This window comes from Streptomyces sp. NPDC050433 (genome assembly GCF_044458565.1).
Lineage (GTDB): Bacteria > Actinomycetota > Actinomycetes > Streptomycetales > Streptomycetaceae > Streptomyces.
In genome coordinates this window covers 1-115,343 of the sequence record NZ_JBITIB010000009.1, presented here as the reverse complement: position 1 = coordinate 115,343, position 115,343 = coordinate 1, and the positions used below count along the sequence as shown (strand labels likewise).

Below are 115,343 nucleotides of genomic sequence, written 5' to 3'. Positions count from 1 at the left end.
AGCGGCTGCAACGTGGCGAACTGCGAATCCAGCAGGGCCGTGGGCATGAAGTGCCCCTTGCGTTCCGCCATCCGCCGCTCGACCAGGGCGCGTTCGCCGGTGAGATGCAGGAAGACGGCGTCGGGCGCCGCAGCCCGCAGCCGGTCCCGGTAGACGCGCTTGAGCGCCGAGCTGCTGACCACACCGCCGAGACCGGCCCGGCCGTGCGCCCAGCGCCCGATCGCGTCGAGCCAGGGCCAGCGGTCGTCGTCGTCCAGCGGGGTGCCGGCGGACATCTTGGCGATGTTCTCCGGGGGGTGGAAGTCGTCGCCCTCGGCGTACGGGACGCCCAGGGCGGCGGCCAGCAGGGGACCGACGGTGGTCTTGCCGGTACCTGCCACGCCCATCACCACGACGACGTGGGGGGTGCTCATGTCATGCCTCGCTGTCTTCATGTGCTCCGCTGCCTCCGCGCTACTGAAACCCATATGTACGACGTATTCAAGGTGTCGTAACCCACACGTCATATTTTTTCTTCGGCGAGCCCGCCCCGTAGGCTTCCGCCATGACCACAGAAGGCCGGGGCCTGCATACCCATGTGCTCGACACCCTCGGTCTCGCCATCACGGGGGGCGAGTACCCCGAGGGCGGCGTCGTGCGCACCGACGAGGTCGCGCAGCGCTTCGACGTCTCGCGGACCGTCGTACGGGAAGTGGTCCGCGTCCTCGAATCGATGCACCTCGTGCAGTCGCGGCGCCGCGTCGGGGTGACCGTGCGGCCCGCCCGCGAGTGGAACGTCTACGATCCGCGGGTCATCCGCTGGCGCCTCGCGGGCAGCGACCGGCCGCGCCAACTGCGCTCGCTGACCGTGCTGCGCTCCGCGATCGAACCCGTCGCCGCCGGTCTCGCCGCCATCCATGCCACGCCCGAGCAGTGCGCCGCCCTCACCGAGCAGGCGCTCGGGATGGTCGCCACCTCGCGCGGCCATCAACTGGAGGGCTATCTGCGCCACGACATCGCCTTCCACCGGGTGGTTCTCGACGCGTCGGGCAACGAGATGTTCGCGCGGCTCGGCGATGTGGTCGCGGAGGTTCTGACAGGCCGTACGCGGCACGAGGTGATGTTCCACGACCCGGATCCGGCGGCCGTGACGCTGCATGTGCAGGTCGCCGAGGCCGTACGGGAGCGGGACGCGGCCCGCGCGGAGGAGCTGACGCGGGAGATCGCCGTCGGCGCGCTCCAGGAACTCGACGTACTGGCGCCCTGACCGGCGCCGCGCCCGGCCACGGCGGTGTCAGACTTACCTTTTCAGGCTCGATGGAGAGGCAGGTCCTGGCATGTCGCAGCAGGTGCAAGGCGTCGTGGCGCCCGGCAAGAACGAGCCGGTGCGGGTCGAGACGATCGTGATCCCCGATCCCGGCCCCGGCGAGGCCGTGGTGAAGATCCAGGCATGCGGGGTCTGCCACACCGATCTGCACTACAAGCAGGGCGGGATCAATGACGACTACCCCTTCCTTCTCGGCCACGAGGCGTCGGGCGTGGTGGAGTCGGTCGGCGCCGGTGTCACCGATGTCGCGCCCGGTGACTTCGTGATCCTCAACTGGCGGGCCGTCTGCGGCAGTTGCCGGGCCTGTCGGCGGGGCAGGCCCTGGTACTGCTTCAACACCCACAACGCCACGCAGAAGATGACGCTGCTCGGGGGTACCTCCCTGGCCGGCGGCTCAGGGGGAGGCACGGAGCTGTCGCCGGCGCTGGGCATCGGCGCCTTCGCCGAGAAGACCCTGGTCGCCGCCGGACAGTGCACCAAGGTCGACCCCTCGGTCGCCCCCGCCGTCGCCGGACTGCTCGGCTGCGGTGTCATGGCGGGCATCGGCGCGGCGATCAACACCGGCAACGTGGGCCGGGGCGACTCCGTCGCCGTCATCGGCTGCGGCGGGGTCGGCGACGCGGCGATCGTCGGATCCCGGCTCGCGGGCGCGGCGCGGATCATCGCCGTCGACATCGACGACCGCAAGCTGGCCACGGCGAAGACGATGGGCGCCACCCACACCGTCAACTCCCGCTCCACCGACGCCGTCGAGGCGATCCGTGAACTGACCGATGGCTTCGGGGCCGATGTCGTCATCGAGGCGGTCGGCCGTCCGGAGACGTACAACCAGGCTTTCTACGCACGTGACTTGGCCGGCACGGTCGTCCTGGTCGGGGTGCCCACCCCGGAGATGAAGCTCGAACTGCCGCTGCTCGACGTCTTCGGACGCGGCGGCGCGCTCAAGTCGTCCTGGTACGGCGACTGTCTGCCGTCCCGCGACTTCCCGATGCTGATCGACCTGCACCAGCAGGGCCGTATCGACCTGGCCGCGTTCGTCACGGAGACCATCGGACTCGGCGACATCGAGCAGGCTTTCGCCCGTATGCACGAGGGCGACGTCCTGCGCTCGGTGGTGACGCTCTGATGGCCGCCACACCCGCTGCCCGTATCGAACACCTCGTCACCTCCGGCACCTTCTCGCTCGACGGCGGCACCTGGGACGTCGACAACAACGTCTGGATCGTCGGCGACGACACCGAGGCGATCGTCATCGACGCGGCCCACGACGCCACGGCCATCGAGAGGGCGCTCGGCGGCCGGACGCTGCGCGCCGTCGTCTGCACCCACGCGCACAACGATCACATCGACGCGGCCCCGGCGCTGGCCGCCGCCACCGGCGCGCCGATCCTGCTGCACCCGGACGATCTGCCGCTGTGGAAGCAGACCCACCCGGACTGGCTGCCGGACGGTGAACTGGCCGACGGCCAGGGCCTGTCCGTCGCCGGCACCACCCTCACGGTGCTGCACACACCCGGCCACGCGCCCGGCGCGGTCTGTCTGTACGCCCCCGAGCTGGCCACCGTCTTCACCGGCGACACGCTGTTCCAGGGCGGGCCCGGCGCCACCGGGCGGTCCTTCTCGCACTTCCCGACGATCATCGAGTCGATCCGTGAGCGCCTGCTGACGCTGCCGCCCGAGACGGTCGTCCGTACCGGACACGGCGACTCGACCAGGATCGGCGACGAGGCGCCGCAGCTGGAGGAGTGGATCCGCGCGGGCGGCTGAGCGGACAGGGGCCCCGGACACGTCGTTCATATGTCCGGGGCCCCTGGTCCGTATCGCTCGGTACGGCCGGAATTCGCACTTTCTTCCTGTCGGATCCGTCGGATCCGGGTTTTTCTTTCAGTCCGGGATTGACTGGCTGGTACAAATGTGAGCTTGCTCCCACCGCTCCCGCACCGATCGTTTCCGGCCGGTCAACTGGCTTGAACCTTCAGTCCGAGACGGAACTCCTGTTCCTCGCCGTGCACCGCCGGGTGGCGCTGTCGGAGTTCGTCGGCCAGCGCCCGGCGCCCCCTTATCCCCAGTTTGCGGTAGGCTCGCGTCAGATGCTGTTCGACCGTACTCACGGTAACGAACAGTCGGCTGCTGATTTCACGGTTGGTGAAACCCCGCACGGCGAGTTGGGCGACCCGCAGTTCCGCTTCGCTGAGAACGGAGGCGTCGCCCGAATCCGGCTGATCCCGGCGCGCCACCGAATTACCCGCCGGTACAACGGTGTCGGCCGTACGGGTGTGGTCGAGGGCTTTCGTGGACGCGGGCGACTGTCGCGCCGGCAGGCTCTTCTGTTCCGGGATATGCGCGGGCCTGACGACGGTCGGTCTTTTGTCCTGCCCCAGTGCCTGGAATCGGGCGATCGCCTTGAGCGTGCGGTTCAATTCGAGCTGGTTACCAGAATCCTGGAATGCCTTCGCCGCCCGGCCGAGAAGCCGGGAGTCCTCGGTGGGCCCGCTCGCGAACGCGAGTACGCGCAGCGCGAGCCCGCAGGCATGCGGGTCCGAATCCATCGAGAGCTTTATCTGCTGCTTCGCGAGATCACGCGCCACCTCGATGTTGCCGAGTTGGAGATTCGCCTCCGCGAGATCACTGCGCCACGGCACGGGAGTTGTGGCCACCGAGTCCCATCGGCGCATCATCTGCTGGCACCGCTGGAAGTCACTCACGGCGGCCAGCGGCCGATTCGTCGCCAGATGGAAATGGCCGCGCGCGCGGAGATAACGGAGCCCGCCGATGGTCTCGAACGCCGCGTCGGGCACCGGGATCCGCAGGGTCCTCGCCGCGTCGTCGAAGGCGCCGGCCGCGACGTCCGCGTACAGCATCGTCGCCAGCGGGTGGGTGACCGACACCCCCCAGTTGTGCTCACCGAGCAGCGCGAGGGAGGACCTGGCGCGCTCCGCCGAGGCCGTCACCTCGCCGCGCTGGAGCAGGATCCCGGCACGCAGCGCCTCGAACACCGCCTGCCAGGTCACCGCGGAGCGCTGGCGCGCCTCCAGACCGAACCTCGCGCACCACCGCTCGGCGCTGTCGCTCTTGCCGCCCAGCGTCAGCGCGGTGATGGCCGTGGCCAGCGCCTCCAGTGAGGTGTCGCCGAGGCGGCAGTTCTGCAGGATGCGCTCGGCGCTCGCGTTCGTCGCGTCGTTCCCGCCCCTGCGCCACGCCTGCTTGAGCGTGCCCGCCGTCTGGTTCCAGGGCGCTGACCTCGGCTGGATGGCCGGCTCGTCGAGGTCGGGACGGTTCGTGATCGGGCCGAAGTGCCACTCGTACGCCAGGTTCAGCTCCGCCTCCGTCTGGGGGTCCACCGGCTCCGGTGAGCTGGTCAGGACCTTGTGCGCCCGGACGAAGGTCTCCTTGTCCCCCTGCCACAGCGCGTGCCGCATCAGCGCGAAGCACCCGTCCTGGTCGAGGGTCCCGGCTTCGGCGGCCTCGCGCAGCGACGGTACGTACGACGCCGCCGCGGAGGGGTTGACCCGCCAGGTGCTCCCGATGATGGACTGCTGGATGGAGAGCTGTTCACGTACGTCGTCCGAGGCGGACAGCGCCAGATCGAGAGCCTGCGCGGCGAACTCGACATCGTTGGCACCGACGGCGTGGTCGGCCGCCTTGCGCAGCACGGGGACCGACCAGCCGGACGGCGTCTCGCCGGCCGCGACCAAGTGCTTCGCCACATCCGTCGCGGATGACGCGTGTAGATGTTTGAGCTGGGCCGCCGACGCGTGCAAACACGTACGAGAGGCGGGCGAGAGGCTTTCGAGCACCGCCGCCCTGGCGCGTGGATGCCGGAAGCCCCCGTCGACGAGCAGCCCGGCGTGGGCGAGCGCGTCCAGCAGGGTGGTCACGGCCTGCGGATGGACATCGGTGAGCTTGGCGATCTGCTCCGAGCCACTGCGCCCGCCGAGGACCGCCAGTGCCGCCGTGACTTCCAGCAGCTTGGTGTCGGGGCGGTCCAGGAAGGCGTGGACGGCGCGGGCGTAGGCGCTGCCCACCACCGCGTGTCCGCCGCGGCCGCCCTCGCGGTAGTCGTCGACGAGGGCGTTCGCCAGCATCGGATTTCCGGCGCTCAGCGTGTGGATCTGCAGGGGCAGTTCGTCGTCGAAGCCGCCGTCGAGCGAGCCTTCGAGCAGGACGCGGATGGCCTGTTCGGACATCGGCGTCAGCTGCACCGAGAAATACCGGGGCTGCCGCGCGAAATAGGTGCTCAGCCGGGTGAACGGGCTCTGTTGCCAATCCGACTGATTGAGCAGGATCAACAGTTTCGCCGAGCGGATACGGCGCTGGAGTTGAAGGAGCAGTTTGAGCGAGGTTTCGTCGGCGAAATGGAGATCGTCCACTCCGATGACAATGGGCTGTGAACGTGCCAGATCGAGGATTGTGTCGCAGACGTTCCGTACGTACCGGGCTTCGGCTTGGTCATCGCTGAGCCTTGTCGAGCGGTCGTCCTTCTTTCCGGAAGCGGTCCCCGGAATTGCGTTTTGGCGACTGGGCACCTCGATCGGACAAGAAGAGTTTGCCAGCAGTTGGTCTATGACTGCTGCCCCGATTTCTTGTTCGTCGGGAGCGCCGGTAGCACTCAGGGTAAGAGCACCCGAACTCACTGCGTAGTCAAGCAGTTCGTTCTGCAGGGCGGTCTTTCCGCTGGCGATCCCTCCGCTTACCATTACCAGGCGGCCAATTCCTGACGAACTCTGGTCGTACTGATCGCGCAAGAAGATCCTGGCCGAGTCCGGTGCTATGCGCGATTGATTACTACAGGCGATTGTCATGACTAATCTATCCCCCCAGATAGACTGACCTGTGAGTAGTGAATTGTCCATTGTCACGGTATCAGAATTTCTGCAGTGGTGGACGTTTGTGATCGAGTTCGCGGTGCGTTCGGGGCGCTTTGGGGGAGCGCCCTGATGGCTCACTGTGACGTTGGGTGGAGATTTCGCCCAATGTCCCTGCGTACAGACCTGCGGAACGGCTCACATGCTTAGTGCGGGTGTGCTGTGAATTTTTCCAGTTTTTACATAGGAGCCCCCGGCGCACGAGGTGTGCCGGGGGCTCCTGGGTGGGTCTGCGACAACCGTGCGGACAAGACCTAGTCCACGCGGCTGGCGGTGATCATGTGCAGGCTTGTGCTTTCGTACAACTCCTCCCCCGCGTTGTGCAGACGGAAACCCTTGTCCTTGAGTAGCGTCGCGGTGGCTTCGAGCCGGCCGTCGATGTTGTGGACCTCGGCGGCGACGGTGCGGATGGACGGCCAGTACTTGTCGTCGATACCGCGCAGCACTTCCAGTTCCGCGCGCTCGACATCGACCTTGAGCAGGCCGACGTCCCCCACTCCGTACTCGGCGAACAGATCCGTCAGCGTGACCATCCGGACCGGGAACTCGACGGCGTCGGAACGGCAGAGCGAGATGAAACCGTCCCGCTCGGCCTGGCTCTCGATACCGGCGCTCGTGAGCCCCGCCTCCAGCGTCCGTCGGTCGTCGTCCTCGTCGACGAAGACCGTGGACATCACTTCGCTGTTCGGGTAGTACGTGAGGGTCGCGTCGCGGGACTCGGAGCCGACCGCCACGTTGACCGCGGTGCCGCGCGGGATGTGCCTGGCGAAGTTGTTCGTCAGACACTCGAAGCTCGGCGGGGCGGGCTCGCACGCGATGACGCGCAGATCGCTGACCTCTTTCGCCAGCATCAGCGAGATCAGACCGACGTGCGCGCCGACGTCGATCACGGTGTCGCCGGGTCGGAGACGTGAGACGCAGTCCGCGTAGGACCCATCGGTGAACTCCTGGCACACCACCGAAGCGGTCAGCCTGTTGGTGCAGTTGATCATTCGCCCATCGGGCAGGGAGTATTCGACAAGACTGCTCTGACCAGTTGTCATGAGTGGCGAGAACCTTTCAGCGAGCCCACAACCGACAGTCGTCAGACTGCCCGTTGCGGGCTCGCTGTTCCTACCCTTGCCCAACCCCTATTCTTTGCCCGCTATTTGCGACCCCTCGTTACGTTGTTGGGCAATTACGGACTCAATGATGTCGTCGAGTGTCCGGCTCGGCCGGAATCCGATCCGGTCGCGGGCCTTGTCGCAGTTGGGGATGCGGCGCTGCATGTCCTCGAAGCCGGGACCGTACGCCTGTTCGTAGGGGATCTTCACCACGGTGCTGGTGGAGTTGGTCGCCGCGATCACCTTCGCCGCCAGCTCCGCCATGCTGACCTGCTCGGAGCTGCCGAGGTTGTACACGGTGCCGTGCGCCCCCTCGTCCTCCAGCAGTGCGACGAGCGAGGGGATCACGTCGAGGACGTGACAGAAGCAGCGGATCTGCTGCCCGTCGCCGAACAGGGTGACGGGTTCACCGGCGAGCGCCTGCTCCACGAAACGGGGAATGACCATGCCGTAGCGCCCGCTCTGGCGCGGTCCCACTGTGTTGAACAGCCGGACGATCACGGTCCTCACGCCGTACTCGACGCCGTACAGATACGCCATCGTCTCGTCCAGGGCCTTCGCCTCGGCGTACGACCAGCGGTTCTTCAGCGGCGAGCCGACTATCCGGTCCGCGTCCTCGGTCAGCCCGTTCGCGGTGTTCTTGCCGTACACCTCGCTGGTGGAGGCGACCAGGATCGGGACGTCGTGCCTGCGGGCCGCCTCCAGCACGGTCTCGGTGCCGCCCAGATTGGTGCGCAGGCTCTCCAGCGTCTTGCCCATGATGGTGAACACACCGACGGCGGCGGCCAGATGGTAGATACGGTCCACCCCGGCCATACAGCTCTCCACCGTCTCGGTGTCGCACACCGAGCCCTGGACGAAACGCAGCCGCGGTTCGTCCGACCAGGCGGCGAGATTGGCCGCGCTGCCGGTGCTGACGTCATCGAGGATCACCACCTCGTGCCCGAGGCTGAGCAGGTGTTCGGTGAGGTGCGAGCCGATGAAGCCCGCGCCCCCCGTGATCAGGCAGCGCACGATCTGGTCCTTTCCGGGAGACGGCCGGCCGGGTTCACACCGGTCGGCCTTCGGCGGGGGAGGTGCCGGCGGGGGTGCCGGCGGAGGTCGGGTCGAAGCGGTAGGTCGCGTCCAGTACGAGCGGGCAGTCCGCGATCCAGGAGTAGTCGTGGCCCGGCTGCACCGTGTGGATCAGCACGAGGTCCCAGTCCTGCGCGGCAGGCTCCACGGTGCTGTCCATGCCGGCGCCGCTGGGCAGGGTCATCCGGGTGACCAGCGGGTCGTAGTACTCGACCTTCGCGCCACGCCCGGCGAGGTAGTCGATGATCTCCAGCGCCGACGAGGAACGAACGTCGAGCACACCCGGCTTGTAACTGACGCCGACGATCAGGATGTTGCTGCCGCCGAAGCCCTTTCCGGCATCGGAGAGCACACTCTGCATCCGGTCGACGACCCCCCTGGGCCGCTCGGCGATCGCGTTCATCGCCTGGTGGACCAGGGGAGCGGTGGTGCGGGTCTCCCGCAACTGCCAGAGCAGATAGTGCGGATCGCACGGTATGCAGTGGCCGCCGACACCCGGACCGGGGTGGAACGCCATGAAGCCGTACGGCTTGGTCCTGGCCGCGTCGATCACCTCGATCGGGTCCAGCGAGAAACCGGCGCAGATGTCGGCGAACTCGTTGGCCAGCGCGATGTTGACGGCGCGGAAGGTGTTCTCGTACAGCTTGGTCATCTCGGCGACCTCGGGCGAGCCCACCTGATGCGTCACCGACGCGAGCAGCTCGATCACACGGGTCGCCTTGGCGGCGCACTCCGGTGTGACGCCGCCGATCACGCGCGGCGTGTCGCGCTGGGTGTGCGTGACATTGCCGGGGTCGATCCGCTCCGGGCTGGACGCGACGTAGATGTCCGTACCGATGGTGAAACCCCGGTCGATCAGCGGCTCGACGAGCATCCGGGTCGTGGTCCCGACGAAGCTGGTGGAGGTGAGGATCAGGGTCTGGCCCCGCCGCGCGTGGCTGACGACCTCGTCGCACGCGCCCTGCAACGGACCGAGATCCGGGAGCAGATGACGGTCCACGGGGGTCGGTACGCAGACGATGACGACATCGGCGTCGGCCATCCGGGCGGCGTCGGTGGTGAGTTCGAAGCCCTCTTGGCCCAGCGAGTTCGCGAGCTGCCGGTGATCGGAGTCGATCAGATCGACGGCCTGTGTCTCGATGGCCTTCAGACGGCCCGCGTCGCGGTCGATCCCCACGACACGGACCCCGCCCGCGTGCAGTCCCAGCGCGGTCGGCAGTCCGACGTAACCCATGCCGATGACCGCGACGGAGCAGGCCTGTCCCGGGCTGGGCGAAGCCTTATCGATGGTAAGAGATTCCGGCATTATCCACTCGACCTCACGTTGTCTGGCCTGGGCTGCTCCGTGCGGGAACAGCAGGCGCGGGTCCGGTGCTCGTCCTCGACCGCCGGACGGGGTGGGAGCACGCCCAGAGGGCGTCCTAGAGCACGGCCCTCACCAGTTCGAAGGCCTCCGCGTAGTCCGTCGTGACCTGCGAGCCGCGGTACTCGGCGAGCGCGCGTACACCGCGCTCGCTACGGGGGTTGGGCCACGCCTCCACCTCGTTGCCGTACGCGCGCAGCGCTTCGAGCTTGCGCTCGATGTGCGAGGCGTCCAGCGGCTGCCAGCAGTTGGGCCGGAACGTCTGGAGTCCCGACGCCTCCCCGCAGTCGGTCGCCGAGCGGACCTCGAAGCTGCGGATCTCCCGCACGCTTCCCTTGCCGGGCCGGCCGGCCACCCGCGCCGCCCGGCTCACGATCTGGTGATCGAGGCTCAGGTCGCTCATGCTCGTGGTGAAGATCGTGTCCGGCTCGAACTCGCGGACCTCCCGCTCGAACACCCGGTTGAGCTCCAGATGGCCGACGGTGTCCAGTCGGTTGTCGCCGTATCCATGGATGTTGAGGCGCTCGATTCCGAGGATCTTCGCGGCCCGCTCGATCGCGGCACCGCGAGGGGTCACATTCCGCCCGGTCTCGGACCGGGAGCCGTCGTCGTTCGTGAGTACGCACAGACTGATCCGCACGCCGTCGTCGGCGAGTTTCGCGATCGTGCCGCCGGCGCCGAGGGTCTCGTCGTCGCCGTGCGCGACAGCGATCAGCAACCTCCGCATCATTCCCCGCATCGGTTTCCTTCTCGTGTGTGGCGGCCGGTCGGCCGACAGGGACCGCCGGGCCCGGCCTGAATTGAAATGAATACCGCCGGCCTCTATTAGGCGATCGAATGTGTCAGTGGCGGAGACCGCCGTCAACCCCTAGCCGGGCCACGGGAAACACGTCCGCGACCACCTCAAATGAAGCTCAAATCAATCCGCGTACCGTCTGCTCCGGGGCGACTCGGCGGCTACTTCTATTCGGGGTCGAACGTGCCATCTCAGGTCAGTCACGGGCAACCCCTAATGTCCGGCGAACAGCCTGTCAAGAGCGTGATGGCCTGCGGCGGTCACCGAAATGCCGACGCGTTCCGCGCCGGTCACGAGGGTCCGGCAGGCCCCTCGGAGACCGGTGCGGACGCCCGGCGCCGGGCCCCTCGCGACGTACTGAGGGGTGCCGGGGAACCAGCTAGGGGTACGGGCGAGGTGCCCGCGCTCGTAAAGTGTCGCCCATTGGAACTATCCAACTCACGGGCCGGCGGGTAAAGAACTCACCCGCCGGACGTAAAGAGAGCGGCCGGTTGAGCCCTGCGGTTCGCTGGAATTCATGAAATCGGGCCGGGACGAAGGGCATTTCTGCCCCATCCATAAATTCGGCGGGCACTGTGAGCGGGCCCGCGACGGCTAAAGACGTAGGGGTTACGTGAGCATGTCTGAAGAGCGACTGGTCGGCGCTTTGCGTGCGTCGTTGAAAGAGACCGAACGACTCCGCGAGCAGAACAAGCGGCTCACGGAGGCGGGCAGCGAACCGATCGCGATCATCTCCATGGCCTGCCGCTTCCCCGGCGGAGTGAAGACTCCGGAGGACCTGTGGCAGGTACTCGCCGACGGCACCGACGTCATCAGCGAGTTCCCCACCGACCGCGGCTGGGACCTGGAACGGCTCTACGACCCCACCGGTGAACGGCCCGGCTCCACCTATGTCCGCGAGGGCGGCTTCCTCTACGACGCCGCCGACTTCGACGCCGACTTCTTCGGTGTCGCCCCGCGCGACGCCCTGCTCATGGACCCCCAGCAGCGCCTGCTGCTGGAGACGTCCTGGGAGGCCTTCGAGCGCTCCGGCATCCCGCCCCGCTCCGTCAAGGGCAGCCCCGTCGGCGTGTTCACCGGCGTGATGTACCACAACTACCCCGGCAGCTACGGCTCGTCGGGACCCGTCTCCGGCAGGCTCTCGTACACCTTCGGCCTCGAAGGACCCGCCGTGACGGTGGACACCGCCTGCTCGTCTTCCCTCGTGACGCTCCATCTCGCCGCCCAGGCACTGCGTCAGGGCGAGTGCACCCTCGCGCTGGCCGGCGGCGTGTCCGTGATGGCCAGCCCCCGGACCTTCGTCGAGTTCAGCATCGACGGCAACCTCTCGCGCGACGGCCGCTGCCGCCCCTTCGCCGAGTCCGCCGACGGCACCTCCTGGTCCGAGGGCGCCGGCGTCCTGCTCCTGGAGCGGCTGTCCGACGCCCGACGCAACGGCCACCAGGTGCTCGCCGTCGTCCGCGGCAGCGCCGTCAACCAGGACGGTGCCACCAACGGCATCGCCGCCCCCAACGGCCCCGCCCAGCAGCGCGTCATCCGCCAGGCGCTCGCCGCCGCGCGCCTCACCCCCGACCAGGTCGACGTCGTCGAGGCCCACGGCTCGTCCACCGAACTGGGCGACCCCATCGAGGCCGACGCGCTGCTCGCCACGTACGGCAAGGAGCGCCCCGCCGACCGGCCGCAGTGGCTCGGCTCCGTCAAGTCCAACCTCGGCCACACCCAGGGCGCGGCGGGCGTCGCCGGGATCATGAAGATGGTCCTGGCGATGCGCAACCGCCTGCTGCCCAAGACGCTGAACGTGGACAGCCCCAGCAAGCACGTCGACTGGTCCCAGGGCGCCGTCAAGCTCCTCACCGAGAACGTCGACTGGACGACCCTCGACGGCGCGCCCCGCCGGGCCGGTGTCTCCTCCTTCGGACTCAGCGGCACCAACGCGCACGTCATCCTCGAAGAGGCCCCCGAGCCCGGGACGGACGAGCAGACCCCGGAGCCCGCGCCCCGGCGCGCCGGACAGATCCCCTGGGTGCTCTCCGGCCGCAGCCGTGACTCCCTGCGCGCACAGGCCGCCCGGCTGCTCACGTATCTGACCGAGCGGCCCGACGCCCACCCCCTCGACATCGGCCACGCGCTGGCCACCACCCGCTCACCCCTGGAGTTCCGGGCCGCGATCCTCGGCGCCGACCGCGACGAGCTGATGCGCGGACTCGGCGGACTGGCCGAGGGCGAACCCACCGGTGTCGAGCAGGGCGTGGTACGCGGCGAGACGTCCTCCGTCGCGTTCCTCTTCCCCGGCGGCGGCGCCCAGCGCGTCGGCATGGGACGTGAACTCAGCGCCGCCTACCCGGTGTTCGCCGCCGCCCTCGACGAGGTGTGCGCCGAACTGGACAAGCACCTCGACCGGCCGCTGCGACCGATGATCGACAGCGACGCCGAAGCGCTCGATCAGGTCGGCAACGCACAAGTGGCGCTGTTCGCCGTCGAGGTGGCGCTGTTCCGGCTGATGGAGTCGCTGGGTATCCACCCCGACCTCCTCGCCGGCCACTCCACCGGCGAGCTGACCATCGCGCATGTCTCCGGGATCCTCTCCCTCCCCGACGCCGCCGAACTCGTCGCCGCCCGTGGCCGGCTGATGCAGGCGCTGCCCACCGGCGGCGCCATGGTCGCCATCAACGCCACCGAGGAGACCGTACGGCCGCTGCTCACCGAGGGAGTCGGCATCGCGGGCGTCAACAGCCCCGACTCCGTTGTCGTCTCGGGCGACGCCGAACAGGCCCACGCCGTCGCGAAGATCTGCGCCGACCAGGGCCACCGCACCAAGCAGCTGCGCGTCAGCCACGCCGCCCACTCGCCGCTGATGAAGCCCATGGTCGACGAGTACCGCGCCGTCGCCGAGCGCATGATCTTCCGCCCCGCCGAGATCGCTATCGTCTCCACCGTCACCGGACAGCTCGCCGGCGACGACGACCTGCGCACCCCCGACTACTGGGTACGCCACCTCCTGCAGACCGTGCGCTTCCGCGACGCCGTCGACGGCCTGCGCGCCCAAGGTGCCAACCGCTTCGTGGAGCTGGGGCCCGACGGCGTGCTCGCCGGGATGACCCAGGGCTGTCTGACCGGCGCCAAGGACAACCCCGTCGTGGTGTCCCTGCTGCGCAAGGACCGGCCCGAAGAGGTCGCCTTCGCCGGGGCCCTGGCCCAACTGCACGTACGCGGTGTGACGTTGGACTGGGCGACGCTGTTCACCGACCGGGGCGCCCGCCCGGCGGAACTGCCCACGTACGCCTTCCAGGGCAAGCGGTTCTGGCTTCAGGCGTCGACGGACGGCGACGCCACGTCGCTCGGTCTCGACCCGGTCGCCCACCCGCTGCTCGGCGCCGCCACCGTCCTCGCCGGCTCCGACGGCCTGGTGCTCTCCGGCCGGCTCTCCGCCGCGACGCACCCGTGGCTGGCCGACCACACCATCGGCGGCTCGATCATGCTGCCCGGCACCGCCTTCGTGGAGCTGGCGATGAGCGCCGGCGAACGGGTCGGCTCCCCGCGCGTACGCGAACTGTCGCTGCACGCACCGCTCGTACTGCCCCGCGAGGGCGCCGTACGGATCCAGCTGACCGTCGGCGCGGCCGACGCCAGCGGCACCCACACCATCGACGTCCACTCGCGGACGGAGGACGAGTCCGGCCGGCTGCCGTGGGTCCACCACGCGAGCGGCCAACTGGCTTCCGCACGCGGCGGCGCCCCCGCCGAGCCGGTCACCACCTGGCCGCCGACCGGCGCCGAAGTCCTCGACGTCGACGGGATGTACGAGGAACTGGCCGCCCGCGGCTCGGAGTACGGCCCGATGTTCCAGGGGCTGCGCGCCGCCTGGCGGCGCGGCGACGAGATCTTCGCCGAGGTGAGCCTCCCGGAGAACGCGCGGGCCGTCGCCGAGGACTTCGGCCTCCACCCCGCCGTGTTCGACGCCGCTCTGCACGCCATCGGCCTCGCCGACGCGGACGCCGAGACGGACGACGGCACCGTCACCCTGCCGTACGCCTGGACCGACGTGGAGCTGTACGCCTCCGGGGCCGCCTCCGTACGCGTACGGGTCAGCCCCGCCGAGACCGGCACCGCCGCCTCCCGCAGCATGGCACTGGACATCTCCGACGTGGCGGGCCGGCCTGTCGCCTCCGTCGGAGCCCTGATGCTGCGCGCCATTTCCGAGGAGCAGCTGGCCGCGGCCGGCCGCACCGGCGGGACCGTCGCGGGCGACGCGCTCCTCGGCGTCGAGTGGACGCCCGCCGCCCTCGCGGACCGCGTCGCGCCGCTGCGCGTCGCGGACTTCAACACACTCGCCACCCTGGGCGACGACGCGCCCGCGCCGGACCTCGTCGTCCTGCCCCTCACCGGCGGCCAGGACGCCACGTCCGCCCGCAGCGCCACCCACCGGGCGCTGGAGGCCGTGCAGATGTGGATGCGCGAGGCGCGCTTCCGCTCCGCCCGACTGGTCGTGCTCACCAAGGGCGCGCTCGCGCTGCCCGGCGAGGACGTCACCGACCTCGGCGCCGCCGCCGTGCACGGCCTGATCCGGTCCGCCCAGACCGAGGACCCCGGACGGTTCGTCCTCGTCGACACCGACGTCGTACAGGACGCGCTCGACCGGCTGCCGAGCCTTGTGGCGCTGGGCGAGCCGTCCGTCGCGCTACGCGCCGGCGCCGCCTCCGTACCGCGCCTGGCCCGCGCCCCGTTCGGCCGGGAAACCGACTCGGCCGCGCCCGTCCGGGACGCCGAATCGACGGTCCTGATCACCGGCGGCACCGGTGCGCTCGGTCGGCTCGTCGCCCGCCATCTCGCCGGGGAACACGGCGTGCGGCGGCTGCTGCTCGTCAGCCGAAGCGGCCCCGAGGCGGCCGGTGCGGCCGAGCTGGTGGCCGAACTCGCCGAACTCGGCGCCGAGGCCGAGATCGTGGCCTGCGACCTCGCCGACCGGCGGGCCGCCAAGAAGCTGCTCGTCAAGAGGTCCCTCACCGCCGTCATCCACTCCGCCGGTGTCCTGGACGACGGCATGCTCGGCTCCCTGACCCCGGAGCGCCTGGACACCGTGCTGCGGCCCAAGGTGGACGCGGCGTGGAACCTGCACGAGCTGACGAAGGACTCCGGGCTCACCGCGTTCGTCCTGTTCTCCTCCGCCGCCGGAGTGCTCGGCGCGCCCGGACAGGCCAACTACGCGGCGGCCAACGCCTTCCTCGACGCCCTCGCCCAGCACCGCCGCGCACAGGGCCTGCCGGCCCAGTCGCTGGCCTGGGGCCAGTGGGCGCAGGACTCCGGCATGGCGGGCGTCCTCGCCGACCCCGGCCGCACGGGTCCGAGCCGGGGCGGGATGCCCGCGCTGACGGAGGCCGAGGGCCTGGCCCTGCTGGACGCCGCGCCCACATCGCCGAACGCCGTGCTCGTCCCGCTGAAGCTGGACATCGCCGAACTGCGCAAGGCACCCGGCGGGGTCGCGGACATGCTGCGCGGTCTCGTCAGCACCGTACGCAAGGCGGCGAGCGCGCCGGAGTCCGCGACGGACCCCCGGCTGGCCGGCTATCTGCGGATGCCGGAGGCCGAGCGGCGGTCCGCGCTGCTGGACCTCGTCGTCGGCAACGTCGTGGAGGTGCTGGGTCATGGTTCGAAGGAACTGGTCGACGCGGACCGGGCGTTCAAGGATCTCGGGTTCGATTCGCTGACGGCTGTCGAGCTGCGTAACCGGTTGAGTGCGGCGACGGGGGCGCAGTTGGCGAGCACGCTCGTCTTCGACTACCCGACGGCCAACGAACTGACGGCCCATCTGTACGAGACGCTGTTCGCCGCTCTCGCGGAGAAGACGTCGCCGACGCTCTCGCACGGCGCGCTGCTGGACCTCGTCGTCGGCAACGTCGCCGAGGTGCTGGGTCATGGTTCGAAGGAACTGATCGACGCGGACCGGGCGTTCAAGGATCTCGGGTTCGATTCGCTGACGGCTGTCGAGCTGCGCAACCGGTTGAGTGCGGCGACGGGGGCGCAGTTGGCGAGCACGCTCGTCTTCGACTACCCGACCGCCAACGAACTCACCGCCCATCTGCACGAGACGCTGTACGGCGCGCTCACCGACGCCGCCGTGACCGGCTCCGCCACCGCCGGCCCCACGGGCTCCGGTACGTCCGCCGACGACGACCCGATCGTCATCGTCGGCATGGCCTGCCGCTACCCCGGCGACGTCAACACCCCCGAAGACCTCTGGCAGTTGGTCTGGGAGGGCCGCGACGCCGCCACCCCGTTCCCGACCGACCGGTCCTGGGACATGGACTACTGGCTGGGGCTGCTCGCCGAGGCGAACACCACACCGCAGGGCGGATTCGTCTCCTCCGCCACCGACTTCGACGCCGCGTTCTTCGGGATCAGCCCCAACGAGGCGATCATGATGGACCCGCAGCAGCGCATGCTGATGGAGACCACCTGGGAGGCACTGGAGCGGGCCGGCATCGACCCGCTGTCCCTCAAGGGCAGCGCGACCGGCGTCTTCGCCGGCAGCATGCAGGGCAGTTACGACTCGGGCCCGCTCAGCACGCTGGAGCAGTACAGCCAGTACATCGGCACCGGCGGACTCGGCAGCATGGTGTCCGGCCGGATCGCGTACACCTTCGGTTTCGAGGGCCCCGCCGTCTCCGTCGACACCGCGTGCTCGTCCTCGCTCGTCGCCCTCCATCTGGCGGGCCAGGCACTGCGCAACGGGGACTGCTCGCTCGCCCTCGCGGGCGGCGTCACCGCCCTCGTATCGGCCGAACCCTTCGCCCAGTACGCCGACGGCACCGCCGCCGACGGCCGCTGCAAGGCGTACTCCGCCTCCGCCGACGGTGTCGGCTGGGGCGAGGGCGTCGGCCTCGTCGTCCTCGAACGGCTCTCCGACGCGACCCGTAACGGCCACCAGATCCTGGCCGTCGTGCGCGGCACCGCCGTCAACTCCGACGGCGCGTCCAACGGGCCCACCGCGCCCAACGGCCCCTCCCAGGAGCGGGTCATCCGCAAGGCGCTCAGCCAAGCGGGCCTCCAGCCGCACGAGGTGGACGTCGTCGAGGGACACGGCACCGGTACGACACTGGGTGACCCGATCGAGGCCAACGCCCTGCTGGCCACCTACGGGCAGGACCGCCCCGAGGACAGGCCGCTGTGGCTCGGCTCCGTCAAGTCGAACTTCGGGCACACGCAGGCCGCCGCCGGTGTCGCGGGCGTCATCAAGATGGTGCTCGCGATGCGGCACGGCGGGCTCCCGATGAGCCGGTTCGCGGGCGAACCGACCCCGCAGGTCGACTGGACGACGGGCAACGTCAAACTGCTCGCCGAGAGCATCCCGTGGCCCGACCACGACCGGCCGCGCCGCGCCGGGGTCTCGTCCTTCGGCCTCAGCGGGACCAACTCGCACGTCATCCTGGAGCAGGCGCCCGAACCGGCGGCAGTCACCCCGGCCGCCGCCACCCCGGCCGCCTCCGCCCCGAAGGCCACCGAGGAGCGCGCGCTCGACGGGCACGCCGTACCGTGGCTGCTCACCGCCCGTACCGCCGAGGCGCTGCCCGCGCAGGCCGAACGGCTGCGCGCCCACCTCGCCGAGAACCCCGGCGCCGACCCGCGCGACATCGCCTACTCGCTCGCCCTGCGCCAGCCGCAGTTCGCGCACCGCGCGGCCGTCGTCGGCGCCGACGCCGAGGAACTGCTGAGCGCGCTCACCGCGCTCGCCGACGGACAGGAGTCGCCCGGCGTCGTCACCGGCACCGCCGGAACCGGCGGCCCCGTCGCGTTCGTCTTCCCCGGCAACGGCAGCCAGCGGCCCGGCATGGGACGCGAACTGTACGCGGCCTTCCCCGCGTTCGCCGCGGCCTTCGACGAGGTCAGCGCCCACTTCGACACCTACCTGGACCGGCCGCTGCGCGACGTGATGTTCGCCGAACCCGGCTCCGTCGCCGCGCAGTTGCTCGGCCAGGTCGCCTTCGGGCAGGCCGCCCAGTTCACCATGGGCGTCGCGCTCGTACGGCTCCTCGAATCCTGGAAGGTGCGGCCGGACCACCTCCTCGGCCACTCCGGCGGCGAGGTCATCGCCGCCTACACGGCCGGGGTGTTCTCGCTCGCCGACGCGGTCAAGTTCACCTCCCACCGCAGCGAACTCCTCCAGGAGATCCCGAGCGGCGGCGCGATGATCGTCGTCGAGGCCGACGAGGACGAGGTCCGGCCCCTGCTCACCGACCGCACCGGCATCGCCGCCGTCAACGGTCCGCGCTCCGTGGTGGTCTCCGGCGAGGCAGGCCAGGTCGAGGCGATCGCCGAGCACTGGAGCGCCCAGGGCCGTCGCACCAAGCGGCTGCCGATCCCGCGCGCCGGGCACTCCCCGATGATCGACCCGCTCCTGGACGATCTGCGCGAGGTGGCCGCCGAACTCAGCTGCGAGCCGCCCCGGATCAAGGTCGTCTCCACCGTCACCGGCGCCCCGGTCACCGGCGACGAACTCGCCGACCCGGAGCACTGGGTCGCCAACTGCCGCGGCACGGTGCGCTTCCTGGACGGGGTGCGCGCCCTGGAGGCCGCGGGCGTGGTGCGCTACATCGACCTCAGCTCCGACGGCGCGCTCGCCGGAGCGCTGTCGACCTGCCTCACCGGCACCGTCGAGGACGCCGCCGCCCTGCCCGTCCTGCGCAAGGACGTCCGGGAGGACACCTCGGCCGGTCTCACGGCCGGACAGCTGTACGCCGACGGCTTCGCCATCGACACCACGAAGCTGTTCATCGGACGCGGCGCCGAACAGGTCGAGCTGCCGCCCTACGCGTTCCGCCGCAGGCGCTACTGGCCCGATGTCGACATGGCGGCGGTCAAGCAGACCGGTGGCATGGCCTCGACCGGCATCGAGTCGACCGAGCACCCGCTCCTCGGCTCCGCGATCGAACTCGCCGGCTCCGGCGAGGTCGTCCTCAGCGGTCGGCTGTCGATCGGCACCCAGCGCTGGCTCGCCGACCACGCCCTCGGTGACACGGTCCTGTTCCCCGGCGCCGGATTCGTCGAACTCGCCGTCCGCGCGGGCGACGAGGTCGGCTTCCGCCGCCTGGAGGACCTGACCATCGAGTCCCCGCTGCTGCTCCCCGAGCACGGCAAGACCCAGGTGCAGGTCGTCGTCGGCGCCCCGGACGGATCCGGTGCCCGGCCGGTCACTGTCCACTCCCGCCCCGACGCCGCATCGGCCGCCGACGGACCCGAGCCCTGGACCCGGCATGCGAACGGCCTGCTCATGTCCGACAGCGCCCCCGAGCCCGCCGGTCTCACCCAGTGGCCGCCGACCGGCGCCGAGACCATCGACGTGGCCGACCTGTACGACGGCTTCGCCGAGGCCGGGTTCCGCTACGGGCCGGCCTTCCGGGGGCTGCGCGCCGCCTGGCGCCTCGGTGACGAGGTGTTCGCCGAGATCCGGCTCGGGTCGGAGGCCAGCCAACTGGCCGAACGCTTCGGTCTGCACCCGGCGGCACTGGACGCCGCCATCCAGGCCGTCGGCCTGGCCGAGACGATCGACGTCGAGTCCGGCATGCCCTTCTCGTGGTCCGGCGTCGACCTGTACGCCACCGGGGCCACCAAGCTCCGGGTACGGGTCACCCCGACCCGCGGCGACGCCGTGACGGTGCTCATCGCCGACCAGGCGGGCGACCCCGTCGCCTCCGTCGAGTCCCTGGTGCTGCGCCCGGCGGGCATCCTGAACGCCGCGTCCGCCGCCGCGACCCGGCACGACTCCCTGTTCGGCTGGGACTGGCAGCGGGTCCGCGCCACCTCCGACTCCGCCCAGGCACCCGCGACATGGGCCCTCGTCGCGGGCGCGCCGACCGGACTCACCAAGGCGCTCGCCGCCTCCGGTCTCCAACTGGCCGCCGAGGACGACCTGACGGCGCTCGCCGCACGCGTACCCGGCGCCGACGTGGTCGTCGTGGACGGCACCGCGCTCGCCGAGGGCGCGCCGGCCGGGCCGGAGGCCGTACACACGGCGGTCGGCAACGCGCTGACCCTGGTCAAGGAGTGGCTGGACTCACCGGTCTTCGCCTCGGCGAAGCTGCTGGTGCTGACCTCCGGCGCCGTCGCGGTCGGCGACGAGGACATCACCGACCTGGCCGGCGCGGCCGTCTGGGGCCTGCTGCGCTCCGCGCAGTCGGAGAACCCGGACCGGTTCGTCCTCGTGGACACCGACGGCGCCGCCGACTCCCTGCGGGCCCTGCACACCGTGCCCGTCGGCGGCGAGCCGCAGATCGCGCTGCGCGCCGGTGCGGCGTACGCGGGCAGGCTCGTCCGTACGACCGCCGGGACGGGCCGGACCGGCGGACCGAGCGGCACCTTCGGCGGCGACGGCACGACACTCGTCACCGGCGCATCCGGCTCGGTCGGCCGGCTCCTCACCCGGCATCTGGTGACCGAACTCGGCGTGCGGAACCTGCTGTTGCTCGGCCGGAGCGGCGCCGCCCCCGACCTGGTGGCCGAACTCACCGAGCTGGGCGCCGCCGTCACCGTCGCCGCCTGCGACGCGGCGGACCGTACCGCGCTGGCGGCGGCGATCGACGCGATCGGGTCCGAGCACCCGCTGACCTCGGTCGTGCACCTCGCGGCCGTGGTGGACGACGGCACGATCGCCTCGCTCACCGAGCCCAAGCTGACCTCGGTGCTGCGTCCGAAGGTGGACGCGGCATGGCACCTGCACGAGCTGACCCGGAAGAAGGAGCTGAGCGCGTTCGTGCTCTTCTCCTCGATCGCGGGCGTCCTCGGCAACCCCGGCCAGGGCAACTACGCGGCGGCGAACAGCTTCGTCGACGCGCTGGCCGCCCACCGCCGCGCACAGGGCCTGCCCGGCCAGTCGCTGGCCTGGGGCCTGTGGGCGGCGAGCGGGGCGGGCTCCGACGCGGCGACCGACGTGGACGAGGCGTCGCTGACCCGCAAGGGGATGGCGGGGCTGACCGACGCCGAAGGGCTGAAGCTGTTCGACGTCGCCGTCGCCCGGCACGAGTCGCTGCTCATCCCGATGGATGTCGCACCGGCGGCGAACGACGGCGGACCGGTGCCGCACGCCTTCCGCGCCCTGGTGGCGCCGGCCCGGCGGACCGCGTCCCGTACGGCCACCTCCGACGTCGCCACGCTGCGCAGGCGACTGGCCGGCCAGACCCGCGAACAGCTCGACAAGACGCTCCTGGCGCTGGTGCTCGACCACGCGGGAGCCCTGCTCGGCTACGGCGACAACGAGACCATCGAGCCGGACCGGCACTTCCTGGAATCCGGATTCGACTCGCTGACCGCCGTGGAGCTGCGCAACCGCCTCAACACGGCGACCGGGCTGCGGCTGCCGGCCACCATCGCGTTCGACCACCAGACCCCCGGCGGGCTCGCCGCACATCTGGCGGACGAACTCGGCACCGGCCAGGGCGCGGAGGCCGCGCCCGCCAAGGGAGCGGAGCAGCCGGAGAGCGAGACCGGGGCCGAGACCGCGACGGCGACGGCGGCCGAGTCCGGCGAGACCGTGCCCGAACTCTTCAGGGAGATGGTGCGCGCCGGTCAGGTCCAGGAAGGCCTCGGCCTGCTCCAGTGGGTGGCCAAGGTCCGGCCGACCTTCTCCTCGCGGGCCGACATCGACCGACTGCCCACCTCCGTACGGCTGTCGGACGGTGAGAAGGCCCCGCACCTGGTGTGCCTGTGCACACCGGCCGCGATGGGCGGTGTCTACCAGTACGCCCGGATCGCCTCGTTCTTCCAGGGCGAGCGGAAGGTCTCCGTGATACCGATGCCCGGCTTCGACACCGACGAGCAACTGCCCGAGTCGGCGGGCGCCGTGGTCGACGTACTCGCCGAGACCGTCCAACAGATCGTCGGCGACGAGGAGTTCGCGCTCGTCGGGCACTCCGGCGGCGGGCTGTTCGCCTACGCGACCGCCGAACTGCTCGGCAGGGCCGGCCGGGCGCCCGTGGGAGTCGCGCTGCTGGACACGTACCCCATCTCCAAGTCCGAGGAGTTCGAGAACTTCGCCGCCGAGGTGGCGATCGGGGCGCTCGCCCGAGAGGTCTGGTCGAACCAGCTGGGCAACAAGACCTCGCTGAGCGCGATGGCCAGGTACGTGACCCTGATGCCCGACGTCGAGCTGACCGAGATCCCGACTCCGACGCTGCTGCTGCACGCGACGGAGCGGTTCAGCGTCGCGGACGGCGAGTCCACGCAGCCGGCGGCGACGGCCGCCACCGGGGCCGGCGCGGGCACGGCCGAGAGCTGGAAGTCCACCTGGACCCTGGCCACTTCGGTCGACACCGTCCCCGGCGACCACTTCAGCATCGTCGAGGGCCACGCCGACACCACGGCCGCCGCCATCAAGACCTGGATCGACTCGCTGAGCTGAGCCGAGCCGGGACGACCCTGACCCACCGCGTGGCCGAGGACGCTCCGTTCTCGGCCACGCAGTGGTCGTCACGCCACCCGAGAAGCCGGGGCCCGACGGCCCCGGCGCGTACCCAGAGGAAAGAAGGGTTTCGTATGGACGCGTTGGCCGAGGCGCTGATCGCCGAGGCGGCAGCCGACGAGCTCGAAAAGCTGCCGGTCCCCACGGAATATCTCGCCGCCCACACCCGCGTCGAGGACATCGGTATGTTCGGCGACGCCGAGGACAAGGACGTCCGCAAGTCGCTGCGCGTCGGCCCCGTGCCGATGCCCGAACTCGCCCCGGACGAAGTGCTCGTGGCCGTGATGGCCAGCTCCGTCAACTACAACACCGTATGGTCGGCCACCTTCGAGCCGGTGCCCACCTTCACCTTCCTCAAGTCGCTGGGCAGGACGGGTCCTTGGGAGCGGCGGCACGACCAGCCGTACCACGTGCTGGGCTCCGACGCGGCCGGCGTCATCGTGCGCACCGGCGTCGGCGTGCGGCGCTGGAAGGTCGGCGACCATGTGCTGTCCAGCCCCATCCAGGTGGACGACCAGGAAGCCGTCACACACGCCGACGGCATGCTCGGCGAGGGCCAGAAGGCGTGGGGTTACGAGACCAACTTCGGCGGCCTCGCCCACTACGCGATCGTGCGCGCCAGCCAGCTCATACCCAAGCCGGCTCATCTGACCTGGGAAGAGGCCGCGAGCACCCCCGCCTGCGCCGGTACCGCCTACCGGATGCTGGTCAGCGACCGGGGCGCCCGGATGAAGCAGGGCGACATCGTGCTGATCTGGGGCGCGGCGGGCGGACTCGGCGTGCACGCCGTCCAGTTGGTCAAGCACGGCGGCGGCATCGCCGTCGGAGTCGTCGGCTCCGAGGAGAAGGCGAAGGTCCTGCGGGACCTGGGCTGCGACCTGGTGATCAACCGCAGCGAACTGGGCATCGGCGAGGCCGACGGCCATGACCCCGCGCAGGTCATCGAGGCAGGCAAGAAGATCGGCAAGATCATCCGCCGGGAGTTCGGCGAGGACCCGCACATCGTCTTCGAGTACACCGGCCAGGCCACTTTCGGTATCTCCATGTTCGTCGTACGCCGCGGCGGAACAGTCGTCACCTGCGGTTCGAGCACCGGCTACCAGCACCAGTACGACAACCGCTACCTCTGGATGAAGCTGAAGCGCGTCGTCGGCAGCCACGCCGCGAACCTCGCCGAGCAGTGGGAGAGCAACCGGCTGATCGACATGGGCCGGATCATGCCGGTGCTGTCCGCCGTCTACCCGCTCGAATCGATCGGCGAGGCCGCCAGGGAAGTCCAGAACAACACCCACATCGGCAAGATCGGTGTGCTGTGCCTCGCGCCGAAGACCGGTCTGGGCGTCACCGACCAGGCCAAGCGCGATCTGATCGGTGAGGACAGGATCAACCTGATGGGCGTGAGCAACCATGTCTAGGCACTCCGTGGGCATCCTGGCCACCGGCTCGTGCGTGCCCGAGACCGTCGTCGGCAACGACGACCTCGCCCCCGCCCTCGACGTGACCGCCGAGTGGATCGAGCGCAAGACCGCGATCAAGTCCCGCCGGTACGCGGCGCCTTCGCAGGCCACGTCCGACCTGGCCGTCGCGGCGGCCACGAGCGCGCTCGACCAGATCGGCCTGCCCGCCGACCGGCTCGACTACATCATCGTCCCGACCACCACCCCCGACGCCCCGCTGCCGCCGGTCTCCTGTCTGGTGCAGTCGGCCATCGGCGCCCACCGGGCGGCGTGCTTCGACATCAACATCGGCTGCAGCGGCTTCGTCGTCGGACTCGACGTCGCGGCCAAGCTGGTCGCGGACCGGCCCGGCTCGCACGCCCTGGTGGTGGCCGCCGAGATCTGGTCCCGCTTCACCGACCCCGAGGAGCGCGGCACCCGCGTGCTGCTCGCCGACGCGGCGGGCGCCGCCGTCATCGGCCCGGTCCCGGAGACGTACGGGATCGTCGGTACGGATCTGCTCGGCCACGGCGACCAGTCCGAACTCCTCGTGATCGAGGCGGGCGGCAGCCGGAACCCGGCGTCCCACCGGACCGTGGACGAGGGCGGCCACTATCTGCGGATGCGCGGGCGTGACGTGACCGACTACGTACGCGGGAAGGTGCCGCAGGCCATCAAGGAACTGCTGGCCAGAACGGGCGTCGGGCAGACGGACGTTGAGCACTTCGTACCGCACCAGGCCAACGGTGTCCTGCTGCGCGACCTCGCCGACGAGGCGGGTCTGGAGAACGCCCGGACGCATCTGACCATCGAGGAGTTCGGCAACTCGGGGGCCGCCTCGCTGCCGGTCACGCTCGACCACGCCAACCGGGCGGGTGAGCTGCGTGACGGCGATACCGTCCTGCTCGCGGCGTTCGGCGGCGGTATGGCACTGGGCACCAGCGTGCTGCGCTGGAAGGCGACGGGAGGACCGTCGTGAGTGCCGCCGGCACCGACTCCGAGATCGTCCGCGTCGGTGTGGTGGGCTGCGGTCTGATGGGCTCGGGGATCGCCGAGATGTGCGCGAAGTCCGGCGTGGACGTGCTCGTCGCCGTCTCCTCCGACCGCTCGGCGGCGGCGGGCCTGCGCCGGATCGAGAAGTCGCTGGACCGGGCCCTGGCCAAGGGCCGGATCGCCGAGGCCGAACGGGCCTCGATCCTGGGGCAGATCACCCTCACCACGGACCTCGGCGACCTCGCCGACCGCCAACTCGTCCTGGAGGCCATCACGGAGGACGAGCCGGCCAAGCTCGCCCTATTCGCCCGCCTCGACGCGATCGTCGAGGACCCGCGGGCCGTCTTCACCACCAACACCTCCTCGCTGCCCGTCATGCGCGTCGCGGGCGCCACCGCGCGGCCCCAACAGGTCATCGGGACGCACTTCTTCAACCCGGTGACCGTCATGCCGCTGGTCGAGCTGACCGGCTGTCTGCTCACCTCGGCGCAGACGTACGACCGGGTCGAGACGTTCGTCACGAAGATGCTGGGCAAGGAGGTCGTACGGTCCCCGGACCGGTCCGGCTTCGTCGTCAACGCGCTCCTCGTCCCCTACCTGTTCTCGGCGATGCGGATGGCGGAGTCGGGGTTCGCCACGCCCGAGGACATCGACCGGGGGATGACCCTGGGCTGTGCGCATCCGATGGGGCCGCTGAGGCTGGCCGACATGATCGGTCTCGACACCCTGGCAGCGGTCGCCGACGGGCTGTACGCGGAGTTCAAGGACCCCCTCTGCGCGGCGCCGCCCCTGCTGTCGCGCATGGTCGAGGGCGGACTGCTGGGCAAGAAGTCCGGCCGTGGCTTCTACAGCTACGTCTGATGCCGGGCCCGCGTCCCATGCCGGCCCCGCGACCGCTGCCGGGGTCCCGGCCGGCCGGTCAACCCCTATCCGGGCGGTACGTTCCGGGGCGGCCGGCCCCGTCCGACGGCGGTCTCGGGGGCCGGCCGGGGCGGGTGTCCGCGGAGTCACCGGGGACCGGCCGACCACCCCCTACGGCCGCCCGCTTAGGGGTCCGCGCGGCGACGCGCGGGCGCTATCGTCCGTGACGTCCCGTCGCGTGCTCAGCGCCGACTTGCCGGGTTCCGTGGAGGGGTCCATGCGCGTTCTACTCGTCACGCCGTCTTCGCACGCACGACTGCACCATCTGGTGCCGCTGGGCTGGGCACTGCGCACCGCGGGGCACGCGGTGCAGATCGCCGCCCGTCCCGCCTTCACCGAGGCCGTCACGGCGACCGGCTTCGTCGCCGTCGCCGTCGGTACGGACGCCCCCGACGGGTCCGACCGGCCCGAGGCGTCCGACGGCGGGTCCGAGGGCGCGCGGCTGGCCGAACAGACCGACGTGGACGGCCTGGTGGCCCACGGCGAGCTGTGGCGGCCCGACCTGGTCCTCTGGGACGCCCACGCGCCCGCCGGGGCCACCGCCGCCGGACTGCTGGGCGCGGCGCGCGTCCGGGTCGCCGGACCGTTCGACAGCCGCCCCGGCGCGGACGGCGACCCGGTGGCCGGTCACGGCACCCTGGACTGTCTCCCGCCGTCCCTGCGCCGGTCCGAGGACGCCGACAACCTGTCCGTCCGCCCTGTGCCGTACACCGGCCCCGACGTGATCCCCGCCTGGCTCCAGCGCACCCCGCGCACCCGCAGGATCTACGTGGCCGCCGACGTGCCCGACAGCGCGATCCCCGCCCTGTTCGAGGCCGCGGCCGGTTCGGACGCCGAGCTGATCTGCGAACTCTCCGAGGACCGCATTCCGTCCGGGGGCCAACTGCCCGCCCAGGCACGCCTCTTCGACTCCGTACCGGCCGGCACGGTCCTCGCGTCCTGCGTGGGCGTCGTGCACGGGGGCAACACGTCGCTCGCCGTGGCCGCGCTCTCCTACGGGCTGCCGCAGCTGACCCTCCTGACCGACTCCGCCGCGCCGGGCGCCGGCATCGCACAGCGGCTCGCGCAGCACGGCGCCGGACTCCTCAGCGACCCCGCACAGCTGGACACCGCCGTCATCGACCAGCTCGCCGGAGATTCCCCGGTCCGGGAGAAAGCTCAACTCCTCCTCAAGGAAATGACGTCCATGCCGACTCCGCGTGAGGTCGTACCGGAATTGGTCGGCATCGCGACCGGCCGATGAAGGGGGACACCTGTCGGCCCCACCGATTTTAGGGGTGGGTGCGGGTACCCGATCTCGGTAGCGTTCAGCGGGGAGCTTCGACGGAGCGAAAAGGAACTTCCGGTTCGCGACGCACGGCGAACTCATTCGAACTCATTCCAGTGTCATTCCACGTGCTGGACAACCGAATTGGGCATCTCGTGAACGGGGCCGCCATGGGACAGGAAGAAAAGCTTCGCGCGTATCTCAAGCGGGCTACAGCCGACCTCCACGAGACGCGGCAACGGCTGCGGGAGGTCGAGTCACGCGGCTACGAGCCCATCGCGATCGTCGGCATGAGCTGTCGCTATCCCGGCGGTATTTCCACACCGGACGATCTGTGGCGGCTCGTGGCCGAGGGCCAGGACGCCATCGGTGATTTCCCCCTCGACCGAGGCTGGGATGTGGAGGGGCTCTACCACCCCGATCCCGAGCAGCCCGGAAAAACGTATGTGCGTAGGGGTGGATTCCTCTACGACGCCGCCGAATTCGACGCCGCGTTCTTCGGGATCAGCCCGCTGGAAGCCGGCCGGATGGACCCGCAGCAGCGCATCCTCCTCGAAGCGTCCTGGGAGGCGGTCGAACGCGCCGGACTGGCGCCCGAGGTCCTGCGCTCCAGCTCGACCGGCGTGTTCGCCGGCCTGATGTACCACGACTACGACGGTGGCGCCCCCGGCGGCAGCCTGGTCTCCGGCCAGGTCGCGTACAACCTCGGCCTCGAAGGTCCTGCCGTCTCGGTCGACACGGCCTGTTCGTCCTCGCTGGTCGCCGTGCACCTCGCCGCGCAGTCGCTGCGCAGCGGCGAGTGCACGATGGCGCTGGCCGGCGGTGTCGCCGTGATGAGCACCCCCGAGATCTTCGTCGACTTCAGCCGGCGCCGCGGGCTCGCGCCCGACGGCCGCTGCAAGTCGTTCTCCGACGACGCCGACGGCACCGCCTGGGCCGAGGGCGTCGGCGTGCTGGTGCTCGAACGGCTCTCCGACGCACGGCGGTTGGGCCACCGGGTGTGGGGCGTGGTGCGCGGCTCCGCCGTGAACCAGGACGGCGCGAGCAACGGCATGATGGCGCCGAACGGCCCCTCCCAGATCAAGGTCATCCAGCAGGCGCTCGCCGACGCGGGTCTCACCACGGCCGACGTGGACGCCGTCGAGGCCCATGGCACCGGAACCGCGCTCGGTGACCCCATCGAGGCGCGCTCGCTGCTCGCCACCTACGGCCAGGGCAGGCCCGCCGACCGGCCGCTGCGGCTCGGCTCCATCAAGTCCAACCTCGGCCATCCGCAGGCCGCGGCGGGCATCGCGGGCATCATCAAGATGCTCCTCGCCATGCGCCACCGGCAGTTGCCCAAGACCCTGCACGTGGGGGAGCCCTCACGGCACGTGGACTGGGCGTCGGGCGCGGTGAGTCTGCTCACCGAGGCGGAGCCCTGGCAGGACCACGGGCGTCCGCGCCGGGCGGCCGTCTCGTCGTTCGGTCTCAGCGGCACCAACGCGCACATCATCCTGGAGGAGGCCGAGGAGCGGGGCGCCGCCGTCCCGGCCGCCCCCGACGCGGGCTCCGCCTCCCCCTCCGACTCCAACTCCGGCTCCGGCTTCGACTCCGACGAGCGGCCGGCCGTCGGCGCGGTCACCCCGCTGGTGCTCTCCGGCAAGACGGAGTCCGCGCTGCGCGAGTCGGCCCGCCGCGTCGCCGTCCACCTGGACGCCGAAGCCGCCGCCGACCCCGGCGCCCGGCTGGACGACACCGGCCTCTCGCTGGTCACCGGCCGTTCCCTGTTCGAGCACCGGGCCGTCGTCGTCGGCGCCGACCGGGCCGAACTCGCGGCCGGGCTGCGCGCCTTGGCGAGCGGTGAGACCACGCAAGGTGTCGTGACCGGCCGGGCCGGAGCACGCGGCAAGACGGTGTTCGTCTTCTCCGGCCAGGGATCCCAGTGGGCCGGTATGACGACCCGGCTGCTCGGTGAGTCCGAGGTGTACGCGCAGCGTCTGGCGGAGTGCGAGAAGGCGCTGTCCCAGTACGTCGACTGGTCGGTGACCGAGGTCCTGCGCGGCCTTCCGGGCACGCCGCCCGCCGAACGCGTCGATGTCGTCCAGCCCGTGCTGTGGGCCGTGATGGTCTCCCTGGCCGCCGTCTGGCGCGCGCACGGCGTCGAACCGGACGTCGTCATCGGCCACTCGCAGGGCGAGATCGCCGCCGCGAGCGTGTCGGGCGCGCTGTCGCTGGACGACGGCGCTCGGGTGGTGGCCCTGCGCAGCAAGGCCATCGCCGAACTCCTCGACCGCCGGGGAGGCATGCTCGCCGTGGGCCTGTCGGCCGAGCGCGCCGAGGCATACGTGGACCGGTACCGCGACCAGGTCTCGATCGCCGCCGAGAACGGCGCCGAGTCCGTGGTGCTGTCCGGCGAGGGCACCGTACTGGACCGGCTGCGGGAGGAGTTGACGGCCGACGACATACGCGCCAAGCGGGTCCCGGTGGACTACGCCTCGCACTCCGCCTACGTCGACGCCCTGGAGGAGCGCCTGCTGAGCGACCTCGCGCCGATCGAACCGCGCGAGGCCGAGGTGGCGATGATGTCCACCGTCACCGGCGACTGGGTCGACGGTACGGAGCTGGACGCCCGCTACTGGTTCGACAATCTGCGCAACCGGGTCAGATTCGCCTCGGTGGTGGGGGAGTTGGCCACCGGCGGCCCCATGGCCTTCCTGGAGATCAGCGCCCACCCGGTGCTCGGTATGAGCATCCAGGAGACCCTGGACGCGCTCGACGACAACGCCGTCGTCACCGGCACCCTGCGGCGCGACGAGGGCGGTCTCGACCGGTTCGTCAGGTCGGCGGCCGAACGGCATGTACGCGGACTGCCCGTGGACTGGGCGACGTTCTTCCCGTACGCCGAGCCCGTCGACGTACCGACCACCCCGTTCCAGCGCACCCGGTACTGGCACCCCGAGTCCGCGGCCCCGCCCGCCGCCGTGCCCGGCACGACCGACGACGGGGGCCCTTTCTGGGCCGGTGTCGAGCGGAACGACACCGACACCCTCGCCGAGATGCTCGACGTGGACGCCGGGCAGCTGCGTGAGGTCGTCCCCGCCCTCTCCGCCTGGCGCCGGGAGCGGACCCGTATCTCCACCGTCGACTCCTGGCGCTACCGCGTGTCGTGGGCGCCACTGGCCGGCGGCTCGTTCGCCGGGCTGACCGGCACCTGGCTGCTCGTCGTCCCGCCCGGCGCCCGGCAGGCCGAGGCGACCGGCCGCGCGCTCGCCGCGAGCGGTGCCACCGTGGTCACGGCCGAGACCAACGGAGCGGACCGGACCGCGCTGACCGCCCGGCTGCGCGACGCGCTCGGCGGCCAACAGCCCACCGGTGTCCTGTCGTTGACAGCCACCGAAGGACCCGCGGAGACCGGGTACAGGGGACTTCCGTACCCCGTCGAGAGCACCCTCACGCTCTTCCAGGCCCTGCGCGACGCGGACATCGACGCACCCCTGTGGTGCGTCACCTCCGACGCTGTCGCGGTCGACACCGCCGAGGACGTCGACCCGGACGCCGCCTCCCTGTGGGGACTCGGCACCGTCCTCGCGCTCGACGCCCCCGACACCTGGGGCGGCATCGTCGACATCGCCGCGACCGAGTCCGGCGATCCCGCCGCGCTGGACCGGCTCTGCCGGATCCTGTCCGGCGCCGACGGCGAGGAGCAGGTGGCCGTGCGCCGTACGGGAGCGTTCGCCCGGCGGCTGGTACGCGCCCCGCTCGGCGACAGCGCCCACACCGCCTGGCGCCCGCGCGGCACCGTGCTGGTCACCGGCGGCACCGGAGTCGTCGGCTCGCACGTGGCGCGCTGGCTGGCGCGCGGCGGCGCCGAACGTATCGTCCTGGCCGGCCGCCGCGGCCCACAGGCACCCGGAGCCGGCGAACTGGCCGCCGAACTGAGGGCGTTGGGCGCCGATGTGCTCATCGAGTCCTGCGACGTCTCCGACGAGGCGGCGCTCGGCGCGCTGATCGCCGCACTGCCCGACGACAAGCCGTTGACCGCCGTCCTGCACGCGGCCGGTGTGCTGACCGAGGAGCCGCCGCTGACCGAGGCGACCCCCGAGGTGTTCGCCGACGCGATGCGCGCCAAGGCCGGCGGGGCCGCAGCCCTGGACAGGGTGCTCGGCGACCGGGAACTCGACGCGTTCGTCCTCTTCGCCTCCGGCGCCGCTGTCTGGGGCACCGGGGGACAGCCCGCCTACGCCGCCGCCAACGCCTATCTCGACGGCCTCGCCCAGCGCCGCCGCGCCCGCGGCCTCGCCGCGACCTCCGTCGCCTGGGGCTCCTGGGGCGGCGGCGGCATGGTCGGCGAGGAGAGCGGCGCGCACCTGCGCCGGATGGGCCTGGCCGAGATGGACCCGGAGCCCGCGGTGCGGGCGCTCGGGATGGCGCTGGACCGGGACGAGAGCCATCTCGTCGTCGCCGACATCGACTGGGACCTCTTCGTCCCCGTCTACACACTCACCCGTGACCGCCCCCTGTTGCGCGATCTCACCGACGCCCGGCGGGTGTTGGACGAGCAGTCCGCCGCCGACGCACCGGCCGCCGCCGACGGAGCGGGTACGGCGCTGGCGGACCGCCTCGCCGGGCTGACGGAGACCGAGCAGCACCAGCAGCTCCTCGAACTGGTACGGGGCCATGTCGCCGCCGTACTCGGCCACCCGGGCGCCGCGTCGATCGAACCGGCCGGTGTCTTCAAGGAGATCGGCTTCGACTCAGTGACGGCGGTCGACCTGCGCAACAGGCTCGGCGCGGCCGTCGGGCTGAAACTCCCCGCCACGGTCGTCTTCGACTACGTCAGCTCCAAGGCGCTCGCCGAACACCTGTGGACCCTGGTGTGCGAGCCGGAGGGCGCGGCGGCCGTCCCGCTGACCGTCGAACTCGACCGGCTGGAGGCCCGGTTGGCCGGGCTGAGCCGGGACGAGATCGAACGCACCCGCGTCACCGCACGGCTCCAGAGCCTTGTCGGAAAGCTGACCGGGACCCTCGGCGGCGGCGACGACGGCGCGGGCGTGACGGACCGGCTGAAGACGGCCACGGCCGACGACCTCTTCGACTTGATCGACAACGAACTCGGCGCGAGTTGACCGGGCCCATGGACAGGACACGAGAAGCGATGGCTGCTGACGAAGACAAGCTGGTCGACTACCTCAAGCGCGTGACGGCGAACCTGCATCAGACGCGTGAGCGGCTGCGCGAACTGGAGGCCGCCGAGCAGGAGCCGATAGCGATCGTCGCCATGGGCTGCCGCTTCCCCGGCGACATCCGCTCCCCGGAGGACCTGTGGAAGCTGGTGGCGGCGGGCGGCGACGCGATCGGCCCGTTCCCCACCGACCGCGGCTGGGAGGTGGACGCCCTCTTCGACGACGGGCCGGACGCCGACCGGGTCACCGAGGGCGGATTCCTCAGCGGAGCCGGTGACTTCGACGCCGCGTTCTTCGGCATCTCACCGCGCGAGGCCCTGGCCCTGGACCCGCAGCAGCGACTCGCGCTCGAACTCGCCTGGGAGACCCTGGAGCGCGCGGGCATCCCGCCGATGTCGCTCCGTGAGGCCCCGGTCGGCGTGTTCCTCGGCAGCGGCAGCCAGGACTACTACGACGGCGTGGCGCCCGACCGGATGGCGGCCGTCGCCGACGACTACCTCAGCACCGGCACGGCCGGCTCGGTCATCTCGGGCCGGATCGCGTACTCGCTGGGCCTCGAAGGCCCCGCCGTCACCGTCGACACCGCCTGCTCGTCCTCCCTGGTCGCGCTGCACCTGGCCGGCCAGGCCCTGCGGCAGCGCGACTGCTCCCTCGCGCTGGCCGGCGGCGTGATGGTGATGTCCACCCCCTCGCCGTTCCGCGCCTTCAGCCGGCAGCGCGGGCTCGCCCCGGACGGCCGCTGCAAGGCGTTCTCCGACAGCGCCGACGGCACCGGCTGGTCCGAGGGCGCCGGACTGCTCCTGCTGGAGCGGCTGTCCGACGCGCGCCGCAACGGCCACCCCGTCCTCGCGGTCATCCGCGGCTCCGCCGTCAACTCCGACGGCGCGTCCAACGGCCTCACCGCGCCCAACGGCCCCTCCCAGCAGCGCGTCATCCGGCAGGCCCTGACCAACGCGCAGCTGTCCCCGGCCGACATCGACGCCGTGGAGGGCCACGGCACCGGTACGACCCTGGGCGACCCGATCGAGGCGCAGGCGCTGATCGCCACGTACGGCGCGGACCGCCCCGCCGACCGGCCGCTGTGGCTCGGCTCCGTCAAGTCCAACATCGGGCACGCACAGGCCGCCGCCGGGGTGAGCGGCGTCATCAAGATGGTGCTCGCCATGCGCCACGGGCTGCTGCCCAGAACGCTGCATGTCAGCGAGCCCTCCGGGGAGATCGACTGGTCGGCCGGTGCCGTACGGCTGCTGGAGACCGAGCGCCCGTGGGAGAACGGCGGCACACCGCGCCGCGCGGGCGTGTCCTCGTTCGGGGTGAGCGGGACCAACGCGCACGTGATCCTGGAGGAGGCCCCGGCGGCAGAGGCCCCGGCCGACGACCCGTCGGCCGACGCTGCGGCGACGGACCCGGCGTGGCCCGCCGGTGTCGCCGTACCACTGCCCGTCACCGCCCAGAGCCCATCGGCGCTCCAGGCCCAGGCCGAGCAACTGGTCCCGGTCGCGGCCCGGCTCGCGGACTCGTCCCCGTACCGGCTGCTCGACCTCGGCTACTCGCTGGCGACCACACGCTCGCCGTTGCAGCACCGCGCCGTGGTCCTCGCCGACGACCCGGCCGCCGTGGGCGACGGACTCGCCGCGCTCGCCAAGGGCGCCACCGCCCCCGGTCTCCTGACCGGCCCGCCCGTCCCCGGCCGCACCGCGTTCCTCTTCTCCGGGCAGGGCTCGCAGCGTGTCGGCATGGGCCGTGAACTGCACGCCGCCTTCCCGGTGTTCGCCGAGGCGCTGGACACCGTGTGCGCCGTCTTCGCGCCGTTCCTGGACCGCCCGCTGCGCGACGTCATCTTCGACGACGCGGACAGGCTCGACCGTACCGAGTACACCCAACCCGCCCTGTTCGCCGTCGAGGTGGCCCTCTTCCGGCTCCTGGAGTCCTGGTCCGTCACACCGGACGTGCTCATCGGACACTCCATCGGCGAACTGGTCGCCGCCCATGTCGCCGGGGTGCTGGACCTGCACGACGCGTGCGCGCTCGTCGCCGCGCGCGGCAGGCTCATGCAGGCGCTGCCCGGCGGCGGCGCCATGATCGCGATCGAGGCCACCGAGGACGAGGTACGGCCCCTGCTCACCGACCGGGTGAGCATCGCCGCCGTCAACGGCCCCCGCTCCGTGGTCGTTTCGGGCGACGACGAGGCCGCCGCCGCGATCGCCGGCCGGTTCGGCGACACCGGCCGCAAGACCCGCCGACTGCGGGTCGGCCACGCCTTCCACTCCCCGCACATGGACGGCATGCTCACCGAGTTCGCCGCCGTCGTCCGGGGCCTGACTTTCGCCGCGCCCACCATCCCCGTCGTCTCGAACGTGACGGGCGAACTCGCCACGTCCGGTGAACTGGGCAGCGCCGAGTACTGGGTTCGGCACGTCCGCGAGGCGGTCCGCTTCCACGACGGCGTACGCACCCTGGAGGCCTCCGGCGTCACCCGTTACGTCGAGGTCGGCCCGGACGGCGTCCTCACCGCGCTCGCCCGCCGCGCCCTGACCACGACACCCGAGGACGGCGCCGTCCTGCTTCCGACGCTGCGCGCGAACCGGGCCGAGCCCGCCGCCGTACTGACCGCGCTGGCCCAGCTGTACGTCGGCGGCGTCGACCCCGACTGGACGGCCGTCTTCGCCGCGCGGGGCGCCCGCCGTGTCCCGCTTCCGGTCTACGCCTTCCAGCACCGCCGCTACTGGCTCGACGGGCGCGGCACCGAGGACGACGTCACCTCGGCGGGCCTGCGCACGCACGGGCACCCCCTGCTCGGCGCGGCCATCACCCTCGCGGGCACCGGGGGCGCCGTGCTGACCGGCCGGCTCTCGCTCGCCCAACAGCCGTGGCTCGCCCAGCACATGGTGGGCGAGGTGGCCATGCTGCCCGGCACCGCCTTCGTCGAACTCGCCGTCCAGGCGGGCGACCAGGTCGGCTGCGGACGCGTCGACGAGCTGACCCTCAGCGGCCCCCTGGTGCTGCCCGCGCACGGCGGCGTACGCGTCCAGCTCACCGTCGGCGCCGCCGACCCCGCCGGGCGCCGCCCCGTCACGGTTCACTCGCAGCCCGACGACGCCCCCGACGACGAGCCGTGGACCCGGCACGCGGCGGGCACCGTCGTCGCGTCGACCGGCCGCCCCGGCGCGGCACTGGCCGTCTGGCCGCCGAAGGACGCCCAGGAGATCCCGCTGGACGGGCTCTACGACGACTTCGCCGACACCGGGCTGACCTACGGCCCCGTCTTCCGCTCGCTGCGCGCCGCCTGGCGGGTCGGCGACGAGATCTTCGCCGAGGTGCGGCTGCCCGACGAACCGCCGCACGGCGCCGAGGAGTTCGCACTCCACCCGGCCGCCCTCGACGCGGCGACGCACGCCCTGCGCGCGGCGGGCGGCGGCGACAGTACGGCCGGCGGGGCCGGCCTCGTCCCGTTCTCCTGGTCCGGCGTCGAACTGCACGCGAGCGGCGCGTCCGCGCTGCGCGTGCGGTTCTCGCCGACCGCGCCCGAGACCTTCGCCGTGACGGTCGCCGACGCGGCGGGCGACCCCGTCGCCACCGTCGAGGCGAACGTGTTCCGCCCGCTGGAGACGGCCGCGCCCACCGCCACGGCCGTCCACCCGCTGTACCGGACGGACTGGCAGCCGATCCCGGCCGGTCCGCTGCCCGGACACCCGGCGCGAACCGCCGAGTTCGACGACGTCGACCTGAGCGGCGTCACCGGTCCCGTGCCGGAGGTCGTCGTACTGCGCTCCACGCCCGGAACGGACGCGGAGTCGACCCGCGCGGCCACCCGCCGCGCGCTGCTCGCCGCCCAGAACTGGCTGGCCTCCGACCACACCGCCGACTCCACGCTCGTCCTGCTCACCACGGGCGCCGTCCCGGCCGGCGGCGCGCCGGTGCGCGACCTCGCGGGCGCGGCCGTCTGGGGCCTGGTCCGCGCGGCGCAGGCCGAACACCCCGACCGGTTCGTGCTGCTCGACGTCGAGGAGGCGGACGCGGGGAAGGACCTCGGCGACGCCGTACTGGCCGCCGTACGCACCTCCGGCGAGCCGCAGCTCGCGGTACGCGGCACTCTCCCGCACGCCGCCCGGCTCAACCGGACCCCGGCCGCCCAAGAGGCCCCCGACAGCCGGGTGTTCGACCCCGAGGGCACCGTGCTCATCACCGGCGCGTCCGGCGCGCTCGGCGGGGTCGTCGCCCGCCATCTCGTCACCGAACACGGCGTACGCCACCTGCTGTTGCTGAGCCGTGGCGGCAAGTCGGCGGTCGGCGGCCTCGTCGCCGAACTCACCGCGCTCGGCGCCCGCGTGAGCGTGTCCGCCTGCGACGTGGCCGACCGCGAGGCGCTCGGCAAGGCGCTGGGCCGTATCCCCAAGAAGCACCCCCTGACGGCCGTGCTGCACGCCGCCGGGGTGCTGGACGACGCCGTACTGACCGCGCTGACGCCCGAACGGGTGGACGCGGTGCTGCGGCCCAAGGTCGACGGCGTACTGAACCTGCACGAGCTGACCCGCGGCGGCGACCTCGCCGCGTTCGTGCTGTTCTCCTCCGTCTCCGCCGTCCTCGGCGCCCCCGGCCAGGCCAACTACGCCGCCGCCAACGCTTTCCTGGACGCACTGGCCGCCCACCGCCGCGCCGACGGACTGCCCGCGCTGTCCGTGGCCTGGGGTCTGTGGAGCGGGATCGGCGGCATGGGCGGCGCCCTCGCCGACGCCGACACCACCCGGCACGCGCGCGGGGGCCTGCTGCCGCTGTCCACGGACGAAGGACTCGCGCTTCTCGACGCCGCGCTCCGCGAGACACCCGGCGACGGCGGCCCCTCCGGCGCCACGACCGTCGCCGTGAGACTCGACCTCGCCGCCCTGCGCGCCTGGGGCGCCGACGCGCCGAAGCAGCTCCACACCCTGGCCGGCGGCGCCGCGCGCCGCGTGGCGGCCGGAGCCGTCGAACGCACCGTCTCGTACGCCGAGTCGGTGGCCGCGCTGCCCGCCGAGGACCGCCTCGGGGCCGTACTCGACCTCGTACGCGAACACACCGCGTCCGTCCTGGCCTACCCGTCCGCGCGCGACATCGACCCGCTGCTCGAATTCCAGCAGCTCGGCTTCGACTCGCTGACCGCGATCGAACTGCGCAACGGCCTCAACACCGCCACCGCCCTGCGGCTGCCCGCCACGCTCGTCTTCGACTACCCGACACCCACCGCACTCGCCGAGTATCTGCTCGGCGCCCTGTCCGGGGTGAGCGAGGGCGCCGCCGTCGCCGCACCGGCCGTCGGCGAGGCGGACGAGCCCGTCGCCGTCGTCGGCCTCGCCTGCCGCTTCCCCGGCGGTGTCTCCTCGCCCGACGACCTGTGGCGGATGCTCTCCGAACAGGCCGACGGCATAGGGGAGTTCCCCGCCGACCGGGGCTGGGACGTCGAGGGTCTGTACGACCCCGACCGCCGCCGCCCGAACACCAGTTACGTGCGCGAGGGCGGCTTCCTGTACGACGCGGGCGACTTCGACCCGGCGTTCTTCGGCGTCGCGCCGAAGGAGGCGCCGATGATCGACCCGCAGCAGCGGATCCTCCTGGAAGCGTCGTGGGAGGCGCTGGAGCGGGCCGGTATCGACCCCCGGTCGCTCAAGGGCAGCCGCACCGGTGTGTACGCCGGTGTGCAGTACCACGACTATCTGGGCGCGGGCAGCTCCGGCTCCATCGTGACCGGGCGTGTCGCCTACAGCCTCGGCCTCGAAGGCCCCGCCGTGTCGGTCGACACGGCGTGCTCCTCGTCGCTGGTCGCGCTGCACCTGGCCGCGCAGGCACTGCGGCAGGGCGACTGCTCGCTGGCGCTGGCCGGCGGCGTCACGGTGATGGCGACGCCCGAGACGTTCGTCGAGTTCAGCAGGCAGGGCGGGCTCGCCCCGGACGGCCGCTGCAAGGCGTTCTCCGACGACGCGGACGGCACCGCCTGGTCCGAGGGCGCCGGCCTGGTCGTCCTGGAACGGCTCTCCGACGCGCGCCGCAACGGCCACCCGGTCCTCGCCCTCGTACGCGGCTCCGCCGTGAACCAGGACGGTACGTCCAACGGCCTCACCGCCCCCAACGGCCCCGCCCAGCAACGGGTGATCCGGCAGGCACTCGCCAGTGCCCGCCTCGGCGCGGGCGACGTCGACGCCGTCGAGGCGCACGGCACCGGCACGAAGCTCGGCGACCCCATCGAGGCGCAGGCGCTGATGGCGACGTACGGCCAGGACGCCCCGGCGGACCGGCCGCTGCTCATCGGGTCCGTCAAGTCCAACATCGGGCACACCCAGGCCGCCGCCGGCGTCGCCGGGATCATCAAGATGGTGCTCGCCATGCGGCACGCCGAACTGCCGAAGACGCTGCACGTCAGGGCGCCGTCCGGGGAGATCGACTGGTCGGCGGGGAACGTGCGGCTGCTCGCCGATGCCGTGCCGTGGGAGCGCTCGGACCGGCCCCGTCGCGCGGGCGTCTCGTCGTTCGGCGTGAGCGGCACCAACGCGCACGTGATCATCGAGGAGCCGCCCGCCGACGACACAGCGGCCGACGACACACCGGCCGACGACGGTGCGGCGGACACCCCGACCGTGCCCTGGGTGCTCTCCGGCCGGAACAAGGAGGCTCTGCGCCTCCAGGCCGAGCGGCTGCTCTCCTACTTGAACGACGACCCCGACCGGGACCTCGCCGACGTCGGCCACTCGCTCGCCACCTCACGCGCCGCACTGGAGAACCGCGCGGTCGTGGTCGGGAGCCGGTACCCGGAGTTCCTGCGCGGCCTGATGGCGCTGGTCGACGGCGAGGAGGCGCCCGGCGTCGCCGAGGGCGTCGCGGGCACGGGCGGCCGGACCGGGTTCCTCTTCTCCGGCCAGGGCGCGCAGCGGCTCGGCATGGGCCGTGAACTGTACGAGGAGTTCCCGGTGTTCGCCGCCGCGCTGGACAGCGTGTGCGAGGTGATCGACCGGTACGCGGCCCGTCCGCTGCGCGAGGTGATGTGGGCCGAGCCCGACACGGCCGACGCGCTCCTGCTGGACGAGACCGAGTTCACCCAGCCCGCCCTCTTCGCCGTCGAGGTCGCGCTGTTCCGGCTGCTGGAGGCGTGGGGGATCAGGCCCGACTACGTCGCGGGCCACTCCGTCGGCGAACTCACCGCGGCCCATGTCACCGGCGTACTCACGCTGGAGGACGCCGGCGCACTCGTCGTGGCGCGCGGCGCGCTGATGCAGGCGCTGCCCGCCGGCGGGGCGATGACCGCCGTCGCCGCCTCGGAGGAGCGCGTACGGGCCGCCCTCACGGACGGGGTCGACATCGCCGCCGTCAACGGACCGGAGTCGGTGGTGATCTCGGGCCCGGCCGAAGCGGTCGACGCCGTCGCCGAGCGGTTCGGCCGGACCCGGCGGCTGCGGGTCTCGCACGCCTTCCACTCGGGCCTGATGGACCCGATTCTGGACGAACTCGCCTCCGTGGCACAGAAGTCGGACTTCTCCCGGCCGCGCGTCCCGATCGTCTCCACGGTCACCGGCGAGGAGATCGGCGACGAGCTGAGCACCCCGGAGTACTGGGTCGGGCAGGTGCGCAGTCCCGTACGGTTCCACGACGCCGTCCGCGCCATGGACGCGCTCGGGGTGACCCGATACGTGGAGATCGGCCCCGGATCGACCCTCGCCGCCCTCGCCCAGGAGACCCTGGTGGAGCGGTCGGAGGAGGTCCTGGTCACCCCGCTCCTCGGCAAGGACCAGAAGGAGCCCGCCGCCGCCCTGACCGGGCTCGGCCGGCTGCACGTCGCGGGCACGGCCGTCGACTGGCGCGGTGTGTTCGGCGAGCGCCGCCAGGTCGAGCTGCCCACCTACCCGTTCCAGCGGCAGCGCTACTGGCTGGAGACCGCCTCGGCCGGTGCCGGACCCGAGGAGCACCCGCTGCTCGGTTCCGCGACCGAACTCGCGGGCGCCGACGGCGTGTTGTTCGCCGGCCGGGTCTCGGTCGGCACCCACCCGTGGCTCGCCGACCACCGCGTGGAGCGCTCGGTGCTCTTCCCCGGCACGGCCTTCGTGGAGATGGCGATCCGCGCCGGTGACGAGGTCGGCTGCCCGCAACTGGACGAACTGACCATCGAGGCGCCCCTGATCGTGCCCGAGCGCGCCGGCGTACGGCTCCAACTCGCCGTGGACACACCGGACTCGGCAGGCGTACGGCGCTTCAGCGTCCACTCGCGCGTGGAAGGGGCCGACGACCGGCTGCCGTGGACCCGGCACGCCGCCGGAGCGCTGGCACCGGCCGCCGCCGCGCGGACGTCGTTCGACCTCACCCAGTGGCCGCCGCCGGGCGCCGAGCGGCTGCCGCTCGACGGGATGTACACCGACCTCGCGGAACAGGGACTGGCCTACGGTCCCGCGTTCCAGAGCCTGCGCACCGTATGGCGGCGCGGCGACGAGGTGTTCGGCGAGGTGAGTCTGGAGCCCGGCACCCACGCCGACGTCGACCGGTTCGGCATCCACCCCGCGCTCCTCGACGCCGCCCTGCACACCATCGGCTGCGGGGCGTCGGCGGGCAGCGAGCCCGTGCTCCCGTTCTCCTGGGAGCGGGTCGACCTGCACGCGGTGGGCACCACCCATGTGCGCGTACACGTACGGCCTTCCGGCAACGGCGTGGTGGCCCTGGACATCGCCGACGCCGCCGGAAAGCCCGTCGTCTCCGTCGGATCGCTGCTGCTGCGGCCGATGTCCGCCGCCACGGCCCGGCCCGTGGCCGCGCCCGCCAGGCACGCCGACACCCTGTTCGGCGTGGAGTGGCAGCCGGTCGCGGCCGGCCCGGTGGGCGGAACGGGCGGCTGGAGCGTCCTCGGACCGGATCGCTGGGGACTGGCCGACACCCTCGGCGCCACCGTCGTCGGCGACCCGGCGGCAGACGAGGGCCCCGTCACCCTGCTGCCCGCGGGCTCCGAGGAGGACGGCGCCGACGCCGTACACGACGAGGTGAACCGCGTCCTCGCGGTGCTCCGGTCGTGGCTGGCGGACCCGCGTTCGGCGGACCGCAAGCTCGTCGTGGTCACCCGCGGGGCGGTCGCGTGCGACGGCGAGAGCCCGCGCGACCTGGCGGGCGCGGCGGTGGCCGGCCTGGTGCGTTCGGCACAGGTCGAACACCCCGGCGCCATCGTGCTCGTGGACCTCGAAGCGAGCGGCACCGCGGCCGGCACCGAGACCGGCGCGGCCCTGCGGACGCTGCCCGCGGCCACGGCCGCGGGGGAGTCACAGACGGCGCTGCGCGACGGCGCCGTCCTCGCTCCCCGGATGGTCCGGATCACCGCCCCCACCACCCCCGCCGCCGCGCTCTGGGACCCCGAGGGGACCGTCCTGGTCACCGGCGCGGGCGGGGCACTCGGCGGCGCCGTCGCCCGCCATCTCGTCGCCGAACACGCCGTACGCCACCTGCTGTTGGCGAGCCGGCGCGGCGCGGACGCCCCCGGCGCCGCCGCACTGCGCGACGAACTGGCCGGACTCGGCGCGACCGTCTCCGTCGTCGCCTGCGACATCGCCGACCGGGACGCGGTGGCGGCCCTGCTCGCCACCGTCCCCGCCGACCGACCGCTGCGCGGCGTCGTGCACGCCGCCGGTGTGCTGGACGACGGCGTGATCGCCTCGCTCACCCCGGACCGGGTGGACGCGGTGCTGCGGCCGAAGGTCGACGCGGCGCTCAATCTGCACGAACTGACCGCGGGGCTCGACCTGTCGGCGTTCGTCCTGTTCTCCTCGGCGGCCGGCGTGCTCGGCTCGCCCGGACAGGGCAGCTACGCGGCGGCGAACGCGTTCCTGGACGCGCTGGCCGCCCGGCGCCGGGCCACGGGACTGGCCGGGACATCACTGGCCTGGGGCGCCTGGGACACCGGCGACGGCGGCATGGCCGACGGACTCGGCGCTGCCGACACCGCCCGTATCGCGGGCACCGGCATCGGCACGCTGTCCACGGCGGACGGTCTCGGTCTCCTCGACACCGCCCGCTCCCTGGATGACGCGCTCCTGCTGCCGATCCGGCTGGACATCCGGGCGCTCGCCGGGCAGGACGCCGACGAACTGCCCGCGCTCTTCCGGAGCCTGATGCCCTCCTCCGCGCGCCGTACGGCCGACGACACCGCGGCCGAGAGCGGCACGCTGCGCGAACGGCTGGCGGAGATGCGGCCCCACCAGCGGATGCCCGCACTGCTCGCACTCGTCAGGACACACGCCGCCGGGATCCTCGGCTACGCGAGCCCCGACGAGATCGAGCTGGACAAACCGTTCAACGAGGTCGGTTTCGACTCACTGTCGGCGATGGGTTTCCGGAACAAGCTCACGCTGGTCACCGGGCTGAAACTGTCCGCGGGCATGATCTACGACTACCCGAACCCGCGCGCGCTCGCCGAGCACCTGGGCGCCGAACTGGCCCCGGTCACCGACGAGTCGGCGGCCCCGGCCGCCCTGACCGACGACGGCATCCGAGACGCGCTCAGCGCGATCCCGGTGGTTAGACTGCGCGAGGCGGGACTCCTGAACGGACTTCTCGAACTCGCCGGGATCGAGCCGGAACCCGTTTCCGGCGCCGGCGCCGAGGGGGACGATGAAGGCACCGGTGGGTCGGCGGCCATCGACGCCATGGACAGCGACGCGCTGATCAGCATGGCGCTGGGCGAAGCGCTCGGCGACGACCCCGCGACAGGCTGACCCGCGCGACAGACCGCACCGGCCGCCCCTGGATCCGCCCACCGCACTACCCATGTAGGGAGATGTACCTGGATGCCCAGCAGCTACATGATCGAGGCGAAGGGGCTACGCAAATCGTTCGGCAGCGTATCGGTCCTCACGTCGGTCGATCTGACCGTCGAACGCGGCACGATGCTCGCACTGCTGGGGCCCAACGGCGCCGGCAAGACCACCGCGGTCCGGATCATGAGCACCCTGCTCACCGCCGACGGCGGGACCGTGACCATCGGCGGCCACGACGTCACGAGCAACGCCCGCGCCGTACGCCGGCTCATCGGGCTCACCGGCCAGAACACGGCGGTGGACGAACTGCTCACCGGTCACGAGAACCTGGTGATGATGGGCCGGCTGTTCCGCCTCGGCAAGGCCGCGGCCCTACAGCGGGCGGGGGAGCTGTTGGAGCAGTTCAGCCTCGTGGACGCCGCCCACCGGCCGATCAAGACCTACTCAGGCGGTATGCGCCGCAGGCTCGACCTCGCGGTCAGTCTGCTCAACTCGCCGCCGGTGCTCTTCCTCGACGAGCCGACCACCGGACTGGACCCGACCAGCAGGATGGAGATGTGGGACACCATCAGATCCCTGATGGCGGCAGGCACCACGGTCCTGCTCACCACCCAGTACCTCGAAGAGGCCGACCAACTCGCCGACCACATCGCCCTGATCAACGGGGGCCGGGTCGTCGCCGAGGGGACGGCGCAGCAGCTGAAGGCCCAGGTCGGCACGGAACGCGTCGAACTCACCTTCGCGGCAGGCGATATGACGACGGCTCATGCCCTCTACGACGGCGAGCGGTTGGACGAGCACACCATCAGCGTGCCGATCGAAAGCGTCGCGGACATCCGCAACCTGCTGAATCTGGCAACCGAGAAGGGCGTCGACGTCACGCGGTTCGCGCTCCACGAACCCACGCTCGACGACGTGTTCCGCACGCTGACCAGCGGCGCCAACGCCGTCCGGGGCCCGCTCGGCGACGGCTCGGGCACCACCACGGGAGACACGACATGACCCAGGCCGTCGCGACCACCGCGCCCAAGGAACGCTCGTCGTTCGCTCTCGTCGTCGGTGACTGCGGGGTGCTCGTCGGCAGAAGCCTGCGCCACCTCACCCGCAGCATGGACCAGATGATCCAGGCCGTTGCCCTGCCCGTCATGCTGCTCCTGCTGTTCCGCTACATGTTCGGTGGCGCGATCGACACCGGCGGACCGTCGTACGTCAACTATCTGATCGCCGGAATCGTGGTGCTCAGCGTGGCGTTCAGCGCCTCCGCGACCTCGGTCGGAGTGGCGAGCGACCTCCAGAACGGGATCGTCGACCGGTTCCGCTCCATGCCGATGTTCGGCCCCGCCGTCCTCGTCGGACATGTGGTCTCCGCCTCGCTGCGGAACATCCTGTCCGTCGTCATGGTGATCGGCGTCGGCTACCTGGTCGACTTCCGCCCGAACGCGACCGCCTCCGAATGGCTGGCCGTCTGCGGCATCCTGCTGGTGTTCCTGGTCGCCATCGCCTGGATCGCCACACTCTTCGGGGTCATCGCCGGCAGCGTCGAGGCCGCCAGCGGCTACTCCATGATCCTGGTGTTCCTGCCGTACGCGAGCAGCGCGCTCGTACCGGCGGACGGCATGCCGACCGTGCTGCGCGTCATCGTCGAGAACCAGCCGTTCACCCCGGTCGTCGACGCCGTACGCGCGCTGCTGATCGGCACGCCCGTCGGGAACAGCGCCTGGGTGGCGCTCGCCTGGTGGGTGCCGATCCTGCTCGTCACGTCGGTGTTCACGATGCGGGTCTTCCACCGGCACACCAACAAGTGACGCCGTGACCACGTCCGTTGTACGGGCCGCGCGCGCCGTGTCGCCGCCTCAGGCGACGCGGTCCCGCGCGGCGGACCACCGCGCGATGTGGTGCTTGACGGTGCCGATGACGGCGGCGGCCCGGTCGTTGAGATAGAAGTGGCCGCCCGGAAAGACGTGCAGCTCGAAGTCCGCCTCCGTGTGACCGACCCACGCCCGCGCGTCATCGACGGGCACCTGCGGATCGGCGTCACCGATCAGCGCCACGACCGGGTACGGGATCGAGGCGCCCGGCTCGCTCCGGTACGACTGCACGGCCGCGTAGTCGCTGCGGAGCGCCGGCAGGATCATGCTCACGATGTCGTCGTCGCCGAGGACCTGGGAATCGGTGCCGCTCATCCGGCGGACCTCGTCGAGGATGTTCTCGTCCGTGGACAGCTCACGCGTGGACACACACGTGCACGGCGGCGCGCACCGCCCCGAGACGATCACCCCGAGCACATCCACGTCCGTGCCCCGCAGCCGGCGCGCGACCTCGAACGCCACGGTCGCGCCCATGCTGTGACCGAAGAGGGTCACCGGCCGGTCCGCCCACTCCAGCAGCTCACGCGCCACGGCGTCGGCCAGCTCCGGAATGTTGTCGATGCCTTTCTCCTCGCGCCGGTCCTGCCGGCCCGGATACTGCACGGCCAGCACATCGGTCTCGGGCGCGAGCGCCTTGGCGACCGGCAGAAAGAACGAGGCGGAGCCTCCCGCGTGCGGCAGACACACCAGTTGGGTACTCGCCGCGGCGGCCGGCCGAAAACGTCGAATCCACGGCTGTGTTTCGCTGGATGCGAGAGTCATGATGTTTCTGGCCTCATTCCGGGCACACCCGTCGATTGAGAATTGCATGGCCAACGTGCCAGCGTGACCCCCCGTACGCAACCCCTAATCCCCCGTGCCCGCGCCCTCGTCAGCGATTTCGGAGCAGCCGTTAGGGGTGGCTCGGGCAAATCTTCGTCGCTATTGTGGCGACCGTATTGGGAGCGGGACATCGAATGAATGTCGGGGAAACGTCGGGGGATTCTCCATACCTGACCGTTGCCTGACCGGCCGATGAATTCTTATCAATTGTGGGCGTGGTAAAGGGCCGACAACGCTGATTGGTATTTCGTGCTGGTGCGCCGTGCTGAGTTCGACCGGAGCGATGGGTGACGTCGGTGGGGAACAACGAAGAGAAGCTGCTCAATTACCTCAAGCGCGCGACCGCCGACCTCCGGGACGCGCGGCGGAAGCTGAGCGAGGCGGAGGAGCGGCAGCACGCCCCGATCGCGATCGTGGGAATGGCCTGCCGGTTTCCGGGAGGGGTGACCTCCCCGGAGCAGCTGTGGCAGCTCGTCGCCGCCGGCGACGACGGCGTCACCGGCTTCCCCGCCGACCGCGGCTGGGACACCGAGGGGCTGTACGACCCGGAGCCGGGAAAGCCCGGCACCACGTACGTCCGCGAGGGCGGCTTCCTGCACGACTGCGCCGACTTCGACCCCGCGTTCTTCGGGATCTCGCCGCGCGAGGCCCTGGCGATGGACCCCCAGCAGCGGCTGGTCCTGGAGACGTCCTGGGAGGCGTTCGAGCGCGCGGGCATCGACCCGCACGCCGTACGCGGCACCCAGACCGGCGTGTTCGCCGGCGTGATGTACCACGACTACGGGTCATGGGTCCGCGAGATCCCCGACGAGCTGGCCGGCTACCTCGGCAACGGCACGTCCGGCAGCATCCTCTCGGGCCGTATCGCCTACACCCTGGGCCTCGAAGGCCCCGCCATGACCGTGGACACCGCCTGCTCGTCCTCCCTGGTCGCCCTGCACTCCGCGATGCAGGCGCTGCGCCGGGGCGAGTGCTCGCTGGCCCTGGCCGGCGGAGTGACGGTGATGTCGACCCCGGACACCTTCGTCGAGTTCAGCCTCCAGCAGGGCCTGGCCGCCGACGGCCGGTGCAAGCCGTTCGCGGCGGCGGCCGACGGCACCGGCTGGGGCGAGGGCGTCGGCATGCTGCTGCTGGAGCGGCTTTCCGACGCGCGGCGCAACGGGCACGAGGTGCTGGGCGTCGTACGCGGCTCCGCCGTCAACCAGGACGGTGCCTCCAGCGGTATGACCGTCCCGAACGGCCCTTCCCAGCAACGGGTGATCCGGGCCGCGCTGGCCGACGCGGGCATCGAGGCGTCCGGGGTGGACGCCGTCGAGGCGCACGGCACCGGTACGCGGCTCGGCGACCCCATCGAGGCCCAGGCGCTGCTCGCGACGTACGGCAAGGAGCGGCGGGAGCCGCTCTGGCTCGGGTCGGTGAAGTCCAACATCGGGCATACGCAGGCCGCCGCCGGTGTGGCGAGCGTGATCAAGATGGTCATGGCGATGCGGCACGGGGTACTGCCCAGGACACTGCACGTGGACGCGCCGTCACCGCACGTCGACTGGTCGCAGGGGCCGGTCGAACTGCTCACCGAGGCGCGGCCCTGGGAGAGCGGGGAAGGGCCGAGGCGCGCGGGCGTCTCGTCGTTCGGGCTCAGCGGCACCAACGCGCACGTGATCCTCGAACAGTCACCGGCCGACGAGCCGGCCGACGAGCCGGCCGACGAGCCGGACGGAGCGCCCGAGGTCGGGAGCGCCGGCCCCGCCGCCGTGCCCTGGCCGGTCTCCGGCGCGAGCGACGGCGCGCTGCGCGGCCAGGCCGCCCGCCTGCTGTCCCTGCTGGACGACACCGACGGGAACGCCGCCGAAGCCCCCACCCCCGACCTGCTCGGCATCGGCCACTCCCTGCTGCGCGGCAGGGCCACGTTCGACCGCCGCGCCGTCGTCGTCGGCACCGACGCCGAACAGCTGCGCGCGGGACTGACGGCGCTCGTGGACGACGACATGCCCGTACGGGTGGCCTCCACGACCGGTGGCAAGCTCGCCCTCGTCTTCCCCGGCCAGGGCGCCCAGTGGCCCGGCATGGGCGCCCGACTGGCCGCCGAATCACCGGCTTTCGCCCGCCGCCTGGACGAATGCGCCACCGCCCTGGCCCCGTTCGTCGACTGGTCGCTCATCGACGTCATCCACGGCGCCGACGGCGCGCCCTCGCTGGAGCGCGTCGACGTCGTCCAGCCCGTCTCGTTCGCCGTGATGGTGTCGCTCGCCGCGCTGTGGGAGTCGTACGGCGTACGGCCCGACGCCGTCGTCGGCCACTCGCAGGGCGAGATCGCCGCGGCCGTCGTCTCGGGCGCCCTGACACTCGAAGACGGCGCGCGCGTCGTCGCGTTGCGCTCGCAGGCCATCGCCCGGACCCTGGCCGGCGCCGGCGGCATGATGTCCGTACGGCTCCCGGTCGCCGAACTGGAGCCCCGCCTGCGCCCCGGTGTGTCCATCGCCGCCGTCAACGGCCCCGGCTCCGTGGCCGTTTCCGGCGACCCGGCCGGACTCGACGCGCTGTACGAGGAGTTGACGGCCGACGACGTACGCGTGCGGCGTATCGCCGTCGACTACGCCTCGCACTCGCCCCAGGTCGAGCTGTTGCGCGACGAACTCCTCGACGTACTGGCGCCGGTCGCCCCCCGTACCGCCGAGATCCCCTTCTACTCCACCGTCACCGCCGGCTGGCTGGACACCACGGCCATGGACGCCGGTTACTGGTACCGGAACCTGCGCCGGCGTGTGCTCTTCGCCGACGCCGTCGAAGCACTTGGCGCGGACGGTTTCCGCACGTTCGTGGAGTCCAGCGCCCACCCCGTCCTCATCCCCGGCATCAGCGACAGCCTCGACGCGGGCGAGCGCGACGGCACCGTCTCCGGCACGCTGCGCCGCGACGAGGGCGGGCTCGACCGCTTCCTGCGCTCCGCCGGCGACCTGTGGGCCGCGGGCGTCGACATCGACTGGACCACCGCGTTCCCCGGCGACGTGCGGCGCGTCGACCTCCCCACGTACGCCTTCGACCGGCAGCGCTACTGGCTGGACGAGTCCGCCGTCGTCGGAGACGTCGCGTCGGCCGGTCTCATCTCCACCGGGCACGCGCTGCTCGGGGCGGCGTTCCAGCGCGCCGACGGCCAGGGGATGACCTTCACCGGACGGGTCGGGCTCGGCACGCACCCGTGGCTCGGCGACCATGTCGTCGAAGGGCGGACGCTGTTCCCCGGCACCGGCTTCGTCGAGCTGGCGATCCGCGCGGGCGACGAGGTGGGCCACCCCAGCCTCGAAGAACTCACCCTCGCCGCACCCCTGATCCTGCCCGCGAAGGGCTCCGTGGTGGTGCAGGTCCACATCGACGCCCCCGCCGACGGGGCCTCCGACCGCCGCGACGTCGCCATCTACTCCCGGTCCGAAGACGCCCCCGCCGACCTGCCCTGGACCCGGCACGCCACCGGCACGCTCGGCGCCGCGCACCACCGCCCGGACTTCGACCTCACCCAGTGGCCACCGGAGCGGGCCGAGCCCTTCGACGTCACGGGCGGCTACGAACGGCTCGCCGACGCCGGACTCGCGTACGGCCCCGCCTTCCGCGGGCTGCGCACCGCCTGGCTGCGCGGCCCCGAGGTCTTCGCCGAGGTCGCCCTGCCATCCGGCGCACGTGAACAGTCAGGCCGGTACGGGATCCACCCCGCCCTGCTCGACGCCGCGCTGCACGCGATCGGGCTCGGCGGCGACGGCGACGGCGACGGCGACGTCAGCCGGGGTGGTGCTGAACTGCCGTTCGCCTGGCAGGACGTCGAGCTGTACGCGACGGAGGCCACGAGCCTGCGGGTGCACGTACGGCCGACCACACCCGGCACCGTCGCCATCGAGGTCGCCGACGCCACGGGTACCCCCGTCGCGTCGATCGGCTCGCTGGCCCTGCGCCCGGTCACCGCCGAGCAGTTGGCGTCCGGCGCGAACGCGACGCGCGACGCGCTGTTCCGGGTCGAATGGCAGGAGACGGCCGCCCACGTGGAGCCGGAGGCCCGGCACTGGACCGTGATCGCCCCGGCGGATACCGAACGCGCCCACGGCGTCGCGCCGTTGGCCGACGTGCTGGTGGGCGCCGGGACGGCGGACTCGCTGGACGACGTGACCGACGCCGAAGCGGCGAGCGGCGTGGTCGTGCTGACGCCCCACCGCTCCGGCACCGATCCGCTCGCCGTCCACGCGGCCGTCGCACAGATGTTGACGGATCTTCAGAACTGGTTGTCCCAGGAACGGTTCACCGATGGCACGCTCCTCGTGGTGACACGCGGCGCGACCGACGGCACCGACCTGGCCGGAGCGGCCGTCTGGGGCTTGCTGCGCACCGCCCAACAGGAGAACCCCGGACGGTTCGTGCTCGTGGACCTGAGCGAGCACGACGCACCCGACACATCCACGGACCTCGCCCGTCTCCTGCCCCTGGCCGCGGCGCTCGGTGAGCCCGAGACCGCCGTACGAGCCGGCGCCCTCCAAGTGCCGCGTCTGGTACGGGCGTACGAGAGCCCGGCCACCCCCGCCCGCGACTGGGACCCCGAGGGCACGGTCGTCGTGACCGGCGCGAGCGGCACGCTCGCCTCGACCGTCGTGCGCCATCTCGTCGCCGAGCGCGGCGTCCGCCATCTGCTGCTCCTCAGCCGCAGCGGCGCCACCGTCACGGACCTCGGCGACGCCACCGTCACGGCGCTCGCCTGCGACGTCACCGACCGGACCGCCCTCGCCGCCGCACTCGGCTCCGTTCCCGCCGAACACCCCGTCACCGCCGTCATCCACACGGCCGGCGTCCTGGACGACGGCACTGTCGAATCCCTCACCCCGGACCGGCTGGCCACGGTCCTGCGGCCCAAGGTGGACGCCGCCTGGCACCTGCACGAACTCACCGCGGACCTGGACCTCACCCACTTCGTCCTGTTCTCCTCCTTCGCCGGGCTCGCGGGCAGCGCCGGACAGGCCAACTACTCCGCCGCCAACGCCTATCTCGACGCCCTCGCCCTCCACCGCGGGGCAGCCGGCCTGCCCGCACACGCCCTCGCCTGGGGTTTCTGGGACAGCGCGAGCGGCATGACCGGACATCTCGACGCCGCCGACCGGGCGCGGATCAGCCGCAGCGGCATCTCCCCGCTCTCCACCGACGAGGGCCTGGAACTGTTCGACGCGGCCGTCTCGCACCCCGAGGCCGTACTGGCTCCCGCGCGCCTCGACCTGCCCCAACTCCGCAAGCAGGGCGCCGAATCGCAGGCCCTGTTCCGCGTACTCGTACCGACGACCCGACGCGGCGTCGCCGGAGCCGGAGCGGCGGCGGACGTCGACTCCTGGCAGGGCGCGCTGCTCGCCCTCCCCGAGGCGGAACGCGAGCAGCGGCTGCTCGATCTCGTACGTGGCCAGGCCGCCGCCGTGCTCGGCCACGGCAGCGCCGCCGCCATCGAACCGAACCGCGCCTTCCGCGAGTTCGGGTTCGACTCGCTGACCGCCGTCGAGCTGCGCAACCGGCTCAACTCCGCGACCCGGCTGCGGCTGCCCGCGACCCTCGTCTTCGACTACCCGTCGCCACTCGCCCTCGCGCGCTTCCTGCACGGCGAACTGGCCGGCCGGCACGCCGCCCCGTCGGGCGGCACGGGACCGGCCTCCACCGCCTCGACCACCGACGAGCCGATCGCGATCGTCGGCATGAGCTGCCGCTACCCCGGCGACATCGCGTCCCCCGAGGACCTGTGGCGCCTGGTGTCCGGCGGCGTCGACGCCATCTCGGACTTCCCGCGCGACCGAGGCTGGGACGTCGAGGGCGTGTACGACCCGGAGCCGGGCGTCGAGGGCAAGTCGTACGTCCGCGAAGGCGGATTCCTCACCGGGGCCGCCGACTTCGACGCCGGATTCTTCGGGATCTCGCCGCGCGAAGCACTCACCATGGACCCGCAGGAGCGACTGCTCCTCGAACTCTCCTGGGAAGCGTTCGAGCGCGCCGCCATCGCTCCCGACGCGGTACGGGGCAGCCAGACCGGTGTCTTCGCCGGGCTGATGCACCACGACTACGCGGCCAGCAGCAGCGGCGGCAGCCTGGTCTCCGGGCGGATCTCCTACACCTTCGGCCTCGAAGGCCCCGCGATCACCGTCGACACCGCTTGCTCGTCCTCGCTGGTCGCCCTGCACTGGGCCGCACGCTCGCTGCGCGCCGGAGAATGTTCGCTGGCCCTCGCGGGCGGCGTGGCGGTGATGTCGACACCGGAGATGTTCGTCGACTTCAGCCAGCAGCGCGGGCTCGCGCCCGACGGCCGCTGCAAGTCCTTCTCCGCAGCCGCCGACGGCGCCGCCTGGTCCGAGGGCGCGGGCATGCTGCTGCTGGAGCGGTTGTCCGACGCGCGCCGCAACGGCCACCGCGTGCTGGGTGTCGTACGCGGCTCCGCCGTCAACCAGGACGGCGCGTCCAACGGCTTCGCCGCCCCCAACGGCCCCTCGCAGCAACGCGTCATCCTCGCCGCACTCGCGAACGCGGGCCTGGCGGCGGCGGACGTCGACGTCGTGGAGGGCCACGGCACCGGAACCTCCCTCGGCGACCCGATCGAAGCGCAGGCGCTCCTCGCGACGTACGGGCAGAACCGCGAGACGCCCCTGATGCTGGGCTCGATCAAGTCCAACATCGGGCACGCCCAGGCCGCCGCCGGTGTCGCCGGCGTGATCAAGATGATCACGGCCATGCACAACGAGGTCGTGCCCCGGACCCTGCATGTGGCCGACCCCTCCGACCAGGTCGACTGGTCGACCGGCGCCGTCGAGCTGCTGACCGAGGACCGGGCGTGGCCCGAGGTGGACCGGCCCTGGCGGGCGGGTGTGTCGTCGTTCGGCATCAGCGGGACGAACGCGCATGTGATCGTGGAGCAGGCGCCCGTGGAGGACGTGCCTTCGCAGGACGCGCCCGATTCGGCCCGTCCGGAGTCCCCGGCCGACGCGACCGTGATCCCGCTGGTCCTCTCCGGACGCAGCGTGCAAGGCGTACGCGACCAGGCGCGGAACATCTCGACCCTGCTGGACGGCGGCGTGGCCGCACGGGACGTCGCCTACTCCCTGGCGACCGCACGAGGCGCGCTCGACCACCGCTCGGTGGCCGTCGGCCGGGACGCCGACGAACTGCGGGCGGCCCTGGCGAAGATCGCGTCCGGCGGTACGCCGCTGCGGATGGCTCCCGGTGGTGGCCTCGGGTTTGTGTTTTCGGGGCAGGGGTCGCAGTGGGTGGGGATGGGTCGTGGTCTGTATGAGGTGTTCCCGGTTTTCGCGGGGGCGTTGGATGAGGTGCTGGATGTGCTGGGTGGTGAGGTGCGGTCGGTGATGTGGGCGGAGTCTGAGTCTGAGTCGGCCGAGGGGCTGTCTTTGAGTCAGACGGGGATGACGCAGCCGGCTTTGTTCGCTGTGGAGGTGGCGTTGTTCCGGTTGTTGGAGTCGTGGGGTGTGCGGCCGGATGTGGTGGGTGGTCATTCGATCGGTGAGATCGCTGCGGCGTATGTGGCGGGGGTTTTGTCGCTGTCGGATGCTGCGGTGTTGGTGTCGGCTCGGGGTCGGTTGATGCAGGCGTTGCCGGGTGGTGGTGCGATGGTCGCGGTTCAGGCGGCGGAGGATGAGGTTGTCCCGTTGCTGCGCGAGGGGGTGTCGGTGGCGGCGGTCAACTCGCCGAATTCTGTGGTGGTGTCGGGTGTGGAGGAGGCGGTGGTCGCTGTTGCGGAGCACTTCACCGTGTTGGGTCGTAAGACGTCGCGGTTGAAGGTGTCGCATGCGTTCCATTCGTCGCTGATGGTGCCGATGCTGGAGGACTTCCGGGCGGTGGTCGCCGGTCTTGAACTGCGTGAGCCGAAGATCCCGTTGGCGACTGCTGGTGATGTGCGGTCGGTCGATTTCTGGGTGTCCCATGTGCGGGACACGGTCCGGTTCGTGGACGTCGTGCGTCAGATGGAGACCCAAGGTGTCGCGACGTTCGTCGAGATCGGCCCGGATGCCGTGCTCTCCGCCATGGGTCCCGAATGCGTCACCGGCGAGGACACCGCCTTCATCCCCGTCATGCGCCGTCACCGTGACGAACCGCGCACCGCGCTCGACGGCCTCGGCCGGGCCTGGAGCCGGGGCGTGCCCGTCGACTGGAGCGCGACGGTCCCCGGCGGGCTGCCGGTCGACCTCCCCACGTACCCCTTCGAACACCGCCGCTACTGGCTCGAACCCACCATCGGCGCCGGTATCTCCGGCGGCAGCGGCCAGGACACGACCGACCATCCGATACTCGCCGCCGCCCTCGACCAACTGGACTCCGACGGAGTCACCCTCACCGGCAGGCTCTCCCTCGGCAGCCACCCCTGGCTCGCCGAGCACCGCGTGCACGACACGATCCTGCTGCCGGGCACGGCACTGGTCGAGTTGGTGCTGCACGCCGGCGCGTACGTGGAGTGCCCGGCCATCGACGAACTGACCCTGTACGCACCGCTGGTGGTGCCGGACGACGGAGACGTACGGCTGCGCGTCACCGTGGGCGAGCGGTCCGAGACGGGCCGCCGGTCGGTGTCCGTGCACGGCAGGGCGACCGGTGAGGAGTGGACCGAGTACGCGGGCGGCACGCTCACCGAGGAGTTGCCGGCCCCCGTCTCGCTGACCCAGTGGCCGCCGCCCGGCGCCACCCCGCTGGACGTGGGGACCGCCTATGAGCGGCTGTCGGACGCCGGTATCGACTACGGCCCCGTCTTCCGTGGCCTGCGGGCCGCCTGGCAGCAGGGTGCCGACGTCTTCGCCGAGGTCGCACTGCCCGAGGGCACGGACGCGGACGGCTTCGCGCTGCACCCGGCGCTGTTCGACGCCGCGCTGCACGCGGGCGCCTTCCACGGCGCCGACGGACTGCCGTTCGCCTGGAGCGGTGTCGCCGTGCACCGGACCGGCGCGAGCGATCTGCGGATCAGACTGACAGCGCGTGGCGAGAACGGGGTGGCGCTCACGGTCGCCGACGCGGACGGCGCGCCCGTCGCCACGGTGGAGTCCCTGGCCACGCGCCCTGCGAGCGCCGCCGCGCTGACGACAGGCGCCGACCGGTCGCTCCACCGCCCGCTGTGGACGGAGCGTTCGGGCACGACGCCCTTCGACGGGACGATGGCCGTGGTCACGGACCTGGCCGACCTCACTGCCGAGACACCCGACGTCGTGGTGCTGCGAGTCGAATCCGCGGACGGCGACGGAACGGTCCCGTCGTCCGCCCGCGCGACAGCCGTCCAGGTACTGACCGCCCTTCAGAACTGGCTCTCCGACGAGCGGTTCACGGCGGCGCAGCTCGCTGTCCTCACCCGCGACGCCGCCCCGGCCACGGCCGGGCCGGATCTCTCCCAGGCCCCCGTCTGGGGTCTCGTACGCGCCGCGCGGGCCGAACACCCCGGCCGGTTCCTCCTGCTCGACGTCCCCGACGCGGCGGACATCTCGGACCAGACCCTGCGCGCCGCACTCGGCTGCGGCGAGCCCGAGGTCCGGATCGAGGGCGGCACGCTTCTCGTACCGCGCTGGACCCGGACGAAGCCGACCGACGCCCCGCGCACGGACCACGGCATGCCCGGCTCCGTGCTCGTCACCGGTGGCACCGGCGGTCTCGGCGCGGCGGTCGCCCGGCATCTGGTCGAGACGCACGGCGTACGCGACCTGGTCCTGGTCAGCCGGCGCGGCGCCGAGGCCCCCGGCGCCGAGGAACTGCGCGCCGAACTGACCGCGCACGGTGCCGAGGTGGCGCTCGTCGCCGCCGACGTGTCCGACCGCGACACCGTGACCGCGCTGTTCGCCGCCCATCCCGTCGACGGCGTGATCCACGCGGCGGGCGTGCTGGCGGACGGACTCGTCGAGTCGCTGACACCGGATCAGTTCGACACCGTCTTCCGCCCGAAGGTGGACGCGGCCTGGAATCTGCACGAGCTGGGTGGCGATCTCTCGCTCTTCGTACTGTTCTCGTCGGCGACCGGTGCCATCGATCCGGCCGCCCAGGGCAACTACGCCGCCGCCAACGGCTTCCTCGACGCCCTCGCCGAGCACCGCAACTCCCGTGGTCTCTCTGCCACTTCGCTGGCCTGGGGCTTCTGGGACCAGGAGGGCATGGCCGCCCAGCTCGACGCCGCCGACCGGGAACGCATCCGGCGCACCGGCATCGCCGCACTCTCGACCGAGGAAGGCCTCGCCCTGTTTGACGCCGCCGTGGCCACGGGCGCACCCGCCCTCGCCCCCGTACGGCTCGACACCGGAGTCCTCCGCTCCCGCGACGGCGAACTCCCCGTCGTCCTGCGCGACATGATCCGCCGGCCGGCCCGGCAGTCCACCGCCGGGACCGGGCTGCCGTTCGCGGTGAAGCTGACGTCACTGCCCGCGACCGAGCGGGAGGCGTACGTACTCGGCATCGTCCGCGCCGAGGTCGCCGCCGTCCTCGGCCACGACAGCGCGGCCGACATCGAACCGCGCCGCGCCTTCACCGACTTCGGCTTCGACTCGCTCACCTCGGTGGAGTTCCGCAACAAGGTCGCGGCGGCTACCGGCCTGCGGCTGCCCGCCACCCTCGTCTTCGACCACCCCACACCGCGCTCGCTCGCCGACCATCTGCTGGCGCGGGCGGTCGAGTCGGCCCCGGTGCACGTGGCCACGACGGCGACGGCTGCCGACCGCGACGATCCGATCGTGATCGTCGGCATGAGCTGCCGCTATCCGGGCGGTGTCGCCTCACCCGACGATCTGTGGCAGCTGGTCTCCGGCGGCGTGGACGCCATCTCGGGCTTCCCGACCGACCGGGGCTGGGACCTGGAGTCGCTGCACGGCGCGGCCCCCGGCCAGTCGTACACCGCCGAGGGCGGCTTCCTGACCGGCGCGGCCGACTTCGACGCGGACTTCTTCGGGATCTCGCCGCGCGAGGCGCTGGCGATGGACCCGCAGCAGCGGCTGCTGCTGGAGACCGCGTGGGAGTCCTTCGAGCACGCGGGCATCGACCCGGACTCGCTGCACGGCACCGACACCGGCATCTTCGCGGGCGTCATGTACCGCGACTACGGCAGCACCCTGACCACCGTTCCCGATGATCTGCTGGGCTACTTCGGCAACGGCACCCTCAACAGCGTGGTCACCGGCCGCGTCGCGTACTCGCTCGGTCTTGAGGGCCCGGCGGTGACCGTCGACACGGCGTGCTCGTCCTCGTTGGTGGCCCTGCACTGGGCGGCCCAGTCGCTGCGCGCGGGGGAGTGCTCGCTGGCGCTGGCCGGCGGTGTGACGGTGATGTCCACACCGGGGACGTTCGTGGAGTTCTCCCGGCAGAACGGCCTTGCCTCCGACGGGCGTTGCAAGCCGTTCTCCACGGACGCCGACGGCACCGGCTGGTCCGAAGGCGTCGGCCTGGTCGTCCTGGAACGGCTCTCCGACGCACGGCGCAACGGGCACCAGGTGCTCGCCACCGTCCGGGGCTCGGCGATCAACCAGGACGGCGCGTCCAACGGACTGACCGCCCCCAACGGCCCCTCGCAGCAGCGGGTGATCCGCTCCGCGCTCGCCAACGCGGGCCTGGCGGCGGCGGACATCGACGTCGTGGAGGCGCACGGCACCGGCACGAAGCTCGGCGACCCCATCGAGGCGCAGGCGCTCCTCGCGACGTACGGGCAGAACCGCGAGACGCCGCTGCTCCTGGGCTCGATCAAGTCGAACCTCGGGCACACCCAGGCCGCCGCGGGCGTCGCCGGTGTGATCAAGATGGTGCAGGCGATGCGCCACGGGCAGGCGCCCAAGTCACTGCATGTGGCGGCCCCCTCGGACCAGGTCGACTGGAGCGAGGGCGCTGTCGAGCTGCTGAGCGAGGCGCGTGAGCTGCCGGCCGTCGACCGGCCGTGGCGGGCCGGGGTGTCGTCGTTCGGCATCAGCGGCACCAACGCGCACGTGATCCTCGAACAGGCCCCGGACGCCGAGCCGTTGGTGCCTGAACCGACAGCGACCGAGAGTCCCCTCGTCCCGACCGTCCCCCTCGTCCTGTCCGGCAAGACCGAGCGGGCCGTCCAGAACCAGGCAGGCCGCCTGCTGGCGACGATCGACAGCGCCCCCGCCGTGGACGTCGCCCACGCGCTGGCCACCACCCGCGCCGCGCTCCAGCACCGCGCCACCGTCACCGGCGGGACGCGCGACGAACTGCGGGCCGCCCTGGGCGCACTCGCCCACGGTGGCCCGGCGACGGACGTCGTCCGTGGCACCGTCTCGGGCGGCGGTCTCGGCTGTCTCTTCTCCGGTCAGGGCTCGCAGTGGGTGGGGATGGGCCGAGGCCTCTACGAGACGTTCCCCGCTTTCGCGGCGGCGCTGGACAGCGTGTGCACGTTGCTCGACAAGGAGTTGCCCCGTCCGCTCACCGATGTGATGTGGGCGGATCCGGAATCGCCGGACTCACCCGAAGCGGCGCTGCTGAACCAGACCGGCTACACCCAGCCCGCCCTGTTCGCGATCGAGGTGGCGCTGTTCCGCCTCCTGGAATCGTGGGGGATGAGGCCGGACGCCGTGGGCGGTCACTCCATCGGTGAGATAGCCGCCGCGCATGTCGCGGGTGTGCTGTCGCTGCCCGACGCCGCCGCGCTCGTCGCCGCCCGTGGCCGGCTGATGCAGGCGCTGCCCGCCGGTGGCGCCATGGTCGCCATCCAGGCCACCGAGGAGGAGGTCGCACCGCTGCTGAGCGAGACCGTCTCGCTCGGAGCCGTCAACGCGCCAGGCTCCGTGGTCGTTTCGGGCGTCGAGGACGCGGTGGTCGCCGTCGCCGAACACTTCACCGCACTCGGCCGCAAAACCTCCCGGCTGAAGGTGTCGCACGCCTTCCACTCCTCGCTGATGGTCCCGATGCTGGACGAGTTCCGCGAAGTCGTCGCGGGCCTCGAACTCCGTGAGCCACGAATCCCGTTCGCGACGAGCGGCGATGTGCGGTCCGTCGAGTTCTGGGTCGACCACGTACGCCAGGCCGTCCGGTTCATGGACGTCGTCCGGACGATGGAGGCCGACGGTGTCACGACCTTTGCCGAGATCGGCCCCGACGCCGTTCTGACCGCCATGGGACCGGCCTGTGCCACCGGCCAGGACGTCACATTCGTCCCGCTGATGCGCCGCGACCGGGACGAGATCCGCACCGCCCTCAAGGGCGTCGGCCAGGCATGGACGCGAGGCGTCCCCGTCGACTGGACCGCGCTCCTGCCGTCGGCGCGGCGCGTCGACCTCCCCACGTACGCCTTCCAGCACAGCCGCTACTGGCTGGAGGCGGCCCCGCACATGGGCGACCTGGCGGGCGCGGGACAGGAAGCGGCGGACCATCCGATGCTCGCCGCCGTCGTGCCGTCACCCGACACCGACACCGTCACCCTCACCGGACGGCTCTCCGCACGCGATCTGCCGTGGCTGGCTGACCACGCCGTGCACGGCGTGCTGATGGTGCCCGGCACCGCGCTTGTCGAGCTGGCGATGCGGGCCGGCCGCGAGGTGCACGCGGGCGCCGTCGAGGAACTGACCCTGGAATCACCGCTGTTGGTCCCCGAGGCGGGAGCGACCGCGCTGCGGGTGGATGTCGCCGAGCCCGACGGGACAGGGCGCCGCCGGATCCGACTGCACTCGCGCCCCGACGGCGGTGCGTGGCAGCGCCATGCCACCGGATACGTCAACGCGACCGTGGCCGGGCCCGATCCGGCCGGTGTCGATCTGGTTGCCTGGCCGCCGCCCGGCGCCGAAGGGCTCGAAGTGAACGGCGCCTACGACGAGTTGGCGGATCGAGGGTACGCGTACGGCCCGGCGTTCCAGGGGCTTCGTGCCGCGTGGCGCCGTAACGACGAGACGTTCGCCGAGGTCGAACTCCCCGAGCACACCGACCCTTCGGGGTACGGCATGCACCCCGCCCTGCTGGACGCCTGCTGGCACGCCCTGCTCCTCGGCGCCCGGGACGAACGCCCCGTGCTGCCGTTCGCCTGGACCGGGGTCGCCCTCCACACCGACACCGGCACTCACCCCATCTCGCGCGTACGGGTACGCATCGCACCCTCGGGCCCGGACACGACGACCATGACCGTCGCAGACCCCTCCGGCCGGCTCGTCGCCACGGTGACCGGCCTCGTCGCCCGGCCGGTGTCGGCCGAACAGCTTTCGGCCGGACCTCGATCCCTCTACCGGATCACCCCCACCCCCGTCTCCGCACCGGCCACGGCCGAGGCGGACGACCGGAGTTGGGTGGTGCTCGGCGCGGACACCCTCGGACTCGGCCTGCCGGTCCACCCCGACCTGGCATCCGTCCCGGACCCGGCGCCCGACGTCATCACCCACCACTGCTCCGTCCAGGAAGGGCCGGTCCCGGACGCCGTCCGCACCGCGACGGTCGACCTGCTCGGCCTGCTGTCGGCGTGGCTCGCCGAACCCCGGCTGGCCACCACCCGCCTCGTCCTCACGCTCGGCGACCACCTCAGCCAGGCACCGCTGGCCGGACTCGTCCGGGCGGCCCAGGCCGAGCATCCGGGCCGGATCACCCTGGTCCATCTGCGTACCGACGACGCCCGTCTGCTCACCCGCGCCGTCACCGCCGACGAGCCCGAACTCACCCTCGGCGACGACACGATCGAGGCGCCCCGGCTGACCAGGATCACGGACTTCACGGATTTCACGGACCTGAACGACGCCGGCGATCCCGCCCAGGCCGCGATCGAAGGCCCCGTCCTGATCACCGGTGGCACCGGCGGGCTCGGCGCCATCGTCGCCCGGCACCTGGTCGAGACACACGGCGTACACGAACTGGTCCTGGCCAGCAGGCGCGGCGCCGGCGCACCCGGCGCCGACGACCTGCGCGCCGAACTCACCGCGCTCGGCGCCCGGGTGACGCTCGTCGCCTGCGACGCCGCCGACCGGGACGCGCTGGCCGCCATGCTGGCCGACCACCCCGTACGGTCCGTCGTGCACGCCGCCGGCGTGGTCGACAACGGCGTACTGGCCTCGCTGACGCCCGAGCGGGTCGCCGCCGTGCTCCGCCCGAAGGTCGACGCCGCGTGGAATCTGCACGAACTCACCGAAGACCTCTCCGCGTTCGTCCTGTTCTCGTCGTCGGCCGGCACGCTCCTCGGCGCCGGACAGGCCAACTACGCCACGGCGAACGTCTTCCTCGACGCGCTGGCCCGCCACCGCCACGGCCTCGGACTCCCCGCCGTCTCCATGGGCTGGGGCCTGTGGGACACGGAGTCCGGCATGGCCGGAGAGCTGGACGAAGCGGGCAGGCAGCGGATGCGCCGCCTCGGCATGCCGGCGATCGGCACCGACGAGGCACTGGGTCTCTTCGACGCGGCGCTCGGCGTCGCCGACGCCGCCGTGCTGCCGATCCGCTTCGACACCGCCGCCCTGCGCTCGCGCGGCGACGACCTGCCCGCCATGCTGCGCGCCCTGGTCCCGAGGCCCGTCCGCGGCACCGCCGCCGCGGCCCCGGTCGCCACGGCGACCGAGGATCTGGCGAAGCTGCTGGCCGGTATGGAACGCGCGGACCAGGACGCGTACCTGAGCACGCTCGTACGCGGACACGTCGCCGCCGTGCTCGGCCACCCCGACGCCGGGACGATCGACCCCGGCCGGGCGCTGCGCGAGATGGGCTTCGACTCGCTCGCCGCCGTGGAACTGCGCAATCTGCTCAGTGCGGCGACCGGCCTGCAACTCTCCGCCACCCTCGTCTTCGACCACCCCTCGGTCGACGCGCTCGCCCAGCACCTGGGCGATCAACTCCTCGACCACGGGGCCGACCCGACGGCGCTCGCGCTCGCGGAGGTCGACCGGCTCGCCGAGGCCCTGACCCGGACGGACGCCGACCGCACCTCGGTCACCAACCGGCTGGAGGCGCTGCTGCGGCAGTGGCGCGACGCCGAGACCGACGACGGCACGAGCGGACAGCGCGACTTCGAGTCGGCCACCGACGACGAACTGTTCGCCGCACTCGACAACGAACTCGCGGACTGAGCCCAGTCCCATCCCTGAGCTGCCATGGCCCCGAACACCGAAGAATGGAACGCGCTGATGAACGAGCCGGAGTACGCCGCACTCGGCCAGGCGCCCGGTGAGCCGGCCGGCCCCGCCCCGTGGTCGGCGGACCGCCCGCCGGCCGAGGCGCTCGACGCGCTGCGCCGCCTGGTGCGCGAACACACGCTCACCGTGCTGCGCAAGGCGAACCCCGACACACCCGACGCGGTCGACACCGACCGCGCGTTCCGTGACCTCGGGTTCGACTCGCTCGCCGTCGTCGGCCTCGTCCAGGCGCTCTCGGCGGCCACCGGCACCGAACTGCCCGCCACCGTCCTCTTCGACCATCCCACCCCCGAGGCCCTGACCCGCCACCTGGCCGCCGAACTCCTCGGCATCGGGGCCGACATGGACCGCACCGGACGCCGGCCTGTCGAGGACGGCGAGCCCATCGCCGTCGTCGGCATGGGCTGCCGCTACCCCGGCGGTGTGATGTCCGCCGACGACCTGTGGCGGATCGTCAGCGACGAGCGCCATGTCATCTCCGGATTCCCGACCGACCGGGGCTGGGACCTCGGCCGCCTCTTCGACCCGGACCAGAGCAAGGCCGGCACGACATACGCCCAGGAGTCGGGCTTCCTGGACGACGCGCTCGCGTTCGATGCCGACTTCTTCGGCATCTCGCCGCGCGAGGCCAAGGCCATGGACCCGCAGCAGCGCCTCGTACTCGAAACGTCCTGGGAGGCCTTCGAGCGGGCCGGCATCGACGCCACCACGCTGCGCGGCAGCGCGACCGGTGTGTTCATCGGCGCCGAGCAGCAGGAGTACGGCCCCCGGCTGCACGAGGCCCCCGAGGGGACCGACGGCTATCTGGTGACCGGGAACGCGCTGAGCGTCCTGGCGGGCCGGGTGAGTTATGTGTACGGGCTGCACGGCCCCGCCCTCAGCGTCGACACCGCCTGCTCGGGCTCCCTGGTCGCCATGCACCTCGCGATGCGCTCACTGCGCGCCGGTGAGTGCTCCCTGGCCCTGGCCGGTGGCGCCGCCGTCCTCAGCGGCCCCGGCACCTTCACCGCGTACAGCCGCCAGCGGGCGCTCGCGGCGGACGGCAAGTGCAAGGCGTTCGCCGACTCGGCCGACGGTACGGGCTTCGCCGAGGGCGTCGGCCTCGTCGTCCTGGAACGGCTCTCCGACGCGCGCCGCAACGGCCACCAGGTGCTGGCCGTGCTGCGCGGCTCCGCCGTCAACCAGGACGGCGCGTCCAACGGGCTCACCGCGCCCAACGGCATCGCCCAGCGCGAGGTCATCCGCGACGCGCTCGCGGACGCGGGCATCGAACCGTCCGACGTCGACGTCGTGGAGGCGCACGGCACGGGCACCACCCTCGGCGACCCCATCGAGGCGCGGGCGCTGCTCGCCGCGTACGGCCAGGAGCGGGAGACCCCCCTGCGCCTCGGCTCGCTCAAGTCGAACATCGGCCACACCCAGGCCGCCGCCGGTGTGGCGGGCGTGATCAAGATGGTGCAGGCGCTGCGGCACGGCGTACTGCCCAGGACGCTGCACGTCGACGCCCCGTCGACCCAGGTCGACTGGTCGGCCGGGAATGTCGAACTGCTCACCGAGGCGCTGGAGTGGGAGAGTTCAGGCCGTCCCCGGCGGGCCGGTGTGTCCTCCTTCGGCGTGAGCGGCACGAACGCGCACCTCATCGTGGAGGAGGCCGCCGAGGCCGCCGAAGCCGCTGACGAGATCCCTCCTGTCGAATCGCTCGCACCCCTCGTACCTCTGGTGATCACCGCGAAGAACGACGCCGCGCTGAGTGGAGCCGCCGCCCGCATGCTGGCGCACCTGGACGCGCACGAGGACGCCGACCTGGTGGACGTGGGCAACTCCCTCACCACAGGACGCGCGGTGTTCGCCCGGCGCGCCGTGCTCGTCGGCCGTGACCGCACCGGACTGCGCGCCGCACTCGCCGACGTCGCCGAGGGGAACGACCTCCCCCCGGAGACCGTGCCCGGCGGCGGCAAGACGGTGTTCGTCTTCCCCGGCCAGGGCACCCAGTGGGTCCGGATGGGCGCCCAACTCGCCGAGGAGAGCCCCGTATTCGCCAAGCGCCTCGCCGAGTGCGCCGACGTCCTCGAACCGCTCACGGACTGGTCGCTGTGGGACGTCCTGCGCGACCCGGACGGCGCCGCCCTGGAGCGCGTCGACGTCGTCCAGCCCGCGTCGTTCGCCGTGATGGTGTCGCTCGCCGCGCTGTGGGAGTCGTTCGGCGTACGGCCCGACGCCGTCGTCGGCCACTCGCAGGGCGAGATCGCCGCGGCCGTCGTCTCCGGCGCGCTGTCGCTGGACGACGGCGCCTGGGTCGTCGCCCTGCGCTCCCAGGCCATCGCCCGGTCCCTGGCCGGTGCGGGCGGCATGATGTCGGTCGCCCTGCCCGTCGCCGATGTCGAGCCGAGGCTGCGCCCCGGCGTGTCCGTCGCCGCCGTCAACGGTCCGCAGTCGGTCGTCGTCTCCGGCGACCCGGACCAACTCGACGCCCTGTACGCGGAGTTGAAGGCCGAGGAGATACGTGTCCGGCGCATCGCCGTGGACTACGCCTCCCACTCGCCGCAGGTCGAGGGGTTGCACGACGAACTCCTCCGGGTCCTCGCCCCGATCCGGCCGCGCGACGCGCGCATCCCGTTCTTCTCCACGGTCACCGGCGACTGGCAGGACACCACGGCCATGGACGCCGGTTACTGGTACCGGAACCTGCGCCAACAGGTGCTCTTCGCCGACGCCGTGGCGACCCTCGCCGAAGCGGGCTACTCCGGCTTCGTCGAGATCAGCGCCCATCCCGTCGTGACGGTCGGGATCCAGGAGAACCTCGACGTCCTCCAGCGGCACGCTGCCGTCGTCGGGACACTGCGCCGGGGCGACGGCGGGCTCGACCGATTCCTGCGCTCGGCGGGCGAGTTGTTCGCCCACGGAGTCGACGTCGACTGGTCGAGGGCCTTCCCGAAGGGCGCGCGGCGGGTCGACCTCCCGACATACGCCTTCCAGCGCGACCACTACTGGCTTGAGAGCACCACCGAAGCCGTCGGCGACGTCGCCTCCGTCGGACTCACCGCCACCGGCCATCCGCTCCTCGGCGCCGCCGTGGCCCTCGCCGAGGGCGGCGCCGTCGCCTTCACCGGGCGCCTCGACGTCCGCACACAGCCGTGGCTCGCCGAGCACGTGGTCGCGGGGAACATCCTGTTCCCCGGCACCGGCTTCATCGAACTGGCCGTCCGCGCGGCCGACGAGGTCGGCGCGGGCACCGTCGAGGAGCTGACCCTCCTGACCCCGCTGGTCCTCCCGGACACCGCGGCGGTCGTCGTCCAGGTCGTCCTCGGCGCCGATGCCCACGGCCGCCGCGCCGTCGCCGTCTACTCCCGCCCCGAAGGCGCCCTGTCCGACCAGCCGTGGGCCGAGCATGCCGTCGGCCACCTCACCACCGCCGCCCCCGCGCCCGGCTTCGCACTCACCCAGTGGCCGCCGCCCGGCGCCGAACCCGTCGACGTGAGCGACGCGTACGCCACCCTCGCCGCACAGGGGTACGGCTACGGCCCCGCGTTCCAGGGGCTGCGCGCCGTGTGGCGCCAGGGCGACGAGGTCTTCGCCGATGTGGCGCTGCCGGACGGTACGGAGGCCGACCGGTTCGGCATCCACCCGGCGCTGCTCGACGCCGTCGTACAGGCCGTCGACGTAGGGGAGTTGCTGGACCCCGCCCCGGAGGGCGAGGTCGCGCTGCCGTTCGCGTGGAACGGTGTCTCGCTGTTCGCACAGGGAGCGGCGGCCGTACGCGTACGGCTGACGCCCGCCGGGGAGAACGCCGTCGCCATCGAGGTCGCCGACGCCACCGGCGCACCCGTCGCGTCGGTCGAATCGCTGCTGATCCGGGCCATGCGGGTGGACGTCACGAACGGCGCCGCACAGGACTCCCTCTACCGCATGGACTGGCAGCCCCTGCCCGGCGCCGCACCCGCACCGCTGCGGGACAGCGCCGTCATCGGCGCCGACCACTTCGGCCTCGCGGCGGCCGTCGGCGCACGGCTGGACCTGGACACCGCAGCACCGGACGCGGTACCGGACACGGTCTTCCTCTCCGTCACCTCCGACAGCGGTGCGGACACCCTCGGCCAGACGCACCGCGTGACCGCCGCACTCCTGGCGGAGGTCCAACGCTGGCTGGCCGACGAACGCTTCGCCGACTCCCGGCTCGTCGTGGTCACCCGAGGCGCGATGTCCACCGGCGGCGAGGATGTCACCGACCTGCCGGCCGCCGCCGTCTGGGGACTTCTCCGCTCGGCACAGGCCGAGGAGCCGGGCCGCTTCGTACTGCTCGACATCGACGGGTACCCGCTGCCCGCCGGGGATCTGCGCGCGGCGATCGACTCCGGCGAGTCCCAACTCGCCGTCCGCGAAGGCCGGGTGCACATCCCGCGTATCGTCCGCGCGACGACGCCCGCGACGACGCCCGAGGCGACGCCCGAGGCCGGCGAAGGGACAACCGCGCCCGGCCCGCTGCCCCGCCCGCTCGACCCAGACGGCACCGTCCTGATCACCGGCGGCACCGGCGTGCTCGGCGCCCTGCTCGCCCGGCACCTGGTCACCGCGCACGGCGTACGCCACCTCCTCCTCACCAGCAGGCGCGGCTCGGCCGCGCCGGGCGCCGCAGACCTGACCGCCGAACTCACCGCGCTGGGCGCCGAGGTGACCATCGAGGCGTGCGACACCGCCGACCGCGCGGCCCTCGCGAGCGTCCTCGACGCCGTCCCCGGCACGCACCCGCTGACCGCCGTCGTGCACACCGCCGGCGTCCTCGACGACGGCATGATCCCGGCACTGACCCCACGGCGGCTGACCGACGTACTGCGGCCCAAGGCGGACGCGGCCTGGCATCTGCACGAGCTGACCGAGGGCGCCGACCTCGCCGCTTTCGTCCTGTACTCCTCACTCGCCGGCACCGTCGACGGCCCCGGCCAGGGCAACTACGCCGCCGCCAACACCTTCCTCGACGGCCTCGCCGCGCACCGCAGGGCCCACGGTCTGCCCGCGCATGCGCTGGGCTGGGGATTCTGGTCCCAGCGCACCGGGCTGACCGGCCACCTCACCGACGCCGACCTCGCCCGGATGGCCGGATCCGGCGACATCGGCCTGACCGACGCCGAAGGGCTCGCGCTCTTCGACGCCGCCCTGCGCACCGACGAGCCGCTGCTCTACCCGATGCGACTCGACGCGAACGCGCTGCGCGCACGCGGCGCCGAACTGCCCCTGGTGCTACGAGGTCTGGTCCCCATGTCCGCGCGCCGTATCGCGGCGGCGGGCGGCGAGAGGACCGAACTCACCGCCATGGAGAGCAGACTGGCCGGGCTGACCGAGCCGCAGCGCGCCCAGTTCCTCCTCGACACCGTGCGCGGACACATCGCCTCGGTGCTCGGCCACACCGGCACGGACGCGATCAAACCCCACCGCGCGCTGCGGGAGTTGGGCTTCGACTCGCTCGCCGCCGTCGAACTGCGCAACCGCCTCAGCCGCGCCACCGGACTGCGACTGCCCGCCACGCTGGTCTTCGACCACCCGACACCCGACGCGCTCGCGGCCGTACTCCGCGAGAGGTTCGCGGCGACACCGACGGCCACCACCGCGACGGCACGCGCCGTCGCACCGGCCGACGAGACCGCGGACGACCCGGTCGTGATCGTGGGCATGAGCTGCCGCTACCCCGGCGACGTCGCATCGCCGGAAGACCTGTGGCGCCTGGTGTCCGGCGGCGTCGACACCGTCGCCGGCTTCCCGCGCGACCGAGGCTGGGACGTCGAGGGCGTGTACGACCCGGAGCCGGGCGTCGAGGGCAAGTCGTACGTCCGCGACGGCAGTTTCCTCACCGACGCGGCCGGCTTCGACGCCGGATTCTTCGGGATCTCGCCGCGCGAAGCACTCACGATGGACCCGCAGCAGCGACTTCTCCTCGAACTCTCCTGGGAGGTCTTCGAACGCGCGGGCATCGACGTCGACAGCCTGCGCGGCAGCGACACCGGTGTCTTCGCCGGCCTGATGTACCACGACTACACCGGCTCCAGCAGCGAGGGCAGCCTCGTCTCCGGCCGGATCTCCTACACGTACGGCCTCGAAGGCCCCGCGATCACCGTCGACACCGCCTGCTCGTCCTCGCTGGTCGCCATGCACTGGGCGATGCAGGCGCTGCGCCGGGGCGAGTGCTCGCTCGCGCTCGCCGGCGGTGTGACGGTGATGTCCACACCCGAGCTGTTCATCGACTTCAGCCGCCAGCGCGGCCTCGCACCCGACGGCCGCTGCAAGTCCTTCGCGAGTGCCGCCGACGGCACCGGCTGGGCCGAAGGCGCCGGGCTGCTGCTCCTGGAGCGGTTGTCCGACGCGCGCCGCAACGGCCACCAGGTCCTGGGCGTGCTGCGCGGCTCCGCCGTCAACCAGGACGGCGCGTCCAACGGCATCACGGCCCCCAACGGCCCCTCGCAGCAACGGGTGATCCGAGCCGCCCTGGCCGACGCCGGTCTCTCCACGGCCGACGTCGACACGGTGGAGGCACACGGCACCGGCACGACCCTCGGCGACCCGATCGAGGCGCAGGCGCTCCTCGCGACCTACGGCCAGGACCGCGAGACGCCGCTCTGGCTGGGCTCGATCAAGTCCAACATGGGTCACACCCAGGCCGCCGCCGGTGTCGCCGGTGTGATCAAGATGGTGCAGGCGATACGGCACGGCATCCTGCCGCGCACGCTCAACGTGGACGAGCCGTCCCCGCACGTCGACTGGACCGAGGGCGCGGTGGAACTCCTCACCGAGCAGCGCGAATGGCCCACCGTGGACCGGCCGCGCCGGGCCGGCGTCTCGTCGTTCGGCATCAGCGGCACCAACGCGCACCTCATCGTCGAACAGGCACCGGCGACGGAGCCGACCGAGGTGACCGAGGAGAACACCCAACCGCCTGTCCTGCCACTGGTGTTGTCGGGCAGGACCGAGAGCGCGGTACGCGACCGGGCGAGGCAACTCCTGGACACCCTCGACCGGACCCGCCCGCTGGACCTCTCCCACGCCCTGGCGACCACCCGCACGGGCCTTGAGCAGCGGGCCACGGTCGTCGGCGGCTCGCACGACGACCTGCGCGCGGGACTTACGGCGCTCGCCAACGGCGCCACGGCGGCGGACGTGGTGCGGGGCACCGTGTCCGACGGCGGGCTGGGGTTTGTGTTTTCGGGGCAGGGGTCGCAGTGGGTGGGGATGGGTCGTGGTCTGTATGAGGTGTTCCCGGTTTTCGCGGGGGCGTTGGATGAGGTGCTGGATGTGCTGGGTGGTGAGGTGCGGTCGGTGATGTGGGCGGAGTCTGAGTCTGAGTCGGCCGAGGGGCTGTCTTTGAGTCAGACGGGGATGACGCAGCCGGCTTTGTTCGCTGTGGAGGTGGCGTTGTTCCGGTTGTTGGAGTCGTGGGGTGTGCGGCCGGATGTGGTGGGTGGTCATTCGATCGGTGAGATCGCTGCGGCGCATGTGGCGGGGGTTTTGTCGCTGTCGGATGCTGCGGTGTTGGTGTCGGCTCGGGGTCGGTTGATGCAGGCGTTGCCGGGTGGTGGTGCGATGGTCGCGGTTCAGGCGGCGGAGGATGAGGTTGTCCCGTTGCTGCGCGAGGGGGTGTCGGTGGCGGCGGTCAACTCGCCGAATTCTGTGGTGGTGTCGGGTGTGGAGGAGGCGGTGGTCGCTGTTGCGGAGCACTTCACCGTGTTGGGTCGTAAGACGTCGCGGTTGAAGGTGTCGCATGCGTTCCATTCGTCGCTGATGGTGCCGATGCTGGAGGACTTCCGGGCGGTGGTCGCCGGTCTTGAACTGCGTGAGCCGAAGATCCCGTTGGCGACTGCTGGTGATGTGCGGTCGGTGGAATTCTGGGTGTCCCATGTGCGGGACACGGTCCGGTTCGTGGACGTCGTGCGTCAGATGGAGACCCAAGGTGTCGCGACGTTCGTCGAGATCGGCCCGGATGCCGTGCTCTCCGCCATGGGTCCCGAATGCGTCACCGGCGAGGACACCGCCTTCATCCCCGTCATGCGCCGCGACCGCGCCGAAGCCCGCACTCTGGTCAGGGGCGTCGGCCAGGCATGGACCCGCGGAGTCACCGTCGACTGGTCGGCCGTCCTCCCCGGCGGGCTGCCGGTCGACCTCCCCACGTACCCCTTCGAACACCGCCGCTACTGGCTCGAACCCACCATCGGCGCCGGTATCTCCGGCGGCAGCGGCCAGGACACGACCGACCATCCGATACTCGCCGCCGCCCTGCCCTCGCCCGACACGGATGCCGTCACTCTCACCGGGCAGCTCTCGCTGCGCGACCAACCCTGGCTGTCCGAGCACCAGTTGGCGGGCACGTTCGTCGTGCCGGGCGCCGCGTTCGTGGAGCTGGCGATCCGCGCGGGTGACGAGGTCGGCTGCCCGCGTGTGGACGAGCTGACGCTCGAAGCGCCCCTCGCGCTCTCGGGCCAGGAGGCCGCCCGCCTCCAGGTCGTCGTCGGCGCCCCCGACGCGACGGACCGCCGTGCCGTCACCGTCTACGCACGGGCCGAGCGGGCCGACCGTGCCCACGAGTGGACCCGGCACGCGAGCGGTTTCCTCGCCCCGTCCACCCCAATCTCGGACCCCGCTCCGGCCACGCCCTCTGCCATCTGGCCGCCTGCCGGTGCCGAGGCGGTGGACGTCGACGCGACGTACGCGGCCCTGGCGGAGCAGGGGTTCGAGTACGGCCCCCTCTTCACCGGGCTGCGTGCCCTCTGGCGCAGCGGCCGGGAGATCCTGGCCGAGGTCGAACTCCCCGAGGAGGCGGCGGACGGCTACGGCATTCACCCGGCGCTGCTCGACGCGGCCCTCCACGGCGGTGAACTGTTCGCCGCCGACAACGAGTTGACGATGCCGTTCGCCTGGCGGGGCATCACACTGCACGCAACGGGAGCCACCCGGCTGCGGGTCCGGCTCACCCCGCTGACCGAGGGCGGTTACGCCATCACCGCGACCGACCCGACCGGCGCCCCGGTCCTCACCGCGGACTCCCTGCTGGTGCGCTCCGTACCCACCGCCGAACTCGACCTGGAGACGGTGGGCACGTACGACAAGTTGTTCACCGTCGAGTGGACGACGCTGCCCGGTTCGCCCGGCGACGGCCGCGTACTGGCGAGCGTCGGTGAAAGCCTCGGTCTCATCCCCAACCACCCCGACCTCTCCGCCCTGTTCGCGTCCGGCGCAGCCCTGCCCGACGTGGTGCTGCACACGCCGCCCGCGGTGGATGCGGCCCCCGACCCGATCGCCGCCGTCCACACGGCGACGGCCGACGTGCTGGCGTTCCTCACCGACTGGCTCGCCGACACCCGCACCGCCGCCGTCCGTCTCGCCGTCGTCGTACGGGGGCCCGAGCTGGTCGACGGCGCCCTGACCGGCCTCGTACGCGCCGCCCAGGCCGAGAACCCGGACCGGATCACGCTCCTGAGGCTGCGCGACGACGAATCCGCCCCCGCGCTGCCGGCGGCCGTCGCCTCCGGCGAACCGGAGCTGGTCGTACGCGACGGGGAACTGCGCGTCCCGCGCCTGGCCGCGGCGACCGGAGCGAGCCATGAGCTGGACCCGGGCGACACCGTCCTTATCACCGGCGGTACCGGGGGTCTCGGCGCTGCCGTCGCCCGGCATCTGGTGGACCGGTACGGCGTACGCGAACTGATCCTCGTCAGCCGGCGCGGGCCGCGGTCGCCCGGCGTGGACCGGCTGACCGGCGAACTCGCCGCGCGCGGCGCCCAGATCACCGTGGTCGCCTGCGATGTCGCCGACCGGGACTCCGTGGCCAAGCTGCTCGCCGACCATCCCGTGACCGGCATCGTGCACACCGCCGGCATCGTCGATGACGGTCTGATCGGATCCCTGACGCCCGAACGCCTCGGCGCCGTGCTGCGCCCGAAGGCGGACGCCGCCTGGCATCTGCACCAACTCGCGGGTGATGTCTCGATGTTCGTGATGTACTCGTCCGCCGCCGGCACCTTCGACGGCGCCGGGCAGGCCAACTACGCCGCCGCCAACGGCTTCCTGGACGCGCTCGCCACCTACCGCCGGGCTCTCGGCCTGCCGGCCACCTCCCTCGCCTGGGGCCTGTGGGAGGAGAGCGCCGGCATGGCGGGCGCCCTGAGCCAGGCCGACCTGGAGCGGATGCGCCGCGCGGGCCTGCGGGCCCTGCCGACCGACGAGGCGCTGGCCCTTTTCGACACCGCGACCGGTCTCGACGCGCCGGTGGTGCTGCCGATGTGGCTGGACACCGCCGCCGTGGGCCGCGCGGAGCGCCCCGTACCCCCGATGCTGCGCGGTCTTGTCCGCGCACCCCTGCGCCGTACCGCCCGTACCGCAGCCGCGCCCGCACCCGTCGAAGTGGCCCTGGAGGAAAGGCTGGCGGCCATGCGGGCGGGGGAGCGGGCACCGTACCTCCTCGACTTCGTCCGTACGCATGTGGCGACCGTCCTCGGCCACGACGGCCCCGGTGACATCCAACCGGGGCGCGGCTTCTCCGAGTTGGGTGTCGACTCGCTCGCCGCGCTCGAACTGCGCAATCTGCTCGCCGAGCGTGCCGAGGTCCGTCTTCCGGCGACGCTGATCTTCGACTACCCGACACCGAAGGCGATCGCGGACCTCCTCCACGAGGAACTGGTCGGCGAGATCGAGGATGCCTCCCCCCTGGAGGCCGAGTTCGCCTCGATCGAGGCGGCGCTCAGCTCGGGCGACCCGGCCGGCCACGAGCACGGCCAGGTCCTCGCCCGGCTGCGCGCGCTCACCGCGAAATGGCCCGAGGCGGGCGGACCGGGTGAGAGCGACGAGATCGGGTCCGCGACGGCGGACGAGCTGTTCGACATCCTCGACGGCGAATTCGGCGCCCCGTCCTGAGCCGCCCCGCTGCGGCGGCCCCCGGACGGACGTGCGGACGTACGGCCGGGCGTCGCCGCAGGTGGGAGCGGGTGCCACTGACCCGAATGGCGTGGTGGGGACGGTCGGAGGACAGTGGAGAGAGGGGCGGAGTCGCCCACGGGAACACCGGTGACTGTGCAGCCGCTCCTCTGTTGCGTCTTCAGGAGGATGGGTCGGTCATGGCAGTCAACAAAGGCACGTCAACAACCACGTCAACAACCATGTCGAACGGTCACCACCACCACGAGGTCAAGGGCACGACGACGATCTCGGACTCGGTGGTGGCCTCCATAGCCGGTATCGCCACCCGCGACGCGGTCGGCGTCTACGCGATGGGCGGCGGCTTCACCCGGACCCTGGGCGCCGCGCGGGACATGATGGCCCGGTCCGACGACGTCACACGCGGTGTGAAGGTGGAGGTCGGCGAGAAGCAGACCGCCGTGGATGTCGATGTGGTCGTGGAGTACGGATACCCGATCACCCGGACCACCGAGGACATCCGGACGGGCGTCTCCGAGGCGGTCGAGACCATGACCGGCCTGGAGGTCGTCGAGGTGAACATCGACGTCCTCGACGTGCATCTGGCGGGTTCGGACGACGAGAGCGGTGAGTCGTCCCGTCTCCGCTGAACAGCTGGCTTCCCCGCGCGAACCCGACGAAGGGGCGGCGGAGGCGCGACAGGGGGCCGACGGCATGCCGTCGGCCCCCTGGTGAGTCGGCCGGTGTCGTGGGACCGCCGGCCGACGGTCAGCGGTGCGTCACCAGGCGATCGGCAGCGTCGAGGGACCGCGCACGATCACGCCGTACTTCCACTCCACGCCCTCCACACCGTCCGCGAGACGCAGCTCCGGCAGCCGTGCCAGCAGCGCCGTCAGCGACTCCTGGAGCTCCAGCCGGGCCAGCTGCGCGCCGATGCAGTGGTGCGGTCCGTGCCCGAAGGCCACATGCGGGTTGGGTGACCGGGTGAAGTCGATCGTCTCCGGGTCCTCGAAGACCTCCGGATCGCGGTTGGCGGCGTGCAGCGCGGCCAGCACCGGGTCACCGGTGCGTACGACCGTGTCACCGAACCGCACGTCCTCCAGGGCGTATCTGGCGAACATGGCGGCGGTGTTGATCGGCACGTACCGCAGCAGCTCCTCCACCGCCCCCGGCATCAGTTCCGGCGACTTCCGCAGCTGCTCCATCAGCTCCGGCCGCGTGAGCAGCGTGAAGACGAAGCTCGGCAGCGCCGATGCCACCGTCTCGACCCCGCCCGTGAGCAGCCCCGCGCCGGCGAGGGAGATCAGCTCCGTGTCGTCCAGCTTGTCGCCGTTGTCGCGGGCGAAGACCAGCGCGCCGAGCAGGTCGTCCGTCGGCTCCTTGCGGCGCCGCGCGACGAGATCGGCCATGTACTTGTCGAGTTCGTCACCGATCTCGAAGAGCACGTCGCCCTTCATCGTCGCGTCGTTGGTGACGCCCTCGGTCCAGGTTCGGAAGACGTCCCGGTCGGAGTACGGCACCCCGAGCAGGTCGCAGATGACATTCACCGGCAGCAGCCGGGCGAAGTCCTCCACCAGGTCGGCGCGCGGCCCCTTCGCGATCATGTCGTCGATCAGCCGGTCGGCGAGCGCCTGCACGCCCGCGCGCATCTGGTTCATCCGGCGCATCGTGAACGCCTTGCCGACCAGCCTGCGCAGTCGCGTGTGGTCCGGCGGGTCCATGCCCATGATGCCGTCGCCGGTCGACTGCCTGCGCATCCGCGGCTGGTCGAGCCCCTGCGCGATCTCGCGGCTGAACCGGGGATCGGTCAGGACGATTTTGACGTCGGCGTGCCGCGTCGCCAGCCAGGCGGGTTCGCCGTACGCCAGCTGTACGCGGCTCATCGGCTCCTCACGCTGGAGCGTCGCGTACAGCGGGGACACGCTGGTCTCGTGCATGTCGAACGGATAGTCCCGGACCCGACGGTCCTGAACTCGCGCCTGGACGCTCATCCTGCCTCTCTCCTCACCGTGGAGCCGCTGCTACGGCGCCGTGGAGCCCCCGGAACACGCTCCGGAAAACGGGCGCTTCCCGGCAAGCTACCGCCCACCCGCCGGGCCACCACACCCCTAACCACGTCCGCCGCCCGCCGCGTTCGAACCCCTCCCGGCCGCCGCCAGCAGCTCGTTCGCCCGGCCCGTGAGCCCGAGCCGGTCGACCTTCCGGTTCGAGTTCAGCGGGAACTCCGCCAGCCGGTGGAAGTGCCTGGGCAGCACTGCGGCCGGCAGCAATCGGCGCAGCCGGCGTACGAGTTCGACGGTCGCGACCCGCTCCCCGGTGTAGAACGCGACCAGCTCCGTGCCGGTGCCCCCGTCCGCGGCGACCGCGACCGCGTCGTGCACCCCGCAGTCCCGCAGCGCGTGCTCCACCTCGGCCAGCTCCACCCGCCACCCCTGCACCTGGACCTGTGAGTCGCGCCGTCCGAGATAGATCAGCTCGCCGCCGTCGAGCCGGCGGATCCGGTCACCGGTGCGGTACCAGCGCCGGCCCGCCCGCTCGAAGAAGTGCCCCGGCTCGTTGCCCGGATCGACGTAACCTGCTGCGAGCTGCGGCCCCGACACGCACAACTCGCCCTCGACGTCGGTCGGTTCACCGTCCTTCCCGAGCAGCAGATGCTCGTGCCCCGCGTGCACCGCCCCGATCGGCACCAGACCGTTGACCGACGCGCGCATCGACCGCTCACCGGCCCAGCGGTACGCGGTGATGGTGATGGTCAGCTCGGTGGGCCCGTACAGGTTCTCCAGCGTCGAACCGGGCGCGGACCCCTGCCAGTCGGCGGCGTCCCTGGTCTTCAGCGCCTCCCCGGCGAACAGGCTCCAGCGCAGCCCCGGCATCCGGCCCGTGTCGAGCCCGGCCGTCCGGCGTACGAGATCGATGACGCTCGGCGTGGAGAACCACACCGTCAGGCCCTGCTCGGTGATGAAGGCGGGCAGGTCACGGTAGGCGTGCGCGGGTACGGCGACGGACGTCGCGCCCGCGCCCCACGCGGCGAAGATGTCGAACGCCCCGCAGTCGAAGTTCAGGTCGAACGCCTGCGAGAACACGTCCGCCGGGCCGAAGTCGTACCGCTCGTCGATCAGTTGGAAGTAGTGGTCGGCGCCCCCGTGGGTGAGGATCACCCCCTTCGGCAGCCCCGTCGACCCCGACGTGAACAGCAGATACGCCGTGTCGCCGGGCTTCACCTCGGCCGGCGTGTCAAGAGCGTGCCCGGCCTCCGGCGCCACCCGGCGCCCCGGCACCGCGTCGTCGTCCAGCGCGTCCGGCACCAGGACCCCGAAGTCGGCGCGGTCGCCCAGTACTTCGGTCAGCACCGGGAGGCTCGCACGGTCCGCGATCACCGCCGTGGCGCCGGACGCCTCCACGATCTGCCGGGTACGGGCCGCCGGGAAGTCCGGGCGCAGCGGCACGACGGCCGCCCCCGCGTAGAGCGCGGCCAGGATGCCCGGATACACGGTGGCGCCCTTCCCCGCCAGTACGCCGACGGCCCGCGCCCCCGTACGCGCCAGCGCCCCGCCCCACTCCAGCGCCAGCCGGTGCAACTGCCGGTAGGTGAGGGTCTCGGCGCCGATCCGCACGGCGACACCGTCGGGAGACGTCGACAGCCCGCGGAGAAATCGTGAGTGCAGCCCGTGCCCGGCCGATGTGTCCATGCTCGAACTCCGCTGTGAATAGGGGGTGCCGTCCGTCGATGAATGCCGGTACGACAAGTAAACTCAATCCCCGACCATCGGGCGTGAGTACCGCCGTGGCAACCCTTAATCCCCATCCTCTGATTACGGAGTGACAGTGACCATGTGGGACGACCGTTTCGAAGAACTGCTCCGCCGCCATCTGCCGTATCTCCCCGCCGACGAGCCGTTGGAGGAGAACACCTCGCTGCGCGACGTCGGACTCGATTCGATGGGCATGGTCGAGCTGCTTTCCTCGGTGGAAAGCCTGTACGGGGTACGGCTCAAGGACGACGCCCTCACCATGGAGACCTTCGAATCACCGGCCAAACTGTGGCGGACGCTCGCCGCCGTACGTACCTGATCTTCGGTCCGCCCACCGGGAATTAGGGGTCGGGTAGGGGTACGGCCAGGGCTACGCTTTCCGCGTTGCCCATGACATCCAGCGGCATCCCATCGCATCCAGTTCAGCGGTTTTCTGCGGTCATCCTGTGAGGCGGACATGAGTCGGCAAGTATTCACGCACGCACAGAACTCGATAGAGAGGCTTCACGAGTTTCTGCTCGTCGGCGCCCGGCTGACTCCGGACAAGCCGGCGGTCGTCGAATTCGCCGGCAACGAGGTCGGCACCATTTCCTACCGGCAGCTGGAGCGCCGTGTCGAGGAGTGCGTCACCACGCTCGGCGACCTGGGCCTCGACATGGGCGACCGCGTCATCCTGGAGTCCGACACCTCCGCCTCCGCCATCGCCACGTTCCTTGCCTGCTCGTCGCTGGGGCTGCCGTTCGTCCCGGTCAGCCCCGAGACCCCGGCGCAGCGGCTGCTGTCCATCATCGACAGCGTCCGGCCCGCGCTCTACCTCCAGACCACGGACGGCCGCAGGGACGGGATCCCCGGACACGTCGGCACCGGCCGGTTCGGACCCACGGGCGTGACGATCGAACGCGCTCCCGCGCCCCGGCGCGCACACCGCCGCGAGATCGTCTCCGCCGACCCCGCGTACATGGTCTTCACGTCCGGCACCACCGGGACGGCCAAGGGCGTGGTGATGAGCCACCGCGGCATCCTCGCCTTCTACCGGGGAATGCTCCAGCACGGCATCGTGGCGCCGGAGAGCCGGGTCGCCACCACGGCCCCGCTCCAGTTCGACTTCTCACTGCTCGACATCGGCCTCGCGCTCGGCAGCGGCGCCACGGTCGTCCCGGTGCCGCGCGCACTGCTGCGCTGGCCGCGCCGTTTCCTGCGGTTCCTCGCCGACACGGAGGCCACCCAGGTCAACGGCGCCCCCTCGATCTGGCGCTCCGCACTGCGCCACGAACCGGACCAGCTGGGCGAGTTGGGCGACCAGATCCGCGGCGTGCTCTTCTCCGGGGAGCCGTTCCCGCTGCACGAACTGCGCCGGCTCCAGGAGTTGCTGCCCGCCGCCAGGATCGTGAACTGCTTCGGCAGCACCGAGTCCGTCGCCTCCTCTTTCACCGACGCGCCCCGCCCGGTCCCCGAGGAGCAGAAACAGCTCTCCATCGGATTCGCGCACCCCGGCGCCGAGATGATGCTGCTCGACGACGACCACCGGCCCATCGACGAGCCTGGCGTCACCGGCCACATCTATCTGCGCAGCTCGGCGCTGTTCACCGCCTACTGGAACGACCCCGAGGCCACCGCCAGGGCCCTCGTGCCCGACCCGGTGACCCCGGAGACCGGCCAGACCGTCTTCCGTACGGGAGACCTCGCCCACCGCGGCGAGGGCGGCGAGCTGTACTTCGACGGCCGCGCCGACTCCCAGGTCAAGATCCGCGGCAACCGCGTCGAACTGGCCGAGGTGGAGCGCCGGGTGGCGGAGTTCACCGGCGTCGACTCGGCCAGTGCCGTCCTGCTCCCGAAGAAGGACGCCGACCCGGTGCTCGTGGTCTTCGTGGTCCTGGCGCCGGGCGAGAAGACCATCGACGAGATGGAGCTGGGCGCTTTCTGCATGGAGTACCTGCCGGACTACATGGCCCCGCAGGAGATCCACACCGTGGACGAACTGCCGGTGACACCGAACGGCAAGGTCGACCGCAACGCCCTGCTGAACTCCCTGTCCTAGGCCACCGGTACCGGTACACGTTCGAGCGCCGGACGGGTCACACCCGTCCGGCGCTCGCAGCAGCGCTCGTGAACCGCTCGTCTACGGCACGACCGCACGCCGCCTCGGCCGCAGCACGGACCTCGGATCGACCGTCGTCACCTCGAAGTTGCGCGTCGTGCACGACACCCGCCCGAAGAGGCTGTCCGGCCCCGACACGCACATGTCCCGCACCCCCAGACCGATCAGCGCGTCCACCACGTCCGGCCAGCGCACGGGCCGTACGAAGCCGTCCAGCAGCATCGCGCGCACGCCGTCCGCCGTCGTACGCACCGATCCGTCCTGGTCCGCGACCACCGGGGTGGTGGGATCGGTGAACCGCAGCGCGGGGAACAGCTCGGACTCCACCCGCTCCCGCAGCGGCCCGAACGTGCTGGAGTGCACCGGGGGATCCATCGTGTACAGCGGCAGCCCGCCGACCGCGCGTATCCGCTGCTGGAACCACTCCAGCCGCTCGGCACGCAGCGACACCATGTAGAAGTCGTGGTCGATGTGGCAGGAGATCTCGTGCCACTCCCGCTCGCCGTCCAACTCCGCCTGGATCTCCTTCAGGAGCACCTGCGGGGTGCGGGCGAAGGAGTGCGTGACGATGCCGGGATGGTCCTCGGTGAAGTACGCAGTCTCGTGTCGCACCAGGTCCGACGTCAGCCGCACCGCGTCGGCGAAGCCCAGCGCGCCGGAGTGCACCGCCGCCGCCTTGCCGCCGAAGCTGGGCCCCACGCAGTACCGCGGGCTCACGCCCAGGGTGTCCTCGGCCCACCGGGCGAGCGCCAGGCAGGTCACCAGGAAGGTGACCTGCGCCTCCTCGGAGTAGTCGCCGTCGCTGTCCCGGTAGCGCTCGAACAGGGGGTAGCCGAGTGTGTCGGACGCCTCGGCCACCATCTCGCGGGCGACCGGGTTGATCAGCAGGAATTTGCCCACCGTCGGGAAGTCCTGCGGTCCCATTCCGGGAAAGACGATCGCGCTGCCCCGAGGGGAGTCGGTTGCCATCCACTTACTCCTTCTGTCCGTCGGCCGGCAGCCGTCAGGCACCCGGCGGTCAGCCCGTCAGCTTCGTGAGTCCCTGCTCGATACCGGCGAGCGCGTCGGCGACATGGGGAAGGCTCAGCGGATCCATCGCCCGCTGCGCCGCGCGCTGTTCGTCGCGGGTACGGCCGTAGAGCATGCTGGTCGCGGCGCGGAACCGCAGCGCCTTCGGGTCGTCGCCGAAATGGACGCCCGCCAGGACGGCGATCCCGAGATGGTCGATGAGCCGGCTCTGCAGGGAGTCGCCGTCCGTGACGCCCTGGCCGGCCAGTTCCCCGCGCAGCGGCTCGAAGTCCGGGTAGACGTAGAACCCGCCGGTCGGCGGCCGGCACAGCGCGCCCGCCGCGATCACGATGTCGTACACGGCCTTCGCGACCGTGCCGTGCAGCCGCGCGTCGTCCCGCAGCCGGTCCCGGATCTCCGGCGGCTCGGAGAACGCGTACTCGGCCACCGACTGCATCGGGCCCGCCAGGGTGGACCACACCTCGCTGGCGACCGACGCGACGTCGTCGCGCATCCGCTCACCGGCGGGTGTGGTGGGGAACCGGGCGGCGCCGATCCGCCAACCGCCCAGCGCCAGACTCTTGCTGAGCCCGGTGACCACGATCGTGCGGTCGGGCACGACCTCGGCCGGGCTCAGGAACTCCGCGTCGGGGTCGTGCAGGATGTCGCGGTAGATCTCGTCCGACACCAGGAGCAGATCCTCCTCCTCGGCGACGGCGCAGATCTCCCTTACGAGATGCGCCGGGGCGTATGTGCCGGTCGGGTTGTCCGGCGACGTCAGCACCACGATGCGCGGGTCGTGGCCGAGACCGCGCGCCACCCGGATCGTGTCGCGCAGCGCCGCCGGGTCGGGCACCCCGCCGCACTCCTCGGGGATGGGCACCCCGAACGCGTGCTTGCCGGCGAGCTTCGCCTGCGGGCCGTACGTCACCCAGCACGGACTCGGCAGCAGGACATCGCCGGGGTGGACCAGTTGCAGCGCGAGCAGCAACGGTTTGCTGCCGGGCGCGAGGAGCACCTGCGCGGCCTCGGTCGGCAGCCGGCGGCGGGCGAAGTAGCCCGCCACCGCGGCGCGGACGCCGTGGTCGCCGGCCACCGGGCCGTACGCGTTGCGGTCGGCGCCGGCCGCGAGCCGGTCGGCCAGCGGCGGGAAGACGGGCAGCCGCGACTCACCGAAGCCGAGGTGCACGATCGACTCGCCGGCGGCCTGACGCCGCGCCACGAGCTGGTCGAGGGCCAGATTCGGGGAGATGCCCCGTGCCGATGTCTCCCGCTCGCGGACGTTCCGCCGCCGCGTGCGCTGTTCTCCCGTGTCCACGTTCCGTTCCTCCGAGGTCGACTCCCAACCGGACATCAGCCGCTCACTCCCGCGCCCGCGCCCGCGGCGGACCCGGAACCGGCGCCCGCACCCGCACCCGCACCCGACATCGCCGGGCCCATCGCGCCGCCGAACGCCTCCGCGATGTCCTCCGGCGCCGAGGAGTCGAGCACCAACTGGTCCACCCACGCCGCCGTGGGGGAGTAGTGCGCGCGGAACGGTCTGCCGACCAGCTCCGGATTACGCGCCTGGACCATGCGGAGCTGGAAGAACTTCCTCTCCGGGGTCTCCTCGACGCCGTCCACGACGACCTTGCCCGGCGTCGCGGACATGACGGGCCCGCGTACGGTACGGGCCAGGCCGGGCAGCTTCCGGTACGCCGCCTGGAAGATCTCGTGCGCCTTGACCAGCGGCACCTCGAAGTACTGGCGCGGCCCCGTGTCCCGCTCCACGAACATGTAGTACGGCACGGCGCCCGAGGCGAGTTCACCCCGCCACAGGTCCGCCCACGTCCGCGCGTCGTCGTTGACGTGCGCGATCAGCGGCGCCTGGCAGTAGACCAGCGCGCCCGTGGCCCTGATCCGCGCGAGCGAACGGCGCGCGAGTGCCGTCTCCACCTCGCGCGGGTGGCTGAAGTGGGCCATCACCGCGAGATTGCGGCCGGACGCCACCACCTCCTCGAACAGCCGCAGCGCGTCGTCCGCGTCCGGATCGCTGGTGAAGCGCTGCGGCCAGTACGCCACCGACTTCGTACCGATCCGGATGGTGCGCACCGTGTCGACCGTCAGCAGCGGCTCCAGATGGCCGCGCAGCCGCTCGGTGGACATCACCATCGGGTCGCCGCCGGTGATGAGCACGTCCGACACCGCCGGATGCCGGGTCAGATACTCCACCAGCAGCGCGGGATCGGGCGCGGCGAACCGCAGATCCGCGTCGCCGATGAACTGCGCCCAGCGGAAGCAGTACGTGCAGTACGAGTGGCAGGTCTGGCCCTGCTGCGGGAAATACAGCACCGTCTCGCGGTACTTGTGCTGCACGCCGGACAGCTCGCTGTCGGACAGGCTCGGCACGTTCAGCTCCATCTGACCCGACGGGTGCGGGTTGAGCCCGGACCTGATCCGGCCGACCTCTGCCCGCAGTTCCCGCTTGGAGCCGCCGCGCCGGAGAAGTCCGACCAACAGCTTCTCGTCCTCCTCCGCGAGCATTCCGTGCTGCGGGAACACCAGCTGGAATATGGGGTCGTCGGGAATTCGATGCCAGTCGATCAACTCGGACAGGACATACTCGTTGACCCGGAAGGGAAGCACTTGAGAAACCGCCCGGACCGCTTCGAGGGCGTCCTTCGACATTCCGTAACGCGCGGCGACTTCATCGATGTGATGCGGACCGAGCGCGCGAAATCTGGGCGTGTCGGCGGAGTTCAACAATGGCAAGGACATGCAACCCATCCTCTGGTCCGGCGTCGTGTCCCGCTGCGGCTCCGGAATGAAATTCGGCCGGAGGACACGGCTCGTACTCCGAGCCTAAACAGGAAACTTCGCAGCACAACCCCTAGAGGGTGTCGTCGCAGGTCTCGCGGTTCGTACGGCTCAGGATTCGAGCCCCTTCAGAAATTCCACCAGCGTCGCCCTGAAACGCCCCGGTTCCTCGAAGTGCGGCATATGGCTGGAGTCGTCGAAGATTTCCCAGCGCACGTTTGGAACAAGGTCGTTGAACGGCCGTACCGTCACCGGAGTGGCCTCGTCGTGCGCACCGGAGATCACCAGCGTGGGGACGGCGATGTCCGGCAGCCGGTCCTCCAGGGACCAGTCCTTGAGTGTCCCGATGACATGGAACTCACTCGGCCCGTTCATGGTGTGGTAGACGGTCGGATCGTTCGCCGTCTCCATGGTGGTCGCCAGATACTCCTTGGGCCACGGCCTGACCCGGCACACGTGCCGGTCGTTGAACACCTGGACGGCATCGGTGTATTCGGCGGAACTCGTCGTGCCCGCCGCCTCGTGCTCGCGCAGCGTCTTCTCCACCTCGGGAGGCAGCGCGGCCCGCAGCACCTCCATCTCCTGGCGCCAGAGCGGGTACGAGGCGGGGGAGTTGGCGATGATCAGGCCGCGGAGCCCGGCCGGCCGGTCGGCGGCGTGCCGCGCGGCGAGCATCCCGCCCCACGACTGCCCCAGCAGGACGTAGTTGTCGGCTACCCCCAACCCTCGCAGCAGGTTGTCGAGTTCGTCCAGGAACAGCTCGACGGTCCAGAAGTCCGCCCCCGCGTCCGGCAGATGGGTGGAGGCGCCGTTGCCGAGCTGGTCGTAGTGCACGACCGGCCAGCCGTCCTCGCTCAGCGCGGCCGTACGGAGCAGATAGTCGTGCGTGCTGCCGGGCCCGCCGTGGACGGTGACGACGGTCGGCCGCCGAACGTCGGTCGCACCCGTCACGCGGTACCAGGTGCGGTACTCGCGGAAGGGCAGCCACCCCTTGGCCCTGGCGCGGGGTGCCGCGACCGCCATTCCCACCACCTCACTTCCGAGCGCCTCACGCCGAACGCCGCACTTCTGGTCTGTTCGTTCGCCTTCCTGTCTAGCCGCCCCGCGATCCCGCGCACCAGCCCCTAAGGGGTCGCACCGCCCGGCGGCCGACCCCTAACTTGCCCGGCGGCCCTCTCTTCGCGGACGCCGCGCGAGGTATAAAACCAACGTCGCCGCCACCGTCATTGGAGAACTCCGTGCGCGTCATGCTGATGTCCTTTCCGACCCGCACCCACATCTACAGCCTGGCGCCGGTCGGCTGGGCGCTGCGCGCCGCCGGCCACGAGGTGCGCTATGTCGGCCAGCGCAATCCCTCCGAGGTCGACCCGTTCCTGCAGACCGGGCTCGACGCCATGTGGACCGGTGGCGATTTCGACATCGCCAAGCACCGGCATTACACGGACCCCGGCAACGGCACGGAGGAGAACTATTTCCCGCTCTCCGAGGCACGCCCCGAGAAACTGACCGACGCGTTCGTCAGCGAGGCGTACGAGACGACGACCGCGATGATCCAGTACCTCAACCGGGACCGGCTGCTCAGCGAGACACTGCGATTCGCCAAGCAGTGGAAGCCGGACCTGATCGTCTGGGATCCGCTGATGTACGCGGCCCCGATGATCGCCAAAGTCGTCGGCGCCGCCCATATGCGGATGCTCTACGCCCAGGACCAGAACGCCCGTGTGCACTTCGAGTACGAGAAACTCAAGGCACGCCGCCCGGATGTCTCCTGGCCGGACCCGCTGGCCGACTGGATGTCCGAATGGCTGGGCCGGCACGGCTGTGAGTTCGACGAGGATCTGCGCTTCGGAATGGCGAGCATCGACCCGTCTCCGGCGTGTGTGCGATTCCCGCTCGACGTGAACTACATTCCCGTCCGTTTCGTGCCGGTCAACAAACCACTGGCCGTCCCGGACTGGGTTTTCCAGCAGCCCGAGAAGCCGCGCGTACTGCTTACGCTCGGGGTGTCGAACCGTCAGGTGCACGGTGTGGAACAGGCGTCGGTGACCGACCTCCTGGAAGGACTCGGCGACCTCGACATCGAGGTGATCGCCACCTTCGACAAGACGCAGCTCTCGTCCGTGGCGCGCATTCCCGGCAATGTCAGGGCCGAGGCGTTCGTACCGATGAACGAGGTGCTGGCGAGCTGTTCGGCGATCGTGCACCAGGGCGGCGGTGCGACGATCGGCAACGCCGTCGTCAACGGTGTCCCCCAACTCCTCGTGCCGGGCACCATCTGGAGCGAACGGGCCTCCGCCGTCGCCCAGGAGAAGCGCGGATACGGGCTGTTCCTCGACCTGGAGGACGCGACGGCCGAACGCGTACGGGCGTATGTGGTGCGCCTGCTCGAAGAGCCGTCGTTCCGGCAGAACGCCGTCGAGGTGCAGCGCGAGATGCTGGCCACCCCGACGCTCGCGGACATCGTCCCCGACCTGGAGGCCGCGGCGGCGGGCCGCCGACAGGCGGTGGGCGCCGGCGTCTGACGGCCCGTCAGTGCCGGGCCCGTCGTCAGAGCCAGCGGTCCGGCAGATCGAGCAGTGCGCGCCGCATGGCCAGGCGCTCCACGACCGGATCGCGGTCGCCCGCACCGGCGAGTGCCGCGGCCACCGTCTCCGGCGCCGGATAGGCGAGATCGCGTAAGTAGAGCCAGTCCTCGACGAATTCGCGCTCGAACACCTCGCTCGGCCAGCGCGGCCCGTCGGGGGTGGCCAGCGGATTGACCCGCAGTACGTCACCGGCGCGCGGCCCGGTGAGCCAGCCCGTCGGCTCGGCGGGCAAGGGCGCTCCGTGGACGAAGGCCAGGGCGGCGGCCTCGTACAGCTTCTCCGGTTCGGCGGGGTCGGCCCCGATGCCGTACAGCGCCGACTTGGTCAACTCGGTGTCGCTGAAGCACAGCCGGGGCGCGACCGTCTTCACGTACCCGTCCACCGTCAGCGGGGCTCCGGGGGAGTAGTTGGCGACGTCCGCGTTGTGCGCGTGGCCGACCAGGACCCGGTCGTTCCTGGCGACCCGCCTCAACTCCGCGACGGCGTGGGGCTTGTCGGGGAAGTAGTGGAAGCTGTCGTGGGCGAAGCTCACGTCGACCACGTCGTCCGCCAGCGGGAACGGCCCCGCCGCGTCGAAGCAGACCAGCCGGGCCCGTGGCGCGGCGAACAGCCGGGCCAGCCACAGATGCGAGAAGACCAGATCCGAACCGATCGCCGCACCCGACCGCTTGAGCCAGGGCCGCAGGAAGTGCCCCGCGCCGCAGCCGACTTCGAACAGCGTCCCGTACCGGGGGGCGTACCCCTCCAGCAGCGCCAGCCCGCTCAGATGCGTCGGCTGGCACCAGCGGTGCAGGAAGTACGTGCCCAGGCCCCCGTATCCGAGCCCCGCCATCACGCTCGCCGCGGTCGCGGAGCCCTCGGCCACCGAGAACACGGTCTCGCGCAGGGCCGCCGGGTCGGCGGCCGGGACCGAGGCGTCCTTGCGGTCGGCGAGCAGCAGCATCAACGCGTGCGGCACATCCCCGTCCCGGACGGCGGCCGTCACCTCGGCCCGCAATTCGTCGTGGCCGACCCGTAGATAGGGAATTCCGTCGACGCACGGCCAGAGAGAGTCGCCGTCCGTGAGAATGAACGGCTCCGCCCATTCCAGCGGCCCGCCCGTGACCGGACTGCGCAGCATATTCCTGAACTCTTCGTCCAGGGTACTTTCCCAGGCCATTCAATTCCTCCGGTGCGGGGGGTTCGGTCAATTATCTGAAGGTTGCTGGACCGTAGCACCGGAGCCGCCGGAATGACCATGAACTGCTGAGGAGTTCGACAGGATGAGGGGTGCCCTCCCCGTACTGGCGGAAAAGCGTCGGACCACATTAGGGGCTTGTCGATCAAGGCGCAGGTGGGAGGCGTCCCAGGAATTCGGAGAGTAGCATTCCGGAAATCCGGAATGATTCCTCCGGCCGATTTGTGCCTGGTAATCGAACGGTAAAAATAGGGGGATTGGCTAGGGGATTCGATCGGGTCCGTCGAAAATTGAAGCGAGTGCCCCGATCACGCGTTCTCGGCAATCTCCATAAGTTCTCCACGAACTACCGGCGTATACGCAAAATGCCGGTCGGGAAATGTTCCCGACCGGCATCGCTCAACTGTGGTGTCCGAGGGGGGACTTGAACCCCCACGCCCGATAAAGGGCACTAGCACCTCAAGCTAGCGCGTCTGCCATTCCGCCACCCGGACAAGGTGTCCGCCGGACGACCCAGGGCCGCTCCGACGTGGAAAACCATAGCAAACATCGGGCACTGCCCGATCCCGCCCCGATGGGAGGATGGGGCGACCACCGGCACCGACAGCGGGAGTGAGCAGAGTGAGCGAGTCGAACACGGGCGGGACGGTCTCGGGCGAGGACGAGGTCGTGGACCTCTGCCGCGACCTGATCCGGATCGACACCAGCAACTACGGGGACCACTCGGGCCCCGGCGAACGGCCGGCCGCCGAGTACGTGGCGGAGAAACTGGCCGAGGTGGGACTCGAACCGCGGATCTTCGAGTCCCACAAGGGCCGCGCCTCCACCGTCGCCAGGATCGCCGGCGAGGACCCCTCGCGTCCCGCGCTGCTCATCCACGGCCACACCGACGTCGTGCCCGCCAACGCCGCCGACTGGACCCACGACCCGTTCGCCGGCGAGATCGCCGACGGCTGCCTGTGGGGGCGCGGCGCGGTCGACATGAAGGACATGGACGCCATGACCCTCGCCGTGGTGCGGGACAGGCTCCGCAGCGGGCGCAAACCCCCGCGCGACATCGTCCTCGCCTTCCTGGCCGACGAGGAGGCCGGCGGTACGTACGGGGCGCGCTACCTCGTCGACAACCACCCCGACCTCTTCGAGGGCGTCACCGAGGCGATCAGCGAGGTCGGCGGCTTCTCCTTCACCGTCAACGAGAACCTGCGGCTGTATCTCGTCGAGACGGCGCAGAAGGGCATGCACTGGATGCGGCTGACCGTGGACGGCACCGCCGGGCACGGCTCGATGACCAACAAGGACAACGCCATCACCGAACTCTGCGAGGCGGTGGCCCGGTTGGGCCGGCATGAATGGCCGGTGCGGATGACCAAGACCGTGCGCTCCTTCCTGGACGAGCTGTCCGACGCGCTCGGTGTCCCGCTCGACCCGGAGGACATGGAGGGCACGCTCGCCACGCTCGGCGGCATCGCGAAGATGATCGGCGCCACCCTGCGCAACTCCGCCGCCCCCACCATGCTCGGCGCGGGCTACAAGGTGAACGTGATCCCCGGCCAGGCGACCGCCCACGTCGACGGCCGCTTCCTGCCGGGCTACGAGGAGGAGTTCCTGGCCGACATCGACCGGATCATCGGCCCACGTGTGAAGCGCGAGGACGTGCACGGCGACAAGGCCCTGGAGACCAGCTTCGACGGCAGGCTCGTGGACGCCATGCAGACCGCGCTGGTCGCGGAGGACCCGATCGCGCGGGCCGTGCCGTACATGCTCTCCGGCGGTACGGACGCCAAGTCCTTCGACGACCTCGGCATCCGCGGCTTCGGCTTCGCCCCGCTCAAGCTCCCGCCGGAGCTGGACTTCGCCGGCATGTTCCACGGCGTGGACGAGCGGGTGCCGCTGGACGGACTGCGGTTCGGTGTACGGGTGTTGGACCGCTTCATCGATGCCAGCTGAGCCGATATTCGCCAGCGCGTGCGTACTTGACTGAAAAGAGTGAAAGCGACCATACGCTCGTAGCCTCATTACTTCCTCCTCGTTACAGATGTGCGGTCCGGGGTTGGGACCGCATTTGCCAACGAGGAGGAATAAATGATCAAGAAGGTCGTCGCCGCTGTGGCTGCCACCGGCGGTCTCGTGCTCGCGAGTGCGGGCATGGCCGTCGCTGACTCCGGTGCCCAGGGTGCCGCCGTGGGGTCCCCCGGCGTGCTCTCGGGCAATGTCGTCCAGGCGCCCATCCACATTCCGGTGAATGTGTGCGGCAACACGGTCTCCGTGATCGGGCTGCTGAACCCCGCCTTCGGCAACACCTGCGTCAACGCGTGACGTTGCACCTCAACCCGTAAGGGTCTGGGCCCGGCGGCCCCGGAGTGCGCGCCATGCACTCCGGGGCCGCCGGGCTTCCATCCCCAGGCGTCGTGCCGGGGGTATCCGAAAGACAGGAACAAGCTATGAGACAGGTCATGCGCAAAGGCCTGATCACCGTGGCGGCGGCCGGCGGCGTACTCGCCATCGGCGCCGGCCACGCCCAGGCGGACTCGGGTGCCGGAGGAACAGCGGCGAACTCCCCGGGCGTGCTGTCCGGGAACAACGTCCAGGTCCCGGTGCACGTCCCGGTCAACGTCTGCGGCAACACCGTCAACGTGGTCGGCGTGCTGAACCCCGCCATGGGCAACGGCTGCGCGAACACGTCCGACGGCGGTCGCGGCCCGCACGGCACCGGCTCCCAGGGCGGCGGCTCGCACGGCGGCTCGCACAGCGGCAACGACCAGAGCGAAGGCCAGGGCGGCTCGCACGCCGGGGGCGGCAGCGGCAACTCACCCGGTGTGGGCTCCGGCAACCTCATCCAGGTGCCGATCGACGTCCCCGTGAACGTCTGCGGGAACAGCGTCGACATCGTCGGGGCGCTGAACCCCTCCTTCGGAAACGGCTGCGAGAACGCGGACACCCCCGCGCCGCCCGCCAAGGACAAGCCCGAGGAGCCGGGCACCCCCGAGCCCCCGACGGACCGCAACGTACCGCCGTCCCCGGACAGCCCGAACACCCCGGACACACAGGTCGGCAAACCGCCCGCCCCGGCCTCCGAGGGCACCGACGTGCTGGCCACGACCGGCGCCGACGGGCTCGGACCGGTGATCCCGGCCGCTGCGGCGCTGCTCCTCGCGGGCACCGTGATCTACCGCCGCACCCGCGCCGCCGCATAGGGGCGTGCGCCGGTACGGCCAGGTGTGCGTCCCGGTACGGGCGCGGGGCGGGCCCACCGAACGGCGGGAGGCCCGCCCCGTCGCCGTCACCAGGTGGCGCGTACCTGACGGATGATGCGTCGGCGCAGCCGCACTCTGCGGCTGCCGTCCCGATGCAGGCTCAGTCGGTCCATTTCCCAGTGCCCGTACTCGGCGTGGTCGGTCAGCAGGCGGGTCGCGTCGCTGCGGGACACCCCGCGCGGCACATACACGTCGACAAATTCGTATTCCGGCATCGCATCTATTGTGCGGGCAGAGGCCCGGTACGGATAGCGTCTGCTCTATGTCTGATGCTGCGCAGCCCACGGCTGCCGAGGTACGTGCCGCCGCCGAGGCGGTCAAGGTCGCGCTGGACCGTCACCTCGCGGCGGTCGAACGCCGCACGGGTGAGGACGACCCGGCGGTTTCCGAGGCGTTCAACGCCCTCGCCACCGCGGCGGAGGCCTACGACGAGCGGCTCTACGATCTCTACGACGAGGTCACTCCCTTCGAGATCCCTGGTACGGACGACTCCTTGCCGCCCTACACCGGCCCGGAGGAGCCGAACGCGCTCAGCGTGCTCATCCGCCGCGACTACGCGGTGGCGGAGCCGCGGAGACTGCTCGCTCAGGCACAGCGCATCGCCGATGTCGACGGGGACGCCGAGACCGTGGCGGTCGTCGGCGCCAGCGTGCACGCCGCCGTCGGCGTGCTCTTCGGCGAGTACGAACCGGACGAGATCGCGTCCCGGCACAAGGAGTTCGGCCTGGAGGAGGGCGACTCGACACTCTGGGTGTCCGCCTCCGACGACCTCCCCGAGCCCGGCGAATGGCTCAGCGCCCCCTTCGAACAGGCCGACCCGCAGCAGGTCGTCTGCCGCTTCGACGTCAGCTCGGTCTTCGACGAGGACGATTTCGACGGCGTCCGCGACAGAGACCTCGGTGACCTGGAGGAACAGGACGCCTGACCGCGTCGTACGACACCGCCGACGGCCCGCCCGCGAAATCCGCAGGCGGGCCGTCGGCCGTCCGGGTCATACCGAGGGCGTCAGCAGGCCCTCAAGGAGCGTACGGAGCCGTGTCGTCCGCTCGGTGGCCGGGACTCCCGCCACCGCCTGTGCGAGCGCCTGGTCGACGCCGTGGACCACGGACAGATGGCGCTCGCCCCGGCCGAAGGCCGTGTAGACCCAGGGCCGGTTCAACCCCCGCGCCGCGTCGCCGGGCAGGACCACGACGGCGGCCGGCCACCGCATGCCCGCCGCCTGGTGCGCGGTGAGCGCCCAGCCGTGCCGTACGACCGACTCGACCAGCTCCCTGGGCACCACGACGGGCACCCCGTCGCAGTCCAGCCGGAGCCCCTCCGCGTCCGCCGACACCACCGAGCCCGTCAGTGTCCGGCCCGGTGCGGGCACATACGCGACCCGGTCGTCCGGGTCGAAACCGCCGAACCGGCCGGGGCCGGGATTCAGCCGCTCCTTCAGCGCCGCGTTCAGGGCGCGGGTCCCCGCCGCGCCGCCGTGCCCCACCGTGATCACCTGGGTCTGCCCGGACGGCACGCCGAAGGCGCGCGGCACCGAGTCGGCGACGAGCTGCACCGTGCGGTGCACGGCCTCGCCCGCGTCGCGCACGGGCACGATCACGACCTCCTTGCCGGGCGCCTCCACCTGGTTCAGCTCACCGATACCGATACCCGACACCAGCTCGCCGAGGGGGCCGGGGTCGGGCGTGCGCGAGGCGATCTGCGGGCACACGCGGGCCGCCAGCAGATCCGCGAAGACCCGGCCGGCGCCCGCCGACCACAGCACTCCGGGGTCACCGCCGAGGACCAGCCGCGCGCCGTCGGGCAGCGACTCCACCAGCACCGCCGCCGTCTCCACGTCCAGTTGGGGCGCGTCCAGGACGACGAGGAGATCGAGGGCCAGCGCGCCGTCCGCGTCCCGCCCCGGCCCTTCCGCGCCGGACAGCAGCCCCGCGACGGTCACGGCGCCCGCCCCCAGCCGCCGCTTGCCGTTCTCGCTGTGCGCGGCTACGACCGGCCGCAGGCCGAGCGTGCGCACGGCCTCGGCGAGTGCGACCGGCTCGGCGCGCGCGGCCTCGCCTCCGGTGTGGACCACCAGACCGTGTCCGGCGACCGCGCGGATCAGCTCACCCGCCGAGGGCGACGGAGCCTGCGCCGCCGCCTCGTCCCACGACGCCTGCTGCGCGGTCTTCACCAGCCGCGCCAGACCGTCGGCCAGGCTCTCCTCGGCGAGGGCGTACCGGTCGAGACCGAGCAGGACGGGCACGGCCGGACCGTCGGCGGCACCCGCCCCGTCCGCCTCGCCTGCCTCGTTCTCGGTGTCCCCGTCGGCCTCCTCGACGCCGTCCTGGAAGACCAGCACGGCGCCCTCCGCGATGACCTGCCGCAGCGCCTCGTCCGGATCGGGCACGGACCGCTCCGACAGAGCGGCCCGCACTGCCGGGAACGTGAGCGCCGTGTGGCCCCGCGCGGCTGCGCCCTCCAGCAGCCAGCCGACGAGGGCTGCGGCCCGCCGCTCGTCACCGGGACCGCAGCCGTCACCGAGCAGCGCGCGGGCGAAACCGTCGGCCTGCTCGGGCCGGACACCGGGGACGGACAGCAGCAGCCACGGATCCCCGCGCAGGGCGTCACCGGCCTGCTCCCCGAGCGTGGCCGTGACCTGCGGGGCCAGCGCCCTCGGGGCGCCGCCCTCGGCGAGCACCGCCCCGACGGCCGCCACGGCCTCCGGCGCGGTCGCGGGCGCCGCGGGGGCGCCGCGCGTGGCCTCGGGAGCCTGGGGCCGGTTCTGGACCGGCACGGGCGCGGGGGGAGCGGCAGCGGGTGCCGCCGCACGGGCCGGGGCCGCCTGACCGCTCTCCATGGCCCGTACGGTGGCGAGCAGATCCGCCGCCTGCCCGCTCAGCTTGGCGCCCGCCGGGATGGGCCCCTCCTTCTCGGCCTTCCGCCGCGCGATCCGCTCCCGCAGCTCACGCTGCGCGGCGATCTCGGCCTCGGCTTCGGACGGTTGAGCCGCTTCCTTGCCCTCGGCGGGTGCGGCCCCGTCCGATGAGACGTCCGCGGCTTCGCCGTCCCCGAGCGCGTTCCCGTCCCTGCTGGACGCGGCCTCACCCCCGGCGGGCCCCGCGTCGTCCGCAGAGCCGTTCACCGCTGCACCGTCCCCGTCCGTCGCGGAAGGCGACTCGGCCTCCTCCGCGACTGCGGTGTCGCGGTCCTCGGCGGGGGATCCGGGGGTCGTCCCCCGGGTAGGCACAGTCACAGCGTGCTCCAGTCCTGATCGGGATAGCGGTGCACGGGCGCCGACACATCGTCGAGCGCCTGGCAGATCTCGTCGGGAAGCCTAAGGCTCTCCACTGACAACGCGGCCGTGAGCTGCTGCGCGTTGCGCGCCCCGACGATCGGGGCGACCACGCCCGGCCGGTCCCTCACCCACGCCAGCGCCACCTCCAGCGCCGTCGTCGCCAGCCCGTCCGCCGCCGTCACCACCGCGTCGACGACACGGCTCGCGGGCTCGTCGAGATACGGCTCCACGAACGGCGCCAACTGTTCCGACGCACCACGGGAGTCGGCGGGCGTGGAGTGCCGGTACTTGCCCGTCAGCACCCCCCGGCCGAGCGGCGACGAGGGCAGCAGCCCGACCCCCAGATCGATGGCGGCCGGCAACACCTCACGCTCCACGCCCCGTTGGAGCAGGGAGTACTCCATCTGCGTGCTGGCCAGCCGGGTCCGTACGCCGGGCGAGGCCAGCTGCCAGGTCGCCGCCTTGGCGAGCTGCCAGCCCGAGAAGTTCGACACCCCCGCGTATCGGGCCCGGCCACTGCTCACGGCTATGTCGAGCGCCTGAAGCGTCTCCTCCAACGGCGTCCCGGTGTCGAACGCGTGGATCTGCCAGAGGTCCACATGGTCCGTGCCCAGCCGCTCCAGCGAGGCGTCCAGGGCGGAGAGCAGATGACCGCGCGAGCCGTCGAAGCGTCGGTACGGATCCGGCACGCTGCCCGCCTTGGTGGCGATCACCAGATCCCGGCGCGGCACAAGTCTGTCCACGAGCTGCCCGAGCAGATACTCCGCCTCCCCGCCCCCGTACACGTCGGCGGTGTCGACAAGAGTGCCGCCCGCCGCCCAGAAAGCCTTCAACTGGTCGGCGGCGTCGTGCTCGTCGGTGTCCCGCCCCCAGGTCAGCGTGCCGAGTCCGATCCGGGACACTCGCAGGCCGGTACGGCCGAGATGCCTCTGCTCCATGACCGCTGAGATTACTGTCCGGGGCCGCACTCCAGTCGAGCCTGTGGACAACCCGCCCCCGGCGGACCCCCGATGCCGCCCCTGACGGATGCCCGCACCACGCGCTAGAGTCCCGGCACAGGGACGTTACTGATCAGTAAGGGAGTGGTTATGCGGCTCGGCATCAATCTCGGCTACTGGGGCGCCGGCATGGACAGCGACAACCTCGCCGTCGCCCAGGAGGCCGACCGGCTCGGCTACGACGTCTGCTGGGCCGCCGAGGCGTACGGGTCCGACGTTCCCACCGTGCTGAGCTGGGTCGCCGCCCAGACGGAGAGCATCGACATCGGCTCGGCGATCCTCCAGATCCCGGCCCGTCAGCCCGCCATGACCGCGATGACGGCCGCCACCCTGGACTCCCTCTCCGGCGGCCGGTTCCGACTCGGCCTCGGAGTCTCCGGACCGCAGGTCTCGGAGGGCTGGTACGGCGTCAAGTTCGACAAGCCGCTGGCCCGCACCCGCGAGTACGTCGAGATCGTCCGCCGCGCGATGTCCCGCGAGCGGCTTTCCTACGAAGGCGAGCACTGGACCCTGCCGCTGCCCGGCGGCCCCGGAAAGCCGCTCAAGCTCACCGTCCACCCCCAGCGCGAGCACATCCCCCTCTACATCGCCGCGATCGGCCCCAAGAACCTGGAACAGACCGGTGAGATCGCCGACGGCGCCCTGCTGATCTTCCCCTCGGCCGAACATCTTGAGGAGACCGCCCTCAAGCACCTGCGCGCGGGCAGGGAGAAGGCCGGGCTGACCATGGACGGATTCGACGTCTGCCCCACACTGCCGATCGCGCTGGGCGACGACATCGACGCGCTGGCGGACATGTTCCGCCCGTACACCGCCCTCTACGTGGGCGGAATGGGCAGCCGCAAGCAGAACTTCTACAACCAGCTGGCCCAGCGCATGGGGTACGAGCGCGCGGCGGCGGAGATCCAGGACAAGTACCTGGCCGGCGACAAGGAGGGGGCCGGGGCGGCCGTACCGCACCAGCTGATCGACTCGACCACGCTGCTGGGCTCCGTGGAGCGGATCGCCGACCGGATGAAGTCCTACGCGGCGGCCGGTGTCACGACGCTGACGCTGTCCCCGGCGGGCTTCACTCTGAACGAACGGCTCGCGGCCCTGCGCGCGGGCACCGAGGCCCTGGAACTGGCCGGTCTCGTCACCTGAGCGGCCCAGAAGTCCGCGGCCGTGGTGGGGGCTCGGGGGGTCTTCCCCGCCACGGCCGTCACGAAGGACAACGCCCCCGCTCCCACCCGGTTACGCCCGCCCGCATACGTACGGACGTGCGCCCGCGGTTCCTCCCATCGGCCGAGTCGGGACCGTCAGCTGTTGCCTGTTCCCTCATGTCGCATTTGACTCCCTTGTGCGGGTGTCTGCGGCGGACACCGGCATGGAGGTGGCATCCGAATGCTCTCGGCCCGAGGCCTGTTCGAGGAAATCCTCGACAACGACGAAACCTTCCGGCTCTTCTGCTCCATCGCTGCCAGCGGCGAGGCCCAGGGCGGCTGGGAGAACGGCCGTATCGCCGCGTTGGTGCCCGAAGGGATGCGGGATCTCGCACCCAAGATCACCCGGCACGGCGCCGACGAGGACAAACACGGCCGGATCTTCCACGCCCTCCTGAAGAGGCGCGGCCTGGACCCGGTCGACGTCCCGCCCGCCACCGACTACACGATGCTGCTGGAACAGCGCGGCATCGGCCTTCCGCACGAGAAGCTGCGCCGGAACACCCCGCTGACCGAGCAGGACATCGTCGTCTACCTCTCGCACAGCCGGGTGACCGAACAACGCGCCGCCGACCAGATGGACATGCTGCTGCGGCACTTCGGCGACCACCCGGTCGTCGGCAACGCCGTCAGGATCATCAGCGCCGACGAGGTGAACCATCTGGCGTACTGCCACGAGGAGTTGCTGCGTCTCGCCCGGCTGGGCCACGGCCGCACCATCCACCGGGTGCTCCAGGAGAGCGCGCGGACCGAGATCCAGATCTACCGGGACGTGAGCCTGTCCGTGATGGACCACATGGGCCGTATCCTCGGCTGGTCCCGCCCCAAGGCGGCGCTGCTGAGGGCCGGGATCCAGGGTCTGTACGCGATGGAGCGGGCGGGCGCCTGGCGGCGGATGGTCAGCCTCACCATGCCGGAGCGCCGCGACGCGCTCGGCGGTCCGGCGACCGCGGCCGCCTTCTGAGCGACCCTCGGCGGCCCCCGGACCGTACCGCCCTCAGAGCCAGCCGTTGCGCTTGAACAGCCGGTGCAGGAACGTCACGGCGCCCACCATCAGGAGCAGCGCGCCCGGATACCCCCACACCTGGCCCAGCTCGGGCATGTGCTGGAAGTTCATGCCCCAGATCCCCGCGAGCAGCGTCGGTACCGCGGCCATCGCCGCCCAGGCCGAGATCTTGCGCATGTCGTCGTTCTGCCGCACACCCATCTGCGCGAGATGGGCGGACAGGATGTCCGAGAGCAGCCGGTCGAGCCCTTCCACCTGCTCGTTGACACGCGTCAGATGGTCGTCCACGTCCCGGAAGAACGGCCTCGACCGCTCATGGACGAACGGCACCCCGTCGCGCGCGAGCCGTGAGATGGGCTCCGCCAGCGGCCCGGCCGCCCGGCGGAACTCCAGCACCTGCCGCTTGAAGGTGTAGATGCGCTCCGCCGCCGGCTGGTCGCCCGCCTCGCGGTTCCTGCCCGCGCCGCCCTCGGTCGGCGAGAAGACCTGCGTCTCCAGCTCCTCCAGGTCGCCCTGCAACTCGGCGCCGACATCGACGTAGTGGTCGACCACCGCGTCACTCACGGCATAGAGCACCGCCGTGGGGCCGTGCTTGAGCACCTGCGGCTCCGACTCCAGACGCATGCGTACGGCGTGCAGGGGCGCGCCCTCGCCATGCCGCACCGTCACCACGAACGAGTCGCCGACGAAGATCATCAGCTCCCCGCTGGAGACGGTGTCGTGCTCGGAGTCGTACACCAGCGGCTTGAGCACCATGAACAGGGAGTCGTCGTAGACCTCCAGCTTGGGCCGCTGATGTGCCTTGAGCGAGTCCTCGACGGCCAGCGGATGCATGCTGAACTCGCTGCTGACGAGGGCGAACTCCTGCTCCGTCGGCTCATGCAACCCGACCCAGAGGAAGGCGTCCCCGTGCGCCCGCGCCTCGGCGAGGGCGTCGGAGAGATCGGCGGGCCCGTCGGTACGGCGCCCGTCGCGGTAGATGGCACGGTCGACGATCACCCCGTCCATTCTTCCTGGTCTTCCCGGCACAGGCGCCTCGACGCACCTCTGCCGCACCCGCCCAGCGCCCTCCGGCCGCCCGCCCGCCGCCGTCCGGGTGGCCGCCGCCCCCTGCGGCACACCGTTTAGGCTGGCCGTCATGGCCACCCTGATCCTCGTACGGCACGGGCGCTCCACCGCCAACACCTCGGGCGTCCTCGCCGGCCGGACCCCCGGCGTCGCGCTCGACGAACAGGGCGTCGCTCAGGCCGCCGCCCTGCCTGCACGCCTGACGGGCCTCCCGCTGGCCGCCGTCGTCAGCAGCCCGCTCCAGCGCTGCCTGGAGACCGTCCGGCCGCTCGTCGAAGCCCGCCCCGGCATCGAGACGCACCACGAGGACCGGATCAGCGAGTGCGACTACGGCGACTGGTCCGGGCGCAAGCTCGCCGAACTCGCCGACGAGCCCCTGATGTCAGTCGTGCAGCAGCATCCCTCGGCCGCCGTGTTCCCCGGTGGCGAGTCGATGCGCGCCATGCAGGCGCGCGCCGTGGACGCCGTACGCGACTGGAACACCCGCGTCGAGGCCGAGCACGGCGAGGACGCCGTCTTCCTGATGTGCTCGCACGGCGACATCATCAAGTCCCTGGTCGCCGACGCGCTCGGCATGCATCTCGACCTCTTCCAGCGGATCCACGCCGACCCCTGCTCGGTCACCGTCATCAGATACACCCGGCTGCGCCCGTTCCTGATGCGGCTGGGGGAAACCGGCGACCTCGGTTCCCTGGCACCGCGTGGACACGGCGCGAGCGGAACGAAGGACGACAACGACGGGCAAGCCGTCGTGGGCGGCGGTACCGGCACCGGCGCGCCGTGATCGCCGCGCGCAGTAGGGTGGACGGGCCGTCCGTGCCACCCCGGAGGTTCGCTCTCCGGGCGCGCCGGCCCGCCCCATTCCGTCAATTCCCAAGGGAGACAGGACGTGTCCCGTCAGGTGTTCCTCTACGACCCGCCGGACCGTTTCGTGGCCGGTACGGTCGGGCTGCCTGGCCGCCGTACGTTCTTCCTCCAGGCATCCGCCTCGGGCCGCGTCACCAGCGTGGCCCTGGAGAAGACCCAGGTCGCCGCGCTCGCCGAGCGGATCGATGAGCTGCTGGACGAGGTCGTGCGCCGTACCGGCGGCAACGCACCGGTGCCCGCCGTGGCACCGACCGACGTCGCCGACTCCGCACCGCTCGACGCGCCCGTCGAGGAGGAGTTCCGCGTCGGCACCATGGCCCTGGCCTGGGACGGCGACGAACAGCGCATGATCGTCGAGGCCCAGGCCCTGGTCGAACTCGACGCGGACACCGACGAAGACCTCGCCGACGCCGAGGAACGGCTGCTCCAGGACGAGGAGAACGGCCCGCCGATGCTCCGCGTCCGGCTCTCCGGCGCCCAGGCGAGGGCCTTCGCCAAACGAGCCCTGGACGTGGTCAACGCAGGCCGCCCGCCGTGCCCGCTGTGCAGTCTGCCGCTCGACCCGGAGGGACACGTATGCCCGCGCCAGAACGGATACCGCCGCGACGCATGAGCGTGACAGCGGTCGATCTGATCACCAAGGGCGAGCTGACCGTGCGCGGCCGGATCCGCGAGGCCTCCAACGCCGTTCTGTACTGCACCGTTTCGTACGAGGGCGAGGAGGCCTCCTGCGTCTACAAGCCCGTCGCCGGGGAGCAGCCCCTGTGGGACTTCCCCGACGGCACCCTCGCCCAGCGCGAGGTGGCCGCGTACGAGATCTCCGAGGTGACCGGCTGGGGTCTGGTGCCGCCCACCGTGCTGCGCGACGGTCCGTACGGCGAAGGCATGTGCCAGCTGTGGATCGAGGCCGACGAGAGCGACACGGCGCCCCAACTCCTCGCCCTGGTCGAGGAGGAGGAGCCGGCCGACGGCTGGAAGGCGATCGGCTTCGCCGACGTCGGCGAGGGCCGCACCGCGCTGCTCGTGCACGCCGACGACCCACGGCTGCGGCGGCTGGCCGTCCTCGACGCGGTCATCAACAACGGTGACCGCAAGGGCGGCCATCTGCTGCCCGGGTCCGGGGGGCGGCTGTACGCGATCGACCACGGCGTCACCTTCAACGTGGACGACAAACTCCGCACCCTGCTGTGGGGCTGGGCGGGGGAGCCGCTGCCCGCCGAGGCCGTGACCGTCCTGGACCGGCTGGCCGGCGAGCTGGCCGAAGGCACCCCGCTCACCACCCGGTTGGCCGAACTGATCACACCTGCCGAGACCGACGCCGTACGGTCCCGTGTCCAGGAACTGCGCCGTACGGGATCCCATCCGAAGCCGTCCGGGCAGTGGCCCGCGATCCCCTGGCCGCCGGTCTGAGGCGTACGGCCGTGGAACACGTCCGCGGCCACCATGCATCGACGCGCCGATCCCGCAAGAGCGCCGAATCGGTCAACAGTCCTGGTCCGGTTCGTATCCGGATGCCACGTCCGGCTACGCTCGTGACATGCATGCCTGGCCCGCTTCCGACGTCCCCGCCCTGCCTGGCAAGGGCCGCGACCTCCGGATTCACGACACAGCGACCGGTGGTCCCGTCACCGTCGCCCCCGGTCCCGTCGCCCGTATCTATGTCTGCGGCATCACGCCGTACGACGCGACGCACATCGGGCACGCGGCGACCTACAACGCGTTCGATCTCGTGCAGCGCGTCTGGCTCGACACCAAGCGGCAGATCCAGTACGTCCAGAACGTCACCGACATCGACGACCCGCTCCTGGAGCGCGCGACCCGCGACGGCGAGGACTGGACCGGGCTCGCCGAGCGTGAGACCGCCCTCTTCCGGGAGGACATGACGGCGCTGCGGATGCTGCCGCCCCAGCACTACATCGGCGCGGTCGAGGCGATACCGGGCATCGTGCCGCTCGTGGAGCGGCTGTGCGAGATCGGCGCCGCCTACGTCCTGGAGGGCGACGTCTACTTCTCCGTCGAGGCCGATCCGCACTTCGGTGAGGTCTCCGGGCTCGACGCCGAGGCGATGCGGCTGCTCTCCGCCGAGCGCGGTGGCGACCCCGAGCGACCCGGCAAGAAGAATCCGCTCGACCCGATGCTCTGGCTGGCCGCCCGTGAGGGCGAGCCGAGCTGGGACGGCGGCAGCCTCGGCCTCGGCCGGCCCGGCTGGCACATCGAGTGTGTGGCCATTGCCCTCGACTGTCTGGGCATGGGCTTCGACGTGCAGGGCGGCGGCAGCGATCTGGCCTTCCCGCACCACGAGATGGGCGCCTCGCACGCGCAGGCGCTCACTGGCGAGTACCCGTTCGCCAAGGCGTACGTGCACGCCGGGATGGTCGCACTCGACGGCGCGAAGATGTCCAAGTCCAAGGGCAATCTGGTCTTCGTCTCGACCCTGCGCCGCGCGGGCGTCGACCCGGCCGCGATCCGGCTCTCGCTGCTCGCCCACCACTACCGCGCCGACTGGGAGTGGACCGACCAGGTGCTCGAAACCGCGGTGGCGCGGCTGGAGCGCTGGCGGGCCGCCGTGTCCCGGCCCGACGGTCCTTCCGCCGAGGCACTGGTGGAGGAGGTCCGCGAGGCCCTGTCGAACGATCTGGACGCCCCGGCGGCGCTGGCCGCCGTGGACCGCTGGGCCGCCCTTCAGGAGACCGCGGGCGGTACGGACGAGGGGGCACCCGGGGTGGTGTCCCGGACGGTCGACGCACTGCTGGGCGTCGCGCTCTAGTTGACCTCTGAAATGCCGGACGGGCCGCACACGCGGCCCGTCCGGCATTTCGCGGCAGCCTTCAGGGCTGCGCCCCGCGTTCAGTCGTCCGAGGAATCCTCGTCGTCCCCGGTGCTGTCCGGACCCGGCTCCCGGTCCGGCCCCGCGCTCGGCGGTGACCCGGTCCCCGGCTCCCGGTCCGGCCCCGGTCGCGGGGCCCGAGGCGGTCTGCCGCGCCCCGGCCCCGAGCCCGGACCCGACGTGTCGCGCAGATACGTCCCCGGCCCCTCGCCGCTCTCCGTGGCGTGCCCGCCGGGCGACTGACCGGGACCGCCGTCCCGCCGGCGCAGATACCGCTCGAACTCCCGCGCGATGGCCTCGCCCGACGCCTCCGGCAGCTCCGCGGTGTCCCGCGCCTCCTCCAGCGACTGGACGTACTCCGCCACCTCGCTGTCCTCGGCGGCCAGTTGGTCCACCCCGAGCTGCCATGCCCGCGCGTCCTCGGCCAGTTCGCCCAGCGGGATCCGCAGCCCGATCAGATCCTCCAGCCGGTTCAGCAGGGCCAGCGTCGCCTTCGGGTTGGGCGGCTGCGAGACGTAGTGCGGTACGGCGGCCCACAGGCTCACCGCGGGCACCCCCGCGTGCGTGCACGCCTCCTGGAGGATGCCGACGATGCCGGTCGGCCCCTCGTACCGCGTCTCCTCCAGGTCCATCGTCCGTGCCAGGTCCGCGTCCGAGGTCACGCCGCTCACCGGGACCGGACGGGTGTGCGGGGTGTCGCCGAGCAGCGCGCCCAGGATCACCACCATCTCCACGCCCAGTTCATGGGCGAAGCCCAGGATCTCGTTGCAGAAGGAGCGCCAGCGCATGGACGGTTCGATGCCGCGGACCAGGACCAGGTCACGGGGTTTCTCCCCGCCGACCCGCACCACGGAGAGCCGGGTCGTGGGCCAGACGATCTTCCGTACGCCGCCGTCCAGCCAGACCGTGGGCCGGTTGACCTGGAAGTCGTAGTAGTCCTCGGCGTCCAGCGCCGCGAACACCTCGCCCTTCCACTCCCTGTCCAGATGTCCGACCGCCGTGGAAGCGGCGTCGCCGGCGTCGTTCCAGCCCTCGAACGCGGCCACCATGACCGGGTCGATCAGCTCGGGTACCCCCTCGAGCTCGATCACCCAGGCCTCCTTCCGAAGTGTTCTCTGAACGTACGGACCAACCTTACGACTTCTCAGCTCTCCGCCCGCAGCCCCTGCGCACGCGTGGGTGAACTTCCGCGTCGCTGGGCAGGGCTGGGGTGCCGATCCAAGAAGAAGCGAAATTCATCCGAGCTGTGACCGTAATTTTCGTTCCACCCCTGGACGTTTACCCGTCAACGGCGCTATACATCGGATGACCGAAGAGGTCCGATGTTCTTCTCAGGGGGCGTGCAGTGAGTCAGACCGTCACAGAGTTCGGGGTACACGACATCCGCTTCCCCACCTCGGAACAGCTCGACGGCTCGGACGCCATGAACCCCGACCCCGACTACTCCGCCGCCTACGTGGTGCTGCGCACCGACGACGGCGCCGAGGGGCACGGCTTCTGCTTCACCATCGGCCGGGGCAACGACGTACTCGCGGCCGCCATCGAGGCCCTGCGCCCGTACGTCGTCGGGCACCCCGCGCCACGTACCGCCGCCGATCTCGCCGAGCTCCACATCGCGCTCACCCACGACTCCCAACTGCGCTGGCTCGGCCCGGAGAAGGGCGTCATGCACATGGCCGCGGGCGCCGTCATCAACGCGGCCTGGGACCTCGCGGCCAAGGCCGCGGGCCTGCCCGTCTGGGAGTTCCTGGCCGGCATGACACCCGAGGAACTGGTCTCCCTCGTCGACTTCCGCCATCTCACCGACGCCCTCACCCCGGCCGAGGCGCTGGACATCCTGCGCGCCGCCGAGCCCGGCCGCGCCGAACGCACCGCCCGGCTGCGCGCCGAGGGCTACCCCGCGTACACCACCTCGCCCGGCTGGCTCGGCTACTCCGACACCAAACTCGTCCACCTCGCCGAACAGGCCGTCGCCGACGGCTTCGAGCAGATCAAGCTCAAGGTCGGCGGCGATCTGGAGGACGACGTACGGCGGATGAAACTGGCCCGCGCGGCGGTCGGCCCCGGCATCCGGATCGCCGTCGACGCCAACCAGCGCTGGGACGTGCCCGACGCGATCCGCTGGATGACCGCGCTCGCCCCGCACGAGCCGCACTGGATCGAGGAGCCCACCAGCCCCGACGACATCCTCGGCCACGCCGCCGTCCGGGCCGGCCAGCCGGTCAAGGTCGCCACCGGCGAACACGTCGCCAACCGCGTCGTGTTCAAGCAACTGCTCCAGGCCGAGGCCGTCGACTTCGTCCAGATCGACGCGGCACGCGTCGCCGGCGTCAACGAGAACCTGGCGATCCTGCTCCTCGCCGCCAAGTACGGCAAACCGGTCTGCCCGCACGCGGGCGGAGTCGGCCTGTGCGAACTGGTCCAACATCTCGCGATGTTCGACTACGTTGCCGTCTCGGGCACCTGGGAGGACCGCGTGATCGAGTACGTCGACCACCTCCACGAGCACTTCACCGACCCGGCGTTGATCGACTCCGGCCGCTACGTCGCGCCCAGCGCACCCGGCTTCTCCGCGCGGATGCGCCCGGAGTCGATCGCCGCCCACCGCTATCCCGAAGGGCCCGTCTGGCAGGCCCGCCGCACCACCGAGGAGGCCCACTCATGACCGCGGCTCAGGACACAGGGGACTTCGCGGGCCTGGGCGCCCTCGTCACCGGCGGCGCCTCCGGCATCGGCGCGGCCGTCGCGACCCTGCTGCTCGCGCGCGGCGCGCGCGTCGCCGTACTCGACCGCGACATCACCTCGGCCCCCGCGGGCACCCTGGCGCTCAAGGCCGACGTGAGTGACGACGCCGCCGTCCGCACGGCGGTCGACGCGGCGGCGGCCGAGTTCGGCGCCCTCCACACCGTCGTCTCCAACGCCGGGATCGGCGCCATCGGCACCGTCACCGACAACGACGACGCCGAATGGCTGCGGGTCCTCGACATCAACGTCCTCGGCATGGTCCGTACCGCCCGCCACGCCCTGCCCCATCTGCGCCGCGCCTCCACCGACCGGCCCGGCGCCGTCTCCATCACCCACACCTGCTCCATCGCCGCCACGGCCGGACTGCCGCAACGCGCCCTGTACAGCGCCAGCAAGGGCGCGGTGCTCTCACTCACCCTCGCGATGGCCGCCGACCACGTACGCGAAGGCATCCGCGTCAACTGCGTCAACCCCGGCACCGCGGACACCCCCTGGGTCGGCCGCCTGCTCGACGAGGCACCCGACCCGGCGGCCGAACGCGCCGCCCTCGAAGCGCGCCAGCCCTCGGGACGGCTGGTCGGCGCCGACGAGGTCGCCGCGGCGGTCGCCTACCTCGCCAGCCCCGCCGCGGCTGCCGTCACGGGCACGGCACTCGCGGTCGACGGCGGAATGCAGGGCCTGCGCCTGCGCCCCGCCACGCCCTGAGTTTGAGCCTGAGCCGACACACACCCAAGGACGGACACACCATGCTGCGACACCCTGTGGGGCGATCCCCACGCACCGCACCGCGCACGAGCGCCGCGGCCTGCGCCGCGCTGCTCGCCGTCACGGCCCTCGCGGGCTGCAACCGTGACTCGGGGAGCGGGGACGCCGAAGGCGGCGGCAAGGTCGGCATCGACCTGCCGCGCAGTGACAGCGACTTCTGGAACTCCTACCAGCAGTACATCGAGTCCGGCGTCAAGGACGAGAAGGTCGACGCGCTGTCGCTGACCAACTCGCAGAACGACATCGGCAAACTCGTCTCCAACGTCCAGGCCTTCACCGACCAGGGCGCCAAGGCCGTGGTCATGGCCCCGCAGGACACCGGAGCGATCGCCGAGACGCTGGCCACCCTCAACGAGAAGAAGATCCCCGTCGTCAGCGTCGACACCCGCCCCGACAAGGGCGACGTCTACATGGTCGTACGGGCCGACAACCGCGCGTACGGCCAGAAGGCCTGCGAATACCTCGGCGAACAACTGGGCGGCAAGGGCAAGGTCGCCGAGTTCCAGGGTGACCTCTCCTCCATCAACGGCCGTGACCGCTCGGAGGCGTTCAAGAGCTGCATGGACGAGAAGTACCCGGACATCCAGGTGTTCGAGCTGGCCACCGAGTGGAAGGGCGAAGTGGCGTCCGCCAAGCTCCAGTCCACACTCGCCGCGCATCCGGACCTGAACGGCATCTACATGCAGGCGGGCGGTGTGTTCCTCCAGCCCACGCTCGCCCTGCTGGAGCAGAAGAAGCTCCTCAAGCCGCCGGGGGAGAAGGGCCACATCACGATCATCTCCAACGACGGCATCCCGGAGGAGCTGGACGCCATCCGGGCGGGCAAGATCGACGCCACGATCTCGCAGCCGGCCGATCTGTACGCCAAGTACGCGCTGTACTACGCGAAGGAGGCGCTGGCCGGGAAGACCCCGAAGGAGGGTCCGACCGACCACGACTCCAACATCATCAAGATTCCCAACGGTTACGAGGACCAGCTTCCCGCGCCCCTGGTGACCAAGGAGAACGTGGACGACAAGGCGCTGTGGGCCAACCAGCTGGAGAAGAAGAGCTAGCCATGCCTCACGACCAGGCACCTGCGGTCGGCGTGCCGGCGCCCGCCGTCCACGCGGCGGGCATCGTCAAGCGCTTCGGTCCCACCGTGGCGCTCGACGGTGTCCGGCTGACCGTCGCGCCCGGCGAGTCCCACGCACTCGTCGGGCGCAACGGCGCCGGCAAGTCCACCCTCGTACACGTTCTCACCGGACTCCACGAGGCCGACGCGGGCGAGGTCAGCTTCGGAGGCGAACCGGCGCCCGCCTTCGGCGACATCTCGGCCTGGCAGTCCAAGGTCGCCTGCGTCTACCAGAAGTCGATGGTCGTGCCCGACCTGACCGTCGCCGAGAACCTGTTCCTCAACAACTACGGCCTGGACAAAGGCCGTTCCGGAGCCGGCGGCCGGTTCATCAGCTGGCGCCGGCTCCGGACCCGCGCCGAGGAACTGCTCGCCGAGTACGGCGTCAGCGTCGACCCGAACGCACGCGCCAAGGATCTCGCCGTCGAGCAGCGGCAGTTCGTGGAGATCGCACGCGCCCTGTCGTTCGGCGCCCGGCTCATCATCCTGGACGAGCCCACGGCCCAGCTCGACGCCCGCGGCATCGACAGCCTCTTCGAGAAGCTCCGCGACCTCCAGAGCCAGGGGGTGGCGTTCCTCTTCATCTCGCACCACCTCCAGGAGGTGTACGAGCTGTGCACCACCGTCACCGTCTACCGCGACGCCCGCCATGTCCTGACCGCGCCGGTCGCCGACCTGGCCAAGGCGGACCTGGTGACGGCCATGACGGGCGACGCGGCGAGCTCGACGGCGGCCTGGCACGCCGCGCACGCGGTGGCGCCGGACCGGGCGGTCGAGCCCATACTCACCACCGAAGGGCTCGCCCTGGAGGGCGAGTTCGAACCCCTCGACCTCGAAGTGCGCCCCGGCGAGGTCCTCGGCGTCGCCGGGGCGGCAGCCAGCGGCAACACCGCGCTCGGCGAGACCCTGGCCGGTATGCGCAAGGCCACGGCGGGCCGGATCGCGGTACGCGACCGGACGGTGAAGCCGGGCAGCGTGCCGCACTCGCTGGACGCCGGGATCGGTTACATCCCCGAGGACCGGCACCTCCAGGGGCTCGTACTGAACCGCAGCGTCGCCGAGAACGCCACACTCACGGTCGCCGACCAGCTCGGCCCGTGGGGGACCGTACTGCCCTCCCGTACACGGGAGTTCGCCCGGTCCATGATCGCCTCGCTGGACATCAAGACCACCGGCCCCGAGCAGCCCGTCTCGGGTCTGTCGGGCGGCAACCAGCAGAAAGTCGTCGTCGCCAGGGCGCTGGCCCGCGCACCCAGTGTGCTGGTGGCCCTGCGCCCCACGGCGGGCGTCGACGTCAAGTCGAAGGACTCGCTGCTCGGCGTCGTGCGCCGGGTGGCCGACGAAGGAAACGCGGCCGTGATCATCTCGGACGAGCTGGATGATCTACGGGTCTGCGACCGCGTACTGGCCCTGTTCCACGGGCGAGTGGTGGCAACGTTCGGGAGCGGGTGGACCGACCGGGAACTGGTCGCCGCCATGGAAGGTGTGGGGGAGAGCCGATGACCGAGACGATACGACCGCCGGTGCTGGACAAGGAGCGTGACGACGACCACCCGCTGAGCCGGCTGAAGCTCATCAGGTGGAGCGACTTCTCGCTCGTGCCGGTGATCCTGGTGCTGATGGTGATCGGCTTCATCGTCTCGCCGGTCTTCCTCACCTCCAACAACCTGATCAGCGTCGTCCAGCAGTCGTCCGAGCTGAGCCTGCTGGTGCTCGGCCAGGCACTGATCCTGATCTGCGGCCGGATGGACCTGTCGCTGGAGTCGACCATCGGCATCGCGCCGGTCATCGCCATGTGGATGGTGCTGCCGTCCGAGGGCGGCCGGTTCGCCGGGCTCGGCATACTGCCCGTCTGGTCGGCCATCCCTGCCTGTCTGCTGGTCGGCCTGATCGTCGGGGTGATCAACGGCTTCCTGATCCTGAAGCTGCGGGTCAACGGATTCATCGCGACCCTCGGCATGCTCACGATGCTGCGCGGCCTCCAGATCGGCATCACCGAGGGCAAGTCGATCACCGATGTCCCCGAGTCCTTCCGCTACCTCGGCAAGACCGACTGGCTGGGGGCGCCCGCCGCCGTCTGGATCTGTCTGGCGCTCTTCGCCGTCGGCGGCGCGTCGCTCGCCTGGCTGCGGCACGGGCGCGCGCTGTACGCCATCGGCGGCAACCCGGAGGCGGCGCGCGCCGCCGGTGTCCGGGTGGACCGGATCACCTGGATCGTGCTCGCCATCGGCGGTGTTCTCGCGGCCTTCGCCGGCATCCTCTACACCGGCCACTACGGCTCCGTCGCCGCCACCCAGGGCAACGGCTGGATCTTTCAGGTCTTCGCCGCCGCCGTGATCGGCGGCATCAGTCTCAAGGGCGGGCGCGGCACGCTGTTCGGCGCGCTGACCGGTGTGCTGACACTGCAACTGGTGGTGAACGTGATGACGCTGGGAGGGGTGCCCGCGCTCTGGAACCAGTTCCTGAACGGCGCGATCATCATCGTCGCGCTGGTCATCTCCCGGTTCGCCAGCGGCGAGAAGCAGGACTGACGGACCACGGGCGGACACGGCCTGCCGGGGACGGAACCTTCTCCCGGCGGGCCGTGTGTCCGTACCGATGAGCACGCCTCCGTCCCCCGCCCCCTCGGTCAGAGCGTCGAACGCAGCCACTGCTCCACACTGGCGACATGCACCGTCGCCCACGACCTGGCCGCCTCCGCGTCCCGGTCCCGCAGCGCGGCCAGGATCGCGCGGTGCTCGTGCAGGGTCCGGCTGACCGCGTCCTCCTGGGTCAGCCCGCGCCACACCCGGGCCCGCGTGGTCGGCCCTGACAGCCCGTCAAGCAGCGAGCAGAGGACCGAGTTGCCCGAGGCCTGCACGATGCCGCGGTGGAACTCCAGGTCGGACGCGACCAGCTCCTCCACCGAGGGGTCCGCCCCGAGCGCGTCCAACTGCTCGCTCAGCACGTCCAGTTCGGCGTCCTTGATCCGGGAGGCGGCCATCGCCGTCGCGGCCGGCTCCAGGATCCGCCGTACCGCCAGGAACTCCAGCACCGTGTCGTCGCGGTGGAAGTCGACCACGAAACTCAGGGCTTCGAGCAGCAGTTGAGGATCGAGGCTGGTGACGTACGTGCCGTCACCCTGCCGTACGTCGAGAATGCGGATCAGCGACAGGGCGCGTACCGCCTCGCGCAGCGAGTTGCGCGACAGGCCCAGCTCGGCGGCGAGCTCGCTCTCCTTGGGAAGGCGGTCCCCCGGGCGCAGCGCGCCCGAGACGATCATTCCCTTGATCTTCTCGATGGCCTCGTCGGTGACAGCCATGGGGCGACCTCCATACATCCGATGTATCGGCCTCCATTATGCGTCCCCGCGCGCGCTCGGCGCCCCGTTCCCCCGGAGTTCTCCGGGAACGCCGGCGCCGGGGACGCTGTCCGCGACCCCGGCGCTGTTTCGGAACTCGTTTCGACGCGTGAAACGTCAGCCGTGGTTCTGGCTGAGCAGGTCCTCGACCCGCGCCCGGATCGCGTCCGTGGCGAGCCCCCGGATCGTCAGCGTCGTACGGCGCCGCAGCACGTCGTCCGCCGTCTCCGCCCACTCGTGGTCGCGGGCGTACACGACCTGCGCCCAGATCTCCGGCGCGTCCGGGTGGATACGCTCACCCAGCTCGGGCCGTTCGTACGCCAGGCGCGCGATGTCGAACGCCAACGACCCGTAGTGCCGGGCGAGATGGTGTGCGGTGTCGCGCGCCATGCCGTCGCCGTGCGCACCGCCGTCGATCAGCAGCCGGTGCGTCACCGCCTGCGGATTGGCGATACCGGGCAGCGGCAGCATCTTCGGCAGCCGCGACGTGGGCTCGATGTCCGAGCCGAGCGGACGGCCCGGCAGCGTCTCCAGCTTGTCCAGCACCGTACGGCCGATATGCCGGAAGGTCGTCCACTTGCCGCCCGCCACCGACAGCATCCCGCCGCTGCCCTCGGTCACGACCGTCTCGCGCTTGGCGGTGGACGTGTCACCGGGACCGCCGGGCAGCACCCGCAGACCCGCGAACGAGTACGTGATCAGGTCACGCGACAGCTGCTGGTCCCGTACCGACAGCGACGCCTCGTCCAGGATCTGGTGGATGTCCGCGTCGGTGACCGCCACCTCCGCGGGATCACCCTCGTACACCTCGTCCGTGGTGCCCAGCAGCAGCATGTCCTCCCAGGGGAGGGCGAAGGTGATGCGGTACTTGTCGATCGGCGTCGCGAGCGCCGCGTTCCACGGGGCGGTGCGCTTGAGGACGAGGTGCGCGCCCTTGGAGAGCCGGATGGAGGGCTCGGACCTCGGGTCCTCCATCCTCCGCAGATGATCGACCCAGGGGCCGGTGGCGTTCAGTACGAGCCGGGCGTCGACCCCGAACTCCGCACCGTCGATACCGTCCCTGAGGTCGGCGCCCGTCACCCGCCCGCCGGTGAACCGGAGTCCCGTCACCTCGGCGTGGTTGAGGACGGCCGCGCCCGACTCGACGGCGGCGCGGACCGTCATGACGGCCATCCGCGCGTCGTTCATCTGGTCGTCGCCGTACACGGCCACGGCCCGCAGATTGTCCGTCCGCAGCTCGGGCACCGCGCGCCGCGCCTTCGCCGGGCTCAGCAGATGCCCGACGCCGTCGCCGAAGGCGGACAGCGCCGAGTACGCGAAGACACCGGCGCCCAGCTTGGCCGCGCTGTGCGGTCCGTTCTTGTAGACGGGCAGATAGAAGGTCAGCGGGTTCGCCAGATGCGGCGCCACCCGGCGGGAGACCGCGCGGCGCTCGTTGTGGTTCTCCGCGACCAGCCTCACCTCACCGGTCTGCAAGTAGCGCAGACCGCCGTGGAGCAGCTTGGAGGAGGCGGAGGAGGTGGCGCCCGCGAAGTCGCCACCGTCCACCAGGGCCACCCGCAGTCCCGACTGGGAGGCGTGCCAGGCGGTGGAGATGCCCAGGATGCCGCCACCGATGACCAGCAGGTCGTAGGTGGCACGGGACAACTGCTCCCGAGTCTCCGCACGGCTCGGGAGAGAGCCGCCGGCCGGATGTGTCCCCAGGGCGGGACCGCTGTGAAGGGTGGTCATGGTCTTTCCTCCTTCGGACGAACAGGCCCGGTCAGGTCTCGTCGTCTTCGTCCACCCAGGCCTTGGTGCGCTCCACGGCCTTGAGCCACTTCTTGTACTCGCGGTCGCGCTCCGCCGGGTCCATGTCCGGCGTCCACTCCGCGGCCCGGCGCCAGTTGGCCCGCAGCGCTTCGGTGTCCGGCCAGAAGCCGACCGCGAGCCCTGCGGCGTACGCGGCGCCCAGACAGGTCGTCTCGGCGACCATCGGGCGTACGACGGGTGCGTCGAGGACGTTGGACAGCGTCTGCATCAGCAGGTTGTTGGCGGTCATACCGCCGTCGACCTTGAGGGACGTCAGCTCCACCTTGGAGTCCTTGGTCATCGCGTCGCTGATCTCACGGGTCTGCCAGGCCGTGGCCTCCAGCACCGCGCGGGCGATGTGCGCCTTGGTGACATAGCTGGTGAGACCGGCGATCACACCGCGGGCGGCCGAGTCCCAGTGGGGTGCGAAGAGCCCGGAGAAGGCCGGGACGAAGTACGCGCCGCCGTTGTCCTCCACGGAGGAGGCCAGCGTCTCGATCTCGGGCGCGGAGTTGATCAGGCCCAGCTGGTCGCGCATCCACTGCACCAGCGCGCCGGTGACCGCGATGGCGCCCTCCAGCGCGTACACGGCCGGCTCGTCCCCGATGCGGTAACCGACCGTCGTCAGCAGCCCGTTGTAGGAGTTGACCGGCTTGTGGGCGGTGTTCATCAGCATGAACGTGCCAGTGCCGTACGTCGACTTGGCCTCACCCTCGGCGAAGCAGCACTGGCCGAACAGGGCCGCCTGCTGGTCACCGAGAGCCGAGGCGACCGGAATCCCGTTCAGCGGGCCGCCCTTGGCCGTTCCGTACACCTCGGAGGAGGAGCGGATCTTCGGGAGCATCGCCATCGGGACACCGATGGAGTTGCAGATCTTCGGGTCCCACTCCAGCGTGTCGAGCCGCATCAGCATCGTGCGGGAGGCGTTGGTGACGTCGGTGACGTGGACGCCGCCGTCGACGCCGCCGGTCAGATTCCAGATCACCCAGGTGTCCATGGTGCCGAAGAGGATCTCGCCGTTCTCGGCGCGCTCGCGCAGACCCTCGACGTTGTCCAGCAGCCAGCGGGCCTTGGGTCCGGCGAAGTAGGTCGCCAGCGGCAGTCCGGTGTCCCGGCGGAACCGGTCCTGGCCCACGTTGCGGCCCAGCTCCTTCACGAGCGAGCTGGTGCGGGTGTCCTGCCAGACGATGGCGTTGTGGACGGGCTCACCGGTCTTCTTGTCCCAGAGCATGGTGGTCTCGCGCTGGTTGGTGATCCCGATCGCCAGGACGTCGGCCTTGGTGATGCCGGCCTTGTCGATGGCGTTCGCCACGACTTCCTGGACGTTGGTCCAGATCTCCTTGGCGTCGTGCTCGACCCAGCCCGGCTTCGGGAAGATCTGCTGGTGCTCCTTCTGGTCGACGGCGACGATGCGCCCGTCGACGTCGAAGACGATGCAGCGGCTGGACGTCGTGCCCTGGTCGATGGCCGCGATGAACGGTCCCGTTCCGTGGGAGGAAGTCCCGGTGCTCTGTGCGTCACTCACGGTGTCAACTCCTGCTCGTGCGGAGGGCGGGGGAAAGGCGGGGGCCTACTTGAAGGCCCAGTTGTAGAGACCGGCCGCGGCGGCGCCGCCGATGAGCGGAGCGACGACCGGGATCCAGGCGTACGTCCAGTCGGAGCCGCCCTTGTTGGGCAGCGGCAGGAGCGCGTGGACGATACGGGGGCCGAGGTCGCGGGCCGGATTGATCGCGTAGCCCGTGGGCCCGCCGAGCGAGAGACCGATGCCCACCACGACCAGCGAGGTGATCAGCACACCCAGGACACCGAGGCCGTTGCCCTCGTCGTTCAGTCCCTGCGTGAGGATCGCGATCACCAGGACGAAGGTGGCGATGATCTCGGTGAGCACGTTCTGCGCGGTGTGCCGGATCTCCGGCCCCGTCGAGAAGACGCCGAGCACCGGACCGGCCTGGGGCGCGGTCTTCTGGTCGACCATCCCCTCGGTCATCGGCTGCGCGGCGAGAATCTCCGGGTCGGTCAGATGGGCCTTGAACTGGCCCATGTACGTCACCCAGACCAGGAAGGCGCCGATCATGGCGCCGAGCATCTCGCCGGCTATGTAGAGCGGTACGTCGCCCCATTCCGTCCCGCCGGATATCGCCAGACCGAGGGTGACCGCCGGGTTCAGATGGGCGCCCGAGACGCCAGAAGCGAGATACGCGCCGGTGAGGACGGCGAATCCCCACCCGAAGCTGATGGCGACCCAGCCCGCGTCGTGCGATTTCGAGCGCTTGAGCACGACGCCCGCGACCACGCCGCCGCCGAGCAGGATCAGGAGAGCGGTACCTACGGTCTCGCCTATGAAGATGTCGAAGTGTGACACCCAAGACTCCTTCGTCCAGGGGAAGGCGGACCAGCGGCTCGCACCGATGGTCCGAGCCCTCAGGTGAGGGCGTTGCCGGCCTCTGGCCTTGTCGTGCACACATGTTGACCCGTCGATCAATGTTCGACAATGCCGACCGCTGAACGGCAGTGTCATCCTGGGGTGAAGGAGTCGTCAAGGGTCCCGTCGCCGGAACCTTGTTCTTCTCAGATCATCGGCCATGCGACTCAAAACCGCCCGGCGCCGACATCCCTGGACACCGAACGCGCACATTCGCGCACCGCCGTGATCAGCTCCGAACGAATCCCGCCGTCCTCGCACAGCCGTTCCACCGCACCCGTGAGAGCTATGGCCCCGACCGGCATCCGGCGCCTGTCATGGATCGGCGCCGCCACCGCGGCCACCCCCTCCCAGGTCTCCTCCACATCCGTCGCCCACCCCCGCGACCTGGTCAGTTCGAGAATCGCCTCGAATTGCTCCAGATCGGTGACGGTGCGCGCGGTCAGCCGCTCGCGGGTGCCTCTGACCGCCTCACCACGGGCCACCGGGTCGTACGCCGCCAGCACCTTCCCCAGGGCCGTGGAGTGCAGCGGCTGCATCGCACCCACCTCCAGGACCTGCCGGCTGTCGTCGGGCCGGAAGACGTGGTGCACGATCAGTACGCCCTCCAGATGCAGCACCCCCACATGCACGCTCTCGCCGCTGGACCGCGCCAGGTCGTCCGTCCACACCAGCGCGCGGGACCGCAGCTCATGGACGTCCAGATAGCTGTTGCCGAGCCGCAGAAGCTCAGCCCCCAGCTGATAGCGGCCGGAGGCGGCGTCCTGCTCCACGAAGCCCTCCTCCTGGAGGGTGCGCAGGATGCCGTGCGCCGTGCCCTTGGCCAGCCCGAGCGAGGAGGAGATGTCGGACAGACCGAGCCTGCGCTCGCCGCCCGCGAGGAGCCTCAGCACCGCCGCCGCGCGCTGGAGCGACTGGATACTCTTCGCCATCGGCCGGACCTCCGTTACGCAGTCGTTCGACAATGCTGAACATTATCGGCCCATGCCGACCCGCCGTTACGGACAAATGGATTCCTCCCCGCCGCCGGAGGGGCCACAGGAGTCCGCCCCGTGGAACGGAACGCCGCGCGGCGCCGGGCACCGCTACCCTGGCCGGGTGCCCCTTCCACCGGAAGGGGCAAAGCCGACAGCCGTCGCATCTCCGGGAGTATTCACATGGCCCCGTCCTCCAGCATTTCCGCCGACAGCCGGACCCGAATCGAAGCGCTTCGCGAGGCGCTGGCCACCCGTGTGGTGGTGGCGGACGGGGCGATGGGCACGATGCTCCAGGCGCAGGATCCGACGATGGCGGACTTCCAGGACCTGGAGGGCTGCAACGAGATCCTGAATGTGACGCGTCCGGACATTGTGCGTTCGGTGCATGAGGAGTACTTCGCGGTCGGGGTCGACTGTGTGGAGACCAACACCTTCGGCGCGAACTTCGCGGCACTCGCCGAGTACGACATCCCCGAACGGGTCTTCGAACTCTCCGAAGCCGGTGTGCGCATCGCGCGTGAGGTCGCCGACGAGTTCACGGTGTCGACGGGGCAGCAGCGGTGGGTGCTCGGCTCGATGGGACCGGGCACGAAGCTGCCCACGCTGGGGCATGTCGATTACGTGACGCTGCGCGACGCCTATCAGCGCAACGCCGAGGGCATGATCGCCGGCGGTGCGGACGCGCTGATGGTGGAGACGACGCAGGACCTGCTCCAGACGAAGGCCGCGATCCTCGGAGCCCGACGGGCGCTGGACGCCACCGGGACGCGGCTGCCGGTGATCTGCTCGGTGACCGTCGAGACGACGGGGACGATGCTGCTGGGGTCGGAGATCGGTGCGGCGCTGACGGCGCTGGAGCCGCTGGGCATCGACATGATCGGTCTGAACTGCGCCACGGGCCCGGCGGAGATGAGCGAGCATCTGCGCTATCTGGCCCAGCACTCCCGTATCCCCCTCTCCTGCATGCCGAACGCCGGACTGCCCGTCCTGGGCAAGGACGGGGCGCACTATCCGCTGACCGCGGGGGAGCTCGCGGACGCGCAGGAGCAGTTTGTCCGTGAGTACGGGTTGTCGTTGGTGGGGGGGTGTTGCGGTACGACTCCGGAGCATCTGCGTCGGGTGGTGGA

The 115,343-nt window shown here is 71.4% G+C and carries 57 protein-coding genes, 1 tRNA gene and 1 pseudogene (1 of these 59 running past the window's edge); 34 read left to right on the top strand and 25 right to left on the bottom strand.

Features of this window, described 5'->3' with window-relative positions:
* Window positions 1-413, bottom strand: partial view of a gluconokinase gene (locus ACIBLA_RS13360; protein WP_363240922.1) — the 5' portion only. Its footprint begins 130 nt before the window's first position; only the first 413 of its 543 coding nucleotides appear in the window; the start codon lies at window positions 411-413; its stop codon lies beyond the left edge, outside the window.
* 131 nt (window positions 414-544) lie between these two features.
* On the opposite strand from ACIBLA_RS13360, the gene ACIBLA_RS13355 reads away from it, so the two are divergent.
* From ACIBLA_RS13355 to ACIBLA_RS13345, 3 genes are all read left to right on the top strand, one after another.
* Window positions 545-1,246: an FCD domain-containing protein gene (locus ACIBLA_RS13355; protein WP_363240923.1), complete on the top strand. Its 702-nt coding sequence runs from the start codon at window positions 545-547 to the stop codon at window positions 1,244-1,246.
* A gap of 70 nt (window positions 1,247-1,316) precedes the next feature.
* Window positions 1,317-2,432, top strand: a complete 1,116-nt coding sequence (locus ACIBLA_RS13350) for an S-(hydroxymethyl)mycothiol dehydrogenase (RefSeq protein WP_363240924.1) — start codon at window positions 1,317-1,319, stop codon at window positions 2,430-2,432.
* Window positions 2,432-3,073: an MBL fold metallo-hydrolase gene (locus ACIBLA_RS13345; protein WP_399198602.1), complete on the top strand. Its 642-nt coding sequence runs from the start codon at window positions 2,432-2,434 to the stop codon at window positions 3,071-3,073. Before ACIBLA_RS13350 ends, ACIBLA_RS13345 begins: the two co-directional genes overlap by 1 nt.
* Before the next feature lie 191 nt (window positions 3,074-3,264).
* Here the strand turns inward: ACIBLA_RS13345 and ACIBLA_RS13340 are convergent, their stop codons facing one another.
* The 5 genes from ACIBLA_RS13340 to ACIBLA_RS13320 all read right to left on the bottom strand — a co-directional run bounded on the left by ACIBLA_RS13340 (window position 3,265) and on the right by ACIBLA_RS13320 (window position 10,438).
* Window positions 3,265-6,108 carry an AAA family ATPase gene (locus tag ACIBLA_RS13340; protein WP_363240980.1) on the bottom strand — a complete coding sequence of 948 codons (2,844 nt, stop codon included), beginning with the start codon at window positions 6,106-6,108 and terminating at the stop codon, window positions 3,265-3,267.
* A 317-nt stretch (window positions 6,109-6,425) separates the two neighbouring features.
* Window positions 6,426-7,214 (bottom strand): FkbM family methyltransferase, encoded by a 789-nt coding sequence (locus ACIBLA_RS13335; RefSeq protein ID WP_363240927.1) that lies wholly within the window; start codon window positions 7,212-7,214, stop codon window positions 6,426-6,428.
* Window positions 7,215-7,301: 87 nt separating this feature from the next.
* Window positions 7,302-8,288: an NAD-dependent epimerase/dehydratase family protein gene (locus tag ACIBLA_RS13330; protein ID WP_363240928.1), complete on the bottom strand. Its 987-nt coding sequence runs from the start codon at window positions 8,286-8,288 to the stop codon at window positions 7,302-7,304.
* A gap of 34 nt (window positions 8,289-8,322) precedes the next feature.
* Window positions 8,323-9,654 carry a nucleotide sugar dehydrogenase gene (locus ACIBLA_RS13325; RefSeq protein ID WP_363240929.1) on the bottom strand — a complete coding sequence of 444 codons (1,332 nt, stop codon included), beginning with the start codon at window positions 9,652-9,654 and terminating at the stop codon, window positions 8,323-8,325.
* A gap of 115 nt (window positions 9,655-9,769) precedes the next feature.
* Complete coding sequence (locus ACIBLA_RS13320) at window positions 9,770-10,438, bottom strand: PIG-L family deacetylase (RefSeq protein WP_363240981.1); 669 nt, start codon at window positions 10,436-10,438, stop codon at window positions 9,770-9,772.
* A gap of 688 nt (window positions 10,439-11,126) precedes the next feature.
* On the opposite strand from ACIBLA_RS13320, the gene ACIBLA_RS13315 reads away from it, so the two are divergent.
* The 9 genes from ACIBLA_RS13315 to ACIBLA_RS13275 all read left to right on the top strand — a co-directional run bounded on the left by ACIBLA_RS13315 (window position 11,127) and on the right by ACIBLA_RS13275 (window position 45,296).
* On the top strand, window positions 11,127-22,895 hold the full coding sequence (locus ACIBLA_RS13315) for a type I polyketide synthase (RefSeq protein WP_399198601.1): 11,769 nt from the start codon (window positions 11,127-11,129) through the stop codon (window positions 22,893-22,895).
* A 134-nt stretch (window positions 22,896-23,029) separates the two neighbouring features.
* Entirely contained in the window at window positions 23,030-24,370 is a 1,341-nt protein-coding gene (ccrA, locus tag ACIBLA_RS13310) for a crotonyl-CoA carboxylase/reductase (protein ID WP_399198600.1), read from the top strand.
* Window positions 24,363-25,370, top strand: coding sequence for a ketoacyl-ACP synthase III (locus tag ACIBLA_RS13305; RefSeq protein ID WP_363240932.1), 1,008 nt, complete (start codon window positions 24,363-24,365; stop codon window positions 25,368-25,370). Before ccrA ends, ACIBLA_RS13305 begins: the two co-directional genes overlap by 8 nt.
* Entirely contained in the window at window positions 25,367-26,245 is an 879-nt protein-coding gene (locus tag ACIBLA_RS13300; protein ID WP_399198599.1) for a 3-hydroxybutyryl-CoA dehydrogenase, read from the top strand. Before ACIBLA_RS13305 ends, ACIBLA_RS13300 begins: the two co-directional genes overlap by 4 nt.
* A 277-nt stretch (window positions 26,246-26,522) precedes the next feature.
* A complete protein-coding gene (locus ACIBLA_RS13295; protein WP_399198598.1) occupies window positions 26,523-27,548 on the top strand; it encodes a nucleotide disphospho-sugar-binding domain-containing protein in 1,026 nt (341 codons plus the stop codon).
* 140 nt (window positions 27,549-27,688) lie between these two features.
* Window positions 27,689-32,680, top strand: coding sequence for a type I polyketide synthase (locus tag ACIBLA_RS13290; protein WP_399198597.1), 4,992 nt, complete (start codon window positions 27,689-27,691; stop codon window positions 32,678-32,680).
* Between the two features lie 29 nt (window positions 32,681-32,709).
* Window positions 32,710-43,449 carry a type I polyketide synthase gene (locus ACIBLA_RS13285; RefSeq protein WP_399198596.1) on the top strand — a complete coding sequence of 3,580 codons (10,740 nt, stop codon included), beginning with the start codon at window positions 32,710-32,712 and terminating at the stop codon, window positions 43,447-43,449.
* A gap of 72 nt (window positions 43,450-43,521) precedes the next feature.
* Window positions 43,522-44,493: an ATP-binding cassette domain-containing protein gene (locus tag ACIBLA_RS13280; RefSeq protein ID WP_399198595.1), complete on the top strand. Its 972-nt coding sequence runs from the start codon at window positions 43,522-43,524 to the stop codon at window positions 44,491-44,493.
* Window positions 44,490-45,296: an ABC transporter permease gene (locus tag ACIBLA_RS13275; protein ID WP_363240938.1), complete on the top strand. Its 807-nt coding sequence runs from the start codon at window positions 44,490-44,492 to the stop codon at window positions 45,294-45,296. Before ACIBLA_RS13280 ends, ACIBLA_RS13275 begins: the two co-directional genes overlap by 4 nt.
* 48 nt (window positions 45,297-45,344) lie before the next feature.
* Here the strand turns inward: ACIBLA_RS13275 and ACIBLA_RS13270 are convergent, their stop codons facing one another.
* Complete coding sequence (locus ACIBLA_RS13270) at window positions 45,345-46,121, bottom strand: thioesterase II family protein (RefSeq protein WP_399198594.1); 777 nt, start codon at window positions 46,119-46,121, stop codon at window positions 45,345-45,347.
* Between the two features lie 377 nt (window positions 46,122-46,498).
* Between ACIBLA_RS13270 and ACIBLA_RS13265 the strand changes: the two are divergent.
* The 3 genes and pseudogenes from ACIBLA_RS13265 to ACIBLA_RS13255 form a co-directional block, all read left to right on the top strand.
* A pseudogene (locus ACIBLA_RS13265) lies at window positions 46,499-62,194 on the top strand (SDR family NAD(P)-dependent oxidoreductase); the annotation flags it as partial.
* Between the two features lie 57 nt (window positions 62,195-62,251).
* Window positions 62,252-73,150 (top strand): SDR family NAD(P)-dependent oxidoreductase, encoded by a 10,899-nt coding sequence (locus ACIBLA_RS13260; protein WP_399198593.1) that lies wholly within the window; start codon window positions 62,252-62,254, stop codon window positions 73,148-73,150.
* Window positions 73,151-73,350: 200 nt separating this feature from the next.
* On the top strand, window positions 73,351-73,800 hold the full coding sequence (locus ACIBLA_RS13255; RefSeq protein WP_399198592.1) for an Asp23/Gls24 family envelope stress response protein: 450 nt from the start codon (window positions 73,351-73,353) through the stop codon (window positions 73,798-73,800).
* Between the two features lie 129 nt (window positions 73,801-73,929).
* Here the strand turns inward: ACIBLA_RS13255 and ACIBLA_RS13250 are convergent, their stop codons facing one another.
* The gene (locus ACIBLA_RS13250; protein WP_399198591.1) at window positions 73,930-75,141 is read right to left on the bottom strand and encodes a cytochrome P450; all 1,212 of its coding nucleotides are present in this window, start codon (window positions 75,139-75,141) and stop codon (window positions 73,930-73,932) included.
* A 117-nt stretch (window positions 75,142-75,258) separates the two neighbouring features.
* Window positions 75,259-76,839: an AMP-binding protein gene (locus ACIBLA_RS13245; RefSeq protein ID WP_399198590.1), complete on the bottom strand. Its 1,581-nt coding sequence runs from the start codon at window positions 76,837-76,839 to the stop codon at window positions 75,259-75,261.
* A gap of 142 nt (window positions 76,840-76,981) precedes the next feature.
* Here ACIBLA_RS13245 and ACIBLA_RS13240 point away from each other — a divergent pair, with 142 nt between their 5' ends.
* The gene (locus ACIBLA_RS13240; protein ID WP_363240983.1) at window positions 76,982-77,221 is read left to right on the top strand and encodes an acyl carrier protein; all 240 of its coding nucleotides are present in this window, start codon (window positions 76,982-76,984) and stop codon (window positions 77,219-77,221) included.
* Window positions 77,222-77,359: 138 nt separating this feature from the next.
* Entirely contained in the window at window positions 77,360-78,940 is a 1,581-nt protein-coding gene (locus tag ACIBLA_RS13235; protein WP_399198589.1) for a D-alanine--poly(phosphoribitol) ligase, read from the top strand.
* An 81-nt stretch (window positions 78,941-79,021) separates the two neighbouring features.
* Here the strand turns inward: ACIBLA_RS13235 and ACIBLA_RS13230 are convergent, their stop codons facing one another.
* From ACIBLA_RS13230 to ACIBLA_RS13215, 4 genes are all read right to left on the bottom strand, one after another.
* Window positions 79,022-79,969 (bottom strand): ACP S-malonyltransferase, encoded by a 948-nt coding sequence (locus ACIBLA_RS13230; protein WP_399198588.1) that lies wholly within the window; start codon window positions 79,967-79,969, stop codon window positions 79,022-79,024.
* Window positions 79,970-80,018: 49 nt separating this feature from the next.
* Window positions 80,019-81,326 (bottom strand): pyridoxal phosphate-dependent aminotransferase, encoded by a 1,308-nt coding sequence (locus ACIBLA_RS13225; protein ID WP_399198587.1) that lies wholly within the window; start codon window positions 81,324-81,326, stop codon window positions 80,019-80,021.
* 35 nt (window positions 81,327-81,361) lie between these two features.
* Window positions 81,362-82,765: a KamA family radical SAM protein gene (locus tag ACIBLA_RS13220; RefSeq protein ID WP_399198586.1), complete on the bottom strand. Its 1,404-nt coding sequence runs from the start codon at window positions 82,763-82,765 to the stop codon at window positions 81,362-81,364.
* A 150-nt stretch (window positions 82,766-82,915) separates the two neighbouring features.
* Window positions 82,916-83,827 carry a proline iminopeptidase-family hydrolase gene (locus tag ACIBLA_RS13215; RefSeq protein ID WP_399198585.1) on the bottom strand — a complete coding sequence of 304 codons (912 nt, stop codon included), beginning with the start codon at window positions 83,825-83,827 and terminating at the stop codon, window positions 82,916-82,918.
* A 224-nt stretch (window positions 83,828-84,051) separates the two neighbouring features.
* Here ACIBLA_RS13215 and ACIBLA_RS13210 point away from each other — a divergent pair, with 224 nt between their 5' ends.
* Complete coding sequence (locus tag ACIBLA_RS13210) at window positions 84,052-85,326, top strand: nucleotide disphospho-sugar-binding domain-containing protein (protein ID WP_399198584.1); 1,275 nt, start codon at window positions 84,052-84,054, stop codon at window positions 85,324-85,326.
* A gap of 25 nt (window positions 85,327-85,351) precedes the next feature.
* Here the strand turns inward: ACIBLA_RS13210 and ACIBLA_RS13205 are convergent, their stop codons facing one another.
* Together ACIBLA_RS13205 and ACIBLA_RS13200 are read right to left on the bottom strand one after the other, a co-directional pair.
* Entirely contained in the window at window positions 85,352-86,509 is a 1,158-nt protein-coding gene (locus tag ACIBLA_RS13205) for a methyltransferase domain-containing protein (protein ID WP_363240951.1), read from the bottom strand.
* A 463-nt stretch (window positions 86,510-86,972) separates the two neighbouring features.
* Window positions 86,973-87,060: transfer RNA gene (locus ACIBLA_RS13200), tRNA-Leu, on the bottom strand.
* A gap of 88 nt (window positions 87,061-87,148) precedes the next feature.
* Here ACIBLA_RS13200 and ACIBLA_RS13195 point away from each other — a divergent pair.
* The 3 genes from ACIBLA_RS13195 to ACIBLA_RS13185 all read left to right on the top strand — a co-directional run bounded on the left by ACIBLA_RS13195 (window position 87,149) and on the right by ACIBLA_RS13185 (window position 89,760).
* Window positions 87,149-88,513: a M20/M25/M40 family metallo-hydrolase gene (locus ACIBLA_RS13195; RefSeq protein WP_399198583.1), complete on the top strand. Its 1,365-nt coding sequence runs from the start codon at window positions 87,149-87,151 to the stop codon at window positions 88,511-88,513.
* A gap of 135 nt (window positions 88,514-88,648) precedes the next feature.
* Complete coding sequence (gene chpH, locus ACIBLA_RS13190; RefSeq protein WP_363240953.1) at window positions 88,649-88,882, top strand: chaplin ChpH; 234 nt, start codon at window positions 88,649-88,651, stop codon at window positions 88,880-88,882.
* Window positions 88,883-89,007: 125 nt separating this feature from the next.
* Window positions 89,008-89,760: a chaplin gene (locus ACIBLA_RS13185; protein WP_399198582.1), complete on the top strand. Its 753-nt coding sequence runs from the start codon at window positions 89,008-89,010 to the stop codon at window positions 89,758-89,760.
* Between the two features lie 86 nt (window positions 89,761-89,846).
* Here ACIBLA_RS13185 and ACIBLA_RS13180 read toward each other — a convergent pair whose 3' ends face one another.
* Window positions 89,847-90,035: a DUF5703 family protein gene (locus ACIBLA_RS13180; protein WP_023542774.1), complete on the bottom strand. Its 189-nt coding sequence runs from the start codon at window positions 90,033-90,035 to the stop codon at window positions 89,847-89,849.
* A gap of 47 nt (window positions 90,036-90,082) precedes the next feature.
* Here ACIBLA_RS13180 and ACIBLA_RS13175 point away from each other — a divergent pair, with 47 nt between their 5' ends.
* A complete protein-coding gene (locus ACIBLA_RS13175; protein WP_399198581.1) occupies window positions 90,083-90,745 on the top strand; it encodes a hypothetical protein in 663 nt (220 codons plus the stop codon).
* 66 nt (window positions 90,746-90,811) lie between these two features.
* On the opposite strand, the gene ACIBLA_RS13170 is transcribed toward ACIBLA_RS13175, so the two are convergent.
* Both ACIBLA_RS13170 and ACIBLA_RS13165 read right to left on the bottom strand, forming a co-directional pair.
* Window positions 90,812-93,052: a helix-hairpin-helix domain-containing protein gene (locus tag ACIBLA_RS13170; protein WP_399198580.1), complete on the bottom strand. Its 2,241-nt coding sequence runs from the start codon at window positions 93,050-93,052 to the stop codon at window positions 90,812-90,814.
* Window positions 93,049-94,032 (bottom strand): aldo/keto reductase, encoded by a 984-nt coding sequence (locus ACIBLA_RS13165; protein ID WP_363240957.1) that lies wholly within the window; start codon window positions 94,030-94,032, stop codon window positions 93,049-93,051. The genes ACIBLA_RS13170 and ACIBLA_RS13165 overlap by 4 nt, the downstream gene beginning before the upstream one ends.
* A 150-nt stretch (window positions 94,033-94,182) precedes the next feature.
* Between ACIBLA_RS13165 and ACIBLA_RS13160 the strand changes: the two genes are divergently transcribed.
* Together ACIBLA_RS13160 and ACIBLA_RS13155 are read left to right on the top strand one after the other, a co-directional pair.
* Entirely contained in the window at window positions 94,183-95,235 is a 1,053-nt protein-coding gene (locus ACIBLA_RS13160) for an LLM class F420-dependent oxidoreductase (protein ID WP_399198579.1), read from the top strand.
* A 240-nt stretch (window positions 95,236-95,475) separates the two neighbouring features.
* Complete coding sequence (locus ACIBLA_RS13155; RefSeq protein ID WP_363240959.1) at window positions 95,476-96,258, top strand: ferritin-like domain-containing protein; 783 nt, start codon at window positions 95,476-95,478, stop codon at window positions 96,256-96,258.
* 33 nt (window positions 96,259-96,291) lie between these two features.
* Here ACIBLA_RS13155 and ACIBLA_RS13150 read toward each other — a convergent pair whose 3' ends face one another.
* A complete protein-coding gene (locus tag ACIBLA_RS13150) occupies window positions 96,292-97,308 on the bottom strand; it encodes a magnesium and cobalt transport protein CorA (RefSeq protein ID WP_363240985.1) in 1,017 nt (338 codons plus the stop codon).
* A 130-nt stretch (window positions 97,309-97,438) separates the two neighbouring features.
* Here ACIBLA_RS13150 and ACIBLA_RS13145 point away from each other — a divergent pair, with 130 nt between their 5' ends.
* The 4 genes from ACIBLA_RS13145 (at window position 97,439) to mshC (ending at window position 101,002) form a co-directional block, all read left to right on the top strand.
* Window positions 97,439-98,152 carry a histidine phosphatase family protein gene (locus ACIBLA_RS13145; RefSeq protein ID WP_363240960.1) on the top strand — a complete coding sequence of 238 codons (714 nt, stop codon included), beginning with the start codon at window positions 97,439-97,441 and terminating at the stop codon, window positions 98,150-98,152.
* 105 nt (window positions 98,153-98,257) lie between these two features.
* The gene (locus ACIBLA_RS13140; RefSeq protein WP_363240961.1) at window positions 98,258-98,848 is read left to right on the top strand and encodes a DUF3090 domain-containing protein; all 591 of its coding nucleotides are present in this window, start codon (window positions 98,258-98,260) and stop codon (window positions 98,846-98,848) included.
* A complete protein-coding gene (locus tag ACIBLA_RS13135) occupies window positions 98,812-99,645 on the top strand; it encodes an SCO1664 family protein (RefSeq protein WP_399198578.1) in 834 nt (277 codons plus the stop codon). The genes ACIBLA_RS13140 and ACIBLA_RS13135 overlap by 37 nt, the downstream gene beginning before the upstream one ends.
* Before the next feature lie 127 nt (window positions 99,646-99,772).
* A complete protein-coding gene (gene mshC / locus ACIBLA_RS13130) occupies window positions 99,773-101,002 on the top strand; it encodes a cysteine--1-D-myo-inosityl 2-amino-2-deoxy-alpha-D-glucopyranoside ligase (protein WP_363240964.1) in 1,230 nt (409 codons plus the stop codon).
* 80 nt (window positions 101,003-101,082) lie between these two features.
* Here mshC and ACIBLA_RS13125 read toward each other — a convergent pair whose 3' ends face one another.
* Window positions 101,083-102,153 (bottom strand): PAC2 family protein, encoded by a 1,071-nt coding sequence (locus ACIBLA_RS13125; protein ID WP_399198577.1) that lies wholly within the window; start codon window positions 102,151-102,153, stop codon window positions 101,083-101,085.
* 254 nt (window positions 102,154-102,407) lie between these two features.
* Between ACIBLA_RS13125 and ACIBLA_RS13120 the strand changes: the two genes are divergently transcribed.
* From ACIBLA_RS13120 to ACIBLA_RS13100, 5 genes are read left to right on the top strand one after another with little or no spacing between them, the layout of a single operon-like run.
* Complete coding sequence (locus ACIBLA_RS13120; RefSeq protein ID WP_363240966.1) at window positions 102,408-103,727, top strand: enolase C-terminal domain-like protein; 1,320 nt, start codon at window positions 102,408-102,410, stop codon at window positions 103,725-103,727.
* Window positions 103,724-104,512: an SDR family NAD(P)-dependent oxidoreductase gene (locus ACIBLA_RS13115; protein WP_399198576.1), complete on the top strand. Its 789-nt coding sequence runs from the start codon at window positions 103,724-103,726 to the stop codon at window positions 104,510-104,512. The genes ACIBLA_RS13120 and ACIBLA_RS13115 overlap by 4 nt, the downstream gene beginning before the upstream one ends.
* A gap of 41 nt (window positions 104,513-104,553) precedes the next feature.
* Window positions 104,554-105,627, top strand: coding sequence for a sugar ABC transporter substrate-binding protein (locus ACIBLA_RS13110; RefSeq protein ID WP_399198575.1), 1,074 nt, complete (start codon window positions 104,554-104,556; stop codon window positions 105,625-105,627).
* Window positions 105,628-105,629: 2 nt separating this feature from the next.
* Window positions 105,630-107,189, top strand: a complete 1,560-nt coding sequence (locus ACIBLA_RS13105; protein WP_399198574.1) for a sugar ABC transporter ATP-binding protein — start codon at window positions 105,630-105,632, stop codon at window positions 107,187-107,189.
* Entirely contained in the window at window positions 107,186-108,217 is a 1,032-nt protein-coding gene (locus ACIBLA_RS13100) for an ABC transporter permease (protein ID WP_363240970.1), read from the top strand. Before ACIBLA_RS13105 ends, ACIBLA_RS13100 begins: the two co-directional genes overlap by 4 nt.
* 98 nt (window positions 108,218-108,315) lie before the next feature.
* Here the strand turns inward: ACIBLA_RS13100 and ACIBLA_RS13095 are convergent, their stop codons facing one another.
* The 5 genes from ACIBLA_RS13095 to ACIBLA_RS13075 all read right to left on the bottom strand — a co-directional run bounded on the left by ACIBLA_RS13095 (window position 108,316) and on the right by ACIBLA_RS13075 (window position 114,171).
* Window positions 108,316-108,987: a FadR/GntR family transcriptional regulator gene (locus tag ACIBLA_RS13095; protein ID WP_363240971.1), complete on the bottom strand. Its 672-nt coding sequence runs from the start codon at window positions 108,985-108,987 to the stop codon at window positions 108,316-108,318.
* A gap of 156 nt (window positions 108,988-109,143) precedes the next feature.
* A complete protein-coding gene (locus ACIBLA_RS13090) occupies window positions 109,144-110,757 on the bottom strand; it encodes an FAD-dependent oxidoreductase (RefSeq protein WP_399198572.1) in 1,614 nt (537 codons plus the stop codon).
* 31 nt (window positions 110,758-110,788) lie between these two features.
* On the bottom strand, window positions 110,789-112,342 hold the full coding sequence (glpK, locus tag ACIBLA_RS13085; protein WP_363240973.1) for a glycerol kinase GlpK: 1,554 nt from the start codon (window positions 112,340-112,342) through the stop codon (window positions 110,789-110,791).
* Window positions 112,343-112,387: 45 nt separating this feature from the next.
* Window positions 112,388-113,179, bottom strand: a complete 792-nt coding sequence (locus ACIBLA_RS13080; protein ID WP_399198570.1) for an MIP/aquaporin family protein — start codon at window positions 113,177-113,179, stop codon at window positions 112,388-112,390.
* Between the two features lie 227 nt (window positions 113,180-113,406).
* On the bottom strand, window positions 113,407-114,171 hold the full coding sequence (locus ACIBLA_RS13075) for an IclR family transcriptional regulator (RefSeq protein WP_399198569.1): 765 nt from the start codon (window positions 114,169-114,171) through the stop codon (window positions 113,407-113,409).
* A gap of 225 nt (window positions 114,172-114,396) precedes the next feature.
* Between ACIBLA_RS13075 and ACIBLA_RS13070 the strand changes: the two genes are divergently transcribed.
* The coding region (locus ACIBLA_RS13070; RefSeq protein ID WP_399198568.1) for a homocysteine S-methyltransferase family protein at window positions 114,397-115,343 on the top strand (947 nt) is incomplete at its 3' end.

What these genes read in the sequence shown, in the direction of transcription:
- ACIBLA_RS13315 (WP_399198601.1), top strand. Translation starts at nt 11,127, where the DNA reads ATGTCTGAAGAGCGACTGGTCGGCGCTTTGCGTGCGTCGTTGAAAGAG.
- ACIBLA_RS13350 (WP_363240924.1), top strand. Translation starts at nt 1,317, where the DNA reads ATGTCGCAGCAGGTGCAAGGCGTCGTGGCGCCCGGCAAGAACGAGCCG.
- ACIBLA_RS13355 (WP_363240923.1), top strand. Translation starts at nt 545, where the DNA reads ATGACCACAGAAGGCCGGGGCCTGCATACCCATGTGCTCGACACCCTC.
- ACIBLA_RS13135 (WP_399198578.1), top strand. Translation starts at nt 98,812, where the DNA reads ATGCCCGCGCCAGAACGGATACCGCCGCGACGCATGAGCGTGACAGCG.
- ACIBLA_RS13185 (WP_399198582.1), top strand. Translation starts at nt 89,008, where the DNA reads ATGAGACAGGTCATGCGCAAAGGCCTGATCACCGTGGCGGCGGCCGGC.
- ACIBLA_RS13255 (WP_399198592.1), top strand. Translation starts at nt 73,351, where the DNA reads ATGGCAGTCAACAAAGGCACGTCAACAACCACGTCAACAACCATGTCG.
- ACIBLA_RS13230 (WP_399198588.1), bottom strand. Translation starts at nt 79,969, where the DNA reads ATGGCAACCGACTCCCCTCGGGGCAGCGCGATCGTCTTTCCCGGAATG.
- ACIBLA_RS13240 (WP_363240983.1), top strand. Translation starts at nt 76,982, where the DNA reads ATGTGGGACGACCGTTTCGAAGAACTGCTCCGCCGCCATCTGCCGTAT.
- ACIBLA_RS13260 (WP_399198593.1), top strand. Translation starts at nt 62,252, where the DNA reads ATGAACGAGCCGGAGTACGCCGCACTCGGCCAGGCGCCCGGTGAGCCG.
- ACIBLA_RS13320 (WP_363240981.1), bottom strand. Translation starts at nt 10,438, where the DNA reads ATGCGGAGGTTGCTGATCGCTGTCGCGCACGGCGACGACGAGACCCTC.
- ACIBLA_RS13345 (WP_399198602.1), top strand. Translation starts at nt 2,432, where the DNA reads ATGGCCGCCACACCCGCTGCCCGTATCGAACACCTCGTCACCTCCGGC.
- ACIBLA_RS13250 (WP_399198591.1), bottom strand. Translation starts at nt 75,141, where the DNA reads ATGAGCGTCCAGGCGCGAGTTCAGGACCGTCGGGTCCGGGACTATCCG.
- ACIBLA_RS13205 (WP_363240951.1), bottom strand. Translation starts at nt 86,509, where the DNA reads ATGCTGCGCAGTCCGGTCACGGGCGGGCCGCTGGAATGGGCGGAGCCG.
- mshC (WP_363240964.1), top strand. Translation starts at nt 99,773, where the DNA reads ATGCATGCCTGGCCCGCTTCCGACGTCCCCGCCCTGCCTGGCAAGGGC.
- ACIBLA_RS13150 (WP_363240985.1), bottom strand. Translation starts at nt 97,308, where the DNA reads ATGGACGGGGTGATCGTCGACCGTGCCATCTACCGCGACGGGCGCCGT.
- ACIBLA_RS13175 (WP_399198581.1), top strand. Translation starts at nt 90,083, where the DNA reads ATGTCTGATGCTGCGCAGCCCACGGCTGCCGAGGTACGTGCCGCCGCC.
- ACIBLA_RS13305 (WP_363240932.1), top strand. Translation starts at nt 24,363, where the DNA reads ATGTCTAGGCACTCCGTGGGCATCCTGGCCACCGGCTCGTGCGTGCCC.
- ACIBLA_RS13165 (WP_363240957.1), bottom strand. Translation starts at nt 94,032, where the DNA reads ATGGAGCAGAGGCATCTCGGCCGTACCGGCCTGCGAGTGTCCCGGATC.
- ACIBLA_RS13090 (WP_399198572.1), bottom strand. Translation starts at nt 110,757, where the DNA reads ATGACCACCCTTCACAGCGGTCCCGCCCTGGGGACACATCCGGCCGGC.
- ACIBLA_RS13095 (WP_363240971.1), bottom strand. Translation starts at nt 108,987, where the DNA reads ATGGCTGTCACCGACGAGGCCATCGAGAAGATCAAGGGAATGATCGTC.
- ACIBLA_RS13220 (WP_399198586.1), bottom strand. Translation starts at nt 82,765, where the DNA reads ATGTCCTTGCCATTGTTGAACTCCGCCGACACGCCCAGATTTCGCGCG.
- ACIBLA_RS13280 (WP_399198595.1), top strand. Translation starts at nt 43,522, where the DNA reads ATGCCCAGCAGCTACATGATCGAGGCGAAGGGGCTACGCAAATCGTTC.
- ACIBLA_RS13160 (WP_399198579.1), top strand. Translation starts at nt 94,183, where the DNA reads ATGCGGCTCGGCATCAATCTCGGCTACTGGGGCGCCGGCATGGACAGC.
- ACIBLA_RS13245 (WP_399198590.1), bottom strand. Translation starts at nt 76,839, where the DNA reads ATGGACACATCGGCCGGGCACGGGCTGCACTCACGATTTCTCCGCGGG.
- ACIBLA_RS13235 (WP_399198589.1), top strand. Translation starts at nt 77,360, where the DNA reads ATGAGTCGGCAAGTATTCACGCACGCACAGAACTCGATAGAGAGGCTT.
- ACIBLA_RS13110 (WP_399198575.1), top strand. Translation starts at nt 104,554, where the DNA reads ATGCTGCGACACCCTGTGGGGCGATCCCCACGCACCGCACCGCGCACG.
- ACIBLA_RS13335 (WP_363240927.1), bottom strand. Translation starts at nt 7,214, where the DNA reads ATGACAACTGGTCAGAGCAGTCTTGTCGAATACTCCCTGCCCGATGGG.
- ACIBLA_RS13325 (WP_363240929.1), bottom strand. Translation starts at nt 9,654, where the DNA reads ATGCCGGAATCTCTTACCATCGATAAGGCTTCGCCCAGCCCGGGACAG.
- ACIBLA_RS13275 (WP_363240938.1), top strand. Translation starts at nt 44,490, where the DNA reads ATGACCCAGGCCGTCGCGACCACCGCGCCCAAGGAACGCTCGTCGTTC.
- chpH (WP_363240953.1), top strand. Translation starts at nt 88,649, where the DNA reads ATGATCAAGAAGGTCGTCGCCGCTGTGGCTGCCACCGGCGGTCTCGTG.
- ACIBLA_RS13340 (WP_363240980.1), bottom strand. Translation starts at nt 6,108, where the DNA reads ATGACAATCGCCTGTAGTAATCAATCGCGCATAGCACCGGACTCGGCC.
- ACIBLA_RS13215 (WP_399198585.1), bottom strand. Translation starts at nt 83,827, where the DNA reads ATGGCGGTCGCGGCACCCCGCGCCAGGGCCAAGGGGTGGCTGCCCTTC.
- ACIBLA_RS13210 (WP_399198584.1), top strand. Translation starts at nt 84,052, where the DNA reads ATGCTGATGTCCTTTCCGACCCGCACCCACATCTACAGCCTGGCGCCG.
- ACIBLA_RS13195 (WP_399198583.1), top strand. Translation starts at nt 87,149, where the DNA reads ATGGGGCGACCACCGGCACCGACAGCGGGAGTGAGCAGAGTGAGCGAG.
- ACIBLA_RS13155 (WP_363240959.1), top strand. Translation starts at nt 95,476, where the DNA reads ATGCTCTCGGCCCGAGGCCTGTTCGAGGAAATCCTCGACAACGACGAA.
- ACIBLA_RS13100 (WP_363240970.1), top strand. Translation starts at nt 107,186, where the DNA reads ATGACCGAGACGATACGACCGCCGGTGCTGGACAAGGAGCGTGACGAC.
- ACIBLA_RS13180 (WP_023542774.1), bottom strand. Translation starts at nt 90,035, where the DNA reads ATGCCGGAATACGAATTTGTCGACGTGTATGTGCCGCGCGGGGTGTCC.
- ccrA (WP_399198600.1), top strand. Translation starts at nt 23,030, where the DNA reads ATGGACGCGTTGGCCGAGGCGCTGATCGCCGAGGCGGCAGCCGACGAG.
- ACIBLA_RS13115 (WP_399198576.1), top strand. Translation starts at nt 103,724, where the DNA reads ATGACCGCGGCTCAGGACACAGGGGACTTCGCGGGCCTGGGCGCCCTC.
- ACIBLA_RS13295 (WP_399198598.1), top strand. Translation starts at nt 26,523, where the DNA reads ATGCGCGTTCTACTCGTCACGCCGTCTTCGCACGCACGACTGCACCAT.
- ACIBLA_RS13285 (WP_399198596.1), top strand. Translation starts at nt 32,710, where the DNA reads ATGGCTGCTGACGAAGACAAGCTGGTCGACTACCTCAAGCGCGTGACG.
- ACIBLA_RS13075 (WP_399198569.1), bottom strand. Translation starts at nt 114,171, where the DNA reads ATGGCGAAGAGTATCCAGTCGCTCCAGCGCGCGGCGGCGGTGCTGAGG.
- ACIBLA_RS13270 (WP_399198594.1), bottom strand. Translation starts at nt 46,121, where the DNA reads ATGACTCTCGCATCCAGCGAAACACAGCCGTGGATTCGACGTTTTCGG.
- ACIBLA_RS13105 (WP_399198574.1), top strand. Translation starts at nt 105,630, where the DNA reads ATGCCTCACGACCAGGCACCTGCGGTCGGCGTGCCGGCGCCCGCCGTC.
- ACIBLA_RS13145 (WP_363240960.1), top strand. Translation starts at nt 97,439, where the DNA reads ATGGCCACCCTGATCCTCGTACGGCACGGGCGCTCCACCGCCAACACC.